We start from the raw sequence: 110297 nt of genomic DNA on the forward strand, positions 1-110297 counted from the left end.
CGGACGTACGCCGTGCCCGGGGTCCTCGTCCTGGAGGTCGTCGACAAGACCGGCCCGGCGGGCGGGCGCTACCGGCTCGACGCGGGCGCGGGGGACTGCGTACGCACGGAGGAGCCGGCCGACCTGCGCCTGGACGTGGGCACACTGGGGTCGCTGTACCTGGGTGACGGGTCGGCGGTGCGTCTGGCGGCGCTCGGCGCGATCACGGAGGAGCGCCCCGGGGCGCTCGCGCTCGCGGACGCGGTGTTCCGCACGGCGCGCCGCCCGTGGTGTCCGGACATCTTCTGAGGCGTGGAGGACTGAGGTAGTTGGCAACACTGGTGGAAGCCCTGCGCGCGGCCGGCTGCGTCTTCGCGGAGGAGGAGGCGGAGCTGCTGTTCGCCGCCGCCGAGGACGCGGGGCACCTGGAGGGGCTGCTGGCCCGGCGGGTGGCGGGCGAACCACTGGAACACGTCGTCGGCTGGGCGGAGTTCTGCGGGCTGCGGATGGCCGTCGGCGAGGGGGCTTTCGTGCCGCGTCGGCGCAGCGAGTTCCTCGCGCGGGAGGCGGCCGGGGCGGCCCGGCCCGGCGCCGTGGTCGTGGACCTGTGCTGCGGGGTGGGCGCGCTGGGCGCCGCCGTGGCCGCGCGGGTGCCGGGGGCCGAGCTGCACGCGGCGGACATCGATCCCGCCGCGCTCGCCTATGCCCGGCGCAACGTGACCCCGTACGGCGGCAGCGTGTGGGAGGGCGACCTCTACGCGGCCTTGCCCGCCGGGCTCCGGGGCCGGGTGGACGTGCTGGTGGTCAACGCCCCGTACGTCCCGACCGGGGAGATCGCCCTGCTGCCGGCGGAGGCCCGCGACCACGAGCCGCCCGTCTCCCTGGACGGCGGGGCGGACGGCCTGGACGTGCACCGCCGGGTCGCCGCCGGCGCCCCGCCCTGGCTCGCGCCGGGCGGCAGCCTGCTGATCGAGACGAGCGCCCGCCAGGCCCCGGTCACGGCCTCGGCCCTGACGGCGGCGGGCCTGTCGGCGCGCGCGGTGACTTCGGAGGAGTACTACGCGACGGTGATCATCGCGACGGCGCCGTAAGCCGGGTCCTGCGACGACGATTGACGGGAGGAGACGAGTTGATCACGGAGTACCAGCAGAAGCTGCGCGAGCGCTACATCGCCGCCTGTGTCATGCGGGCCCCGGATCCCTGGCAGCCGGTGCTGGACCGCCGGACTCCCGTCGGTGGTCTGCTCGGGATCGGCTTCGCCGTGCATCCCGACAGCGGGCACGACCTCGTCATGGTCGTGTCGAACGACGGCCACGGACTCTTCGACGCGGTCACCGGCGAGAAGATCGCCCGCGACCGGGATCCCGACCCCGACACCAGCACCCCCGACGCCTCGCCGGACCTCACCTGCCCCGGGTTCGGCCCGGTCGAAGGCGCCCGGGTGCACGTCGCGGGGCTCTTCGGCGGCGGCCTGCACAGCACCACACCGGACGGGTGGACCCTGGACGTGGTCAGCCCCGAGTGGCCCCACGACCGCGTGATCCTCTCCGCGGACGGCGGGGTGCACGAGGGACCGGCGGGAGGGACGTGGTGGCACGTCTTCCACTCCCGGTACTCGGAACTGCGCGCCGTCGGCTTCTCTCCCTCCGGCCTCACCCTGGCGGTGGCCACCAGCAGCGACCTCACCCTCTGGACCCGCCCCGGGCTCCACGACGGCAACTGAGGGTGGGAGTTATTGCAAGCAGCTGCTTGCAATAGTTAGCACGGTGCGGCAGGATCGGGGCATGGCATCGCTCAACGTCGGGAATCTCGGCGAGTACCTGCGCGAGCAGCGGCGGCAGGCGCAGCTTTCGCTGCGGCAGCTGGCCGATGCGGCGGGGGTGTCGAATCCGTACCTCAGTCAGATCGAACGCGGGCTGCGCAAGCCGAGCGCGGACATCCTGCAGCAGCTGGCCAAGGCGCTGCGGATCTCCGCCGAGACGCTCTACGTGCAGGCCGGAATCCTGGACGAGCGGGACCGCGACGCCGTGGAGACGAGGGCCGTGATCCTCGCCGATCCGTCGATCAGCGAGCAGCAGAAGCAGGTGCTGCTCCAGATCTACGCCTCCTTCCGCAAGGAGAACGTCGCGGAGGCCGAGGCGGAGGCGGAGGCCGAGGCCGCGGCGCAGGCGGCGGCGGAGGCGGCGGAAGCCGCTGCCGGCGGCGGCGATGCCGAGACGCGCCGTACGAACTGAGCGCGCACAGCACTGAGCGCGCACAGCATTGAACGCGCACAGCACTGAGCACGAACCGCACTGAGCACGAACCGAGACCGTGATCCGGGAGGACCACCACATGGCCATCGCCGATGACCTGAAGAAGACCCTCACCGACCCGACCCCCCTCTACTTCGCCGCCGGCACCGCCGACCTCGCCGTGCAGCAGGCCAAGAAGGTGCCCGGGCTGATCGAGCAGCTGCGGGCCGAGGCCCCCGCGCGCATCGAGGCCGTGAAGAACACCGACCCGAAGGCCGTGCAGGAGAAGGCCAAGGGGAAGGCCAAGGAGGCGCAGGAGGCGGTCACCGCCACCGTCACCGAGGTGCTCGGCGCGATCGACGCGAAGAAGCTCGGGGAGACCGCCCAGGACCTGGCGCTGCGCGGGGTCGGCGTGGCCGCCGAGTACGCGGTCAAGGCCAAGGAGGCCTACGACAAGGTCGCCGAGCACGGTGAGCAGACCGTACGGGCCTGGCGCGGCGAGGTCTCCGAGGAGATCGTCGACATCGCCGTGGTCGTGGAGCCGGAGGCTGCCGGGCCGGTGGCGGAGGAGCCCGCCGCGGAGCCCGCGGCGAAGAAGGCTCCGGCGCGCAAGGCGGCGGCCAAGAAGGCCGCGGTCGAGACGGCCGACGAGAGCTGAGCGAGGCGCGACGGACCGGGCACCCGCGGGGCGTCCGGTCCGTTGTGGTTTGGGAACGGGGCTCTGCCGGTAGCGTGGAGACAGGTGGCATCCGGCGAGCGAAGCGTGAGAAGGCGGTCAGGCGATGTTGAAGGACGGGTTCGATACGGGAGTGCTTCCGCTGCTCGGGCTGGCCGTGCTCGGGCTCGCGGTTCTTGCCTTCGTGTTCGCGCTGATGGCGCGCGAGGACGCGTACCGTGCGGCCGACAAGAAGACGAAGACCTTCTGGTCGGTCCTCCTCGGCGTGACCGTCGTCATCGACTATCTCGTCTGGTCGGGGTGGCTCGGCGGCATGCTCTTCCTCATGATCGCCGGTCTCGTCGCCACCATCGTGTTCTTCGTCGACGTGCGTCCCGCGCTCAAGCAGGTCTCCGGCGGCGGCCGGCGCAGCGGCGGCAGCAGCAGCGACGGGCCGTACGGGCCCTACAACGGCGGACGGTAGAGGCGCGTAGGGCGTAGGACCGCCGCCGGGTGGCTGCGGGCGGTCCGCGGTCCGCGGTCCGTGGTCCGTGGTCCGCGGTCCGGGCCCGTCAGCCCTCGGCGCGGGAGAGCAGGACGACGGCGACGTCGTCCGTCAGCTCCCCGCCGTTGAGGCGGCGGGCTTCGGTCACGGAGGCTTCGAGCAGGCCCTCGCCGCTCAGCCCGTCGGCCAGGTGCCGGTTGATCATCTCGACCATGCCGTCCTGCCCGAGCCGCTCCTTGCCCTGACCGATCTTTCCCTCGATCAGGCCGTCGGTGTAGAGCATCAGGCTCCACGTGCCGCCCAGCTCCACCTGGCGGCGCGGCCAGCGGGCCCGGGGCAGCAGGCCGAGCGCCGGGCCGCTGTTCTCGTACGGGAGCAGGCGCGCGGGGCGGCCCGGCCGGGAGATCAGCGGCGCCGGATGGCCGGCGAGGCACAGGCCCGCGCGCCGGCCGTCCGGGGCGATGTCCACCGTGCAGAGCGTCGCGAAGATCTCCTCGCAGGGCCGCTCGACTTCGAGGACCTCCTGGAGGGTGGCGAGCAGGTCGTCGCCGCACAGGCCGGCCAGGGTCAGCGCCCGCCAGGCGATGCGCAGCTCGACGCCGAGGGCGGCCTCGTCCGGGCCGTGGCCGCAGACGTCGCCGATCATCGCGTGGACGGTGCCGTCGGGGGTACGGACGGTGTCGTAGAAGTCCCCGCCGAGGAGCGCGCGGCTGCGGCCGGGACGGTAGCGGGCGGCGAAGCGGAGGTCGGAACCCTCCAGGAGCGGGTGCGGGAGCAGTCCGCGTTCCAGCCGGGCGTTCTCCTGGGCCCGCAGTTTCGATTCTGCGAGCTTGTACTGGGCGATGTCCGCCCGCTTTCTCTCCACCGCGTAGCGGATGGCCCGGCTGAGCAGCCGCCCGTCGAGCTCGTCGCGGAACAGGAAGTCCTGGGCCCCCACCTGTACGGCCTCCGCGGCGCGCTCCGCGTCCTGCTCGGAGGTGAGCACGAGGACGGCGTGCCGCGGGGCGATGCGGAGCACCTGGCGCAGCGCGCCGAAGGGATCGGCGGCGTCGCCGGAGCCGGGGCCCGCGCCGCCGTGCGGGAGCGCGAGGTCGAGCAGGACGCAGTTCACGTCGGGGGTGAGCAGCCGGGCCGCCTCCGTGAGGTTGCGGGCGCTGCGCAGCCGGATGCGGTGGCCGTCGGCGTCGAGGATCTCGGGGACGGTGAGGCCGCCGGCGGGGTCGTCCTCGATCACCAGCAGGGTGAGCGATGACGCGCCGCCCGGGCCGCTCTCGGTGGCCGGGATGTCCCTCTGCCGCGGTACGGGTACGGGCATTCTCCGGTTCCTTCCCGCCCCCTCGGGGGTTCGCTCGTCCGGCGACCCTAGCCGCGGGACGAGGGAAGCGGAATGGCGGGTCCGGTGCGGGGCTCCGGCATATGCCGTTATCGGGTGGGAAAGTCCGCGTCGACGAATGACCAACGTCACGGAACGGGGGTACGGCGTCCCGCCCACCGAGACATCCCACCGAGACATACCGAGACATCCCGCCGAGACAGCTGACTGGGGCATCCGACTGTGACATCCGACTGGGACATCCCATCGGGGCATCTCTCCGCGCTCCGCCGGAGGCGTGCCGCCCGGCGTTACGCCTCAGGCCGTTACGCCTCCGGCCGATACGCCTCCGGCCGTTACGCGTCCGGCCGGACCACGGCCTTGATCGGCATGGAGCCCGCGCCCGCCATGGTGACGTCGCGGCCGGGACGGGGGGCGTGGACCATCGCGCCGCCGCCGACGTACATCCCGACGTGGCTCGCGTCGTCGAAGTAGATGATCAGGTCGCCCGGCCGCATGTCCTTGATCGCGACCTTCGGCAGCCGCAGCTGCTCCTGCGAGGTGCGCGGGATGCCCTTGCCCGCCGCGAGCCAGGCCTGCGAGGTCAGCCCGGAGCAGTCGTACGAACCGGGTCCCTCGGCGCCCCACACGTACGGCTTCCCTATCTGGGCGGTCGCGAACTGCACCGCGCGCTTGCCGGCGTCGGTGGCCGCCGCGCCCGTGGAGCCGGTCATCGCGCCCGTGGAAAGCCAGTCGGTCTGCGCCTTGCTCTGGGCTTCCGCCTCCAACTGCAGCAGCCGGGCCTTCTGCTCGGCCTCCAGCTTGCTCTCGAGGTCCTCCGCCGCCTTGATCTTGTCCTCGACCTGCTTCTTCGCGGCCTCCTGCTTGACCCGGTTGGCTTCCAGGGTCTCCCAGTGCGTGCTCGCGTCCTTCGCGTACTGCTCCAAGTCGGTCTGGGTCCCGTTGAGTTCGGAGATCAGGTCCGAGGTGGCCTTTTCGCCCTGGCGCAGCCGGTCGTGGCCGTCGAGGAACTGGGTCGGGTCGTCGCTCAGGGCGAGGCGCACGCCGGGCGGCAGGCCGCCCGCGCGGTACTGGGCGCGGGCCGCGGCGCCCGCGCGGCTCTTCAGGGCCGTGATGCGGTTCTGCCCGGCGAGGACCAGGTTGGCGATCTCCACGATCCTGTCGGACTGCGCCTTGGCCTCGCTCTCCGCGAGGTTGAAGGCGTCCGTGGCGGTGCCGGCCTCGCGGTAGAGGCCCTCTATTTCCTTGCGGACCTTCTCCAGGGACTTGCCCGGCGGGGGCTCCGGCGCCGCGAACGCGGTGCCGGCGAGTGCGCCGGGCGCGGACAGCAGCGCCATCGCGCAGAGCAGAGTGAGGGCGATCGAACCCCGTCGTCGTTTCCTCATGGTCCCCCCAGACACCGGATTGATTAATCGTCAGTAACTTGTGATTGCCTTCGGGATGGTGCCACGAGTCGGTGAATTCCAACACCCTTGTGGATATCCATCCGATGCGTCCCGAACGGCCCCCAGCACCGGCAGCCCCCCTGGCCCCGGCGCTCGGCGTCACCCCGAAGGCCTCAACGCTTCCCACCGCACCGTCAGTTCCCCCTGACGCCACCGCACCGGCCCGTCCGCCAGCGGCCAGTCCCCGGCCAGGGCCCGCGCCGTCCGGATCCAGCGCTGCCGCGCCCCGTAGGAGGCGTACGGGGCCGCCGCCGCCCAGGCCCGGTCGAAGTCGCGCAGGAACGCGTGCACCGGCTCGCCCGGCACGTTGCGGTGGATCAGCGCCTTCGGCAGCCGCTCCGCCAGGTCCGAAGGGCGCTCCAGGGAGCCCAGCCGGGTCGCGAAGGTCACCGTGCGCGCGCCTTCGGGCCCCAGCGCGACCCACACGTGCCGCCGCCCGATCTCGTCGCAGGTCCCCTCCACCAGCAGCCCGTCGGGAGCCAGTCGGGCACACAACCGCTCCCACACCGCCTCGACCTGCTCCTCGTCGTACTGGCGCAGTACGTTCGCCGCCCGGATCAGCGCCGGCCGCACCCCGCCCTCCAGCGGCACCTCGAAGCCCCCGTGCCGAAAGCTCAGGCCCTCCCGCTCGTACGGCTTCGCGCCCGCGACCCGGGCCGGCTCGATCTCGATGCCGACCACCCGCACCCGCGGGGCCGCCTCCCGCAGCCGGGCCAGCAGCTCCACCGCGGTCCAGGGCGCGGCCCCGTAGCCGAGGTCCACCGCGACCGGGTCGTCCGCGCGCCGCAGCGCCGCCCCGTGCGTCGCCGCGATCCAGCGGTCCATGCGGCGCAGGCGGTTCGGGTTCGTCGTCCCGCGGGTCACCGTGCCGACCGGGCGACGAGGGGGAGGGGTGGAGCGGGAGGCCATGTGCAGAGAGTAAGCGGAGGGTTCCCGCGCGATAAAAATCCGGCACGGGAGCAGGAAAACCGCCCGTCCCGGAATGCGGGGGACGGCCGTCCGGGTTGCACTCCTAGAAGAGCGCCGACAGCGCTCTCCGCGTCATGCCGTCCGAGCGAGAGGAACTGCTCCCTTGAGCCAGTACGTGTCCCGCATCGGCGGCAGCATCGGCGGCCGGTTCGCCGCGGCCCGTTCCGCGACCCGGCACGAGCCGCCCCGGCTGCGCCTGCCCGCCGCCGTCGGCGGCCACCGCAAGCCGCGCCGCGTGGCCATGCTCAGCGTGCACACCTCACCGCTGCACCAGCCCGGCACCGGCGACGCCGGCGGCATGAACGTCTACATCGTCGAGCTGGCCCGGCGCCTCGCGGCGATCAACATCGAGGTCGAGATCTTCACCCGGGCCACCACCGGCGGCCTGCCGCCCGTGGTCGAGCTCGCGCCCGGAGTCCTCGTACGGCACGTGGACGCGGGACCGTACGAGGGCCTCGCCAAGGAAGAGCTGCCGGCCCAGCTGTGCGCCTTCACCCACGGCGTCATGCAGGCCTGGGCCCGCCACCGCCCCGGCTATTACGACCTGGTCCACTCCCACTACTGGCTCTCCGGCCACGTCGGCTGGCTCGCCGCCGAGCGCTGGGGCGTCCCGCTCGTGCACGCCATGCACACCATGGCCAAGGTCAAGAACGCGGCGCTCGCCGAGGGCGACACCCCCGAGCCCGCCGCCCGCGTCATCGGCGAGACGCAGATCGTCGACGCCGCCGACCGGCTCATCGCGAACACCGCCGAGGAAGCCGACGAACTCGTCCGCCACTACGCGGCCGACCCCGGCAAGGTCGCCGTCGTCCACCCCGGCGTGAACCTCGAACGCTTCACCGTCGCCGACGGCCGCGCCGCCGCCCGGGCCCGCCTCGGGCTGCCGCAGGACGCCGTCATCCCGCTCTTCGCGGGCCGCATCCAGCCGCTGAAGGCCCCCGACATCCTGCTGCGGGCCGTCGCGGAGCTGGTGGACCGGGAGCCGGCGCTGCGGGCCCGGCTGTTCGTGCCCGTCGTCGGCGGGCCGAGCGGCAGCGGGCTCGCGAAGCCGGAGGGGCTGCAGAAGCTCGCCGCGACGCTCGGCATCGCGGACCTCGTGCACTTCCACCCGCCGGTGGCGCAGGACGCCCTCGCGGACTGGTTCCGGGCGGCGTCCGTGCTGGTCATGCCCTCGTACAACGAGTCCTTCGGGCTGGTCGCCATAGAGGCGCAGGCCACCGGCACGCCGGTGCTGGCCGCGGCCGTCGGCGGGCTGCCGGTCGCCGTCAACGACGGGGTGACGGGGATCCTCGTACCCGGCCACGATCCGGTGGACTACGCCCGTCAGCTCAGGCGCTTCGTGGACGAGCCGGGGCTCGCGGAACGGATGGGCGCGGCGGCGGCGCGGCACGCGCAGTTCTTCGGCTGGGACACCGCCGCGAGCGGTACGGCCGACGTGTACACGGGGGCGATGCACGATCACCGCCGTCACGTACGCTCCCACCATGGCTGACGCTGACATCCGCGAGATCATCGAAGCGACGCTGACCGGCGCGGAACTGAGCTGGGAGAGCCCCGCACCGGGCTCGTACGTGGTCCAGCTCCCCGGCACCCGCAAGCTGAGCACCACCTGCGCGCTCAAGGCCGGGAAGCACTCCCTGTCGGTCAACGCCTTCGTGATCCGCCACCCGGACGAGAACGAGGCCGGCGTCCACCGGTGGCTGCTGGAGCGCAACCTCAAGCTCTACGGCATGGCCTACGCGGTCGACGCGCTCGGCGACGTCTACCTGACGGCCCGCCTCCCCCTGTCGGTGATCACCCCCGACGACCTGGACCGGCTGCTCGGCACGGTCCTGGAGGCGGCGGACGGGGCCTTCAACACCCTGCTGGAGCTGGGCTTCGCGAGCGCGATCCGGCGGGAGTACGAGTGGCGGGTCTCGCGGGGCGAGTCCACGCGCAACCTGGACGCCTTCAAGAACCTGACGCAGCCGTCGGGGGCGGCGGCGAAGCCGCAGTAGGGGCAGGGGTAGGGGTCAGGCGGCCGGAGCCACCGGATCGGTCGCCTTCGCCGGAGCGGCGACCTCCACGACCGCCTCCACGGGCGGCTGCACGACCGCCTCCGCCGGGCTCGCCTCGGCCTGCGAAAGCCCCCTCATCAGCAGCCAGTAGCCCGCCGCGGCGATGGTCCCCAGGGCCGCCGTCGCGCCCCACAGCCAGGCCGCGCCGAAGTGCTCGATCGCGAAGCCGGCCATCAGCGGCGCGATCAGCGAGGCCATCGCCCACGACAGCGTGTACATGCCCTGGTAGCGGCCGCGCCCGTGCGTCGGGGAGAGCCGCGCGACCAGGCCCATCTGGGTCGGGGAGTTGATGATCTCGGCCAGCGTCCACACGCAGACGGTCAGCGCCAGGCTCCACACCGAGCTGCCGAAGGCCGTCAGCCCGAACCCGTACCCGGCCAGCAGCGCCGAGATGACCAGCAGCTTCTGCGGATCGCGGTGCTCGATGAACCGGGTGACGGGGATCTGCAGCACCACGATCAGCACGCCGTTCACGCCGATGACCAGGCCGTAGTCCGCCGTGGAGAACCCGGCCGCGCCCATCGCCAGCGGCAGCCCGAACGAGCCCTGCATGAAGATCAGCGAGATCAGGAACGACAGCCCGACCACCCCCATGAACCGCCCGTCGCGCAGCACCGTCCCCAGGCCGATCTCCGGCTCGGCGGCCGCCTTCTCCGCCGCCGTCTTCTCCGGCCGGGACTCCGGGAGCTTGAGGTAGACGAGCACCGCGCAGACCAGCGTCAGGGCCGCCTCGCCGAGGAACCCGGCCAGGTAGCTGTACTCCGCGACGAAGCCCGCCACGGTCGCGCTGACGGCGAAGCCGAGGTTGATGGCCCAGTAGTTCAGCGCGAAGGCCCGTACCCGGTCCTCCGGGCGGACGATGTCCGCCATCATCGCCTGCACCGCGGGCCGCGAGGCGTTGGACGTCATGCCGACCAGCAGTGCCACCGCGGCGATCGCCGCCGGATGCTCCATGAACCCGAGCAGCGCCACCGAGAACGCGGTCGACGTCTGCGCCGCCATCAGCGTGGGCCGCCGGCCCAGCCGGTCGGTGAGCACGCCGGCGACGAGCGAGGACACCACACCGCCGAGCCCGTGCAAGGCCACCACAAGTCCCACGAAGGAGGCCGAATAGCCCCGTTCCAGGGTCAGGTACAAGGTCATGAACGTGGCGACGAAGGCCCCGAGCCTGTTGACCAGTGTGCTCGTCCAGAGCCACCAGAACTCCCGGGGCAGCCCGGCCACGCTCTCGCGGGCGGCCCGCCTCACACTGGCAACGGACATATGGAATCCCCCCGGAGATGTAAGCGTCCCTCTACTCGTTCGGACCCTACGGACCGGGGCCCTCCAGAGCCACTGGATTGACGGCTGCCGTCAATCGGGGACCGTCCACGTGCCGTACACATCGCGCGCGAGCGGACGGGCGCGTCCATTAGGCTCGTACGCATGGCCGACGCACCGTACAAGCTGATCCTCCTCCGCCACGGCGAGAGCGAATGGAACGCGAAGAACCTGTTCACCGGCTGGGTGGACGTCAATCTCAACGAGAAGGGCGAGAAGGAGGCAGTCCGCGGTGGCGAACTCCTGAAGGACGCCGGACTTCTCCCCGACGTGGTTCACACGTCCCTCCAGAAGCGCGCGATCCGCACCGCGCAGATGGCGCTGGAGGCCGCCGATCGCCACTGGATCCCGGTCCACCGCTCCTGGCGCCTCAACGAGCGCCACTACGGCGCCCTCCAGGGCAAGGACAAGGCCCAGACCCTCGCCGAGTTCGGCGAGGAGCAGTTCATGCTGTGGCGCCGCTCGTACGACACCCCGCCGCCGGCGCTCGAAGACGGTACGGAGTTCTCGCAGTCCGGGGACCCGCGCTACGCCTCCATCCCGCCGGAGCTGCGCCCGCGTACCGAGTGCCTCAAGGACGTCGTCGTCCGCATGCTCCCGTACTGGTACGACTCGATCGTCCCGGACCTGCTGGACGGCCACACCGTCCTGGTCGCCGCGCACGGCAACTCCCTGCGCGCGCTGGTCAAGCACCTCGACGGGGTCTCCGACGCCGACATCGCGGGCCTGAACATCCCGACCGGCATCCCGCTCTCCTACGAGCTGGACGCCGACTTCAAGCCCCTCAACCCGGGCGGCACCTACCTCGACCCGGACGCCGCCGCGGCCGCCATCGAGGCCGTCAAGAACCAGGGCAAGAAGAAGTAGCCGAAGCGATCATGCCCCCGGCCCGCGAACACCGCGCGGACCGGGGGCTTTCGTGTTCGACCGACGCGCAGGTCACGACCGGCCCCTTGTCCGGCGTACTGGCCCGCTGACCGGTCGCCGAGCACCCGACCGAGCCCGGTCTCCGGGAAGCCCCCCAGCCTGCCGGTCCTCGGCGGACGGGGGGCTTCTCGTTGCCCGGCTCAGGCGCCGCCGGTCACGCCGGGGACGACGAAGCGCCTGTGCAGGGGGGAGATGGCCACCTGAGGGTCGCCCTGGACGCCCAGTTCCCCCTTGATCACGGGTGTGATCCGGTCGGCGATGAATCGGGTGAACTGGTCCTGCGACTCCCAGATGTCGTGTGCGTGGAAACCGTCGTCGGCGAACCAGCTGGTGTGCAGCACCAGCCCGTCCGGAACGTCCTCCTCCCAGCCCACGCGGGCACGGGCGGCGTCGTACAGCTCGGGTGTGAGCTCGGGCCACGCAAGGTTCATCGCGATTGCCACGGCGGTTCTCCCAGTCACTTCGGGTGCCGCGGGCTGCGCGGCACGGCATGACGACGCTAAGCAGGACGGGAGGGCCGGGCACTTCGGAGCAGGCATTCGGACGCAGGCGGCGGCGTTGCCGCGGCAGGGGAGGCTGAAGCGTTGCGGCACCGTGTCCGGCGGCCGTCACGGTGCGGGGCGGGGGAGCGGCCGCCGGTCCGCCGGCGGGCCCGGCGGGCGGGGTCGCGTCGCACGTTCGGCGATCTTGCGGTCCATCTCCGCGCGCCCCGCGGCCGCGTTGCTGCCGTCGATCTGGCCCGCGAAGGCGCGGTACGCCGCGGCCACGAGCGCGTCCGGGGCGTTCGGGCGGGCGCGTGCGATGGCCCACAGGGCGTTCTCCGTCGGGGTGTCGAGCCCTGTCTCGGTGCGGACGCCGCGCCCCGACAGCACGGCCGTCAGGACGCTCTCGAAGTTGCGCCGCAACTGTTCCTGGCTGGGGCGGCCGTGGCGCACGGTCGTCTCCGTCTCCTTCTCGATGGGGCCGATGCGAAGGGCCCCGCCCGACGGGATGTCGGTCGGGGCCCTTCGCGTACGGGTGGCCGGGCGGGCGGCCTCAGCCGCCGCACTGGCAGGGGGCGCCGGACTGGCAGCCGCAGCCGCAGCCCGAGCCGCAGCCGCAGGCCGCGAGCAGGGGCAAGCTCAGGCGCAGGCCCTCCGGGGGCTGCGCTTCCTGCTCCGGGGTGATGGGGACGGGGGAATCGGGCATGGATCCTCCTCGTAGGCGTTTGGCCTTCGCCCTCATTCATGCCCAGCCGGACCCCCGCGTCAACGGCGCATTGGGGGCTCGTTGTTGATCCAGCCCTTGCCGGTCCGGCTTGCGGCTGCCCTCCGGGTCAGGCGCCCTCGACCTGCGTGGGCGCCTGGAGCTCGTCCGCGTGCTCGCCCGTCACCAGGTAGACCACGCGCTTGGCGACCGACACCGCGTGGTCCGCGAAGCGCTCGTAGTAGCGGCCCAGCAGGGTCACGTCGACCGCCGTCTCGATGCCGTGCTTCCAGCGGTCGTCCATCAGGTGCTGGAACAGCGTGCGGTGCAGCTGGTCCATCTCGTCGTCGTCCTGCTCCAGCTGGAGCGCCAGGTCGACGTCCTTCGTGATGATGACCTCGGCCGCCTTCGCCATCAGCCGCTGCGCGAGCTGCCCCATCTCCAGGATGGTCGCGTGCAGGTCCCGCGGGACCGCCGTGTCCGGGAAGCGGAGCCGGGCGAGCTTGGCCACGTGCTGCGCCAGGTCGCCGGAGCGCTCCAGGTCGGCGCTCATGCGCAGCGAGGTGACCACGATGCGCAGATCGGTGGCGACCGGCTGCTGGCGCGCGAGCAGCGCGATGGCACGGGCCTCCAGGTCGTGCTGGAGGTCGTCCACCTTCTGGTCGGCGGCGATGACGCTCTCCGCGAGCTTCAGGTCGGCGTCGAGCATGGAGGTCGTGGCCCGCCCGATGGCGGAGCCGACCAGCCGGGCCATCTCGACCAGGCCTTCACCGATCGAGTCCAGTTCCTCGTGGTACGCGTCACGCATGTCTCGTGTCCCTCTCTCGACCTACTACTGCCTACTACTGCCGTACTGCTGCCCGGGGCGGGCCGGTGCGGGCCATCGGCCCCACGTTGCCACGGTGAACCCCGAACGCGACCGACTCCGGCATCACAAGTGAATCAGCACGGTCGTCAGGGTGAACTCTGGGCGACGAGTGTTCGAGGTGCCACCCGAACGGCTGTGGAAGTGTCCTCGCACCTGCTTAACCTGGAGTCATGGACGTGAACGCGGCGGTCGCCGCAGCTGCAGCGATCGCCGGTCTTTGCACCGGTGTGATCGCGATGCTGGCGTTCCGCTGGAGCGAGCGCGACCAAGCCCGCCCCACCCGGAGCTCCATGCGCCCCGACATCAACGCGGTGCTCCCACCCGGAGTGGACACCGTCCTCTCCGTACTCCGCTCCTCCGCCGTCGTGCTCGACGAGGGGGACGCGGTCGTCAAGGCCAGCTCGGCGGCATATGCCCTCGGCCTGGTCCGCGGCGGCAAGCTCGCCGTGGAGCCCATGCTCCACATGGCCCGCGACACCCGCCGCGACGGGGAGATACGCCAGGTCGAGCTCGACCTGCCCCGGCGCGGCACCGGCCGCGGCGAGGCGCTCGCCGTCTCGGCGCGCGTCGCCCCGCTCGGCTCCCGCCTGGTGCTCCTCCTCGTGGAGGACCTCACCGAGGCCCGCCGCATCGAGGCCGTACGCCGCGACTTCGTCGCGAACGTGTCGCACGAGCTCAAGACCCCGGTCGGCGCCATCTCCCTGCTCTCCGAGGCCGTCATGGACGCCTCGGACGACCCCGAGGCCGTACACCGCTTCGCCGGCCGCATGCAGATCGAGGCCACCCGCCTGATCAACCTCGTACAAGAACTCATCGACCTCTCCCGGGTACAGAACGACGACCCCCTGGAGGACGCGGAGCCCGTCCGCGTGGACACGCTCGTGGCCGAGGCCATCGACCGCTGCCGCCACACGGCCTCCGCGAAACAGATCACCATGGCCGCCGGCGGCACCGCCGACCTGCGGGTATGGGGCAACCGGGGGCAGCTCGCGGCCGCCCTCGGAAACCTGGTCGAGAACGCCGTCAACTACAGCCCCGCCCGCACCCGCGTCGGCATCGCCGCGCGCCGGGTGACCGCGCCGGGTGGAGACTTGATCGAGATAGCCGTGACCGACCAGGGCATCGGCATCCCGGAAAAGGACCGCGAGCGCATCTTCGAACGCTTCTACCGTGTGGACCCGGCCCGCTCCCGCGCCACGGGAGGAACCGGCCTGGGCCTTGCGATCGTGAAGCACGTAGCGGCTTCGCACGGCGGGGAGGTGTCGGTATGGAGCTCGGAGGGCCAGGGTTCCACGTTCACCCTGCGACTCCCCGAAGCAGCCGCGCCGGCCCCGGCGACGGCCTCCGCACCCGCCCACCCCCAGCTCGAACCTCACACCGCACCAGCCATTCCTGCCCCGGAGGTCCTTCCGTGACCCGAGTGCTCGTCGTCGAGGATGAGGAATCCTTCAGCGACGCCCTGTCCTACATGCTCCGCAAGGAGGGCTTCGAGGTCGCGATCGCCGCGACCGGGCCCGACGGGCTCGACGAGTTCGAGCGCAACGGCGCCGACCTCGTCCTCCTCGACCTGATGCTCCCCGGCCTGCCCGGCACGGAGGTCTGCCGGCAGCTGCGCGGCCGCTCCAACGTGCCCGTGATCATGGTGACCGCCAAGGACAGCGAGATCGACAAGGTCGTCGGGCTGGAGATAGGAGCCGACGACTACGTCACGAAGCCCTTCTCCTCGCGGGAGCTGGTCGCCCGCATCCGCGCGGTCCTGCGCCGCCGCGGCGAGCCGGAAGAGGTCACCCCGGCCGCCCTGGAAGCGGGACCCGTCCGGATGGACGTCGACCGCCACGTGGTCACCGTCGCCGGAGCCAAGGTGGACCTCCCGCTCAAGGAGTTCGACCTGCTGGAGATGCTGCTGCGCAACGCGGGCCGCGTACTGACCCGCATGCAGCTCATCGACCGGGTCTGGGGCGCCGACTACGTCGGCGACACCAAGACCCTCGACGTCCACGTGAAGCGCCTGCGCGCCAAGATCGAGCCCGACCCGGGTGCTCCCCGCTACCTGGTCACGGTGCGAGGCCTCGGCTACAAGTTCGAGCCGTAAACCGGCCCGGAGCAGGCGAACGAACACGGGAACGAACACGGGAACGGCCCCCGTCCGCATCGAGCGGACGGGGGCCGTTCCCGTTGAGCGTTGACCGTGGAGTACGGTGCTTCGCGCCTCAGTGACCGGCGGAGGCGGACGCGGAGGCCGACGCGGACCCGGAGGGGGATCCGGACGGGCTGCTCGCCGGCGAGCCCGAGGGGGAACCGGACGGCGCGCCCGAGGGAGAGCCGGAGGGGCTGCCCGACGCCGTGGCGCCCGGGACGGCCGCCGCGGCGGTCGGGCCGTAGCCCGCGTACATGCCGGTGGCCGGTACGACGAAGGCGTCCAGCTCGACGTCGCCCGTGGTGCTCAGCTGGAAGACGATCTTCTGGAGGTTCCCGTCCACGACGGAGTCGCCGCCCGTGATCACGGCGGAGGCGTTGCCCTTGCCGCCCAGGAGGACGGAGCCGCCGGCCGGGATGACCACCTTGGCGCCGCTGCCCGCGGGCTTCAGCGTCACGGTGCCCTTGCCACCCGGAAGGGTGATGGCGTCGAGCGTCTGCTCCTTGGCGCCGTTGTTGAACACCGTCGCGGAGACCGCCGACGGGCCCTTCTTGTCCTTCTCCTGGGTGATCACCAGAGCGTTCTGGACCTGGATGTCGCCCTTGGTGACGGCGGCGTTGTCCGGCTTGACCTGGAGAGTCGGCGCGTCGTGGCCGGCGGCGCAGGCGCCCAGCGAGACGAGCGAGAAGGCGACGGCGGTGGCGGCGAGGGCGCCGCGTCGAAGGCTGCGGCTCACGGGGGAGGCAACTCCTTGGACGTACGGAACGGAAGGGTGGACGCCTCGGAGCGGCGAAGTAAAGCCGCTCTAAGGATGTGTCAGCGCGCTTAGGTTACCGAGCCGCCGCCCCGCCCCCGCACCCGACCCTCCGCAGCGCGGGACCGGGCCCTGAGCGGGCTCCCGCCCCCGCACCCGCCGCTCCCGCCACCGTGCCGCCGGGCCGGGTGATCTTTCATTCGCAAAAGGCCCGCTCACAAAGGCGGGCGCGGCTCCGGTGATCAATTTCCGGATTTCATCGAGCACCGCCCGGTGATCAATTTACGGGATTGGGCCGGAACGGACCCGTACGGGTGGCCGCCAGTCGAACGGAGTAGTTCGGTTTCCCGCCCCCGAAACCGTCAAAACGGGACGTAGGCCACATCGTCGGGGCTCCCGGGCAGGTGTAACGTAGCCGTTTCGCCTGGTCCGCGCAGCGCCTCCGACCTGCGAATACCCTCTTCCGCGGGCCTCTCCCAGCACGTTCCTGTCGCTGTTGTCAAGCCCTGAGATGGGCCCTGACCTGCGAAAACGCCATTCATAACGGTCGATTCTCGTGTTACCCTGGATAGCCACGGAAGGGGTACCTGTCACATGACGTTCAAGGTTGGCGACACCGTGGTCTATCCCCATCACGGGGCCGCGCTGATCGAGGCCATCGAAACTCGCCAGATCAAAGGCGTGGACAAGACCTACTTGGTGCTCAAGGTCGCCCAGGGTGACCTGACCGTTCGCGTCCCTGCGGACAATGCGGAGTTCGTAGGCGTTCGCGACGTAGTCGGCCAGGACGGGCTGGACCGGGTCTTCGAGGTGCTCCGCGCACCTTACGCAGAAGAGCCGACGAACTGGTCCCGGCGCTACAAGGCAAATCTGGAAAAGCTCGCTTCTGGCGATGTCATCAAGGTCGCCGAAGTTGTGCGTGACCTGTGGCGTCGTGAGCGTGAGCGTGGGCTCTCCGCAGGGGAGAAGCGCATGCTCGCGAAGGCGCGTCAGATCCTGGTGAGCGAGCTCGCGCTCGCCGAGAACACCAACGAGGACAAGGCCGAGGCCCTCCTCGACGAAGTGCTCGCGTCCTGACGCGATCATTCGTGCGCTTTGTCGTACACAGTTGTGCCGCGGTGCCCGCTGACAAGGAGACTTGTTGCCGGGCGCTGCGGCATGTCTGGACCCATACCTGTACTCACTGAAGCCTGTACTCACTGGCGTGCCGGGTCCGGGCAGCCACTCGACCGGTCGTCACGGAAGGGGCGAGGGCGTCGCACCCGGCACCCTTCAGGCCATACCCATGTCGGCCGAAGTCACAAACCTGGCTCGGAGCTACTGATGTCTGACGAATCGCGACCCCACCGCACCGCCGCGGTGATCCCGGCCGCCGGCCGCGGGATCCGTCTCGGTCCCGGCGCCCCCAAGGCCCTGCGGACCCTCGGCGGCACCCCCATGCTCATCCACGCCGTCCGCGCTATGGCGCGCTCCCGCGCGATCACCCTCGTCGTCGTCGTGGCCCCGGCCGACGGCGCCGCCGAGGTGCGCCGGCTGATCGACGAGCACGCCCTGCCCGAGCGCACCGAGATCCTGGTCGTCCCCGGCGGGGAGACCCGGCAGGAATCCGTACGCGCCGGCCTGGACGCCATCCCGGCCGACTTCACGGCCGTCCTCATCCACGACGCGGCTCGCCCCCTGGTCCCCGTGGACACCGTCGACTCCGTCGTCGAGGCCGTCCGCGACGGCGCACCCGCCGTGGTCCCCGCGCTGCCGCTGGCCGACACCGTCAAGGAGGTCGAGCCCGGCAGGCCCGGCGAGCCCGAGCCGGTCGTCGCCACCCCCGTACGGGCGCGGCTGCGCGCCGTACAGACCCCGCAGGGGTTCGACCTCGCCACGCTGCGCCTCGCGCACGAGAAGATCGCCCTCGACGGCGAGGGCGCCACGGACGACGCCGGCATGGTGGAGCAGCTCGGCGTCACCGTCGTGGTGGTCCCCGGCCACGAAGAGGCCTTCAAGGTCACCCGCCCGCTCGACCTGGTCCTCGCCGAGGCCGTACTCGCCCGCCGGAGGGCCACCGATGCCTACTAGTCCCCGCGCCGACTCCGCCGACTCCGCCGACTCCGCCCCCGCGGCCCCGCTGATCCCGCTCGTCGGCATCGGCACCGACGTGCACGCCTTCGAGACCGGCCGCGAACTGTGGTGCGCCGGCCTGCTCTGGGAGGGCGAGGACGGCCTCGCCGGGCACTCCGACGGGGACGTCGCCGCGCACGCCGCCTGCGACGCCCTCTTCTCCGCCGCCGGCGTCGGAGACCTCGGCGCGCACTTCGGCACCTCCCGCCCCGAGTGGTCCGGCGCCGCCGGAGTCACCCTTCTGGCGGAAGCCGCCCGGATCGTCCGTGCCGAGGGCTTCGAGATCGGCAACATCGCCATCCAGGTGATCGGCGTACGCCCGAAGATCGGCAAGCGGCGCGAAGAGGCACAGAAGGCGCTCGCCGCCGCGGCGGGCGCCCCCGTCTCCGTGTCGGGCACCACCACCGACGGACTGGGCCTCACCGGCCGCGCCGAAGGCCTCGCGGCCCTCGCCACGGCCCTCGTCTACCGGACGAACCGGGCCTAGTACCCCGTACGCCCACACCGCCCCCGCGGCTCTTCGACAACAAAGCGGGCCCCGCGTGCCGAAAGGGTCGCGGGGCACTGCTACAGGCGCACTACCCTGGATGCCGTGACTATTCGCCTGTACGACACCAGCGCCCGGCAGATCCGTGACTTCACCCCGCTCGTCCCGGGCTGCGTCTCGATCTACCTCTGTGGCGCCACCGTGCAGGCGGCTCCGCACATCGGGCACGTCCGCTCGTACCTGAACTTCGACATCGCGCGCCGCTGGTTCACCTACCGCGGTCTCGACGTCACCTTCATCCGCAACGTCACCGACATCGACGACAAGATCATCGCGAAGGGCGAGGCCCAGGGCCGCCCCTGGTGGTCCATCGGGTACGAGAACGAGCGCGCCTTCAACGACGGCTACAACGCGCTCGGATGCCTCCCGCCCACCTACGAGCCGCGCGCCACGGGCCACGTGCCCGAGATGATCGAGATGATGCGCGGGCTCATCGAGCGCGGCCACGCCTACGTCGCCGACGGCAGCGTCTACTTCGACGTGCGCTCCTTCCCCGGCTACCTGGAGCTCTCCAACCAGGACATCGACGACCTGCGCCAGCCCAACGAGTCGGGCATCACGGGCAAGCGCGACCCGCGCGACTTCGCCATGTGGAAGGCCTCCAAGCCGGGCGAGCCCGACTGGGAGACCCCGTGGGGCCGCGGCCGCCCCGGCTGGCACCTGGAGTGCTCCGCGATGGCGCACAAGTACCTCGGCAGCGCCTTCGACATCCACGGCGGCGGGCTCGACCTGATCTTCCCGCACCACGAGAACGAGATCGTCCAGGCCAAGGCCTACGGCGACGAGTTCGCGAAGTACTGGATGCACAACGCCTGGGTCACCCTGTCCGGCGAGAAGATGTCCAAGTCGCTGGGCAACTCCGTCCTCGTCTCCGAGATGCTCAAGGTGTGGCGCCCGATCGTGCTGCGCTACTACCTCGGCACCCCGCACTACCGCTCGATGATCGAATACAGCGTGGAGTCCCTGCGCGAGGCCGAGTCCGGCTTCGCGCGCATCGAGGGCTTCATCCAGCGCGTCATCGAGAAGGCCGGCGGCTCCGTCGAGCCCGCCGCCGAGGTCCCGCCCGCCTTCGCCGAGGCCATGGACGACGACCTGGGCGTCCCGCAGGCGCTCGCGATCATCCACACCACCGTCCGCCAGGGCAACAGCGCGCTCGCCGCCGACGACAAGGACGCGGCCATCGCGCGCCTGTCGGAGGTACGGGCCATGCTGGGCGTCCTCGGACTCGATCCCCTCGACCCGCACTGGGCCGGCGAGACGGACCGCGGGGAGGACCTCCACGGAGCCGTGGACACCCTCGTGCGCCTGGTCCTGGAGCAGCGCGAATCGGCGCGCGCCCGCAAGGACTGGGCCACCGCCGACGCCATCCGCGACCAGCTCCAGCAGTCGGGCCTGGTCATCGAGGACAGCCCCGCCGGACCCCGGTGGACGCTCGGCCCGCGCTAGGCGCGCGACCCGAGAGGTCTTCCGGAGCAGTCCGACTGGCGGACTCGGATTGGGCCGCCCGGCGATCCGGGCGGCACACTCTTCATACGTACATATCGCAGCACCAACGAAATCAGGTAGAGGTCATGGCCGGGAACAGCCAGCGCAGGAACCGCCGCACGTCCAACAAGAAGGGCGCGACGGTCGGCAGCGGTGGCCAGCGGCGCAAGGGCCTCGAAGGCAAGGGCCCCACGCCCAAGGCCGAGGACCGCAAGAAGCACAAGGCCAACCGCATCAGCAACGCCATGGCCCGCCAGGCCGCCAAGCGCCGCCCGGCCCCCCGCCGCGGCGGCCCCAAGGGCACCAGCGAGATGGTCGTCGGCCGCAACCCGGTCTTCGAGGCGCTGCGCGACGGCGTACCGGCCGTCACCCTGTACGTACAGCAGTTCATCGACAACGACGAGCGCGTCCGCGAGGCCCTCCAGCTCGCGGCCGAGCGCGGCAACATCAACCTGATGGAAGCCCCGCGCCCCGAGCTCGACCGCCTCACCAACGGGCTCAACCACCAGGGCCTGGTCCTCCAGGTCCCGCCCTACGAGTACGCGCACCCGGAGGACCTCACCGCCGCCGCCTACGACAACGGCGAGGACCCCCTCATCGTCGCCCTCGACGGCGTCACCGACCCCCGCAACCTCGGCGCGATCGTCCGCTCCGTCTCCGCCTTCGGCGGCCACGGCGTGGTCATCCCCGAGCGCCGCGCCGCCGGCATGACCGCCGGTGCCTGGAAGTCCTCGGCCGGCACCGCCGCCCGTACCCCGGTCTCCCGGGTCACCAACCTGACCCGCGCCATCCAGGAGTACAAGAAGGCCGGCATCACCGTCGTCGGCCTCGCCGCCGAGGGCACCCACGAGGTCCACGAGCTCGAAGCGCTCGCCGGCCCCGTCGTCATCGTCGTCGGCTCCGAGGGCAAGGGCCTCGGCCGGCTCGTCGGCGAGAACTGCGACTACCTCGTGCGCATCCCGATGCCGGGCGGCGCCGAGTCGCTCAACGCCGGTGTCGCCGCGGGCGTCGTCCTCTACGAAGCGGCCCGCCGCCGCGCCACCCGCGGCCGGGTCTGAGCACCACCGGGAGCATCACCGGCAGCACCACGCGGCCGCCGCCTGAGCACCACCGCGGCCGCCGCTTGATCCACTTGGCGCACCGGACGTGACCCGTGAGCGTGCCACCCCGCCCCCTGCGGGCGGGGTGGCTTGATTTGACGGGTCTCGGACACATCCCTGATGTCAAGGCAGTGTCCTAAACACTCATCACTCGGTTAGATGAGTGTGGACACCAGAACGCCAGGGTTCGACGACCAGCCCGCGCTGAGCATGGTCAAGGTGCCGTGCGACCCCGCACAGGTCATCGTCAACCACGCCAGCTTCCGCGTGCGGCTCGCACCGAGCCCCAGCGCGCGTCCCAGGCCCTCCGGAGCCCCGGGGCTCGCCCCGGCACTCGGCGGAGCCCTCGCGGCCGCCGGAGCCGGTGCCGCCCGCCGCCGCCCCGTCGTCTGGAGCGGCAAGTCCGCCCCCGGCGACGCCGCCGCCAGCGCCGCCATGGGCGGCCTGCTCCAGGCCGTACGCGATCACGGGCGCGCCCACGACGGCCACGCGGAGTACGACGGCGGCGCCACCCAGACCATCCCGCGCGTCGACCTCGCCCACGACCTCGCGGACGACACCCTCGCCACCCCGACCGTCATCGGCCAGCGCGCGTACGGCGACGCTGACGACACCCGGCTGCAGCCCGTGGTGGGAGGCCTCTCCCACCCCCACGAGGCCTACGACGCGGCCCACTCCGAGGGCACCGGATCCGCGGACTCCCGCCGGGCCCAGGGCGACGCCCGCGCGCAGGCCTCGTACTACCCCGGCCGCCGCATGAACCTCGGCGTCGTGCTGCTCCCACTGCGCGTCTTCCTCGGCTTCATCTCCATCTACGCCGGCATGGGCAAACTGTGCGACCCCGTCTACTTCGACGGCGGCGAACGCGGCTCCATGGTCACCTGGCTGCACACCCTGCAGCCGTGGGCCCTCGCCGAACCGCTCCGCGACTTCGCGCTGGCCCACCCCGTCGGCGCCGGTCTCAGCGTGGCCTTCCTCCAGGTCATCGTGGGCGTGCTCACGGTCTTCGGCCTGTGGCAGCGGTTCGCCGCCTGCTTCGGCGCACTGCTCTCCGCCGCGCTGCTGATGACGGTGAGCTGGAAGACCGTCCCCGCTTACGACGCCCCCGACATCATCTACCTCGCCGCCTGGAGCCCGCTGATCATCGCGGGCGCCCCCGTCTACTCCCTCGACGGCCGCCTCGCGAGCGAGGCCTGGCGCACCCTGGGCCCCCGCTCCGAAGTCTGGCGGCTGCGCCGCCGGGTCCTGCGCCGCGGGGCGGTCATGGCCGGCGTCATCTGCGGGCTCACCCTGCTCATCGGCTCGCTCCTCGGCGGCGCCGTCCGCTCCACCACCGTCGTCACCGTGCCCGGACCGGGCGAGGCCCCGAGCAACTACCTGCCCGGGCGGCCCCTGCCGAGCACCTCCAAGCAGCAGCAGCCCGCGCGCCCCACCTCCCCGAAGCAGGCCGCGAAGCCCTCCGCCGGACCCTCCTCCCCGGCCGCCAAGACCGGGCGCGGAGCCGCCGGTTCGAGCTCCCCGAAGGCCGGCTCCGGCTCGCCCAGCGCCACCCGCGGCGCCACCAGCGGCACCAAGACCCCGCGCAGCACCCCCCGCCAGTCCACCCCGCAGAAGCCCCCGGCCAGCTCCACGGGAACCCGCGGCGGCGGCGGCTCCACCACAGGAGGGGCGGGCAGCACCGCGCCGAAGCAGCCCGACCTGCTGGGCGGACTGCTCGGCGGCTGACGGACACCGCCGCCCGCGAGCGACGACACGGCGAAGGGCCCGGCGAGAGCGTGCCGGGCCCTTCGTCATGCGCGGGGCCGCAGACCGTACGCGGGGCCGTAGGCAGCGGAAGCGCTAGGTGGCGTTCTGCGCGGCCAACTCCCGCGCCGCCTCGGTCAGGTCCTTCGCCGTGTCGATCGCCCGCCAGTAGGCCCCCTGGGGCAGCGGGAAGCCCGCGAGCCGCCGCTCACGGGCCAGGCGCGGGAACGTCGTCCGCTCGTGGTCCCCCAAATCCGGCAGCAGGGCGGCGAATTCGGGCCCGAAGACGTACACGCCGGCATTGACCGGGTACGGGGACTGCGGCGCCTCGATGAAGTCCAGTACGTGCCCGTACTCGTTGATCTCCACCACCCCCCACGGAATGCGCGGCCGGGCGAGCGCGAGCGTGGCCGTGGCGCCGCGCTCGGCATGGAAAGCGGCCATCTCGCGCAGCGAGAAACGGGTCCACACGTCGCCGTTGGTCGCGTACCAGGACCGGTCGGGATGCGGCAGGTGCCGGGCGGCGTACTTCAGACCGCCGCCCCGGCCCAACGGCTCGTCCTCCACGACGGTGGTCACCCGCAGCGGCAACTGCGCCTCGGCCAGCCACTTCTGGAGCACCCCGGCGAGGTGTCCGCAGGAGACCACCGCGTCCGTCACCCCCTCGGAGGCCAGCCACGCGAGCTGGTGCCCGATGATCGGCACCCCCGTACCGGGGATCTCCACCATCGGCTTGGGACGGTCGTCCGTATACGGCCGCAGCCGCGAACCCTGGCCCCCCGCCAGGACAACCGCCTGGGTCGGGGAAGCCGGGAACGCGGCCGCGTGGGATCGGTCGGAACGCTCGGAACGCTCGGAACGCTCGGAGCTGTCGGAACGCTCGGAATCGGTCATGTCGTTGTCGTTGTCGTCGTGTCCGGGTGCGGAGAGGCGTGCGGCGGCGGCCGTCAGCCCATGGAGGCGACACCGGACGCGTACGCCGTGTCGCACACCGGCCGCGCGAACGACTGGGCCTTCGTGGGCCCGTAGGCCTCCACGGCGGCCCGCCCGAGGGCGCGCGCGATCCCCACGCAGTGCTCGGCGAGGGACGGCCGCCGGTCGACCTCCTGCTGGAGGTGGGTGAGGACGTCACCCGGCTGCTCGCCCTGCTGGATCTCGCTCAACAGCTTTTCGCGCAGCACGTCCTGGGCGGCGCGGGGCTTCGCGGGAACGGAGACGTCCTCGGCGGACGCGGTCAGGATCTGGGAGGGGGTGTTGTCCGCCCAGGGGACCATGGTGACCGCGAGGGTCCCGGACAGGACCAGGACGACGGGCAGGACCAGGGCGAGGGATCGGCCGATACGGCGGGCAGTGTGGGTCACGAGGGCGAGAGTAGCGCTCGGTGAAGATATGGCGACATTTAGTCACCCGGTCGGGGGATGGTTCGACGTGGCTTTTCGAATTAAGGGTTGACGCTGGGGGCCGAATGGCCCGATCTGCCGGACTCGGACGCGATCTCGGACGTGATCTCCAACCGGTGCTCCGACCGGTGCTCCGACCGGAACTCGCGCCGAAGGGGCGCCCCTTGACGGGACGCCCCTTCGGCGGCTGTGCGCGTACGGCTCGGGTCAGCCGGAGAGGCGGGCACCCGAAGACGTCGAGAAGACGTGGATCTCGTTGCCGCGCGGCACCACGTGCAGCGTGGAGCCCTTCTCGGGCACCTGGCGGCCGTTCACGCGCACCACGATGTCCTGCGAGCCCTCGGAGTGCGAGGTCGACCCGTAGACGTACCCGTCGGCGCCCAGCTCCTCGACGACGTTCACGGTGATTTCCAGGCCGCCCGTCTCGCCGATGTCGAAGTGCTCGGGACGCACGCCCACGGTGACCGTGCGGTCGCCCGCGTCGGCGGCGGCGGACAGGGCCTCGCGCGAGACCGGAACGACGCTGTCGCCGAACTTCACGCCGCCGTCGGTGATCGGGACCTCGACGAGGTTCATGGCCGGCGAGCCGATGAAGCCGGCGACGAAGAGGTTCGCCGGGCGGTCGTACATGTTGCGCGGGGTGTCGACCTGCTGCAGCAGACCGTCCTTCAGCACGGCCACGCGGTCGCCCATCGTCATGGCCTCGACCTGGTCGTGGGTGACGTAGACGGTGGTGATGCCGAGGTCGCGCTGGAGGGCCGCGATCTGCGTACGGGTGGACACGCGGAGCTTGGCGTCGAGGTTCGACAGCGGCTCGTCCATGAGGAACACCTGCGGCTTGCGCACGATCGCGCGGCCCATCGCGACGCGCTGGCGCTGACCGCCGGAGAGCGCCTTCGGCTTGCGGTCCAGGTACTGGGTCAGGTCCAGCATCTTCGCCGCGTCCTCCACCTTCCTGCGGATGGTGGCCTTGTCCTCGCCGGCGATCTTGAGCGCGAAGCCCATGTTGTCGGCGACGGACATGTGCGGGTACAGCGCGTAGTTCTGGAACACCATCGCGATGTCCCGGTCCTTGGGCGGCAGGTGCGTGACGTCGCGGTCACCGATGCGGATGGCACCGCCGTTGACGTCCTCCAGGCCGGCCAGCATGCGCAGCGAGGTGGACTTGCCGCAGCCGGAGGGGCCGACGAGGACGAGGAACTCGCCGTCCGCGATCTCCAGCTCCAGCTGGTCGACGGCGGGCTTGTCGCCGCCGGGGTACAGACGGGTCGCCTTGTCGAAAGTGACAGAAGCCATGGTGATGAATCCCTTCTACCGGCAGGAACGTGCCGGACGATCCGAGTGGAAGGTCTAGTCCAGTGGACTGGACTCGGCCCGACGCTACCCGCCCGAGCCGCTCCTGTCAGCACCTGGACGCGAGCGAATTCCAGGACGTTTCCACACGCCGGGGCCGGCTGTCAGAGGCGGCTGCTTTGATCACGACCATGACCATCCACGACGTGACCCGCGAGCTGCCGGACATCGAGACCCTGCGCGACCGCTGCCGGGCGATGGCGGCGCTGGAACTGGTGATCAGCGGCGAAGAGGACGACGGCTACTTCTCCTACGACCCGCAGTGGGGCCCGGGCGAGGAAGCGGCACTGATGGACAACGGCTCCGGCGACGACTACGCGATCGTGTTCACGGCCGACGGGGTCTTCGGGCACGGCTTCGACCACGAGTCGGTGATGGGCCCGTGGGGCGCCGACGGGACCACGCTGTGGCCGGGCCTGACCGACGGCATACCCGAGGCCTTCCGGCCGTACCTGACCGAGCCGGCGTTCTGCGTGGACGGCGTGCTCAACGCCACCGCCGTCTTCTGGCGCGAGAGCGCCGACGCGCGGTGGCGCGCGGGCAAGGTGGAGTTCCCGGAGGGCAAGTCCGACCCGGACGGCGCGGACTACCTCTTCGAGCTGCTCGTGGCGGGCACCCCGGAGGCCTACCGCGACTTCGCCGAGGACTACTACGAGACGGACCTCCCCCTCGAAGCGATCCGCCACGTGTGGGAGCTGCGCCCGCTCACCCAGGCGGTCGTGGACGCCCTGAACCCGGGGCTGCCGTTGGCGGCGGTGGAGCCGTGGGTGGTGCGGGCTGGGTATCCGGGGGTGTGAGGGGGGCCGCCGTCGGCGGCCCGGGGCGCCGGAAAGTTCTTCGCTGAGGGGTCGGGGCGATGTGTAGAGTGAAGGCGATTCTGTGCGCTGCGCAGTGTCATATGTGCCCCCTTAGCTCAGCCCGGCCAGAGCAACGCACTTGTAATGCGTAGGTCGTCGGTTCGAATCCGACAGGGGGCCCCATCCCAGGTCAGAGGCTTGCTGATCAAAGGGATTCGTGCAGAGGCGGAAGGCCCCGGGTGATCGCCCGGGGCCTTTTCGCATGCCTCAGTGGCGGCCTGAGATGCGGTCTGCCAGGCGGGCCAGGGGGGTTGTCGTGGGGGTGTGGGTGGTGGATTCCCGGCGGTCTGCCTCGCGGTAGGCGGCGTAGAGGGCCTGGACGCCGAGCCAGCGGAAGGGTTCCGGTTCCCAGCGGCGGACGCGGTGGTTGACCCAGGGGAGGGTGGTGAGTTCCGTCTTGTCGTTCAGGACCAGGTCGCGGAGGGTGCGGGCCGCCAGGTTGGCCGTGGCCACGCCGGAGCCCACGTAGCCGCCGGCCCAGCCGAGGCCTGAAGCGGCGTCCAGGGTGACCGTGGCGCACCAGTCGCGGGGGACGCCCAGGACGCCCGACCAGGCGTGGGTGATCTCGACTCCCGTGAGGGCCGGGAAGAAGGATTCGAGGAGGTGCGTGAGGGACGCGATGGTGGCGGGCTGCGTGCGGCCGTCGTTGTCCGTGCGGGAGCCGTAGCGGTAGGGGACGCCGCGGCCGCCGATGGCGATGCGGTCGTCGGCGGTGCGCTGGGCGTACATGTAGGCGTGGGCCATGTCGCCGAGGGTCGAGGCGTCGGACCAGCCGATCTGGGCCCACGTCTCCGGGGGGAGGGGGGCCGTGGCGATCATCGAGGAGTTCATCGGGAGCCAGGAGCGCTTCTGGCCCTTGAGGGCCGCGGTGAAGCCCTCGGTGCAGCGCAGGACGTACGGGGCGCGGACCGTGCCGTACGGGGTCAGGGCGCGGCGCGGGGCGATCTCCGTGACGGGGGTGGACTCGTGGATGACGACGCCGAGGCGTTCGCAGGCGGCGGCCAGGCCCTTGACCAGCTGCAGGGGGTGGATGCGGGCTCCGTGCGGGGTCCAGGAGGAGCCGACCGCGTCCGCGACGTCGATGCGGGCGCGGGTGTCGGTGGCGTCGTAGAGCTCGCGGTCCGTTTCGCCGAAGGCGAGTTCGGCGGCGTGGAAGGCCTTGAGGCGGGAGAGCTGGGCGGGGGTGCGGGCGACTTCGAGGACTCCGCCGCGGTGGATGTCGGCGTCGATGCCCTCCTTGGCCGCGGTGTCGATGACCTCGGTGACGGTCTCGTTCATGGCGTGCTGGAGTCGCTGGGCGGCGGGGCGGCCGTGGAGGGTGGCGTAGCGGTCGCGGCCGGCGATGCCGTTGTAGAGCCAGCCGCCGTTGCGGCCGGAGGCCCCGTAGCCGCAGAACTTCTGCTCCAGGACGGTGACGCGCAGGTCGGGGGCGGCGGTCTTGAGGTAGTACGCGGTCCACAAGCCGGTGTAGCCGCCGCCGACGATGACGACGTCGGCGGTGGTGTTGCCGGTGAGAGGGGCGCGGGGTGGGTGGGCGTGGGCGGTTTCGTCCGTCGCGTACCAGAAGGAAATTCCGCCGTTGATCGTCATGGGGGAGTTGCTACACGGGGTGGTGGAGGGGTGTCCAGGGGCGCGATGTCGGGTTTCGGGGGCTGAGGGGTGGCCGAATGGCTGATGTGGGCGGGGTGGATCCTTCTTAGGGTGGGGCGGGGATTTTGTCGGGTTTTTGTGTGAGAGGTACTGGTTCGCATGACGAGGGTGGTGAGGGCAGGACGGCTGGTCGCGGCGGTGGCGTCCGTGGCGCTGTTGGGCGGGGCGGTCGTCGGGCATGCCCGGTGAGCGGCTGCCGTCTGGGGGCTGTGGCCAGTGCGGCCGCCGGGGTCGTGCGGGCATCCGGCCCCGGTCGTCCCGGCGCCCGGTGTCGACGCAGGCGGCTGCCGGCCCGGAGAGCTGCGGGCTTGGTTCGATGCCGCGTGCCGGCGTCGGCAGGGGTTCACCCTGGAGGGCTGAAGGCGGCTCGGGGCGGGGTGAGTTGATGCGCGGTCAGGCGTGATCGGATTCGAGCTAGAGTAGGCATTTCCAGCCAACATGCTTTCCCTGGGGGATCCTTGCGCTTCAAGACCGGACTCGTCGCCACTGCCGCGGCTCTGGCCACGCTCCTCACTCCGCTCATCGCCAGCCCCGCGGCCGCGGGCAATTTGGTCAGCGATGAAAGCATCTCGACCAACGCGTACTACGGGCGCATGGCCTGGCAGTGGAGGATCAACCCCTACCGTCTCGACCCGATCGTGATCATCGCCGAGGACCGCGCGACCGACGGCTACCGCATCGGCATCCGCCTCGTCACCGGCGGCGAGATCGGCAACAGGACCTGGGCGATGCGGACCGTGCCCACCGGCCAGACGCGTTACGAGTGGCGCACGTACCTGGACGCCGGCTGGATCGACCACGCCTACTTCCAGGTGTGCAAGATCAAGGCCAGCACCGGCGCGATCGCGAGCTGCCACGACTCGAAGGTGATGCTCAACCCGTTCGACGACTCCAACATGTCGTAGGGCGCGCGACGAGGGGGTGTCACCCGCATGCGGGTGACACCCCCTTCCGTATGCCCGAAACCGTCTGCCCGGGACCGGTCGGTCCGCCTTAGGGTCGGGTCATGGACGGTGCGACGGCGGGTGGTTCGGACGGCTCGGACGGCTCGGGTGGGAGCGGGTTCGGCGGGGTTCCGGCGCCGTTCGCGCGGGCGCAGGTGCGGGACAACGGGGCGGCCGGGCGGGAGTTCGTCGACGCGCTGCCCGCGCGGGTGGCTTCCTTCCTGGAGCGGTGGGAGCTACGGGTGACCGGGCCCGGGATGTACGGGGTGACGGCCCTGGTGCTGCCGGTGGTGCGGGCCGACGGGACGGCGGCGGCGCTGAAGCTGCCGGCGCTGGACGAGGAGAACGCGGACGAGGCGCTCGCGTTGCGCGCGTGGGCCGGGGAGGGCTGCGTACGGCTGCTGGCGGACGACGCGGAGACCGGCACGCTGCTGCTGGAGCGCCTGGACGAGGGCCGGCCGCTGTCGGCGCTGGCCGTACGGGACTCCGGGCGTGCGGTGGAGGTGCTCGGCGGGTTGCTGGCCCGGCTGACGGCGGTCCCGGCGCCGGCCGGGCTGCGGCGGCTCGGGGACGTGGCGGCGGCGATGCTGGAGGCGGTGCCGGGGGCGCTGGCGCGGCTGGGGGAGGGCCGGGAGCGGGGGCTGGTCGCGGACTGCGCGGCGGCGCTGGCGGAGGTGGCCGGGGAGCCGGGGGACCGGCTGCTGCACTGGGACCTGCACTACGCCAACGTCCTGGCGGGCGGGCGCGAGCCGTGGCTGGCCATCGATCCGAAGCCGCTGGCCGGCGACCCGGGGTTCGAGTTGCTGCCGGCGCTGGGCAACAACTTCCGTGCGCGGGAGGTGCGGTGGCGCTTCGAGTCGCTCGCGGAGGCGGTCGGGGCGGACCGGGAGCGGGCGCGGGCGTGGACGCTGGGGCGGGTGCTGCAGAACTGTCTGTGGGACGTGGAGGACGGGGACCGGCCGGCCGGGGTGCAGTTGAGGATCGCGGAGTCGCTGCTGGGGCGGGGTGGGCCGGGGCGGGGCTCGCGCGGTGGCTCGTAGGGTGCAGGCATGATCCGTAACGCCGTCGTCAGCGACGTACCCGTCATCCAGGCCATGATCCGCGAGCTCGCGGAGTACGAGAAGGTGCCGCACGAGGCGCGCGCCACCGAGGAGCAGTTGCGGGAGGCGCTCTTCGGGGAGCGCCCGGCGGCGTTCGCGCACCTGGCGGTGACGGCGGAGGGCGAGGCGGTCGGGTTCTCACTGTGGTTCCTCAGCTTCTCGACGTGGCGCGGGGTGCACGGGATCTACCTGGAGGACCTGTACGTCCGTCCGGGCGTGCGCGGCGGCGGCCACGGGAAGGCGCTGCTGCGGGAGTTGGCGCGGATCTGTGTGGAGCGCGGGTACGAGCGGCTGGAGTGGTCGGTCCTGAAGTGGAACGAGCCGACGATCGCCTTCTACGAGGCCTTGGGTGCGCGGCCGCAGGACGAGTGGTCGGTGTACCGGCTGACCGACGGGGCGCTGGCGGAGCTCGGGGGCGAGTAGCCGGGGCGCCGGCCCGGGGCGCCGGCCCGGGGGGCAGGCCCGGGGGGCAGGCCGGGGCTCAGGGTTCCAGGACGACCTTGCCGGTGGTGGCGCGGGTTTCCAGGTCGTGGTGGGCCGCGGCGGCTTCGGCCAGGGGGTAGCGCTGGAGGGCGGGGCGCAGGCGGCCGGTGGCGGCTTCGGCGAGGGCGCGGGTTTCGAGGAGGCGCAGGGGGTCTTCGCCGCCGGCGCGGCGGAGCATGGCGGGGCCGAGGACGTGCTGCGTGGTGATGCCGCGGGCGTCCAGGGCGGCCTGCTCGGTGTCGGTGAGGGCGAGGGGGCCGCCGGACCAGCCGAAGACGAGGTGGAGGGCGTCTTCGCGGAGCAGGCCGAGGGCGGTGCGGGCGACGGTTCCGCCGACGGAGTCGAAGAGGACGGTGGCGCCGTCGGGGTGGTGGGCGCGCAGGGTGTCGGCCCAGTCCGGGGCGGTGTAGTCGAGGGCGAGGTCGGCGCCGTTGGCGGCGGCGCGGGCGGTTTTGGCGGGGCCGCCGGCGAGGGCGACGACGGTGGCTCCGGCGTGCTTGGCGTACTGGACCAGCAGGGTGCCGATGCCGCCCGCGGCGGCGGGGACCAGGGCGACGGAGCCGGGGCCGAGGTCGGCGAACTGGAGGATGCCGAGGGTGGTGCGGCCGGTGCCGATCATGGCGACGGCGGTGGCGGGGTCGAGGCCGGGCGGGACGGGGTGCAGTCGGGCGGCGTCGGCGACGGCGTACTCGGCGTAGCCGCCGGGGGTGAATCCGAGGTGGACGACGACGGTCTTCCCGAGCCATCCGGTGTCCGTGCCGGCGCCGAGCGCGTCGACGGTGCCGGCGACCTCGCGGCCGGGGACGGTCGGCAGTTCGGGCAGGGGCGCGGGCGGGCCCTGGACGCCGCGGCGCAGGGCGGTGTCGAGGAGGTGCACGCCGGCGGCGGCCACGGCGATGCGGACCTGGCCGGGGGCGGGGACGGGGCGGGGGACGGACTCGTAGGTGAGGTTCTCGGCGGGGCCGAAGGCGTGGAGGCGGATGGCGCGCATGGGGGGCGGGGTGGGTGCGGTGGGTGTGGTCTGCGGGGTGGGCCGGGTGGGTGTCGTCATGGGTGAAGCCTCGGACCTCAAGTGGGGTTGAGGTCAAGGGGTGGGCCAGGATGGGGGGATGGCGGCAATGGCGCGGGACGGTCGGAAGACGCAGCAGAAGCAGCAGAAGCAGCGGACGCAGCAGGCGCAGCAGACGCAGCAGCGGACGGTGAAGGCGGCGAGGCGGCCCGAGGTGCGGCTGCCGGAGCTGGGCCGGTGGGAGGACGCGGAGCTGGGGCTGGAGCCGGACGGGGACTACGACGGGCTGGAGCTCGTCGAGGTGGACCTGACGGGCGGGGACGGGCGGGGGGCCCGGTTCATGGACTGCGCGCTACGGCGCTGCGTGCTGGACGAGACCGGACTGGCGAAGGTACGGATCCTGGACTCGGTGCTGGACGGCGTCCGGGGAGTGGGGACGGACCTGTCGGAGGCCTCGCTGCGCGACGTGGAACTGCTGGACGCCCGGCTGGGCGGGGTGCAGTTGCACGGGGCGGTGCTGGAGCGGGTGCTCGTGCGCGGGGGCAAGATCGATTACCTGAACCTGCGGACGGCGCGGCTCAAGGACGTGGTCTTCGAGGGGTGCGTGCTGGTGGAGCCGGACTTCGGGGGCGCGGTGCTGGAACGGGTGGAGTTCCGTGACTGCGAGGTGCGGGCGGTGGACTTCACGGGGGCGCGGATGACGGACGTGGACCTTCGGGGGGCACGGGCGCTGGAGATCGCGCGGGGGGTGGACGCGCTGGCCGGGGCGGTGATCAGTGCGGGGCAGCTGTTCGAGCTGGCTCCGGCGATGGCCGCGCAGCTCGGGTTGAGGGTGGTTCCCTAGTCCGCTCGGGGGCGGCCGGCCCTGGCGGTCGGCTGGGGTGGCCCCGCAGGGCCGCCCGGCCGGCCGGGCGGCCCTGCGGGGCTGTCTGTCCCCTACCCGCCCTTCCACCGTTCCCAGGGCTCTGCCCTGACCGGGTCCTCGAACGCCGGACGGGCTGAGGGGGAAACCGGGCTGTGCCCCGGACCTGCCTGGGGCTGTGCCCCGGGCCCCGGTGCTCACACGTCGGACGGCTTACGCCGGGACGCGGGGGAAGCGGGACTGGAGGGTCCAGATGACCGGGTTGTCGGCCAGGCCGTCGTGCATGTCGACGAGGTCCGCGATCACGTCGTGGAGGAAGTCCCGTGCTTCGCGGCGCAGCAGGCGGTGGCTGAAGGTGAGGGGGGCCTCTTCCGAGGGCATCCAGTCGGCCTCGACGTCGACCCACCCGAAGCGGCGCTCGAAGAGCATGCGGTCCGAGGACTCGGTGAAGTCGATCTCGGCGTACTGCCGGTTGGCCGCGCGGCTGCCGCGCGGGTCCTGGTCGAGCTGCTCGACGATGTCGCACAGCGCCCAGGCGAAGTCCAGTACGGGCACCCATCCCCAGGCTGTGGACACTTCCCGGTCCGCGTCGGTGTCGGCGAGGTAGACGTCCCCGCAGAACAGGTCGTGGCGCAGCGAGTGGACGTCCGCCGAGCGGTAGTCGGTCTGCGGGGGGTCGGGGAAGCGCCGGGAGAGGGAGTAGCCGATGTCGAGCACGTACCCGATGGTGTCATGGGTGGGGTGGGGGGTGTCCCGCCCGTCCGGGAGCGGAGGGGGCCGAGGGGGGCGGAGGGGGGCGAAGGGGGCCGTGGGGCGGTTCCGCGGGGGGTGCGGGCCCGCGGATCAGAGTTGCTGATGCTCCCCCGGGGTGTCGGGTTCGCCGGATTAAGCTCGGCGCGTCCGGGGGGTCGTGGCGAGAGGGGACGGGCGTGGGGGGAGCCGGGGGGCAGGGGGAGGCCGTGGTGGCCGGGGTGCTGCGGGAGCGGCACCGGCTCGCGGCCGAGCTGCACGACACCGTGGCACAGGGGCTGACCAGCATGCACCTGCTGCTCGACGCCGCCGACCGGGAGTGGACCCGTGAGCCGCGCCGGGCCCGGCAGCTGGTGCGGCAGGCCGCCGCCGCGGCGCGCGAGAACCTCGCCGAGGTCCGGCGCATCATCCACGACCTGGCTCCGGTGGAGCTGGAACGGGGGGCGGCCCTGGCCGATGTCCTGCGCGAGCTGTGCGCCGGGACGGAGGGGGCCCGGTTCCGGCTGGAGGGGGAACCCCGGCCGGTGCCGGGCAGGGTCGAGGCCGCGGTGCTGCGGGCGGCCCAGGGCGCCCTGGGCAACGTACGCCGGCACGCGCGGGCCTCCGTCGTCGTGGTGACGCTGACCTATCAGCGGTACGTGCTCGCCCTGGACGTGTGGGACGACGGCGTCGGGTTCGATCCGGACGGCGATGGGGACGGCGACGGGGACGGGGACGGCGACGCAGCCGCGGGCCCGGGTGGGGACGGGCTGCGGCTGCTGCGGCGTCGGATCGCGTATCTGGGGGGTACGGCGACCGTGGAGAGCAGTCCGGGTGGGGGAGGGACGGTGGTGTCGGTCTGCGTGCCCGTGCCTGTACCTGTGCCTGTGCCTGTACTTGTGCCCGTTCCTGTGCCTGTGCCCGGGCAGGGGCACGGGGACGGGCAGGGCTTGAGACCGGGGGCGTGGTCGGCGTGACCCCGGTGCGGATCCTGTTGGTGGACGATCATCCCGTTGTGCGTGCGGGGCTGCGGGCGCTGCTCGGCGGGTGTCCCGAGTTCGAGGTGTGCGGTGAGGCCGCGGACGGGGGCGCCGCCCTGCGGATGGTGCGCGAGCTGGGTCCCGACCTGGTGCTGATGGACATCCGGATGGGCCCGGGCATGTGCGGGGTGGAGACCACGCGGCGGATCGGGCGGCTGCCCGCGCCGCCCCGGGTGGTCGTGCTCAGCGGCTACGAGTCCGATGCGTACGTCGTACGGGCCGTGGAGGCGGGTGTGGCGGGGTACCTGCTGAAGGGGTCCCCGCCCGACCTGTTGTTCCAGGCGCTGCGGACGGTGGCGGCGGGGGAGTCGGCGCTGTCGCCCTCGGTGGTCTCGCGGCTGATGAGCCGGTACCGGGCGCCGAGTGCGGCGCTGACGGCACGGGAGACCGAGATCCTGGAGCTGATCGCGACGGGCCGCTCCAACCGGGAGATCGGATCGGCCCTGTTCATCAGCGGGACGACGGTCAAGACGCACCTCGTGCACGTCTACGAGAAGCTCGGGGTGGAGAACCGCACGGCGGCCGTGCGCGCGGCCGTCGACCGGGGGCTCATCGGGCTGGGGTGAACCCGGGGGCGGGGGAGGAGTCAGTTCGGGTACGCGATCTGGACCGCGGTGCCGTTGTACTGCCAGAGCGGGGAGAAGACGCGCTTGCGGATCTTCCAGACGCCCGCGGACTTCACGTACTCGTCGCGGTAGCGGATGCCGCGTACGACGACGGTCTCCGGGGCGGTGGCGGTGGCCGGGTACACGAGTTGGGCGGTGGCGTGGCTGTCGCCCGTCGCGGTGTACCGGCCGGTGACGCGGACGTGGGCGTTGGCCGTGACGTGGGTGGAGTAGCCCCAGGCCGCCGCGCCGTCGAGGTTGGCGACGACCGCCTCGATGCCGGACTTGACGATGCCGGCGGTGCCGTCGGGGTGGGCCATGACGGTGAGGGTGGCGTCGTCGGTGAAGAGGGTCCGGAAGACCGTCTTGTCCTTGGTGTCGACGGCGAAGAGGTAGGTCTCCAGCAGGCGGTGGATCGCCAGCTCGTCCTCCGCGGAACCGGCCGGGCCGGAGCCGGCACCGGAACCGGAACCGTAGGAGGCGGTCGACAGCTCCTCGGACGCGGATGCGGTGGCGTGCGCAGCGGTGGCGGGTGTCGCGGAAGCGAGGGCGCCGAGTCCGGCTACGGCGGCGCCGGTGCCCAGCATGGTGAGCATGCGGCGGCGTTCCGGGGCGAAATCGGTGGTCGGCATGGCGGGTTCCTCTCGACACGGCTGGTGGCACCCGGGCCTGCTCGGGGCGGTCCGGGCACTGACGAGCCTGTCGTGTCGCCGCCCGCGGGGGATCGGCGCGGCGTACGAGCGCGATCTCGTACGGATGGACGATGCCGGGCGGTGCCGGGCCGTGCCGGGTGGTGCCGGGCCGGGCCCGCGCCGCCCCGTGCCGTCGTGCGGTGCTCAGGGAAGGAGGCGTTGCTCCTTGGCCACCGAGACCGCGCCCGCGCGGGTGTCGACGCCGAGCTTGTCGTAGATGCGGCCCAGGTGGGTCTTGACCGTGGCCTCGCTGATGAACAGGGCGCGGGCGATGTCGCGGTTGCCGAGGCCGCGGGCCAGCTGGCCGAGGATGTCGAGCTCCCGGTCGGTCAGGGTGGGGCGGTTGCCGCCGCGCATGTGGGCCATCACGCGGCTGGCCACGGGGGCGGAGAGCGTGGTGCGGCCCTGGGCGGCGGAGTGGATCGCGGCGAACAGCTCCTCGGGGCGTTCCGCCTTGAGGAGGTAGCCCGTGGCGCCCGCGCCGATGGCCCGGGTGATGTCCGCGTCGGTGTCGTACGTGGTCAGGACCAGGACGTGCGGGGGCTTCGGGGCGGCGGTGATGCGGCGGGTGGCCTCCACGCCGTCGATGCCCTCGCCGAGCTGGAGGTCCATCAGGACGACGTCGGGGCGGAGCTTGGCCGCGAGGGCGACCGCCTCCTCGCCGCTGCCGGCCTCGCCGAGCACCTCGATGTCCGGCTCGCTGCCGAGGAGGGCCAGCAGGCCGGCGCGGACGACGACGTGGTCGTCGCAGAGGAGGATCGTGGTCGCCGCCTTGGCGGCGGGGGCGGTCTCGTTGTGGGCCGCCTCCTCGGGGTCGGGGGTCGTGGCGGCCGGGTTCTCGTTCGTGGTCACGGGGTGGACTCCAGGGGGATCGACGCCGACAGGACCGTGCCCTCGCCCGCGGTGGATTCGATGGTCAGGGTGCCGCCGAGCTGGCGGACGCGGGCGCGCATCGCGGGGAGGCCGTGGCCGCGTTCCCCCGCGGTGGAGCGGGTCTGGGTGAAGCCGTGGCCGTCGTCGGCGACGTCCAGGACGACCTGGTCGCCCAGGAAGCTCAGCGTGAGGGCCGCGGTACGGGCCCCCGAGTGCTCCCGTACGTTCGCCAGCGCACCCTGCGCGATGCGCAGCAGCGCCTGCTCCGCGCGGTCGGGGAGGGGGGCCGGGGCGCCCTCCAGGTGGAAGCGGACCTCGATCTCGGGGCCCGCGTCCAGTGCGCGCAGGGCGTCCGGGAGGCCGGCGCCGCCGGCGAGTTCGGGCGGCGCGAGGTCGTGCACCAGTCGGCGGGCCTCGGCGAGGCCGCGCGCGGTGATGTCGGTGGCGGTACGGACGTGCGCGCGGGCGGTGCCGGGATCGGTGTCCCAGGTGCGGTCGGCCGCTTGGAGGAGCATCTGCTGGCTGGACAGGTGCTGGGCCAGGGTGTCGTGGATCTCCATGGAGAGCCGCTGGCGTTCGGCGAGGGTGCCGGCGCGGCGTTCGGTGGCGGCCAGTTCCCGGCGGGTGCGGATCAGGTCGTCGATCAGGGTGCGCTGGGCTGCGGCCTGCCGCTCCATGTGGACGAAGACGGCGGTGGCGAGGGCGGCGACGGCGGGCGGGGCGAGGAGGAGGTTGGGATCGAAGGGCTCGCCCGAGCCGGAGGTGTGCGCGAGGCGGAGCTGGGCCGCGACGACGAACACGGTGAGCAGCGCCACGAGGACGACGGCCGCGCGGGGCTGGAGGGTGCGCAGGGCCGTGTAGAAGAGCGGTACGGCGCACCAGGCGAAGCTCGGCGCGAGGACGACGAGGACCACCCAGACGGTGACGACCACGCCGAGCCAGAGGAGGCGGCGCAGGGTGGGGGCGGCGCCGAGGGCGGGGCCGAGTACGTAGAGCAGGGCCAGGGTGATGCCGAGGGCGATGATCCACGGGGTGCGGGGTTCGTCGGGGTGGCGGAGGAGGAAGCGGGCCACGGAGGCGCCGAGGAGGAGGAAGAACGCGGTGTGCATGACCGTGGCGAGGGCGCGGGTGTCTTTTTGGGGGGTGGGGCGGGTGGGGGTCACCGGGCTCGGTGGGGGCGCGGGGGCTGCCGGGGCCGCCGGGGGCGGGGCCGCCGGGCTCGGTGGGGGCGCGCTGGTCACGGGGTGCTCCTGGGGGGCTGGTGCGTATGTCCATGGTGCCGGTTGGGTGGGTGGTGCGGGTGGGGGCGCTGCGCGGGCGAAGTCCCCTACCCGCCCTTCCACCGTTCCCCGGGCGCTGCCCGGACCCCGGTCCTCAAGCGCCGGACGGGCTGAGAGGGAAGGGCCCGGCCGCTGCCCGGACCCTCTGGGGCTCCGCCCCAGACCCCGGTCCTCAAACGCCGGACGGCTGGATAGCCCCGGGCAGCGGGAAGGGGCTGCGGGAAGGGCCAGGTAAGCGTCCCGTGGGGGGTCGCCGCATCAGCCGATCGGTTGATGCCTGCATCAACCGGTGGGGGGCGGGTTCCGAGCCGGTACGGGGACGGGGTGGTGGGGGTGGGCGGGAGAGGGTTGGAGCAACGGCAGGACAGCCCGCCGTGCCGACGTTCACAGGAGCAGCAGACATGAAGACCCGCACCCGCGTTCTCACCGGTACCGCCGTCGCCGTCGCCCTCGGTGCCGGAGCCTTCGGCGCGGTCAGCGCCAGCGCCGCCCCGGCTTCCGCTCCGGCCGCCGCCACCGCCGCCGTCGCGAAGAAGGACGGCGACAAGAAGAACTTCACCACCTCCACGCACCTCACCATCGACGCCGCCACCCGCGCCGCCCAGGCCGCGCTGGACGCCGCCGAGAGCGAGAACCAGAAGGTGACCGTCGCCGTCGTCGACCGCAACGGCAACACCATCGTCACGCTGCGCGGCGACGGCGCGGGCCCGCAGTCCTACGAGTCGGCGCAGCGCAAGGCCTACACCGCCGTGTCCTGGAACGCCCCGACCTCGGTGCTCGCCGGCCGCCTCGCGCAGACCCCGAACCTGAAGGACATCCCCGGCACCCTCTTCCTCGGCGGCGGCACCCCCGTCCAGGCCGACGGCGCCCCGGTCGCGGGTGTCGGCGTGGCCGGCGCCCCGAGCGGTGACCTGGACGAGAAGTTCGCCAAGGCCGGCGTGGACGCCCTCAACAAGTAGCAGCGCCGAGGAGCGCGTCGCGGGACGTAGTCTCGAACGCGTGGATCATCGCGCTCTCTCCCGCCTGGCCGTCCCCGCCGTCGCCGCCCTGCTCGCCCTCACCACGGGCTGCACGGGGGACACCGTGCAGGGGCGGCCGGGTGCGTCGGGGGTGCGCGACCCGTTCTTCCCCAAGGCCGGCAACGGCGGTTACCAGGTCGAGCACTACTCCCTGGACCTCGACTACGACCCGGCCGACGGGCGGCTGCACGCCACCGCCGTCATCACCGCCCGCGCCGAGCAGGGGCTCAGCTCCTTCAACCTCGATCTCAGCGGGCTCCAGGTGGAGGCGGTGAGCGTGCAGGGCGCCGGGGCCCGCTTCAACCGCTCCGGCAACGAGCTGACGGTGCGCCCCGCCGAGGACCTGGAGCGCGGGGAGGTCTTCCGTACGGAGGTCGACTACTCCGGCCGGCCCAGGACCGTCACCGACCCCGACGGTTCCCGCGAGGGGTGGATCGTCACCCCGGGCGCCGCCGGCGCGGTCGGCGTCGGCGAACCCGTCGGGTCGATGGCCTGGTTCCCGGGGAACCACCACCCGAGCGACAAGGCCACGTACGACATCACGGTGACCGTCCCCCGCGGGTACGAGGCCGTCTCCAACGGCGAACTGCGCTCCCGTACGGAGGAGACGGAGGCGACGGAGGAGGGCGACGGGCGGACCGTGTTCGCCTGGCGCTCGGCGGAGCCGATGGCGAGCTACCTGGCGACCGTGGCCGTCGGGAAGTTCGAGGTGACGACCGGGCGGACCGCCTCCGGGATCCCCGTCTACACGGCGGTCGCGCCCGGGGAGGCGGGGGCGGGCGAGGGCGCGCTATCGCGGCTGCCCGAGATGGTGGAGTGGGGCATCGGGCGGTTCGGCCCGTACCCCTTCTCCACGACGGGCGCGATCGTGCTTCCCGCGCACAGCCTCGGCTACGCGCTGGAGACGCAGACCCGGCCGGTGTTCCCGGGGGCGCCCGACAGCGAGGAACTGGTGCTGCACGAGCTGGCGCACCAGTGGTTCGGGAACTCGGTGTCGCCGAAGTCCTGGAAGGACATGTGGCTCAACGAGGGTTTCGCGACCTACGCCGAGTGGCTGTGGTCCGAGGACCACGGCGGTCCGAGCGCACAGCAGCACTTCGACGCCTACCTCGCCGGGGACACGCGCGTCGACGGCGCGGCGGGCTCGGACTGGGGGGCCTTCCCGCCGGCCGCACCGCGGAGCCCGAAGGAGATCTCCGGGTCCCCGGTGTACGGGCGCGGGGCGATGGTCCTGCAACGGGTCCGGCAGGAGGTCGGCGACGAGAAGTTCTTCGCCCTCGTGCGCGGCTGGGCCGCCGACCACCGGCACGCGAACGCGAGCACGGCCGATTTCACCGCCTACGCGCAGGAGAAGACGGGCCGTGACCTGACGGAGGTCTGGGACGTGTGGCTGTACGGGAAGGACCGCCCGAAGGCACCGACTAAGGCACCGACTAAGGCACCGACGAAGGCGCCGGCCAAGGCACCGACGAAGGCGCCGCCGGAGGCCTCGAAGGCAGCTCCGGAGGCTCCCTAGCCGCGCCGCCCGCCTACAGCGCCTTGCGCAGGACCGTGCAGGGGCGGCCCGCCTCGCGGTCGGCGGCCCGGCGCAGGGTGACGTACCCCTGGGACCGCCAGAAGGCGAGGGCCTTCTCGTTGGCGTCGAGCACGGCGATCCGTACGCCCGACCGTCCCGCGTCGCGGAAGCGGTCCTCGACCAGGGCGACCACGGCGCGGCCGTATCCCTCGCGGTGCGCGGTGGCGTCGATGAGCAGCAGGCCGATCCACGGGTCGGGGTCCTCGGACTCCGGATCGGGGTGCCCGGCGAGGGTGGCGGCCAGGCCTACGAGGCGTCCGGCGGAGCGGGCGAGGAGGACCTCGGCGCCTTCGCGCGCGAGCTCGTCGGCGAGGGCGGCGGCGACCTGTTCGACCGTGATGCGGCCGGGGTCGGGGAAATCTCCGCTGAGCTCGAAGAACGCGTGGTTGGTCGCGTAGAGCGTGGCGATTTCGGTGAGGACCGGGCCCGGCAGGGCGCCGTCCTCGACGGGGGCGAGCGGCAGGAGGATCACGTACCGAACGGTAGCGAAGCCCCCTCCCCGGACGGCCGGGAGGGGGCTTCAGCCGAGTCGCGTCCTCGGACGCGGGGGCTCAGGATCAGACGTTGACGCCGAAGTCCTGGGCGATGCCGGTCAGGCCGGAGGCGTAACCCTGGCCCACGGCGCGGAACTTCCACTCGGCGCCGTTGCGGTAGAGCTCGCCGAAGACCATGGCGGTCTCGGTCGCCGCGTCCTCGGAGAGGTCGTAGCGGGCGATCTCGACGCCACCGGCCTGGTTCACGACGCGGATGTACGCGTTGCGGACCTGGCCGAAGTTCTGGCTGCGGGTCTCGGCGTCGTAGATGGAGACCGGGAAGACGATCTTGTCCACGTCGGCCGGCAGGCCGGCGAGGTTGACGTTGATGGCCTCGTCGTCGCCCGCGCCCTCGCCGGTGCGGTTGTCACCGGTGTGCACGATGGTCTGGTCCGGGGTGGACTTGTTGTTGAAGAAGACGAAGTGGCCGTCGGAGACGACCTTGCCCTGCGGGTTGACCGCGATCGCGGAGGCGTCCAGGTCGAAGTCGACACCGGTGGTCGTGCGGGTGTCCCAGCCGAGGCCGACCGTGACGGCCGCGAGGCCCGGGGCCTCCTTGCTGAGCGAGACGTTTCCGCCCTTGGAGAGGCTTACTGCCATGGTGACTGGTGTCCCTTCCTAGTCTCACTTGGTCTCACTTGTCGTATCGACCGTGAGGCTGCCCAAGTTACCGCTGACCTCCATAACGCGGGGAGAGGGGCGCGAGGTTCCGCATTCGGAGAATTGTCCGCGATGTAGGCGGAAATGCGGGTGACGGGGCCCCGGCGGGCACGGATCATAGGAGGCATGCCTGGTCCCTATGTCATCCGCGGTTCGGTCGTGCTCCCCGAGGGCGAGCTCGCCTGGCGCTTTTCGCGGTCCTCCGGGCCGGGCGGCCAGCACGTGAACACCTCGGACTCGCGCGTGGAGCTCCTCTTCGACGTCGCGGCGACGAAGTCGCTGCCCGACGTGTGGAAGGAGCGGGCGCTGGAGCGCCTCGCGTCCCGGCTGGTCGACGGGGTGGTGACGGTACGGGCCTCCGAGCACCGCTCACAGTTCCGCAACCGGGAGATGGCGCTGGTCCGGCTGACCGCACTGCTGGCCGAGGCCACGGCGCCGCCGCCGAAGGCGCGCCGGGCCACGAAGATCCCCCGGGGCATCAACGAACGGCGGCTGCGCGAGAAGAAGGCCCGCGGCGAGACCAAGCGGGGGCGGGGCGCGCGCGACTGGTGACGCCGGGCCGGGTGCCGGGGGACCGCCCGGCCTCAGGGCGCCGGGTGGCGGGTGGACCGCCCCGGCCTCAGGGCGCCGGGTGGCGGGTGGACCGCCCCGGCCTCAGGGCGCCAGGTGGCGGGTGGACCGCCCCGGCCTCAGGGCGCCAGGTGCCGGTAACGCCCCCGGAAGTAGGTCAGCGGCGGGGAGTCCGGCGCGGGCTGGGCGGCGGTGAGGACGTGGCCGATGACCAGGGTGTGGTCGCCGGCCTCGACGCGGTTCTCCGTACGGCACTCCAGGGTGGCCAGGGCCCCCGACAGCAGCGGGGCGCCGGAGACGCCGCCGCGGGTGTAGGGGAGGTCCGCGAAGAGCAGCCGGTCGCTGATGCGGTTCTTCATCGAGAACCGGCTGGCGATCTGGAGCTGGTGGTCGGCGAGCACGGAGACCGACCACAGCGGCTGCTCGGCCAGCAGATCGTCCATGCGGGAGCCCTCGCGCACGCTGACGAGGACCAGCGGTGGTTCCAGGGACACGGACATGAAGGCGGTCGCCGTCATGCCGACGTCCTCGCCGCGCCGGCCGTCGGCCGACAGGGGCGCCTCCTGTGCGGTGATCAGGCACACGCCGGCGGTCAGTCGGGACATCGCGGCCCGGAACTCGTCGTTGCTCACCCCCACAGCATGGGGTGCGGGTACGGAAAGTGGTGTCACGGGGGTCGTAGGGGGCACGGTCGGGACGCTACTGTCACCCCTCGCGCGGCGCATCGGGCGCAGGGCGGAGCCGCTCCCCGGCCCGTCGACCTAAGCCTCCCTACGGCCGGGCGTATCGTTTGCTTCCGGGAACGGGTCGGGTGAACCCGCCGGAACGGGTCCGGAAGGGCGGCGCGGCGGCCACCCTTATTCATCTCATGTGACTTGAGTCACAGAGAGCAAGATTTGTTGACCCTGTGTACCTGCCGCACAGCTCACTGTGATTCAGTGGACGGGACACCGCAACGAAGCGCCGATGACAAACCTGGAGTTGCTGTCGAGGTCTCGGGGAGAGCGAGCAATGGAGACCGAGTCGGAGCCGTACGTCCGTCTTGCGACCCTGCGGCAGCTGCACCGGGTGGTGGCCGAGCTCAATACGGCCCGGAGCCTGGCGGACACCCTGCAGACCGTCGTCGACGGCATCGTCCTGGGTCTCGGCTACGAACTCGCCTGTGTCAACCTCGTTCGCCCCGACGGTGATCTGGTCGTCGCCGCCTTCGCGGGCGACCCCGCCGCCGAAGCCCTGATCACCGGCCGCGTCGGCTCGCGCGCCTCCTGGGAACGCCGTCTGACGATGGGCGAGAACTGGGACGGCCTGCGCTTCATCCCGCACACCGAGGGCTGGGTCCTCGTCGAGGACGACGTCCCGCAGTGGCACACCGAGGGCCCCGACCCGCGGTTCGAGGACGAGTGGCACCCCGAGGACCGGCTCTACGCACCCATGTACGCCTCCGGCGGCGAACTGCTCGGCGTGGTCTCCGTGGACCGCCCGCGCAACGGCCGCCGGCCCGGCGCCTGGGGCCGCGAAGCGCTCCAGATGTACGCCTTCCAGGCCGCGATTGCCATCAGCAACGCCCGGCTCCGCGCGAACATGCAGCGGGCCCTGGTCCGCCTCGAGCGCGAGCAGCAGGCCCTGCGCGCCAGTGAAGAGTCGTTCCGCCAGGCCTTCGAGTACGCACCGAGCGGCATGGCCATCGCCGAGATGGGCGGCGACCAGCACGGCCGCCTGCTGCGCACCAACGACGCCCTGTGCCGGCTGCTGGGGCGGCCCGCCTCCGTGCTGCGCCGGTACTCCTTCTCCGACCTCGTGCACCCCGAGGACATCGGCACCCTGCTGCGCACCTCCGCCGAGGGCGGCCGCGCCGAGCTCAGACTCGGCCGGCGCGACGGTACGTACGTCTGGGTCTCCCTGCGCAACTCCGTCGTCGCCGACGCCGCCGACGGGCCGCGCTTCCTGCTCACCCACGTCGAGGACATCGAGGAGCGCAAGCGGCACGAGCTGCAGCTCGCCCACCGCGCCAGCCACGACTCGCTGACCGGCCTGCCCAACAGCGCCGAGCTGCGCTCCCGGCTCGGGGCCCGGCTCTGCCGCCGCCCGCAGTCGGTGCGCGCCACCGCCGTGGAGGCGCTGGACGCGGCCTTCGAGACCCGGCCCTCGGTGGAGGGCGCACCGGGCGAGCACGGGTTCCGGCCCGACGGCTTTCCCGAGCCCTTCGAGTTCCCTGGCGGCATGGGCCCTACCGGTGGCCTGGGCGGCGGCCCGGCCGCGGGGGGCCCGTACGACCACCACGTGCACACGGTCGCGCCGGCGACCGACATCGACGACGGTACGAAGGGGCTCGCGGTGCTCTTCTGCGACCTCGACGGGTTCAAGTCGATCAACGACCGGTTCGGGCACCACACCGGCGACGCGGTCCTCATCGAGGTGGCCCGGCGGCTGACGACCGGGGTCCGGGACGGTGACACGGTGGCCCGGCTGGGCGGTGACGAGTTCGTCGTCCTCGCCGACGGGCTGGGCGCCGCCGACGCCGCCGATCTCGCCGTGCGGCTGCGCAACGCGATCATCCCGCCGATCCGGGTGGACGGCCGGGCGGTCCGCGTGGGAGCCAGTTTCGGCATCGGCTGGGCGAGCTGCGGCATGTCGGCCGACGAGGTGCTGCGCTCGGCCGACCAGCGCATGTACATCGAGAAGCGCTCCCGTTCGAAGGCGCACCGCAGGGCCGGGTAAGCTCTCGGGCCGCCCGTGGGCGCACCTGTTCGGGGTAGGCTCCCCGGGGTCGAAAGGAGTGACCTGCGATGACGACGCCCGCGAACCACGGCCCGAACAACGGGGCGAACCAGCCCGAGGATGACGACCCGTTCGGCTACCTCTACGAGGACGGCCAGGCCGCGGGGGCCACCCCGCCCGGGCAGGGCGGCGGATACGGCTACCCGGGACCCGGGGCCGGCGCTCAGCCGGGCGTGCCCAGGACCTCGTACAACCAGGTCCGCACCGTCGGTGACCGGCCCTACGGCGGCCAGCGCGGGCCCGTTCCCTATCAGCAGGGCGGCCCGCAGCAGCAGGCCTACCAGGCCCAGTACCAGGCCCCCGAAGCGCTCCAGGCGGGCGGCTACGGCGTTCCGCCGCAGCAGCAGCCCCCGCAGTACACCCAGTCCGTACCGCTGCCGGGCTCCGGCGGCGGCCACGGGGGCGGCGGGTCCAGCCGCAAGGGCATGCTCATCGCTGCCGTCGCGGTGGTCGCCGCGGTGGCGATCGGCATCGGCGCGGCCGTGATCTTCGGCAAGGACGACGACGCCGACAAGGGCAAGACCAACACGGCGAACACGGGCCAGAGCCCGTCGGCACCCGCCCAGAACACCCCCTCGAACCAGCCGAGCGGCTCCGCGCCCGCGGACGCCCCGCTGCCCAAGGGCGACGCGGGCGGCTCCGGCATGGTGATCAGCGGCGACGCGCAGCTCGAGAGCGCGGTGAAGGGTGCGGAGAGCGCGAACGGCCAGTACGTGGGCAACTTCAATCAGCCGGGCGCGGCGGTCACCTGGACGCTGGACCTCCCCAAGGGGGGCACCTACCGCCTCTACGTGCGCTACGGCATCCCGGGTGAGGACGCCAACGCCACCCTCGCGGTGAACGGCAAGCCCAACACCTCGCCGCTGAACATGCGGAACTTCGCGAAGTCCCCCCAGGGTGACTGGGAGAAGGGCTGGCAGACCACTTGGGGCCAGGTGACCCTGAAGGAGGGCACCAACACCGTCAAGCTGTCGTGCGAGTCCGGCAACAAGTGCCAGGTCAACATCGACAAGCTGTGGCTCCAGAAGGGCTGAGCGGCAGCGAGAAGGCGCCCTAACCCTCCGTGACCTTCACCGACCCCCGTACCTCCTCGTAGGTGCGGGGGTCGAAGTCTCCCGCCGTGGGGGCCGCGACCGTGGCGGCCGAGAGGGCCACCGCGCGGGTCAGGCGGTCCGGCCAGTCCAGGCCTTCGGTGAGGGCCGAGAGCAGGCCCGCGACCGCGGAGTCGCCGGCGCCCGTGGGGTTGCCCGCCAGGGTGCGGGGCGGGGCCGCCCGCCAGGTGCCCATGGCGGTGGCGGCGAGCAGTCCTTCCGGGCCGAGCGAGGTGACCACCGCGCGGGCCCCGCGGCGGCGGGCGTCCCGGGTGGCGGGGAGCGGGTCGCGGGACCCGGTCAGCTCGGCGAGCTCGGCGGCGTTCGGTTTGATCACGTCGGGGCGGGCCGCGACCCCGCGGCGCAGGGCTTCGCCGCTGGTGTCGAGGAGGACGGGCACGCCGGCCGTGCGGGCCGCCCGTACGAGGGCGGCGTACGCCCCCACGGGCACGCCCGGGGGCAGGCTGCCGCACAGGGCCACCGCGCGGGCGCCGCCCGTCAGCAGGGCCTCGTAGCGGGAGAGGAACCCGGACCACTCGGCGGCGGTGATCAGCGGGCCCGGTTCGTTGAACTGCGTGGTGTCCCCGGAGGCCTCGTCGACGACGGCCAGGGTGCGCCGGGTGGTGCCCGCGCAGGGGACCAGCTCGTCGCGGACGCCGGGGGAGCCGGCGAGCAGCTCGCGTACGAGGGCTCCCGTGGGGCCGCCCGCGAAGCCGGTCGCGGTGACCTCGTGGCCGATCGCGGCGAGCACGCGGGCCACGTTCAGGCCCTTGCCGCCGGGGCGTTCGGTGACCTCGGTGACGCGGTGGGAGGCGTGCGCGAGCAGGCGCGGCACGCGGTAGGTGACGTCGAGCGCGGTGTTGAGCGTCACGGTCAGGATCATGACGGGTCCCGGTGTTGGTGTGTGCCGCCTCTTGCGGGGCCACAGCATGCCAAATGCAGGAGCGGTCGGCCCAGTACCCCGGGCCGACCGCTTCCGTGGAGGTGCGCCGGTCAGTTGCCCGCCGCGAGCGGGTTCACGATCCACTCGCCGCGCCGCATGACGCCCCGGACGTCGAAGGCGGAGTCGAGGACGACGAGGTCCGCGTACTTGCCGGGCTCCAGCGAGCCGACCTGGTCGTAGACGCCGATCAGCTTGGCCGGGTTGGCGGAGATCGCCTGGACCACGGACTCGACGGGGAGCTTGTCGAGGGTGACCGACCGCTTGAAGGCGGTGTCCAGGGTGAGGGTGGAGCCGGCGATGGAGCCGCCCTCGACGAGGCGGGCGACGCCCTCCTTGACCTCGACCTCCAGCGGGCCGAGGTGGTAGATCCCGTCGCCGAAGCCGGCCGCGTCCATCGCGTCGGTGATCAGCGCCACCCGGTGCGCGCCCGCGTGGTGGAAGGCCAGCTCCAGCATGGCCGGGTGCAGGTGGGTGCCGTCGTTGATCAGCTCGACCGTGACCCGCTCGTCCTCCAGCAGGGCCGCGATGGGGCCGGGGGCGCGGTGCTCCAGGCCCGGCATCGCGTTGTAGAGGTGGGTGGCCACGGTCGCGCCCGCGTCGATGGCTTCGAGGGTCTGCTCGTAGGTGGAGTCCGTGTGGCCGATCGCCGCGATGACCCCGTGCTCGGCGAGCAGCCGTACGGAGTCCAGGCCGCCGGGCAGTTCGGTGGCGAGGGTGAACATGCGGGCGGCGCCGTGCGAGGCGTCGATCAGCTTGCGGACCTCGGCCGGGTCGGGGTCGCGCAGCAGGTCTTCCTTGTGCGCGCCCTTGCGGCAGGGGTTGATGAAGGGGCCCTCGAAGTGGATGCCCGCGATGTCGCCCTGCTGGGTCAGCTCGGCGAGCAGTCCGGCGCGGCGGGCGAGCTCGTCCAGGTCGCCGGTGACGGTGGAGGCGACCAGGGTGGTCGTGCCGTGCTCGCGGTGGGTCCGTACGCCCTGCAGCACCTCCTCGGCGGTGCCGGAGGTGAAGGAGGCACCGCCGCCGCCGTGGTTGTGCATGTCGACGAAGCCGGGGACGATCAGGCACCCGGTGAGGTCGACGACGGCCGCGTTCTCGTCCGCGCTGCCGGCGATGCGCTCGCCGTCGACGATGAGGCGCCCGCCCTTGACGATGCCCGTGGGCAGCACCACGTCGGCGCCGGAGAGAACGGTGCTGCGGCCCACATGTGCGCTTCCGGACATCAGGCAGGTACCTCCGTGGCGAGTAGATCCCAGGCGAGCAGGCCTGCACCCAGGCATCCGGCGGTGTCCCCTAGGGCCGCCGGAACGATGTGGGGCAGCCGCTGGAACGTCACGCGTTCCTCGACGGCCGTCCGTAGTGGTGTGAACAAGGTTTCCCCGGCCTCGGCCAGTCCGCCACCGATGATCAGCGTGCTCGGGTCCAGCAGGGTGATCGCGGTGACCAGCCCGTCGGCCAGGGCGCCGATGGCGGCGAGCCAGACCTCCCGGGCGCGCTCGTCGCCGGATTCGACGGCCTTGGCGCAGTCCGCGGCGTCCGCCTCGGGGTCGCCGGAGGCGGCCGCCCAGGCGCGGCTGACGGCGGAGGCGGAGGCGAGGGTCTCCAGGCAGCCGTGCTGGCCGCAGCCGCAGGCGGGGCCGCCGGGGCGGACCACGATGTGGCCGATCTCGCCCGCGTACCCGTGCGCGCCGGCCTCGATGCGGCCGGCGATGCCGATGGCTCCGGCGATGCCGGTGCCGAGGGGGACGAACAGGAAGCGGTCGGCGCCGCGGCCCGCGCCGATGCGGCCCTCGGCGAGTCCGCCCGTGCGGACGTCGTGGCCGAGGGCGACCGGGATGCCGCCGAGGCGTCTGCCGAGCAGTTCGCGCATCGGGACGTCGCGCCAGCCCAGGTTCGCCGCGTAGACGGCGATCCCGTTCTCGGCGTCGACGATGCCGGGGACGGCCACGCCGGCCGCGGAGGCGGTGGTGTGGAAGCGTTCGCGGCCGAGCTCGAGGAGCTCGGCGGCGAAGTCCTGGATCGTCTCGACGACGGCTTCGGCGCCCCGCTCACGGCCGGTCGCGCGGCGCGCTTCGTGGAGCAGGGTGCCGTCGGCGGCGACGAGGGCGGCCTTCATCCCAGTGCCGCCCACATCGAGGGCGATGACGTGTTTCACGGGTTTCACGGGTGACAGTCTCGCGTGATCGGAGGGCAAAGGTCTAGTCCACTGAGAGGGATTGTTGAGTGGCCATACAAATTCGGGACCTTCGTCGCCGGGCGGGCCGGCGGGCGAGTCGGCGAGCGGGCCCGCGCGAGGGTCCGCGCGCGGGTGTGCGGGCACGTCCGTGCGTGTGTACGCGTGCAGGCCGTGTGCACGTTTGGCACCGGATGTTGACCAGGCTCAAAAGTGGTGTAGACCTTTACGCGAATCGTACGGAACAACCTGGGGTGGAACGAGAACTGTGAAGGCCCGAACTGTCCAGGCCAGAAGGCTGAACCTCGCCGCTTCCGGCCTCGCACTGTGCCTGACCACGGTGACGCTGACCGGCTGCGGCGCCGTGTCGGGCGTCACCGGGGACAACGAGGTCACCCTGAAGGTCGTGGCGGCCGACTACGGGGACAAACCGGAAAACTCCTCCAAGCCCTACTGGAAGGACCTCGCCGCGGCCTTCGAGAAGCGCAACCCCGGCATCAAGGTCCAGGTCGACGTCTACTCCTGGGAGGACGTCGACGCCAAGGTCGCCGAGATGGTCAAGGCCGGCGAGGCCCCCGACATCGCCCAGATCGGCGCCTACGCCGACTACGCCGCCGACGGCAAGCTGTACACCGCCGACGAGCTGCTCTCCGTGAACACCCAGGCCGACTTCCTCGATCCGCTCGCCGAAGCGGGCAAGGTCCGGCGCGATCAGTACGGCATGCCCTTCGTGGCCAGCACCCGGCTGATGTTCTACAACGAGAAGCTCTTCGCCGACGCCGGCATCATCCCCAAGGACGGCAAGACCGCCTGGCGCCCCAAGAGCTGGGCCGATCTGGAGTCCGCCGCCAAGAAGCTCAAGGCGGACGGCGTCCCGACGCCCATCGCGCTGCCCCTGGGCCGCGAGGAGGCACAGGCCGAGACGATGCAGTGGCTGCTCGCGGGCGGCGGAGGCTACGCCGACAACGAAGACCAGTACTCGATCGACTCCCCGAACAACGTCGAGACCCTGGAGTTCCTCCGCGACAACCTCGTCGGCGCCGGCCTGACCGGCCCCGTGGAGCCGGGCAAGCTGAACCGCCAGGCCGCCTTCGACTCCTTCTCGCGCGGCGAGGTCGGCATGCTCAACGGGCACCCGACGCTGCTCAAGCAGGCCGCCGCCAAGGGCGTGAAGTACGGCATGATCCCCATGCCGACCTCCGACGGGGTCAGCCACCCCACGATGGGCGTCGCCGACTGGGTGATGGCCTTCAAGACCGGCCACCAGACGCAGTCCGGGAAGTTCCTGGACTTCCTGTACGAGGCCGAGAACGTGACGGCCTTCACCGAGAAGTACGACCTGCTCCCGGTGACCACCAGCGGCTCCCGCGCGATGGAAGCCTCCACCGGGTCCTCCTCGGCGGAGCTGAAGACCTTCCTGCGCGCCCTGCCCAACGCGCGGCTCTACCCGGTGGGCAAGAAGTCCTGGGCGACCGTGAGCGAGGACGTCAAGAAGAACATCGGCAAGGCGGTGCAGCCGGGCGGGCAGCCCGGGAAGATCCTCGCGGACATCGCGGAGGCCGGGCGCAAGGCGGATCCGCGCTGATCCGGGCTGAGCCGCGCTGATCCGGGCTGAGCCGCGCGCGCTGATCCGGGCTGAGCCGCGCGGGGCCGATCCCGGTCGGGCGGGTGCTGTCGGAGGCCGGAGTTAACCTGGCCGTATGACGGACGCGGACGAGAGGCCGCCCGCCGGGCTGAGCCCCGACGAAGCGGCCGTACTGGCCTACGAGGCCCGCACCTGGCCCGGCCCGGGCGCCAAGGAGCGGGCCATAAGGGAAGGACTGGGGATGCCCCCGGTCCGGTACTACCAGCTGCTCAACGCGCTGATGGACGACCCCAGGGCGCTGCGGCACGCACCCGGCACCGTGAACCGCCTGCGGCGCATCCGGGAGGCCCAGCGGGCGCGGCGGTAGCGGCCGCGGTCCGGGCACGGCCCGCGCCTTGGCCTTGGCCCGCCCCGTAGCCTTGGCCCGGCAGGGCCGTTAGGGTCGTGCGTATGGGGAGCCATCCGCACGATCTGCCGATGCCCGTGACCACCGCCGGACGCGAGGGACTCGAGGCCCTACTCCGCGCACCGCGCCGCTCCGTCGTCGCCCTCGACTTCGACGGCACCCTCGCCGACATCGTTCCCGACCCCGACCAGGCACGGGCCCACCCGGGAGCCGTCCCCGCGCTCGCCGCGCTCGCCCCCGAGGTCGGCTCCATCGCGGTCGTCACCGGCCGGCCCGCCGGGGTCGCCGTCCGCTACGGGGGCTTCGCCGGGGTGCCCGGACTCGAACACCTGGTCGTGCTCGGGCACTACGGAGCCGAGCGCTGGGACGCCGTGAGCGGCATCGTGCACGCTCCGGCCGAGCATCCGGGGGTCGCGGCGGTCCGGGCCGAGCTGCCCGGGTTCCTGGACGCGATCGGTGCGTGGCGCGGGACGTGGATCGAGGAGAAGGGCCAGGCACTGGCCGTCCACACCCGCCGTGCGGCGGACCCGGAGGCGGCCTTCGCGGCCCTGCGCGAGCCCCTGGCGGGGCTGGCGGCCCGGCACGGCCTGATGGTCGAGCCGGGGCGGGCCGTACTGGAACTGCGGCCGCCGGGGATGGACAAGGGCGTCGCGCTCACGGAGTACCTCGCGGAGGTGGGGGCGCAGGCCGTGCTCTACGCCGGGGACGACCTGGGGGACCTCGCGGCGTACTCGGCGGTGGAGAAACTGCGGGCCGGGGGCATGCCGGGGCTCCTGGTGTGCAGCGGCTCGGCGGAGGTCCCGGAACTGGCCGCCCGCGCGGACCTGACGCTGTCCGGGCCGTCGGAGGTCGTCGCCTTCCTGGCGGGCTTGGCCGCGGCGGTGCGGGCATCTTCTTGACGCGCCGCGCATCCTTTTGACACCTCAGCCCGGTGGGTGGGTGGGCGGGTGTGGCTCGGTGCCCTGCGGGGCCGTCCCCTACCCACCCTTCCACCGTTCCCTTGGCTCCGCCCAGACCCGCGCCTCACACGCCGGCGGGGCTGGGAGGGACTTCGCCCCGCACAGCGGCGCGGTCAGGTGCGCAGGGCGTCCAGCTGGGACGTGAACCACTGGGCAGGCGGGAGCGCCGTCGCCGCCGCGGCCAGGCGCTTCGTGCGGTCCGCGCGCTCCGCCGCCGGCATGGAGAGGGCGGCGTGCAGGGCCTGCGCCGTCGCCGTGACGTCGTACGGGTTCACCGTCAGCGCGTCCGCGCCCAGCTCCTCGTACGCCCCCGCCCCGGTGGACAGCACCAGCACGCACCCCGCCTCCGAGACCACCGGGATCTCCTTCGCGACGAGGTTCATGCCGTCCCGTACGGGATTGACCAGCGCCACGTCCGCCAGCCGGTACGCCGCCAGGGACCGCGCGAAGTCGTCCTCGACGGAGACCAGCACCGGCCGCCAGTCGGCCGTGCCGAACTCCGCGTTGATCTCCGCCGCCAGCTCCCGCACCGACTCCGTGTACTCCCGGTAGACGGTCAGGTCCTGCCGGGACGGATAGGCGGAGGCCAGGTGTACCACCCGTTCCCGCCACTCGGGGTGCGTGACCAGCAGTTCCCGGTACGCCAGCAGTCCCCGCAGGATGTTCTTCGACAGCTCGGTCCGGTCCACCCGGACGATCGTCCTCAGCCCGCCGACCTCCGCCCGCAGCGCCGCCAGCTTGTCGTCCACCTCCGGCCGGTGCGCGAGCGCGCGCAGCTCGTCCCCGTCCACGCCGAGGGGGTACGGGGTGACGTGCGTGAACCGGGCTTCCCCGTGCCAGTTCCCGTCCGTTGTCCTCCTGCGGTGCCGCACGCCACGCTCGGGACCGGTCGGAATCGATCCCTGCGCGAGCCCGCGCACGTCGTCCGCCATCGCGCCGCTGATGAAGTTGTCCGCCCACTCCCGGGTGTGGAACCCCAGCCGGTCGGCCCCGAGCATCCCCCACAGCAACTGGCTCCGGATGTCCTCCGGGAGCATCCCCAGGAACTCCGGCGAGGCCCACGGCGTGTGCGTGAAGTGCCCGATCCGCAGGTCCGGGCGGAGCTCCCGGAGCATTCCGGGGGCCAGGGCCAGGTGGTAGTCCTGGATCAGGACGGTCGCGCCCTCGGCGGCCTCCTCCGCGAGGGCCGCCGCGAAGGCCTCGTTGTACGTGACGTACGAGGCCCAGCGCCGCCGGAACTCCGCGTCGAAGACCGGCTCGCGCGGGATCTCGTACAGGTGGTGGTGGAGGAACCACAGCACCGAGTTCGCGATGCCGTTGTACGCGCCGTCGTAGACGGCCGGGTCGACCGGCAGCATCCGTACGCCCGGCTCGGAGACCCCCCGCCGCACCGCCTCCCGGTCCGCGTCCGACAGCGCCGCGCAGATCCACAGCGCGTCCGGCTGCTCCGCGAGGGCGGCGGAGAGCCCGGAGACGAGGCCGCCCCCGCCGCGGCGGGCACTGAGCGTGCGGTCCGGGGCGAGGGCGTAGGAGAGGGGGCCGCGATTCGCGGCGACGAGCACCTGGGAAGCCATGCGGCGAACCTAGCCCGCCTCGCCTCCGGTCAAACGTCAGTGCCTGCGTGTGCGCCCGACCGAGAGGAAGACCACACCGCCGAGTGCCGTGAGCGTGGCGGCCGTGCTCATCAGCCAGGGCTGAATCGGGCGTTACGCCACGCGACGGTGCGCGTACTCCTCGATGTCCCGCATCGGCGGCCGCTCCTCGGTGTCCACGGCGTAGGTGTGCGGTACGAACCCCTGCGGGCCCCGCTCGAACTGCGTCAGCTCGGGGCGTACGAGATGGCCGCGCGAAAGCCGGACCTGCGCCGTGCGGTAGATCGCCGCGGCCATCCGGCCCAGGGCCTGGCCGTCCTGGTGCCTGTGCAGCCGTACGCCCACGTCCACCTGGGCCAGCGCGTCCAGCCCGGCCGTGTGCAGCGCGTCCACCAGCAGGCCCAGCTCGACCCCGTAGCCCACCGGGAACGGCAGCCGTTCGAGGAGCTCGCGGCGTACGGCGTACTCGCCGCCGAGCGGCTGGACGAAACCGGCCAGCTGCGGCCAGTGCAGGTTGAGCAGGGGCCGGGCCACCAGCTCCGTGACCCGGCCGCCCTGGCCGTGGGCCTTGGCGGAGGCCGGGTCGCCGAAGTCCGCGGCGCCGAAGTCCGCGGCGCGGAAGTCCGAGGCGCCGAGCTCCGGGCCGCCGAGCTCCGGGCCCAGGGGGCGGTCGTACATCGCCTTGACGAACCGCACGTCCGGCTCGGTCAGCAGCGGGCCGACGATCCCCGAGACGAAGGCGGACGAGAAATCGCGCAGGTCTGCGTCCACGAAGCAGACGATGTCCCCGGTGGTGGCCAGCAGCGAGCGCCACAGCACCTCGCCCTTGCCGGGCAGCGCCGGGATCCGCGGCAGGACCTCGTCGCGGTGCACCACCCGGGCCCCGGCCTTGGCCGCGACCTCCCCGGTGCGGTCGGTGGAGCCCGAGTCGATCACGACGAGTTCGTCCACCAGGGGCACCGGCAGCCCCTCGATCAGATCGCGCCGGATCACCTCGACGATCGCGCCGACCGTCGCCTCCTCGTTCAGCGCCGGCAACACCACGCTCACCGTGGTCCCCGCTGCCCGCTTGGCGGAAAGCAGCTGGCCGAGCGGTCGGTCGGCGGCGGACCAGGAGCGGTCTGCCAACCAGCGCTCCACCTCTTCCAGCACCTTCAGCACTCCCTGTTCATCACTGGGTTCATCACTGGGTCCGTCACTGGGTTCGTCACGGCGTTCATCATGGGGTCCATCGCGGGTTTGGACCGAAATGTGATCCATCTCGCGGTTCGGACGGCTGTCTCAACCCCCCGGGCCTTCGGTTACAGTCTTGAACAACGCGATGGCCCACCGCATGCCGGGGGCCCCGCGCACAAACGCACCGGCGCGCCACAGAGCGCGTCTGCCGGTGCCATACCGCTCATCCAGAGGGGCAGAGGGACACGGCCCGTTGAAGCCCCGGCAACCCTCCAGTCGGTTCTCGCGATCGCGCATTCCAGCGCCGCCAGCGAGGTCCCCGGCTAGGGAAGGTGCCAATTCCGTCTCATGGCGAAGTGCGCCATGGGGAAGATGAGGAGAAAGGGCCTCGCCATCATGGCTGCACAGTCTGTCGCAACCTCTGCCGAAACCGTTGAAAGCAATACTGTCGTCGAAGCCGGCACCGTCGGTGCCTCCGTCGACCTCGGTCCCGCCACCGGCCTTTCCTGTCGTGAGTGCGGTACCCGCTTCGAGCTCGGCCCGATCTTCGCCTGCGCCGAGTGCTTCGGACCGCTCGAAGTCGCCTACGAGCTGCCCCTGGGCGACCCGGAAGCCCTGCGCGCCGCCATCGAGGCCGGCCCGAACAACATCTGGCGCTACGCGCCGCTGCTGCCCGTCCCGGCGGACGTGGCCTCCAAGCCGAGCCTGAACCCCGGCTTCACCAAGCTCGTGGACGCGGCCAACCTGGCCAAGGAGCTCGGCTTCACCGGCAAGCTGTACGTCAAGGACGACTCCGGCAACCCGACGCACTCCTTCAAGGACCGCGTCGTGGCCATCGCCGTCGAGGCCGCCCGCGCCTTCGGCTTCACCACCCTCTCCTGCTCCTCCACCGGCAACCTGGCCGGCGCCGTCGGCGCCGCGGCCGCCCGCGCCGGCTTCCGCTCCTGTGTGTTCATCCCGCACGACCTGGAGCAGGGCAAGGTCGTCATGGCCGGTGTCTACGGTGGCGACCTGGTCGGCATCGAGGGCAACTATGACGACGTCAACCGCTTCTGCTCCGAGCTCATCGGCGACCCGCTGGGCGAGGGCTGGGGCTTCGTCAACGTCAACCTGCGCCCGTACTACGGCGAGGGTTCCAAGACCCTGGCGTACGAGATCTGCGAGCAGCTCGGCTGGCAGCTGCCCGACCAGATCGTCATCCCGATCGCGTCCGGCTCGCAGCTCACGAAGATCGACAAGGGTCTCCAGGAGCTGATCAAGCTCGGCCTCGTCGAGGACAAGCCGTACAAGATCTTCGGCGCCCAGGCCGAGGGCTGCTCCCCCGTCTCGACCGCCTTCAAGGCCGGTCACGAGGTGGTCCGCCCGCAGAAGCCGAACACCATCGCCAAGTCGCTGGCCATCGGCAACCCGGCGGACGGCCCGTACGTCCTGGACATCGCGCGCCGCACCGGCGGGTTCGTCGAGGACGTCAACGACGAGCAGGTCGTCGAGGCCATCAAGATCCTCGCGCAGACCGAGGGCATCTTCGCCGAGACCGCGGGCGGCGTGACCGTCGGCGTGACGAAGAAGCTCGTCGAGAACGGGCAGCTCGACCCCACGCTGACCACCGTGATCCTGAACACCGGTGACGGCCTCAAGACCCTGGAGGCGGTGGCCGCCGACAGTGGCCAGACCGCCACGATCCGCCCGAGCCTGGACGCGTTCCGCGCCGCCAACCTCGCCTGATTCCTCCTCCCTGCACACCGGAAAGGCAGTAGCGCCATGAGCGTCAACGTCCGCATCCCCACCATCCTGCGCACCTACACCGGCGGCCAGGCCGAGGTCTCCGCCGAGGGCGCGACCCTCGAAGAGGTCATCCAGTCCCTGGAGGCGAGCCACCCCGGCATCGCCGCGCGCGTCCTGGACGACCAGGGCAAGCTGCGCCGCTTCGTCAACGTCTACGTCAACGACGACGACGTGCGCTTCGAGGGCGGGCTGCAGACGTCCACGCCGGACGGCGCCGGCATCTCGATCATCCCCGCCGTCGCGGGCGGCTGCTGAGCCTTCGCGGCACCTCGCGGCACTTCGCGGCACCTCGTAGGGCCTGGCAGGACCTCGTAGAAACTGAATTGCCCCCTCCGTTAAGAAACGGAGGGGGCAATTCTGCTGGATTGGGCGCGGTAGAGTTGGGGAAGTCCCCTCCGCTGTTCTTGCCCGCCGCATATGAACGGGTCGCGTGAGGGTTGACATTGAGTCAACATGCAAGTGCGCTATGGGTCCTTGGCGTGGTTTGTCCGGCCCGAGTTGCCCTGGAATATTCCGGGTTTTCACCCTATTTCAATCTTTTGCCGTGTCCAGATTTCTCGTCGGAATGACCTGTTGCAGACAGCAGCGGTGCGGATACATTCAGCCCCGGTCGAGGCGTTCCGGCGCAAGTTCTGACCCGGGACCGCGAAGTGCGGTCCTGCGCAAGGGCCAGTAATAGGGGAGTTAGGCATGGCTCAGGGCACCGTCAAGTGGTTCAACGCGGAGAAGGGCTACGGCTTCATCGCGGTCGACGGTGGTGCGGATGTGTTCGTCCACTACAGCGCCATCCAGATGGACGGGTACCGCACCCTTGAAGAGGGTCAGCGGGTCGAGTTCGAGATCTCGCAGGGCCAGAAGGGTCCGCAGGCGGACATGGTCAAGCTCGCCGCCGGCTAGTCCGACCGCGATCGGCCACCTACACGTCCGCGGTCACGCACAGCGGCCGCGCACGACGGCACAACGGCATATGTACGAGGGGCCCACATCCTGGACACGGGATGCGGGCCCCTCGTGCGTGGCGGTCCCGGAGCCCTTGCGGCGTCCGGGTGTTCATCCCGGGTTGCGCGAAGCCGCTTGCACTCGGGGTGGTCGAGTGCTAATCATTGGCGTTAGCACTCTCCGGGTGAGAGTGCTACTAAACGAGGACCGGGTCAGTGAGGCCCGCAGGGTCCGGCGGGAAGAAACCGCCGGGCACGCAGGCCGTCCGTCGCGGGCGCGGGCGCGGTCCGGGAGCAATCCACCGCTGTCCGGGAGGACCACTTCAGATGGCCAAGATCATTGCGTTCAACGAGGAGGCCCGGCGCGGTCTCGAGCGAGGCATGAACCAGCTCGCCGACGCCGTCAAGGTCACCCTTGGCCCCAAGGGTCGCAACGTCGTCCTTGAGAAGAAGTGGGGCGCCCCCACGATCACCAACGATGGTGTCTCCATCGCCAAGGAGATCGAGCTCGAGGACCCGTACGAGAAGATCGGCGCAGAGCTGGTCAAGGAAGTCGCCAAGAAGACGGACGACGTCGCCGGCGACGGTACGACCACCGCCACCGTTCTCGCCCAGGCGCTCGTCCGCGAGGGCCTGCGCAACGTGGCCGCCGGTGCGAACCCGATGGCCCTCAAGCGCGGTATCGAGAAGGCCGTCGAGGCCGTCTCCGCCGCCCTGCTGGCGCAGGCCAAGGACGTCGAGACCAAGGAGCAGATCGCTTCTACGGCCTCCATCTCCGCCGCCGACACCCAGATCGGCGAGCTCATCGCCGAGGCCATGGACAAGGTCGGCAAGGAAGGCGTCATCACGGTCGAGGAGTCGCAGACCTTCGGCCTGGAGCTCGAGCTCACCGAGGGCATGCGCTTCGACAAGGGCTACATCTCGGCGTACTTCGCCACCGACATGGAGCGCATGGAGTCGTCCCTCGACGACCCGTACATCCTGATCGTCAACTCCAAGATCGGCTCGGTCAAGGACCTGCTGCCGCTCCTGGAGAAGGTCATGCAGTCCGGCAAGCCGCTGCTGATCATCGCCGAGGACGTCGAGGGCGAGGCGCTCTCCACCCTCGTCGTCAACAAGATCCGCGGCACCTTCAAGTCCGTCGCCGTCAAGGCTCCGGGCTTCGGTGACCGTCGCAAGGCCATGCTCGGCGACATCGCCATCCTCACGGGCGGCACGGTCATCTCCGAGGAGGTCGGCCTCAAGCTCGAGAACGCCGGTCTCGACCTGCTCGGCCGCGCCCGCAAGGTCGTCATCACCAAGGACGAGACCACCATCGTCGACGGCTCCGGTGACAGCGACCAGGTCCAGGGTCGCGTCAACCAGATCCGCGCCGAGATCGAGAACTCCGACTCGGACTACGACCGCGAGAAGCTGCAGGAGCGCCTGGCGAAGCTCGCCGGCGGTGTCGCGGTCATCAAGGCCGGCGCCGCGACCGAGGTGGAGCTCAAGGAGCGCAAGCACCGCATCGAGGACGCCGTTCGCAACGCGAAGGCGGCCGTCGAAGAGGGCATCGTCGCCGGTGGCGGCGTGGCCCTGCTGCAGGCCTCCTCGGTCTTCGACAAGCTGGAGCTCACCGGCGACGAGGCGACCGGCGCCAACGCCGTCAAGCTCGCGCTGGAGGCCCCGCTCAAGCAGATCGCCGTCAACGGTGGTCTCGAGGGTGGCGTCGTCGTGGAGAAGGTCCGCAACCTGCAGATCGGTTGGGGCCTGAACGCCGCGACCGGCGAGTACGTGGACATGATCGCCGAGGGCATCATCGACCCGGCGAAGGTCACCCGCTCCGCGCTGCAGAACGCGGCGTCGATCGCGGCCCTCTTCCTCACCACCGAGGCCGTCATCGCCGACAAGCCCGAGAAGGCCGGCGCGGCTGCCGGCGGCGGCATGCCGGGCGGCGACATGGACTTCTGATCCACCCCCGGGCTCCGGCCCGAAGGTAGATCGGCTGTTCGCATCACGTATCGAGGGCGGCACCCCCAGCTGGGGGTGCCGCCCTCGGGCGTTTCAGAACGCGGAGGTGTCGACGGTGCAGTCGAAGGGCTCGGGGACGTGCAGGTCCTCGCCGAAGGACACCGTCTGACGGAAGCGGTAGCCGTGCGGCGAGGGGTCGGAGAAGCAGGTGATCTCCTTCTCCTGCATGTCGACGACCAGGTACACGGGGACCAGTCGGCCGTACACCTCCAGTTTTTCGTTCCAGTCCGCGTCCTTGGTGGACACGGAAGTGAACTCGGCGACCAGAGACAGGGCCGCACTGTCCGCGTGACGGCCCTCCTCATCGAAGGCAGCCTCGTCTGCGACGAACAGGTCGGGTGCGTAGGCTCGCTCTGCGGCGGGGAACCGGAAGAGAATGGGTGAGGTCTCGGTGATGTACCCCTCGGGGGCATGGACCTTGAGCTGCTCACGAAGCGCACGCATGCTGCGCAGGTAGCGCAGCGTGGAGAACGGCGACACGACGATCTTCCCCCGGATGAGCTCGGCCTTGAAGCCGACTGGTGTGTCCATCTCCGCGACCGTGTGCAGGAGACTCTCGAATGACGGTGGATACGTCGTCTCTATGGGTGTGGCCCGGTCGATCATGATCGTCACCGTTGTCCTCCGCGTGGCGTGGCGTGCCGTGTACTGGGCGTGAGCCTGGTTCCAGGCTAGCGGCGGGTGGGCGGTCGCGCCCGGGTGCCGAGACGGGGCACCACCGATCGGGGGGCTTTGGTTGACTGATGGCATGAGCGATCTCTTCGTGAAGATCTGCGGTCTGAAGACCGCCCGTGACGTCGAGGCGGCCGTTGCCGCTGGGGCGGATGCCGTCGGCTTCGTCTTCGCGCCCGGGAGCCCGCGTACGGTCGACGCGGCCATCGCGCGGGAGCTGGCGGCCGGCGTTCCGGACGGGGTGCTCACCGTGGGGGTGTTCCGGGGGCAGTCCGTCGCCGAGGTGCGGCGGTTCGCCGAGGAGAGCGGCGTACGGGGCGTGCAGCTGCACGGCGAGGAGGGCCCGGAGGACTTCGCGACGCTGCGCGCCGAGGGCCGCACCCTGCTGCGGGCGACGGCGCACCACGTGGAGCGCTGCGGGGAGTACGGCGAGGACCTGCTCCTGATCGACGCCCCGGACCCAGGCTCCGGCAAGCCGTGGAACTGGGGCTCGGCGGAGTTCACGGCCCCCGCGGGCCGCTGGCTGCTGGCGGGCGGGCTGACCCCGGCCAACGTGGCGCGGGCCCTCGCGGTCACGGGCGCCTGGGGCGTGGACGTCTCCAGCGGCGTGGAGAGCGAGCGCGGCGTGAAGTCCCCGGACCTCATCCGCGCCTTCATCACGGCGGCCCGCGCGGCGGGGCCCGGCCGGGGCTGACGGACCCGGAGCGGAGGGACCCGGAGCGGAGGGACCCGGAGCGGAGGGGAAGGGGGCGAAGGGACCCGGAGCGGAGGGGAAGGGGGCGAAGGGCGCGAGACGCGGGTCTTCGGACCCTTCGGCGGCGGACGTAGGTCCCTGTCCGCGGGCCTTCCGCCCCGGGGAGACTTCGCATCATGGACACTCTGGATTCGGTGATCGTCAACATCAACGATCATCTCTGGACCTACCTGCTGATTCCGCTGGTGGTCGGTGCGGGCCTGCACTTCACGGTCCGCTCCCGGGGTGTGCAGCTGCGCCTGCTTCCCGAGATGTTCCGGGTGGTGAAGGAGAAGACCCCGCCGCGCGCCGACGGCCGCAAGCAGGTCTCGTCCTTCGGCGCCTTCACGATCTCGGCCGCCGCGCGCGTCGGGACGGGCAACATCGTCGGCGGCGCCTTCGGCTTCCGCGAGCTGGCGGCCGGCGGCATCGGCGCGGCGATCCAGCAGGGCATCCGGCGCGGCATGTTCTCCAACGAGGCGGGCCTGGGCTCGGCCCCGAACGCGGGCGCCGCCGCCGAGGTCTCGCACCCGGTCAAGCAGGGCCTCGTACAGTCCCTGGGCGTCTTCTTCGACACCCTCCTCGTGTGCACGATGACGGCCTTCATCGTCCTGGTCACCAACCCGGAGCTGTCGGGCCGCCAGGGCGCGGACCTGACGCAGACCGCGCTGAGCGACACGCTGGGCGGGTGGGCCGGCCACTTCCTGACCGTGGTGGTCTTCATGCTCGCCTTCAGCAGCATGATCGGGAACTACCACTACGGCGAGACCAACATCCAGTTCATCACCCGCAAGCGGTGGGTCCTGCCGGGGTACCGGGTGCTCGTCCTGTCGGCGGTCGTCCTGGGCTCGCTCGGCTCGGTGTCGGTCGTCTGGAACCTGGCGGACGTGTTCATGGGCCTCATGGCGCTGATCAACCTCGCCGCGATCATCCCGCTGTCGGCCATCGCCTTCCGGCTCCTGGACGACTACCTCGCCCAGCGCCGGGCGGGCCTGGAGCCGGTCTTCACCCGGGACCGCATGCCGGACCTCCGCGGGGTCCAGTGCTGGGACCCGGTCCGGTTGACGGTCCCGTCGGCGCAGGCGCCGGAGCGGGTGTAGAGGGCGCTTCCGCCACTCGATCGTGGGACGCTGAACGAAGCGGCCGCATGCCGTGAACCCGTCTGTCTACGCTCGCTGGCATATGCCACAAGAGAGGGGACCCGCGATGACCGCAGCCATGGTCGAGCCCGACCGGAACGCCGACGGCCCCACGTGGGAGTACCTGCTACAGAGCTGGCGTGGCCTGGACGTGCCGGAGGGCTGGCGCGCCGAGATCGACGGAGGACAGATCACCTTGGTGCCGCCGCCCCACCGCCACCACAACGGAATCGCGGCCAGGGTGCAGCGCGCCTTGTACGGGATCCTGCCGCCCGAGTGGGAGGTCTATCAGACCCTCGGCATCCACATCGCCGCACTCGACAAGCTCTACGTGCCCGACCTCGTGGTCGCCCCCGCTGCCCTGGTCGATGACGTCGCAGCCGAGGTCTCCGACCCCGTCGACGCCGCCGAGGCGCTGCTCGTCGTGGAGATCACCTCCAAGAGCAACGCCGAGGACGACCGGAAGAAGAAGCTCTGGGCCTACGCCCACGCCCCCGTCCCGGTCTACCTCCTCATCGACCGCTTCGACGAGCACGGCCCCACGGCCACCCTGTTCACCGAGCCGCAGAACGGCGCCTACAAGCACGCCGACCGGGTCGCCTTCGGCGACGGGCTGCGGCTCCCCGAGCCCTTCGCGCTGACGCTCGACACGGGGAGCTTCCCGCACTGATCCGGGGCAGGACCGCTAGAACGCCGGGCCGGCGACCGTGACCGGGCCGTCCGGCTCGACCGAGGTCACGACGGCCGTCGACCGCAGGGAGTCGACCTGGCCGGGGGAGAGTCGGGCGCTGAAGCCGTTGAGGGCGTGGCGGTAGACGTGGACCGGGGTGATTCCGTACGCGTCGGCGACGGCGGCCGGGTCGAGGCCGCGGTGCACGGTGACGATGTACGCCGGCCACTCGGCCGGGGCCGTACGGGACGCGGGAGCCGCGGGGCCGGTGGTGGGGGCGAGGGGGGCGGCGTGCGCGGGCAGGGCGGCCGAGGCCGCCAGGGCGAGGGCGGCGAGGGCCGTCGGCAGGGTCCAGCTCGTACGGGTACGCATGACGGCGAGGCCACCACGTACGGCCGGTCCGGTCAACGACCCGCGGCGGCGCGGCGGTCGCGGGCGGGGGTGAACCGCGGGAACCGCGCGTGCGCCCCTCGCCGGATGCGCGCGCGGGTGCCTTCCGTACGGGTGAACCTGCCGGCCCGCGCCGCGCGGGCCGGAGCGGGGGCCGCGCAGGCCGGGAGGCCGCGTATGAGGGTGCGGAATCCTTTCCTCAGTCGGTACGGGAATCAGCTCGCGGCGCCGCCGTACGGCCGGTCCGGGCCGGTCAAGTCCCGCGACCGGCCCGCCGATGAAGGGGAGGGTCGCACTCCGGGACGGATTCCGCACCGCTGTTCCCATCGAACGGAGGCGGCTTCCGCATGCAGCCCTCCACCTTTCGGGAGTCCCCTCGATGCCCATGCGCCTGCTCGCCCGCGCCGCCACCGCAGCCCTGCTCGCGGTCGTCCCGGTGGCCGCCGGAGCCGCGTCCGCCGACGTCCTGCCCGAGCCGACCCCCGTGCCGCTGACCGTCTCGGCCAACGCCATCCCCGGCCAGTACATCGTGACGCTGGAGCCGGGCTTCGACCCGGCCAAGGTGGCGGAGCGGCTGGGCCTCAAGCCGAAGTTCCTCTACACCAAGGCCATGAACGGCTTCGCCGTCCCCATGACGAAGCTCCAGCTGGAGATCGCCCGCGTCGCCCTGGGCGTGAAGTCGGTGGAGACGGACGCGAAGGTCTCGGCCCCGTCGAGCACCGTGACGAAGGACGCCGCCCTGCGCGGGCCGTCGGCGTCCTGGGGTCTGGACCGGATCGACCAGACGAACCTGCCCCTCGACAACACCTTCACCACCCAGGGCAACGGCGCCGGGGTGACCGCGTACATCCTCGACACGGGCATCGACTACAAGCACGACGAGTTCGGCGGCCGGGCGACCTTCGGCTTCGACGCGATCAAGGACGGCCGCGACGGCCAGGACTGCAACGGCCACGGCACGCACGTCGCGGGCACGGTGGCCGGCAAGACGTACGGGGTGGCGCGCAAGGCGAACGTGGTCAGCGTCCGCGTCCTGAACTGCGAGGGTACGGGCGACTCCTCCGGGATCATCGCGGGCCTGGACTGGGTGGCCAAGAACGCCAAGCAGCCCGCCGTCCTCAACGGCTCCCTGGGCGGTGACAAGTCCGAGGTCCTGAACGCGGCGGCGGACGCCGTGACGGACGCGGGCGTCCTGCCGGTCTTCGCGGCGGGCAACTCCTCGAAGGACGCCTGCCTCGTCTCCCCCGCATCGGCGGGGAAGGCGTTCACGGTCGCGGCCACCAACCGGTACGACGAGGAGACCAGCTTCTCCAACTACGGTGAGTGCGTGAGCCTGTACGCGCCCGGAGAGGCGATCGTCTCCGCGAAGCTGGGCGGCGGCTCCGTGGCCGAGAACGGTACGTCCATGGCCGCCCCGCACGTCACCGGCGTGGCCGTCCTCTACAAGCAGGCGAACCCGGCCGCGACGCCGGAGAGCATCGTCGAGTACCTGCAGGACGAGTCCACGAAGGACGTGCTGAAGAGCATCAGCAAGACCTCCCCGAACGCTCTGCTGTTCACCAACGGCCTCTGACCACCGCGGGCGCGGGGACCGCGGCGCTCACGCAGCGGCGCGGTTCCAGCGCATCCGGGACCACGGCAGGGCAAGGCCGCCCCGGTCCGTCACCTCGCGCGGGGCGAGGGTCGCGATCGGGGCGGCCTCGCGGTGCCTCGCGTAGACGGTGTCCACGTAGCGGTGGCCGGTGTCGGGCGCGATGAAGAGGACCGTGCGGTGGGGTGAGCTCGCGTGTTCGTGTCGCGCGGCGAGGTACGCGGCGCCCGTCGAGAGGCCGGCGAAGACCGCGTGCCGGCGCAGCAGGTCGACGCTGCCGGCGAGGGCGGCGTCGAAGGAGATCCAGTGCAGGGTGTCGTACAGCGCGTGGGAGACGTTCCCGAAGGGGATGGAGCTGCCGATCCCGGCGATGATCATCTCGGGGTCGGTGACGTGTTCCGAGCCGAAGGTGACGCTGCCGTACGGCTGGACGCCGACGAGTTCGACGTCGGAGGCGTCCGCGGCGTCGGCGGCGCCCTCGCGGAGGTAGCGGGCGAGGGCGCCGGTGGAGGCGCCCGAGCCGACCCCGCCCACGACGGTGAGCCCGTCCGCCGTGCCGGTGGCCTCGCGGATCCGGTCGGCGATCGCGCGGTAGCCGAGGTAGTGGACGTCGTCGTGGTACTGGCGCATCCAGTGGTACTCGGGGTGGTCGGCGAGGATCTCGTGGATCCGCTCGACGCGCCGCTTCTGGTCGAGTTTCAGGTCACTGCACGGCTCCATCTGCTCCAGCGTCGCCCCGAGGACGGCCAGTTGGGTCCGCAGCGTGTGGTCCACCGTGGCCGAGCCGACGATGTGGCAGCGCAGGCCGTACCGGTGACAGGTCAGGGCCAGGGCGTACGCGTAGATGCCGCTGGAGCTGTCCAGCAGGGTGTCCCCGCGGCGCACCGCTCCGGTGTCGAGGAGGTGGCGCACCGCCGCGAGGGCGGAGACCACCTTCATCGTCTCAAAGCGCAGGCAGACGAGCCGGTCGTCGAGGCGTATCAGGTCCGGCCGGCCGATCGACTCCGCGATGTGCTGGTCCATGAGGTGCTGGTCCATGCTGTGCTGGTCCATGGTGGGGGATCTCCTCGGGGCTGGTGGTGGTGCCGGTCGTGAAGGTGCGGGTGGCGGGGATGCCGTGGGCGTCCAGGGCGTGCAGGCAGCCGTGGACGCGGTGGCGCAGCCCGGGTGCGGCCGGATCGAAGAGCACGCCCGCCACCGCGCCGCTGTGCGCGATCTGCACGCCGACCGCCCCGACCCGGCGGGCGAGGGCGGTCAGCGCGTCGAACTCCGGGTGACCGAGTACCCGTTGGCCGCGCCGTGCGCTGGCGGTGGCGACCGCGCCGAGCAGCTCCGCGCTGCCGGTGGCCACGGCCCGGCGCAGCAGCGCGCGGAGTCGCTCGTAGGCCCGTACGTCGCTCCGGTCCACATCGGCCACGGCGGCCACCGGCAGCGACAGGGTGTCGACGGGCGCGCCCCCGCCGAGGGCGCAGCCCACCACGACCAGCGGGGGCAGGGCCGGGCCGAGCACCTCCAGGACCCGGCCCTCCCGCTGGGCGAACAGCACCGGGCGGCCGCCCAGCATCAGCGGATCGGAGGCTTGCTCGGCGCGTACGGCCAGCGCGGCGACCGTCGAGGGGTCCAGCCGCAGCCCGTACGCGTCCGCGACCGCGCGTACGGCCGCGATCACGTCGCTGCTGGAGCTGCCCATGCCCAGGCCCACCGGGATCGCGCCGCCGAGCCGCAACTCCCCGCCGCAGAGCGGCTGTCCGGTCCGCCGGGCGCACTCCCGGGCCGCGAGGGCCGCGGCCCGCGCCGCCTTCGTGCGGTCGGCGGGTACGACGGTCAGCGCCTCGGGCGGCGCGCCGGGACGGCGGACGTACGCGGCGCTGCTGCCGGGGCCCGCCATGGGCAGGGTGACCAGCCCGGCGCACCGGCGCCCGGCGCCGTCGAGGAAGACGCCCTGGAGGATCTCGCCGTGGTGGCAGGGGGCCTGCCCGGTGCCGGTGCCGGTGCCGGCGGCAGCGCGGGGAATCACGCGCCGCCCGCCGTCCGGTAGCGGTACAGGACCGTCTCCTCGGCGCTGAACTGGGAGAAGGGGAAGGGTTCCGCGGACAGGGCGGTCACCCCGGAGCCGAGGAAGGCGCGGGCCACGGCGCTGCCGGTCTGCGCGTAGACGACCAGCGGGATGCCCCGGGAGCGGCAGCGCTCCAGGATGGTGTCGAAGGTGCCGTTGCTCAGGGTCATTCCGGTGGCGACGACGGCCTGGGCCCGCTCCAGTACCTCGTGCATGTCGGCGGTGACCGGGTCGCCCCACTGGGTTGCCTTGAGGTTGAGGTCGCACGGCAGCGGCCGGCCGCCGCGCGCGCGGATCGCCGCCACCAGCGGGTTGACCACGCCGATAAGGGCCACCTCGGCGCCCTCCTCGATGTCCAGCAGTCCGGCGATGGCCGCGTCGCGGGCCCTGGCGCGGACCTCGGGGGTGCCGGCGGGGAGGGTGACGGGCTCCGCGTCGCCCTCGCCGGCCGCCACGCGGTGCGGGCGGGTCTCGGAGAGGTAGGCGTCGAGCGCGGCGATCCGCAGCGGTCGGGGGGCCTCGCGCAGGAGGACGTCGAGTGGGGTGCCGGAGGAGTCGCGGCAGACGGCCGGGTCGATCTCGCCGGCCTCGAAGGCGCAGCCGCCGAAGGATCCGCCGAGGCGGACCAGGACGTACTGGTTGAGGTAGGTGGTGTCGCCGCCGGCCAGGCGGGTGCCGTGGTGGATCCAGAACACGCTGGTGGCGACGAGCGAGGAGGGGAGCGGGCCGTGCTCACCGGCCAGGACGGCCGCGACGAGCGCGTCGACGGAGGTCGCGGGGGTGGTGGGGGCGGTGGTGGCGGAGGGGGCGGTGGTGGGCGTGCTCGGGGTCATGGGGTTCCTGTTCACAGAGCGGGGTGGGGTGTCGGCGCCGGTGCAGGCGCCGCCGCCGACGCCGGTGTGGGTGTTGGTGCCGGCGTGCGCACGGCGAGCGGGCCGCGGTAGCTGACCTGCGGGTGTCCGAGGGCGTCGGTGGTGAGTTCGGCGTCCACCTCGAAGACCTCGGCGAGCCTCCGCGGCGTCAGTACGGCGGCGGGCGGGCCGGAGGCGATCAGGCGGCCGTGGTGCAGGAGCAGCAGCCGGTCGCAGTACCGGGCGGCGAGCGAGAGGTCGTGCAGGGCGACCAGGACCGTCTGGCGGGTGCCGGCCAGCAGCTCCATCAGTTCGAGTCGGTGTTTCACGTCGAGGTGGTTGGTGGGCTCGTCGAGCAGGAGCCCGGACGGCTGCTGGGCCAGCGCGCGGGCAAGGTGCGTGCGTTGCCGCTCCCCGCCCGACAGGGCCTTCCAGGGCCGGTCGGCGAGCGCGGTGAGCCCTACGCGCTCCAGCGCGGCGGCGACCACGGCCCGGTCGGTGGCGTCGGGCCCGCGCCAGCGGTCGCGGAACGGGGTGCGCCCCAGGCCCACGATGTCGGCGACCGGCAGATCGCCGTCCGCGCCCGCGTCCTGCGCGACGAAGGCGACGCGCCGGGCGATCCGGCGCGCACTCCAGCCGCGCACGGACTCCCCGTCGTACCGGACCGCGCCCGCGTCGGGAGTCCGCAGCCCGGCCAGGCAGCGCAGCAGCGAGGACTTGCCCGAGCCGTTGGGGCCGAGCAGTCCGACGGTCTCGCCGGGCGCGATCCCGGCGCTGACCTCGCGCACGACCGGCGTGCCCGCCACCGACCAGCTCACCGCCTCGGCGCTGATCTCCACGGCGCTGATCTCCACGGCGCTCACAACTCGCCCCGCTTGCGCAGGACCAGCAGGAAGATCGGTACGCCGAGCAGTGCCGTGATCACGCCGACGGGAACCTCGCGGGGTCCGAAGGCGATCCGTGCCAGCGCGTCCGTCCACACCAGGAACACCGCGCCCGCCAGGGCCGCGTACGGCAGCAGCACCCGGTGCAGCGGCCCGACGAGGAACCGCACGCCGTGCGGGACGATCAGCCCGACGAAGCCGATGGCGCCGACGGTGGCCACCGCCACCGCGGTCAGCACGGCGGTGACCACGAGCAGCAGCATCCTCGTGTGCCGTACGTCGATCCCGAGCGACGCGGCGGTGTCGGTGCCGAAGGCGAGCCCGTCGAGGGCGTTCGAGCAGAGCCAGGCGGCGGCCAGCCCCAGCGGGGTGACGACCGCGCAGACCGCGACCGTGTTCCAGCGGGCGGGCGCCATCGAGCCCAACAGCCAGTGGGTGACGGCCCGGGTGGTGTCCGCGTCCGCCGAGGCCATCAGGACGAGCGAGGTCAGCGCGGTGAAGAGCTGCCCGATGACCACGCCGGTGAGGACGATGCGTACGGAGTCCAGCCCGGTGCGCCGCAGGAGCAGCAGGAGCAGCCCGAAGGAGAGCAGTGCTCCGGCGAGCGCTCCGCCGGTGACGCCGAGCGTGCCCGCGCCGATCCCGAGGACGACCACGGTGACGGCCCCGGCGGAGGCGCCCGAGGAGACGCCGAGCAGGTAGGGGTCGGCGAGGGCGTTACGGGTGACCGCCTGGAGCACCGCTCCGCACACGGCGAGGGAGGCGCCGACGAGCGCGGCCATCAGCACGCGCGGCAGCCGCAGGTCCCAGACGAGCGAGTCCAGCAGCGGGGGCAACGGGGCTACGTCCAGGCCGAGTCGGCTGCCGAAGACGCGGGCGAGCCCGGTCCAGCCCACGTCGGCGGCGCCGATGCGCACCGCTGCAGCGACCGAGGCCGCCAGGACGGCGGCGGCGAGGAGGAAGAGGCCCGCCCCCGTGACCGCGGACCGGCGAGGGGCCGGCCCCGGCCCCGGGCCCCGCAGGGGCGGCGGATCCGCTGCCGCCGGATCCGCCGCTACGGCGTCAGCGGACATACCCGAGGTCCTTCATCCCGGCCGCCAGCAGTCCCAGGGCGTGCACGGAACGCACCGAGGGGTCCAGTTCGATGCCGGGCACTTCGAGGATCTTGCCGTCGCGGACCGCGGCGAGCTTGGAGACGACCGGGTGCCCGGTCATGGTGGCGCGCTTCTCGGCGGCGCTGTCGCCGGGCCGGCCGCGCTCGGACAGGTCGCCGATCACGATGAAGTCGGGGTCGCGCTCGACGACTTCCTCCCAGGAGACCTCCGGCCAGTCCTCGTCCACGTCGTCGAAGGCGTTCTTCGCGCCTACGATCCGGCTCATCTCGCTCGGCAGGCCTGACTTGCCCGCCACGTAGGGCATGCCGTTGAAGACGGAGTAGAGGTAGACCACGGTGGGCCGGTCCGCGCCCCCGGGCACCCCGGGGGCGTTCTCCGCGGCCTTGGCGACGGCGGCGCGCTGGTCGGCGGCGAGCTTCCCGGCCCGGTCCTCGGCGCCGAAGACCTTGCCGAGATTCTCGTAGTCGGAGAAGAGCAGTTCGAAGGGGGTCCGGCCGGCCGGGTTCTGTCCGGGGCAGTCCACGGCGCTGACGAAGGTCGGGACTTTGAGGGCGGCCAGCTCCTCGCGGGTGCCCGCCCGGTCCTTGGTGAAGAGGTCGGCGGAGCCGCCGATGACGAAGTCGGGCGTCGCGGCGCGCAGTTGCTCACCGGTCGCGATCTTCGGGGCGATGACCGGGACCTTGGCGTACGCGGCCCCGTACGCGGCGGGGATCTTCGTCTTGAGGTTGGCGGTGCCCGCCATCGAGTCCTGGAGCCCGAGTTCGAGCAGGGTCTCGGTCGAGGTCTGGTCCAGGGCGACGGCCCGCTTCGGCGGCGCGGCGAAGACCGCCTGACGGCCGCAGCTCGTGATGGTGGAGGCCTGGGTGGCGGAGGCGGATTCGGCCTTGGAGCCGTTGGCGGCGGGTGCGGAGCAGGCCGCGGTGGCGAGGGCGAGGGTCAGGGCGACGCCGAGGCGGGCGGGGTGGCGCATGGGTTCTCCGGTCTGGGCAGGGCGGATGACGGCGAATGCGGGCCTTGTCGTTGTCGTGCACCGGGCAAGACCACCGCGTTCGAAGGGTACTGTAATGGTATTCATTTTCATTAAGAACCCCGGGGGTGGTTCGTGGAGCCCCCGCCCGACCTCCAAGGAGCACCCGCACCGTGGCGACCACACCCGCGCCCCCGGCGCCCAAGACCGTTGACGCGCCCGCGCGTTCGGTCCTTCTCGACATCCCGTTCCTGCGCCTGTGGGCGGGCACCACCGCCTCCGGCCTCGCGACCTGGGCCCTGCCCTTCGTGCTCGGCCTCGCCGTGCTCCACCGCGACCTGAGCGCCGCCGGCCTCGGCCTGGTCCTCGCCGCGCGCACGGTCGGGTTCCTCGCCGCCGTCACCGTCGGCGGCGTCCTGGCCGACCGGCACTCCCGCCGCGCGGTCGTCCTCTGGTCGGCCCTGGCGGCGGCGGCCGCGGCGCCCCTGCTCGCGGCCGGACTGGGCCGCTCGCTCCTGCTGATGACGGCCGCCGCCGCCCTCGCCGGAGCCGGACAGGGCGCCTGCCGTCCGGCGTTCCAGGCGCTGACGGCCGAGACCGTCGACCCCGGGCGCCGCCAGCAGGCGAACGCCGCGATGACCATGGCCGTACGCGGTTCCACCCTTGCCGGACCCGCCCTGACCGCCCTCCTCGCGGCCCTCCTCGACGTCGGGACCCTGCTGCTGGGCATCGGCCTGCTGTGGCTGGTCGCCGCGCTGGTCCCTGGCAAGGGCCGGGGGGAGGGAGCCGGTTCCGTCACCGCACCGCGCGGGAGTTTCCGTACGGAATTCCTGGACGGCGTACGGGAGGCCCGCCGCCACCCCTGGTTCCTCGCCGGACTGGCCGCCCTCGTCGCGGTCATCGCCCTCGGCTACTCCGCCACCAGCGTCGCCCTGCCCCTGATCAGCCGGGACCGCTACGGCAGCGAATGGGTGCTCGCCGCGGCCATGACGGCGTACATAGTGGGCGCGCTCGGCGGAGCCCTGGTCATCGCCCGGTGGCGGCCGCGCTCACAGGGCTGGGCCGCCTTCGCGGGGCTGGCGGCGTACGGCTGCGCCCCGCTGAGCCTGACGCTGCCCGTGCACCCGGGGGTGGTCGTGGCTGCCTACGCCGTCGCCGGGATCGGCATCGAACTCTTCAACGTGCCCTGGTTCACCGCCACCCAGCGCGAAGTCGCCCCGGACAAGCTGGCCCGCGTCTCCTCGCTGGACTTCCTCGTCTCCTACGGCCTGGCCCCGGTCGGCCTCGCCCTCATCGCCCCGGCCATCGACGCCTTCGGCGTCACACCCGTCCTCGGCGCGTGCGCGGCCGCCTGCTTCCTCGTACCGGCGGCGGCGGCCCTGGTACCGACGGCCCGTCACTTCGCGCGGACGGCGCCAACGGCCTTGCCGGGGCCGCCTCGGCGGTAGGGAAGCTTCCACATCCGGGGAGGGGGGCGATCATGGTTCGGCTCCGGCCCGCGACAATAATGCGGCCTGTGACCAACACTTCCCGCCGTACCCTGCTCGCCGCCCTCGCGGCCTCCACCGCCGCCCCGCTCGCGGGCCTGACCGCCTCTCCGGCCGCCGCCGCGCCCGCCGTGACGCCCGCCGCGCCCGCCGCCCTGAACACCCCCATGGCCACCACCCTGGCCTCCTCCGGCATGGCCGGCCCCCGCTCCTCGGTCACGCTCACCGGCCCCGCGCACGACATAGCCGCCCTCACCCGGGCCTCCGTGGGCGCCCTGACCGCGACCGTCCTGCCCGGGACCCCCGCGCGGACCGTGATCCGCAGCGATTTCCTGCCGCTGGCCGTGCTGACCAAGGGCTCCCGGACGGTGCTGATGACCGGACCGGAGCGCACGTTCATGGAGAACAAGCGGCTTGTCACGGACAAGTTCGAGCGCGTTCAGCCCGCGGGCAGTTGGGGAAACTCCCCGGACGGCGGGAGCTGGTCGGTGTTCGGCGGACTGCAAGCAACGGCCCCGGGCCCCGGCCAGGAGCCCGTGAACATCCATTTCACCCTCGCGAAGCACGGCGCCGCCTGTGCGGAACTCAGGGACACGACGAGCGCCCGGTACGGGATCCTGCGCGATGAGGAGATCACCGACTTCGACGCCCAGTTCACCGCCCAGTTCGACAGGGTCCCTGCGGGCAACGCCTGTTCCTTCGCGCTGGTCTTCGCCTACCGCGGCAACGGCACCGACGCGGCGACCCACTTCCGGGCCCGCCTGTCCTTCACCACCGGGAACGAGGTCCAACTCCGCGTGGAGAAGGTCGTCGGCGCGACCGACACCCTCCTCAAGGGGCCCTTCCCGATCGCCACCGGCGTACCTGCCGAAACGGACTTCACGATCCGTGTCCGCCGTGAAGGCGCCCGTGTGCAGATCAAGGCCTGGCGTACGGCGCAGTCCGAGCGGCCGGAATGGACCACGGAGTTCACGGACAGTACCCCCGCCTTCGCCAAGGGCGCGGTCGGCGTGCGCGCCGTGGCATCGGAGGGCTGCACGAACTTCCCGATCGTGATGAGCATGAGCCGCTTCGCGCTCACGGAGGCCACCTGGGAGAAGCCCCCGACGGTCACCCACTCCCACTGGGTCCGGCTCCTCGACGCGCCCTACGACGGCAACTGGACCCCCGCCGTGGAGGACGTCATACGCGGCTGGTCCGGCTCGCTCGCCCCGGACGTCTTCGCGTACGCGGCCACGTTCCTGCCGGGAGCGCCGCCGGTGGTGAGCGGCCGGAAGGCGCCGGTCGGCGCGCAGGTGCTCGGCAAGGCCGGATACGGCAAGACCAACAAGGAGGGCCTGCGGCCGGTCGGCGCGGACTTCCACGACTACATGGGCCAGCCCTGGACCTTCCCCGGCCAGCCGGAGAAGGGTGAGGAGGCGGGGCAGGCCGGGAACCTCGACTGCTCCGGATTCGTGCGGATGGTCTACGGCTACCACATGGGCCTTCCCCTCTGCGACGCCCCGTTCGGCGACAGGAGGGCGCTGCCCCGCAAGTCGGGTGCCATGGCTGGCGACGCGCCCGGAGTGGGGGTCGCCACCAAGCCGGCCGACAACACGGCCCTTCCGGCGAACACCGCGCTCCAGCCGGGAGACCTGCTCTTCTTCGACGCGAACGACCCGGGCGACGAGCCCGATGAGTACGCCGTGGACCACGTCGGTTTCTACCTCGGAGTCGACGCCGACGGTCAGCGCCGGTTCCTCTCCAGCCGCAAGAGCTGCAACGGCCCCACGATGGCCGACCTTCAGGGCAGCTCGCTGCTCGACGGCAGTGGAACGTACGCCACCAAGCTGCGCAGCGTGCACCGCGTCTGACCCGCTGGGCGGGCGGAACTCTGGGAGCCGGTGGGCCGGGAGGCCCACCGGCTGTCCGATCGATCACGACGATGGCGGAGCGTGTCCGTGAGTTACAGCATCTTCCTGCTCCGGTTCGTGGACGGCGAGGCCGTCGCGCTGGACCCCGTAGGGCTCCGGCAGGTGACGGAGCCGTACGTGGTCGTGGGCGGTCCGGACGACGACTATTCCCTCCTCCGCGCGGAGGACGGGGGCGAGGCGGACCTCTACCACCAGAACCACGTCGAGCACGGGATGCGGGGTGTGACGGCGACGCACTTCGCCCGTGGCGCGATGCTCGGGGTGCTCGCCCGGCTGGCGGTGGCCCTCGGGGCCGTCATCGTCCCCCAGTGCGGTGACGCGCTGATCTTCCGGGAGGAGGAGCGTCGTCACCTTCCTCCGGAGCTTCGGGCGAACGCGGTCGTCATCGTTCCCACGGCGGAGGGGATGCAGGCGGCCTTCGACGCGCGCTGAGCCGTACGGTGCCTAGCCGAGCGCGGCGACGAAGGCGGACCAGGCGGGGGCGCCGAAGGTGAGGTGGGGGCCGTCGGGGTCCTTGGAGTCGCGGACGGGGACGATGCCGGGGTGGCCGTCGGCGACTTCCAGGCAGTTGCCGCCGTCGCCACCGCTGTGGGTGGACTTGCGCCAGGTGGCCATCTCCAGGCAGTCGCTGCCGTCGCCCGCGCTGTAGCTGGACTTGTGCCAGGTGGCCGCCGACAGGTCGTACTCAGACATGCTCGTCATGTGCGTAATCCTCCGCCACGGATTCGATCAAGGCCAGTGATTCGCGTGGTGACAGCGCGCTGGCCGTGAGCAGATCGTAGGTCAGGGTGTGATGGCTGACTGTGGCCGGATCGTCCAGCAGTTGGCTCGTGCCCAGGGCCGTCACGTAGGCAAGTGGTGGTGCGTCTTCGAAGGACATCAGCTTGAGCGGTCCGCCCAAGGCCGCGTGCGCACCCGCACTGAACGGAAGCACCTGGAGGATGATCCGGTGGGACCGGATCAGGGCGGCGAGGTGGTGCAGGGACTCGGCCATGACCGTCCGGCTGCCGATGACCCGGCGCAGCACCGCCTCGTCGAGCACGCACCACAACAATGGGGTTGTTGGCTCTGCGAGCAGGGCCGCGCGGACCAATCGGGCTTCGACCAGTTCGTCGATGGCCGACTCCGTCGCCGTCGGCTGGTACGCGCGGAAGACGGCGCGGGCGTAGGCCTCCTTCTGGAGGAGGCCCGGGATCAGCAGGGGTGCGTACTCGCGGATGGCCTTCGCCAGGCCCTCGGCCTCGGCGGCCTCCGTGAAGTGGTCGGGGTACTTGAACTTCGTCACGGCTTGGCAGTTGCGGGTGAAGAAGTCGTCCGTACCGAGGACCCGGTCCAGCTCCCGGCCCAGCTCCACCGTCATCCGGCGCGTGCCCGCCTCGAGTTGGCCGATGAAGGAGCCGCTGACGAAGAGCGGCTCCCCGAGTTTGTCCTGGCTGAGGCCGGCCCTCTTGCGGGCGACGCGCAGTTCGGCGCCGAGCATGGTGCGGGGTGAGGAGAACGGGTCTACGTCCACGGATTCGGGCATGGCAGCTCCCCTTCCAACAGGTTTGGGTGTTGGAGTCTGACCCTTGAAGGCTAGCCAGCCCGTCGCCACGCTGAGTGCTGAACTCGATTACTCAGAGCGAAAGGTGACATTGCAAATGGTGCTCACGCCGAGGGAACGGATGCTGGCGGCCGAGGAGGCCGTCGGGCAGTTGAAGGCCGCGCTGACGGACGTGGGGGTGGTGTTTCCCTCGCTCGGGGTGGACGGGGTGTCGGCGGCCGGGTCGTACGGGCTGCCGCTGGTCGATCTGGGGCGCTGCAACCTGGACACCGCGCTACGGCTGGCCGCCGTACTGCACGAGCGGGCGCACCCCTGAGGGATCGGTGAGGCGGACCGTCAGGCGCGGGAGGAACCAGCCGACCAGGGGGCCCGTGCCCAGGGCGACCAGCACGGTGCCGGGGCCGACGGCGCCGCCGAGCAGCCAGCCGAGGCCGGCCACGGACACCTCGATGCCGGTGCGGACCGCCGCTACGGGCAGGCGGGTGAGCCGGACGAGGCCGGTCATGATGCCGTCGCGCGGGCCCGAGCCGTACTGCGCGCCGAGGTAGAGGGCGTCGAAGAAGGCGAGGGCGACCAGGCCGAGGGCGAGGTACGCGAGCGCGGCGGGCGTCCCCTCGGGGGCGGGGAGGACGGCGGCGGTGGCATCGGCGGCGAAGCCGACGATGGCGACGTTGAGGACGGTGCCGAGTCCGGGGAGCTCGCGCAGCGGGATCCAGGCGAGGAGCACCAGGAGCGAGATCAGGTTGGTGGCCCAGCCGAAGGAGATGCCGAGGCTCTCGGCCGTGCCGTCGGTGAGCACGCTCCAGCTCGCCGTGCCGAGGCCGGACTGGACGAGCACCATGAGGGCGGCGCCGTAGCCCGTCAGTCCGAGCAGGAGTTGGGGGACGCGGCGGGCGGTGCGGCCCGCCCGGAGCTGGGCGAGGGCGTTCCTGCGGGGCGGGCGGGGCGGGTGGGCGGCGGGACGGGGCTGGGGCATGGGCTTGGGCTTGGGCATCGGCATCGGCATCGGCATGGGCTGAGCCTCGTCGGTATCTGGACCCTGATTCCATAGCCAGACTGCGTACGCTGGTTCGGTGAAGATCAGCGCGCACGCCGTCGGACGCATGGTCGGGACCTGGCAGGAGGGGCCCGGGCCGGCGCACCAGCGGCTCTCGGACCGGTTGAGGCTGCTGATCCTGGACGGGCGGCTCGTTCTCGGGGCGGCGCTGCCGGGCGAACGGGACCTGGCCGGCGCGCTCGGTACGAGCAGGACCACGGTCGGGGCCGCGTACCGCACGCTGGTGGAGCACGGGTACCTGGAGACGAGGGAGCGCGCGAGGGCGACCGTACGGCTCCCGCACGAGGAGGCGCCCGCCCGGCGGCGGGCCGGCGGCGCGGACGCGGACGCGGACGCGGAGACCATCGACCTGTCCTTCGCCGCGCCACCCGCGCCGCCCGAGGTCCTGCACGCGGCCTTCGCGACGGCGCTGGAGCGGCTGCCGCTGCACTTCGAACGGCACGGGTACGACCGGTACGGCACCGCGGAGCTGCGCGAGGCGGTCGCGGACTGGTACGGGCGCAGGGGGCTGCCCACCTCGCCCGACCACGTCATGATCACCAGCGGTGCGCAGCACGCGATCGGGCTGCTGGCGCGCACGCTGCTGGCGCCGCGGGACAAGGTGCTCTTCGACCACCCCACCTATCCGCACGCGATCCGGGCGTTCACGGAGGCGCGGGCCCGGCTCCTGCCGGTGGCGGTGGGGCCGTCCGGCTGGGACGTGCCGCAGCTGCTCGCGGCGGCACGGTCCGCGCAACTGGCCTACCTGATCCCGGACTTCCACAACCCGACCGGGATGTACATGCCCGCGGGCGTGCGGCGGAGCCTGCGGCCGGCCTGCACCACGATCATCGACGAGACCCTGGCCGACCTGGGGCTGGAGGCGACCGTCCCGGTGGCGGAGGTCCCGGTGGCGGAGCCCTTCGCCGCGACGCACCCCACCGCGATCAGCGTCGGCTCGGTGTCCAAGAGCATCTGGGGCGGGCTGCGCATCGGCTGGATCCGCGCCGTGCCCGCGCTGCTGGAGCGCGTCGCGCGGGCCCGTCCCGCCACGGACCTCGGTACCCCGGTGGTGGAACAGCTGGCCACGGCCGTGCTCCTGAACGGCGGTCACACCCGGCGGCCCGAGGCGCTGCGCCGACTGCGGGCGCAGCAGGACGCCTTGCTGGGGGCGCTGGCCGAGCACCTGCCGGAGGTCCACGCGCCGCGGGCGGCGGGCGGGGTGACGCTGTGGGCGCGGTTCCCGGGGCCGGTCGGCTCGCGGCTGGCGGCGATCGCGCCGGACCACGGGGTGACGATCGCGGCGGGGCCGCGGTTCGGGGTCGGCGGCGCCTTCGAACGTCATGTCCGCCTCCCGTACACGCTCCCGCCGCCCCGGCTCGCGGAGGCCGTCCGCCGCCTGGCGGCCGCCCACCGGGCCCTCACGGCGGGCGCCAGCGGGGTCCACACCCCGGCGCCGGTGGCCTGAGCCGCGTTGGGCCGTGGCGGTGGCTGTTCCCGGCCGTCCGGGGGAACGGCCGGAACGGCCGCGCTGCGGTCCGCCCCTTCCGCCGCCCGGCGTGGGCATCGTCGTTGCGTCGCCGTCGTCGACGACGGCGAAGGCGACGCAACGAAAGAAGAAGGTGGACGCGATGCCGCTGTATCTGTCGAGGTTCAGCTACACGCCGGAGACCTGGGCCAGGCTGACGGCCCATCCCGAGGACCGCTCGCAGGCCGCCAAGTCGTACATCGAGTCCGTCGGCGGGAAGCTGCACGGCTTCTGGTACGCCTTCGGCACGCACGACGGCTACAACCTGTGGGAGGCCCCGGACGACGTGTCGATGGCCGCGGTCGCCCTGGCGATCAGCGGGGGCGGCGCGCTCAGCTCGTTCGAGACGACGGTCCTCCTGAGCGTCGACGACACCCTGGCCGCCCTGCGCAAGGCCGAGCAGATCCGCTACCGGCCCCCGGGCGCGGCCGAGACGCCGTGAACCCGGCGGTCGAGGCTCCCTAGACCTTCACGGCCGCGAGGCGCGTGCCGCAGAGCGCGGTGAGGTCCTCGGGGTCGGAGGTGAGGACGGTGACCGGACCGGGCGCCGCGAGCGCGGTGGCGGCCAGCATCGCGTCGATGGCGTACTTGTGCCCGTCCAGGCCGGCCTCGCGGAGCAGGGTCGTGGCGGCGTGGGCGATCTCCTCGGTGACGGGCTCGACCACCACCCTGGACAGCGCCCACATGAGGGCGGGCATGTTGATCTTCGGGTGGACCACCTCGACGAGGGTGGCGGTGCTGGTGATGACCCGTACATCGCGGGCGAAGGCTGCCGCCAGCCATGCCACGGTTTCGCGGTCCCGGGCGACGTACTTCGAGAGTCCCTCGCTGTCGAGGACGAGGGTGCCGGCCGGAGTGGCCTTCTTGGGTGTCATGCGGCGCTTTGCCCACTCTCGGTATCGGCCGGTCGCTCTTCGTGGACGCGCAGGAGGAAGTCGGCCTTCACCGTATTCGGCGTGTGGGGCGTAGAGATAAATGTGCATAGGCTCAAGGCATATGCCCGCCCTTTGGGTGCGTTTGCGCCCGGGTTCCCTCGATGGGGTGACGGCCCGCCCTCAGTCCGTGCTGATGCGGGCGTGGAGGTGTTCGTCGTGCCAGCCGTCCGCGTGGAGGAGGGCGCCGCGCATGGTGCCCTCCAGGGGGTAGCCGGAGGTCGTGGCGACGTGGCAGGAGGCCGGGTTGGCCGTGGAGTGGGTGATGCGCAGGCGGTGCAGGCCGAGTTCCGCGAAGGCCCAACGGGTCAGGACGGACAGGCCTTCGGCGGTGGCTCCGGCGCCGCGGCCGGCCGGGAGGAGCCAGTACATGAACTCGCCGCTGCCGCCGCGGAGGTCGATGTCGGCGAGGGCGATCACGCCGACGGCGCAGCCGCCGTCCGCGGGGGCCAGGGCCCAGATCGCCGAGCTTTCGGCGTGCCAGCGCTCGCGCCAGCGGGCGATGCGGGTGACGGCCTGCTCCTCGGTGAGCCGGTCGGGGCGGTTCCAGTGGCGGATGTCCGGGTCGGCGTACGCGGCCACGAGCGCGGGGGCGTCGTAGGGCTCCCAGGGGCGCAGGCGCAGCCCGCAGGGGAGGTCGTACGAGGGCTGGGTGAGGGCGGCCATCCGGCCGGCCGGGACCACGGGCGGTATCGAGTCGGTCGGCGGGGCCGGCGGTGAGGCCGGCGGCGGGGTGATCGGTGCGGCGGTCATCGGAACATCATGCACTTGGGCAACGTGGGCCGGCTGGACACCAAGGGGAGGGGATTCCTGGCTCACGTCGGCGGCGGACCTGCGGTCCGTCAGCTCTTACACGGTCGGCGCCAGCCGGGTTGTCAGGGGGCCGGTGCCGATGCCGTCGCGCGGAAGAGGGCGAGGAGTGCGCGGCCCGCGGGGGACTCGGGGGCGAAGAGCTGGTGGGTGAGGCGGGGCGGGACGGCCGGGCCGTGCAGGCGGACCTCGTGGCACCGGAAGCAGAACTGGGCCTCGAACAGGGCGAACGCGAGGTGGTCCTCGTAGGCGCGCATCGCCCAGCCCGGATGGAATCCGCACCGGTGCCGCACGCCGTCCGGCAGCGAGGCGGCGAGCGACAGTGCCGTCCGTGCCTCGGCCCCGGCCCACAGGGCGACCGGGTCACCCGTGAACGGGCCGGAGGGGGAGCGGCGCGGCGGCGCGGTGAGGCGTACGACCTCGATCAGCGCGGTGGCGGACACGGCCTCGGCGGGGAGCTGCATGTCAGCAGTCTCCCCGCCGGGGGTCCGTACCGTCAGGCCAGCGCCGGTTCCTTCGCGGGCTCGGTGTCGAGGGCCTGTGCGGCCTCCGCGTCCGGGCCGGTGTTGAACTCCTCCAGCATCTGGTGTGTTAACTGCACCTTCTCCGGCTCGTTGGGCAGGCTCGCCCGATCGCGCTCGGTGAGGAGTTCATCCACCAAGGGCGCCGCTACCGGCGCCGGAACTCCGACTATGACCGGCGCATGGCCGCGGCGGAGGCAGAGCCGGCGGTGAGGATCACGGAAGAGGAATCGGGTGAGCGGATCAACGTGACCGTTGTCGAGGACTCCGCCCTTCTGGGAGTGGGCGGCGGTCGAGGTGCTGCGTCACAGCGGAATCCGGGTCGAAGAACTCTGTGAGCTCACGCACCTGAGCATCCGGCAGTACCAACGGCCGAACGGCGAGGTCATCGCCCTGCTGGTGGTCGCGCCGTCGAAGAGCGAGCGTGAGCGAGTGATTCCGATGTCGGCTGAGTTGTTCCACGCCGTCGCGCAAATCCTTCGCCGCCATACGCGCAAAGGCAGGACCGTCCCCCTGGTGACCCGGTACGACCCGCACGAGCGGACGTGGTCGGAACGGTTGCCTTTCCTCATGCAGCGACACATCGGGACCGCGATCGGTGTCATGTCTGGCGCAACGGTCCTGAGCATGCTCGACCGCAGCTGAAAAGAGCTGGCCGAGACCAACTCCGCTTTTGAGGGCCTGAAGTTCACCCCGCATGACTTCCGTCGGCTGTTCGCCACCGACGTTGTCAACGGGGGCCTCCCGATCCACATCGGCGCCGCCCTGCTCGGGCACCTCAATCTGCAGACGACTCAGGGCTACGTCGCGGTGTTCGCTGAGGACGTTGTCGGCCACTACCAGGCATTCCTCAACCACCGGCGGTCTCTGCGGCCCGAGGTGGAGTACGGCGAGGTCACACCACAGGAATGGGGCGAGTTCGAGGAGCACTTCGACAAGCGCAAGGTCGAGCTGGGCAACTGCGCGCGGCCCTACGGGACGCCATGCCAGCACGAGCACGCCTGCATCCGCTGCCCCATGCTCCAGATCAACCCCAAGATGCTGCCGAGGCTCGCGGAGCTGGAGAAGGACCTTCTCCTCCGCCGCAAGAAGGCCGAGGAGGAGCAGTGGCTCGGCGAGATCGACGGGATCGATCTGACACTGACCTTCCTCCGCACGAAACAGGCTGAGGCGTCCAGGATGACGGGACGGCCAGTGGTCGACCTTGGGCTTCCCCGGCCGCGCAGCCAATGATCAGACCTGTCAGTGCCCCGTGTTTGGATACGCCATCGGTCTTGCTGAGGGGAACACGTGACACCTACGACACCACCGCGCCCGCTGGACGTGGCCGCGGAACTTCCGGACTTGGCAGCCCTGGCCAGAACGGCCACCCGCCTGCACCCGCGCCCGGGCGCCCCCACTGTCCACGACAGCTCGGTGGGTGGGCCGCTGTTGTGGCCGGCTGACGAGCCGTGGCCGACTTACACGCCGACTTACCGGCCCTACGGGCCGCTGACCACGCTGGCAGACATACGCACACGGAGGGACATCCTCACGGTTGCGTGGGCACGGCCCCGTGGGCCACGCGAGAACCTGCTGACCGCACAGGAGCAGGAGGTCATCAACCGGATCAGTGCCGGGTATTCACCGGAGCTATTGCCGGAAGGGCCACTCCCGCTGATTCCGGTCGCGCAGTTCTATGCCCGCGACGTCCCCGGGCTCCCGTGCCCGGAGGGGACGGACATGCTCCAGGTCCTTTGGGCACCGTTCGAGGAGATCGAAGGGTGCTCCGAAGCGGTGCAGCTGCGATGGCGACTGTCGTCAGACGTACGGGAAGCCATGGTGGAGTCGCCCGAGCCCGTGTACGTCGACCAGAGCGAGCACGTGCCGGCACCGTGTGTCCTGCACCCGGAACGAGTTCGCGAATTCCCTCCGACCCACGTCCTCGACGACGAGCAGGAGAAGAGCCTGCGTGTCTGGGTAGAAGGGCGGTCAGTGGACTACTGGTCGGATCTGTCTGTAGCCCCTGGCTGGAAGCTGGGCGGCTGGCCCGCACACTTCACCTTCCGCGACCCAGCAGACTCCGATGAGTTGCAGTGCGGCGAGTGCGGCGGGCCCGTTGGGGCGCTGCTCACCGTCGACAGCAGCGAGTGGGACGGCGCGAGTGGCAGCTGGCGTCCTGTCGAGGACGGCGAGGACAAGGCCCGGAATCCGTACCGGAACGCGCATGACCCCACCCTGGTGACCATCGGGCGCGGCTACACCCTTCAGATCTACAACTGCGTCAGCACGCCATCCCACCTACCGCGGACGATCATGCAGTAGCGCAGATTCCGGGGAGGGGCGGAGCAACAAGGCTCCGCCCCTCCCCGGTTCTCTAGGGCTACGGGGAGTCCGCCAGGGTTCTCAGCGAACGAGGACACCTGAATCCGTGGCCTCGGAACCGGCCTGTTCCGGGGCTGTACCTGGTACCTCCGCCGTCAGCTCCTCGTCCCCCTCTTCCCGATTGAGTGAAGTGCAGAGAAGCCGGGTGAAGCCGAAGAAGTAGGTGGCGGCGAAGCCCACGAGGTAGCCGACGGCCAGGCCGCCCGCGTAGATCGCGATGGTCATCCCCATGCCCGACTTGCCGTCCAGCAGCGGGAACAGAGCCCAGCCCGAGGGGCCGATGGCGGTGGAGCCGAAGGCGGTGCCCAGCTGGTTGAAGAGGCCTACGAAGGCTCCGCCCGCGGCGCCGCCGACGCAGGCGGTGATGAAGGGGCGGCCCAGGGGGAGGGAGACGCCGTAGATGAGGGGTTCGCCCACGCCCAGGAAGCCGGCCGGGAGGGCGGACTTGATGGTGGCGCGGATGGAGCGGTTGCGGGGGAGCTTGTAGTAGACGGCGATGGCCGCGCCGACCTGGCCCGCGCCCGCCATGGCGAGGATGGGGAGGAGGACGGTGTAACCCGTCTGCTCGATCAGGGTGGTGTGGATGGGGATCAGGGCCTGGTGCAGGCCCAGCATGACCAGCGGGAGGAACAGGCCGCCGAGGACCAGGCCCGCGAAGGCGCCGCCGGTGGCGAGCAGCCAGGTGGCGAAGGAGCCGATGGCGGTGGAGACCTCGCCGGCGACGAACATCAGGCCGAAGATGGTGACGAGGCCGGAGATCAGCACCGTGAGGGTGGGGGTGACCAGGACGTCGAGCGCCTCGGGGACCCACTTGCGGCACCACTTCTCCACCTGGACGGCGAGCAGCGCGGCCGCCAGTGCGCCCAGTACGCCGCCCTGGCCGGGGGAGAGCTGCTGGCCGAAGGCGTCGATCTTCGCGACGCCCGGGAAGACGATGATCGCGGCGACCGCGCCGCCGAGGATGGCGGTGCCGCCGAACTCCTTGGCCGTGTTGTAGCCGACGAACACCGCGATCAGGGACATGAACCCGGAGGCCATCGCGGCGAGCGCCGGGACGACGGCCGGCACCCAGCCCATGTTGGTGAGGAAGCCGCCCAGGCCGGCGATGATGCCGCAGCCGATCAGGGCCGGGATCAGCGGGACGAAGATGTTCGCGATGCGGCGCAGGAACAGTTTGAAGGGGGTGGAGTTCTTCGCCTTCCGGGCGTTCTTGATGGCCGCGCCCTGGGCGGCGAGTTCCTCGGCGGTGTGACCGGCGCCGGCGGAGGCGGGGGTGGTCGCGGGGGTGGCCGCAGGGGTCGCGGTGGCGGCCGAGCGGCCTTCCGCGACCAGGGCCTCGAACTCGGGCGTGACGCGGGCGACGGTGCCCGGTCCCAGCACGATCTGGTACGTGTCGTCCTCGACGACGCCCATCACGGCGGGGACGGCCTTGAGGGCCTCGTCCTGGACCAGGGTGCGGTCGCGCAGGGTGATCCGCAGACGGGTCATGCAGTGCGCGATGGAGAGGATGTTGTCCGGACCGCCGACCAGGGGAAGGATCGCGGCGGCTGTGGCGCGGTTCTTGTCAGTGGACATCGTGGTGTTCGCCTTGCTGCTGGGGGTCAGCGGGGGATCGGCAGGGGTGGGTCAGCGGGGGGTCTGGGCCGGGGTCGGGGTCTGGGCCGGGTTCCGGGTCTGGGTCTGGGTCCGGGTGAGGGCGGCCCGGAGGTGACCCCGGGAGGCGGTGAGCAGTTCGGCGGCCGTGGGGCCGTCGACTCCGCCGAGGATGACGAGGATGGCCTGCTTGACCTCGCCGTCGGACGCGGTGAGCGCGGCCTCGATCTCGGCGTCCGGGGCGCCGGTGGCCAGCGAGACGATGCGCCGGGCGCGGGCGCGCAGCTTCTCGTTGGAGGAGCGCATGTCGACCATCAGGTTTCCGTACGTCTTGCCGAGCCGGATCATCGTGAGGGTCGAGATGAGGTTCAGTACGAGCTTCTGCGCGGTGCCGGCCTTCAGGCGGGTGGACCCGGTGAGGAGCTCGGGGCCGACGACCACCTCGATGCCGTGGTCGGCGGCGGCGGCGAGCGCGGAGCCGGCGTTGCAGGACAGGCCGACGGTGAGCGCGCCGCGCTCCCGGGCGAACTCGACGGCGCCGATCGCGTACGGGGTGCGGCCGGAGGCGGAGATCCCGATGACGGTGTCCTCGGCGGCGAGGGCGAGCGCGGTCAGGTCCTCGGCGGCCAGCTCCTTGGAGTCCTCGGCGCCCTCGACGGCCTTGACCATGGCGGAGGGACCGCCCGCGATCAGGCCGACGACCTCGGAGGGGTCGGTGTTGAAGGTGGGCGGGCACTCGCTGGCGTCCAGTACGCCCATCCGCCCCGCCGTGCCGGCGCCCGCGTAGATCAGGCGCCCGCCGCGGGCCATCCGCTCGGCGATCCCGTCGATGGCGGCGGCGATCGTCTCCAGCTCGCCGGCGACGGCGGCCGGGACGGTGGCGTCCTCGGCGTTCATCAGGCGGGCGATCTCCAGGGTGGGCAGCTGGTCGATCTCGGCCAGTTCGGGGCGGAAGGCCTCGGTGGTCAAGGTGGCGAGCTGGGCGCGGAGTTCGGCGTACGCGGTCATGGGCTTCGGCTCCTGAGCTACTGGCTGGTGGTGTCGCTGGTCTCGCTGTGTTGTTGCTGCTGCTAGCGGGTGGTGCTGGTGCGCTTGGCGGTGGGTACGGGGGTGTGGTGGCGGGGTGCGAGCGCCTCGTACGAGGCTGCGAGCGCGGGCGCCGCCGTCTCGTAGGTCTGCTGGGCGACGCCCACGAACAGGCAGTCCACGACGAGGAGCTGGCTGGTCCGGCTCGACATGGCCGCCGGGCGCAGCTGGGTCTCGCGGGCGGCGGAGGTGGCCAGCACGAGGTCGGCGTAATGGACGACGGGGGAGTTGGCGCGGGCCGTGAGCGCGAGGGTGGTGGCTCCGTGCTCGAAGGCGGTCCGCAGGGGCTCGATGACGTCGCCGGTGCCGCCGGAGTGCGTGATGGCGACGGCCACGTCGCCGGGGCGCAGCAGCACGGCGGTGGTGACGGCCAGGTGCGGGTCGTTGTGCGCGTGGGCGATCAGGCCGATGCGCGACAGCTTCTGCGCGAGGTCCTGGGCGACGAGCCCGGAGGCGCCGACGCCGTAGATCTCGATGCGCCGGGCGCCCGCGAGGGCGGCGACGGCCGAGCCCAGGGCGGCGACGTCGAGTCCGGCGGCGGTGTCGGCGAGGGTCTGCGCCTCCTCCTGGGCCAGCTTGGCGACCACGTCGGCGAGGGAGTCGTCGACGGCTATGTCCACGGTCACGGCCGGGGCCGCGCCGGACTCCTGCTGGGCGGCGAGGGCGGCGAGCGCGAGGCGCAGGTCGCGGTACCCGGCGTAGCCGAGGAGGCGGGCGGTGCGGACGACGGTGGCCTCGCTGGTGTCGGTGCGGGCGGCGAGGTCGCTGACGGTGAGCGCGGCGCATCCCGCCGGGTCCTCGGCGACGGCCTCGGCGACGGCCTGCATGGAGCGGGTCATCGAGGGGCCGAGACTGCGGACGCGGGCCCGCAGGGCGGCGGGGGCGGGGACGGGGGCGGTGGGGACGGGGGCGGGGGCGGTGGGGGCCGTCGGAATCCCATCGCTGAAGGTTTCTTTCAGGTTCTCGCTCACCCTTGAAACTTATTTTCAGAGGGGTGGAAACGTCAAGACGCCATAAGTCACCGGCGAAAGAGGACCTTCGCCACGGGGCCGGTCCGGGTCCACAATGTGTCCATGGACCACGCGACCCCCCCACCCCCCCGTGAGCAGGCGCTGCACGCCGCACGCGCCTTGGTACTCGCCGATCTCGTCGCGGGCGATGTCGCCGAGGCCTATGTCGTCTCCCTCGTCGAGGACGCGGTCACGCACCGCCGGTGGTGGGTGGAGCAGTGGCCGGAGGGCGTCGACTACCTCGCCGGCCTCGTCGCCCAGGACGTGAAGGACGCCCTGCTGGAGAAGTACGGACGCTGGCCGCTGTGCCCGGTCTGCGGCCACGGCGAGCCGCACGCGCTGGACGTGGAGCCCGAGCTCGGACCGGACCCGATGTGGGTGTGCTCGGAGGCCGGCGTGCGGGTGGCGCCGGTGGGCGCCCTGGGAGCGGTCCTCGGCGGCTCCGGCGATGGCTCCGGCTCCGGCTCCGGCGACGGCTCAGGCTTCGGCGAATGAGCCGCCGGTGACGGTGTACATCGACCCGCCCGACTGGCCGGGGCACGGCCGCATGTGGTCGCACCTGGTCAGCGACACCTCGTTCGAGGAACTGCACGCCTTCGCGGCGTCGATCGGCTGCCCGCCGAAGGCCTTCGAACGCGACCACTACGACATCCCGGAGCAGCGCTACGCGGACGCGGTGCGCGCGGGCGCGGTGGAGATCGGCAGCAAGGAGCTGGTCCGCAGACTGACGGCGGCCGGGCTGCGACGGCCCAAGGGGCGGCCGGCGGCGTAGCTCTTGGGCTCGTGGGCTCCTCAAATGAGCTCCGTGCAGAAGTCCAGCCATCAGCGCACATCCCACATCTAGACTCGAACGACGGTAGGCAAGGGACGTTCGTGGCAGGTGGGGGAATGGGCGAGATGACGACGCAGGCTGCACATCCGGGTACGTCGAGCGCGCCGGTGCCTGCCCCCGGCCAGCGGGTCACCGTCCGCCACCGTCCGTGGGTCGTCACCGACGTGGTCCGCTCGACGGCCGCCAGCGACGACCCAGTGCGGGCCGCCGAGGCCGTCGCCACCCATTTGGTCAAACTGTCCTCACTCGAGAGTGACGGCCGCGACGAGGAGCTAAGGGTCGTCTGGGAGCTGGAGCAGGCGACGGACATCCACGACCAGTACGAGCTGCCGTCGCCCCTCAACGGATTCGACGAGCCCGGCCGACTGGACGCCTTTCTTGACGCGGTGCGCTGGGGCGCCATCGCCTCCGCGGACAAGACCGCACTGCAAGCCCCTTTCCGCTCCGGCGTGGAGATCCAGGACTATCAGCTGGATCCGGTGGTCCGCGCCCTCTCCATGCCCCGCACGAATCTTCTGATCGCCGACGACGTCGGCCTCGGCAAGACGGTCGAGGCCGGCCTCGTGATGCAGGAGCTGATGCTGCGCCACCGTGCCCGGTCCATGCTCATCGTGTGTCCCGCCGGGCTGACCCTCCAGTGGCGTGACGAAATGCGGGACAAGTTCGGCCTGGACTTCCGGATCGTCGACACGAAGATGATGCGCGAGCTCCGCCGGGCGGCCGGCCCGTACGCCAACCCGTGGACGCACTACCCCCGGCTGATCGTCTCGATCGACTGGCTGAAGCGCGAGCGCTCGCTGCGGATGTTGCGCGAGGTGCTGCCCCAGGTGCCGGAGTATCCGCGCGCCTTCGACCTGCTGGTCGTGGACGAGGTGCACACCTGCGCCCCGTCCGGGACGGGCAAGTACGCCGTGGACTCGCACCGCACCGAGGCGGTGAAGCTGCTGGCGCCGCACTGCGAGCACCGGCTGTTCCTCTCCGCGACCCCGCACAACGGCTTCCTGGAGTCCTTCACCGCACTCCTCGAACTGCTGGACGACAACCGTTTCGCCCGGGGCGTCAAGCCGTCGAGCGAGCAGCTGAGCCGGGTGATGGTCCGCCGGATGAAGTCGGACCTCCCGCCCCTGTGGAACGGCAAGCCGCGCTTCCCGAAGCGTGTGCCGCACGCACTGGAGATCGATCACAACGACACGACCCGGGAGGCGTACGCGAAGCTGGCGGAGTACGCCCGCTCCCGCCGCGGGGACCAGGGCGGGGGGAAGGCGGGCCGGGCGGCTTCCGACTTCGTCACGACGCTCCTGAAGAAGCGGTTCCTGTCGTCGCCGAAGGCGTTCGCGGAGACCGTCCACACCCATCTGGACACGATGCGGGCCCGCCAGGCGGGTCCCGCGACGGGACCCGAGCAGGAGCCCACCCCGAGCATCCGCGTGCTGCGGCCGCTGATCGACGGGATCGAGGAGGCCGAGGAGGCCGACGAACAGGAGCAGGCGGAGGCGGCGAAGCGTGCTCTCACCGCCGCCCGCCAGGCGATGCGTCCGCTCACCGACCGGGAGCACACGCTCCTCAAGGAGCTGGACGTCTGGGCGGCGGAGGCCGGGAAGCGTCCGGACGCCAAGTTCGAGCGGTTCCGGGAATGGCTGGACCGCATCGTCTGCCCCGACGGGCCGAAGGGTTCGTGGGAGGACCAGCGGGTCATCGTCTTCACCGAGTACCGCGACACCCAGCGCTGGCTGTACGGGCAGCTGCTGGCCGCCGGATACCCGGCGGATCGGATCACCCAGCTGTTCGGCGGCCAGGACCGGGACGAGCGCGAGCGGGTCAAGCAGGTCTTCCAGGAGAGCCCCGACCTGTCACCCGTACGCATCCTGCTGGGCACCGACGCGGCCAGCGAAGGCATCAACCTCCAGGCCCATTGCCACCGGGTGCTGCACTGGGAGATCCCCTGGAACCCGAACCGGCTGGAGCAGCGCAACGGCCGTGTGGACCGGCACGGGCAGAAGGCCGACCAGGTGGACGTCTTCCACTTCGTGCCCCGCGGCTGGCAGGGCTTCGCGCCTGCCGACGACGACACCACGGACTCCGGCTACGAGGACGGCGCGCTGGAGGACGAGCTGCACTTCCTCGCCGTGGCCGCCCGCAAGACCGAGCGCATCCGCGAGGACCTGGGCAGCGCCGGCGAAGTGATCGCCGCGCAGGTGGAGCAGAAGATGCTGGGCCGGCGCTCCAGCTGGACCACCGCCGACGCAGAGATCACCCGGCGGTCCGGGAAGGCCGTGCTGAAGGTCGAGCGGGACCTGGCCCGGGACCTGGAGCGCCTGGTGGGCGCACTGGCCGACAGCCGCCAGGAGCTGCACCTGACCCCGGCGACGGTGGAGCGGGTCGTCCGTACGGGGCTGCTGCTGGCCCACCGCAAGGACCTCGCAGAGGTGCCCGACCCCCGGGCCGGGCGCGGCGCCCGCTGCTTCCGGCTGCCGGAGCTGCCCGGCGCCTGGGCCAGGGCCCGCAACGACGGCCTGAAGCACCCGCTCACCGGCAAGGAACGTCCGGTCGTCTTCGACGAGGCCGAGGCCCGCGACCGTACGGACGTGGTGCACCTGCACCTGGGCCACCGGCTGGTGCAGATGTGCCTGCGGCTGCTGCGGGCGGAGCTGTGGTCGGCGGACGCCTCGGCCAAGCTGTCCCGGGTCACGGCCCGCGTGGTGCCGGACGGGCTGCTGCGCCAGCCCGCCCTGATCGCGCACGGCCGGGTCGTCATCACCGGCCGAGGTGGTGCGCGCCTCCACGAGGAGGTGATCGCGGCGGGTGGGCTGATCGACGGCGGCAAGTTCGCGCCGGTGAAGAAGGACGAGGTCGAGGCGTGGCTGGCGGCCGCGACCGAGGAACTGCCCGCGGACGAGGTACGGGCCGAGCTCGCCGGACTGTGGCCGCAGCTGGAGGAGCGGCTCGGCCGCGCACTGAACACGCAGGCCAACCGGCGTTTCCGCTCCCTCGAAGCGCTGCTCGCCAAGCGGTGCGAGGAGGAGGTCGAGGGCATGCGCACGGTGCTGGAGGACCTGAGGCAGTCGATCCGGGACCGTCTGGACGATCAGGGACACTGGGAGCAGGAGTCGCTGTTCGACATCGACGACGAGAGGCGGCAGCTGCGCGCGGACCGCGACGCGCTCAAGGAGCGCTGGGAGCGGTTGCCGCAGGTGATGGAGACGGAGACGGCGGCGCTGCGCCGCCGCTGGGCCGATCCCTCGCCCCGCTGGTTCCCGGTTGCCGTGACCTTCCTCGTCCCCCGCTCCCTCTCGCCCGCCACCGCCACCGCCACCGCCACCGCCACCGCTCGCCAGGAGAGCCGCTGATGCCGACCGCTGCCACCGCAGGCAAGAAGTACCCGCCGAAGGGCTCGGTCCCCACCCCTGCCGAGCAGCACGAGGACTGGCTCAGGCTGCTGCGCCCCGACGGCCCGTTCATCTCGCTGCCGGTGCTGCTGGAGGTCTTCCAGACGGGCCTCGACACCATTCCCGACGACGTTCGGGGGCAGCTGCGCCAGGCCTGGGCGGAGGTCCGGGAGGACCCGGACCTGCTGCGGTCCTCCTGGGAGCGGTTCGTTCTGACCAAGCTGCTGGACTGGCGTGCGCCGGGCCTGCGCGAAGGCGCCGCGATCCCCGAATCGCTGCACGCCGGCGCGAACACGCCCGATGCCGTCCTGCTCGGCCCCGGCCAGTCCGGCCTCGCCCCGCGCGCCCTGTTCTTCCGTACGGACGGTTGGGGCGAGCGCCTCAACCGCTCGCGCGGCGAACAGCCGGGCCTCGTCGACCGCGCCGCCGAGCTGTGCCGGGCCCGGAACGTGCCGCTGGCCATGGTCACCAACGGCCGTGAGTGGGCGCTCGTCCACGCCCGCCCGAAAGAGGCGACGACCGTCGCCGTCTTCGACGCGGACCTGTGGTCCGAGGAGCCGATCCTGGCCCGCGCCTTCGCGAGCCTGCTCGCCGCCCGCCGGGTGGTGCGCCCGCCGGTGGATGCCGAGGGCAAGCCGTCCGAGTCCACGGCGGCCCTCTTCGAGCGCACCGCGAAGGCCCAGTCCGACGTCACCGACACCCTCGGCCGCCAGGTCCGCGAGGCGGTGTCACTGCTCGTCGCCGAGGTGTCCCGCCTCGACCGGGAGGCCGGCGGCAGTCTCCTCGGCGGTGTCCCCGCGAAGGACGTCTACGAGGGCGCGCTCACCGTCATGATGCGCCTGGTCTTCCTCCTGTACGCCGAGGAGCAGCGCCTGCTGCCCGCCGGTGACGAGCTGTACGACGCCTCGTACGCCGTCGGCCCGCTCCACGAGCAACTGGCCACCGCGCAGAGCCTGCACGGCGACGAGCTCGGCGACCGGGTGGAGGCGACCTGGCCGCGCCTGCTCGCCGTGTTCGCCGCGATCCACGGCGGCTGCACGCACGACCGCCTGTGGATCCCCGCGTACGGCGGCTCCCTCTTCGACCCGTCCCGCTTCCCGTGGCTGGTCGGGGCCAAGGTCACCGACCGGGTGGTCTACGAGATCCTCGACGCCCTCCTCACCCTGCGTGCCCGCAAGGGCTTCAAGGGCAGGGAGCGCCTCTCTTACAAGGGCCTGGACGTCGAACAGATCGGCCACGTCTACGAGGGCCTGCTGGAGTACGGCTGCCAGTGGGCGGACGAGCCGTACGTGGGCGTCACCTTCGGCCGGGACAAGAAGTACGAGGCGGTGCTGCCACTGGCCCGCCTGGAGGAGTGGCAGGCGGCCGGAACCCTCGCGGACGAAGTCGCCGCCGCCTCCGGCACGAAGCCGCCGACGGTGACGGCCTCGCAGGCCAAGTCGGGCGCGGTGACGGTCGAGCTGGAGACGGCGTGCGGCAGTGACCCGGAGCTGGTGGATCGGGCCGCGGCCTTCTCCGCCCTGTACGGGCTCGACCTGCGCGGCGAGCCCAAGGTGTGGCCGGCGGGCTCGGTCATCGTGGTCCGCTCGGGCAACCGCCGCGACACGGGTACCCACTACACCCCGAAGGCGTTGGCCGAGGAGGTCGTCGAGCACACCCTCGCGCCGCTCTGCTATTCGCCCGGACCGGCCGAGGGCGCGGAGACGGGCGTCTGGCGGGCCAAGTCCGCGGACGAGCTGCTGAAGCTGCGGATCCTGGACCCGGCGATGGGCTCGGGCGCGTTCCTGGTCTCCGCCTGCCGGTATCTCTCTGACCGGGTCGTGGAGGCATGGCTCCGGGAGCCCGACCTCCCGCCCGAGATCGCCCGGGACGTCGACCGCGACGACCACGAGCAACTCCACCGGATCGCGCGGCGGTTGGTGGCCGACCGCTGCCTCTACGGCGTCGACCGCGACCCCATGGCGGTGGAGCTGGCGAAGCTGTCGCTGTGGCTGGTGACGCTGGCGAAGGGGCGGCCGTTCTCGTTTCTGGACCATGCGCTGCGGTCGGGTGACTCGCTGGTGGGGGTCATCGATGTCCGGCAGGTCAAGATGTTCCACTTGGATGTGGAGAACCGGCAGTTGAGCTCGGAGGTGGAGCGGGCCCTCTCCGTCACGGAGACGTTCCTCTCGGAGGCGGCGGAGCTTCGGCGGAAGATCGAGGCCATGCCGGTGGACGACATCCGGGTGATACGGGACAAGGCGGAACTGCTGGGGCAGGCCCAGGCGCGCAGCGAGCGGCTGCGGCTGGCGGCCGACGCGGTGGTCGGCGCGGCCCTGGCGGCCGAGGGCCTCTCCGACGAGGAGGCGTCCGACATCTCCGGCGAGGAGAACGTGGGCGGTGCACGCGGTGCGGCCCGCTTCCGCGACGCCAAGGAGGACGCGAAGTCCCGGGCGTACCGGAACCGGCTGGAGTCCGTGGCGGGGCTGGTCGCTACCGCGCTGGAGGGCGGGGCGGGGGCGGCTGCTGCCGAGGGTCAGGCGCGGGAGATCGTCGACGGCTGGCTGAAGGGCCCCCGGGCGGAGGCGGTGCGGCCGCTGCACTGGCCGTTGGAGTTCCCGGAGGTCATGGGGGTGGGGGGCACCACTGGGTTCGATGCGGTGGTGGGAAACCCGCCGTTCATGGGCGGCAAGAAGCTCACAGGCGCGTTGGGCCAGGACTATCGGGAGTACCTGGTTAATCGGATTGGCGGAGGCAAGCGGGGCAGCGCGGACCTGTGCTCCTACTTCTTGCTGCGGAACCTGTCCTTGGCGCCGGGGCAGCGTACTGGCGTCATCGCGACGAACACGATCGCCCAGGGACCAACTCGGGAGGTCGGCCTCGACCAGGCAATGGCGGATGGGTGGACGGTGTACCGCGCCGTGAAGTCTCAGTCGTGGATGGGGTCGGCGGCAGTGATCGTGTCGTTGCTGTGGCTGGTTGGGAAGCTAGGCGAGAGTGAAGTTGCCGTCCTGGACGGGAACGACGTGCGAGGGATTACACCAGGGCTGGACCCGCAGTCGCGGGCGTCGGGGAACCCACTTCGGCTGGTGGAAAATGAGGCGCAGTCGTACATCGGCTCGTACGTGCTGGGGACAGGCTTCGTCCTATTGCCTGAGGATGCGCGGGCACTTACCGCAAAGGACCCGAGGAACGCGGACGCGCTGTTCCCGTACCTCATCGGAAGGGATCTGAACCAGCGCCCAGGAGGTACCGCCAGCCGCTGGGTGATTAATTTCCACGACTGGACGCAAGAGGAGGCTGCCAAGTTCAGTGATCTTTTTGCGATCGTCGAGCGTGAGGTGAAGCCAGTCCGAGCACAGAACAACCGCAAGGTTTACCGGGAGCGTTGGTGGCAGTACGCCGAGAAGCAGACCTCCTTGATCGAGGGAATTGCGCACTTGGACCAGGTTGTTGTGATTGCACTGGTCAGCAGTACGGTGATGCCGGCCCGAGTCTCAGCACGGCAAGTACTCGCACATAAGCTTGCAGTCTTTACCACGGACAGCTCAGCCCAGCTAGCGCTGCTTTCCAGCTCTTTTCACACGAGATGGGCATGGAAATACTCGGCGACCATGAAGGATGACCTAAACTACTCGCCGTCCGACGTGTATGAGACTTTCCCTCGCCCTGGCGAGACCTCGCGCCTTCACGCAGCGGGTGATGCTCTGGAGAAGGCCCAGCGGGCCATCATGTCCACCAACGAGATCGGTCTCACCTCCACCTACAGGATCGTCCACTCTGAGTCCGATGTCTCTCCCGGCATCGAGGACATCAGGCAAGCCCATGTTGAGGTTGACAGGGCCATCGCCGAGGCCTACGGCTGGACTGACCTGGACCTCAAGCACGGCTTCTATGCAACGCCTCAAGGCGAGCGCTTCACCGTCGCTCCCGAGGCCCAGACCGAGATCCTGGACCGTCTCCTGGAGCTGAACCACGCCCGCTACAAGGAGGAACTGGACAAGGGGCTGCATACGCCGGAGGCCAAGCGGAGGCGGGCTGCCGCCCGTAAGGCCAAGGCGAAGGCGCGGGCCGCCGTGCGTGATCCAGAGAGCTCCTCCGATGGGTTCGAGGACGACGGGCTGTTCCCTCAGCCGGATGCCCTGTTCTGATCCGTACAGCGGTGCGCCCCGCTCCTGGTGACAACCAGGCGCGGGGCGCACGCAGTGCGCAGGGTCAGCAGCCCGACGCGTACGTCACGAAGCCCGCCCACGCGCCCGGGGCAAGCGCGAGCTGGGGGCCGTCGAGGCACTTGGAGTCGCGGACATGGACGGTCCCGGGGGCGTTGGCGACTTCGACGCACGAGTCGCCTTCGCTGCTACTGCTGTAGCTGCTCTTGAACCAGGCGAGTTCGGAGTCGTCCCCGGCCGGGGTGTTGCGGATCATGTCTCTCCCAGCAGTTGCTCGATGAGGGCGGTCGACTCACGGGGCGTGAGAGCCTGAGCCCGGATGATGCCATACCGCATCTCAAGGATATGGAGCTGTTTCGGCTCAGTGACCGGGCGGCCGTTGGCCACAGCCGGCGAGCGGCCAACGGCTGAGCCGTCCCCGAACTTCAGCACCTCGATACCGCCTGCCAGTCCGGCGTGCTCCTCGCGCTCCATCGGCATCACCTGAAGCTCGACGTTCCGCAACCGCCCGAGCTCCAAGAGGCGCTGCAGCTGAGCACGCAGCAGAGGACGCCCACCTAGCGGGCGTCGCAGCGTCCATTCCTCCAGGACGAAGCTGAGTTCGGGGGCGGGGTCCTTCTCGAAGATGGCCTGCCGAGCCACGCGGCCAGCCACCATCCGCTCCACGTCATCCTCCGTGTACGCCGGCCGCCGCATCAGCAGCAGCCCACGCGCGTACTCCGGGGTCTGCAACAGGCCGTGGATGTTAAGCGGGTCGTACAGCTGAAGCTCCACCGCCTGAGCCTCCAGCTTGGCCAGTTCCCGGACCTTCTTCGGGTACCGGACCTTCGCCACGTCCTCCTTCATGGCCGAGATCAGCCCACCCGCGTCCAGGACCTCGTCCGCCTTGTCCAGGAACTCTGGCCTGGGAATCCGCTTCCCGCCCTCGATCTTGTAGACCAGGTCCTCGCCGTACCCGACCGACACTCCGAAGTCGGCGGCCCGCATCCCCACCGCCTCCCTCCGAAGCCTCAACTGCCGCCCTACCGTGGCGATCACGGCCACACCCCAGTCGTCATCCGGGTCCACCTCCCAGCCCGGCTCGTCCGCCTCGCTCTTGAGCCGCCCCGCCCCGGTCGCGCCGTCCACCGCCATGCCCGCACCCCTCTGTCCGTACCTCCGTGCCGCGACGCCCCTACCCACGGGGTGTGTTCCGACAGCCCCGACAGCAGTGGACAAGCTCCGGACAGTCGCCCTACGTACCGGCGTCGTCGCTGTTCACGGTAGGCGCGGACCGCCACGCTCGGTGACGTGAACCAGAAGAAGGTCATCCAACTCCCATCGCCAGCAACTCAGTTCGATGTCTTGCTGTCCCCCACGCCGCGAGGCGCCCGGCTGGCCCGGCTGCTCGCCGTCGACTGGCTGCGCACTCTGGACCTGCCGTACCGCGTCACCCAGGCAGCCGAGCAGGTGGTCGCCGAGCTCGCCGCGAACGCCGCCACCCACGGCCGGGTCGCCGGCCGGGACTTCCGCCTCGCGCTCCTCTCCGGCGCCGACAGCCTCCGTATCGAGGTCACGGACACCCGGGGTGACGGCCTCCCTGTCCTCCGGGTCCCGGCGCCCGGCGCCGACTCCGGGCGCGGCCTGCTCCTCGTCGAGGCGCTCGCCGACCGGTGGGGCGTCGGGCTCGGTCCCGTCCCCCGGAAGACCGTATGGGCTGAACTCGACCTGCCGCGCCCCTGACCTGGGGATATCGATCGCGCACCGGCGCCCGCCCGGTGGGTCTCCGGTGGCAGGGGCGATCCCAAGACTCAAGACACGAGAGAAAGCACCCCACCAAACCCCACCCCCTCCCGCCCATGGCGCAGGCTCACTCGCTTGAGTGAAAAAGGCCAACTTGGCTGGCTTCGAGGAGGGTTGCCTGATCTACGCTCAGCGCGACAGACCACATCACCGCTGACTTGCGTCGGCCCCCGCCGGGAGTGCGAATCCCAATGCGGGGGCCTGACCACCGAGGAAGTTAGGGCTTCCCGATGGATACCCAGAACACTAGCGCGCGCCCGCACGCCCAGTCCCGTAACGGCGGGGAAAACCACCCTTCCCGGCGCGCCCGTGCGAGCACACGCTCGGGCGGTGTCATCCACGACAACTCCCGCCACACCGCCCGCTTCACCGTGGTCGGCAACCACCTCGCCCAGCACGCCGAGCTGTCGCTGCTGGCCATCGGCCTGGCCGTGCACATCCAGTCCCTTCCCGGCGGCGCGCTCATCGACATCAGGACCCTCGCCGCCCGCTTCCCCGAGGGGAAGACCCGGATCGCCGCCGCCCTGCGCGAGCTGGAGGCCCACGGCTATCTGCGCCGGACCTGCGAACGCACCGGCAGCGGTCGCGTCGTCACCCGCACCGTCTCCTGTAATCAGCCCGGGCGGTCCGGCGCCACGGACGAGCCCGAGTCGAAGCCCCGGCGCCCCGCACGCCGGGAGGACAAGCCGCCGCGGCGGGCGCTACCAGCGGTACCGCAGCCCGCGTACCCCGCCCCTGACCTCGTCAAGTCCGCCATCGAGGTCCTCGCCGGCCTCCGCCGGGGTGATCCGCGCCTGCTGCTCTCCATCCCGGAGGTCGAGCACCTCACGCCCGGAGTCGTGGCCTGGCTGGAGCGCGATCTCCCGCCGAGCGCCGTCCACCACGCCCTGACCGCCGACCTGCCGGCGGAGCCCCTGCACCGCCCGGCCGCCCTACTGGCCCACCGCCTCGCCGCCCAGCTCCCGCCCATGCCGCCGTTCAGGGTTCCGGAAGCGCGCCCGGACGTCGTCAGGCACCCGCTCCGCAATTGCGAGAAATGCGACCACGCCTTCCGGGGCCCGGAACGTGGCACCTGCGGAGCGTGCGCGTCGGCGGCGGATCGACTTCTCGAAAGCGTCGACGCCGCCGAGGCCGTACCGGCAGGATGACGCGTACTGGCCGTCCCGACCGTGCCGAAGGCGTTCTCTCGCACCAAGACAGGACCTCACGTGCTTCCTTTCGCCGCCAACGGGTACCTCCCCCTGGGCCGGCACTCGGTCTCCTTGCACGAGGCGGAGTCGATGCTGGTCAGCGCGTCGGAGTTCCGGGATTCTCCGTCGCGTACGGAGCTCTGGGACGGTCTGATCAGCTACGTCGACTGCTTTTTCGCGCTTGAGGACGCCTATGCGGACGCTCTGAACGGCATGCCGCTGATCCACCGGATGTGGCTCGGCGGCAGCTTCGTCAGTACGAAGCTCGACCCCCGGAACATCGACACCACTCTGCTGATCGACACCGACGCCGAACGTGCCGTGCGCGGCCGGCCCGGCTCGAAATGGCTGACCACGGCCTTCCAGAGCCGGGACAGAATGCGCGAGAAGTTCGGTGTCTCACCGGTCCGCATCGGGTACCGGCGTGTTGCCCACGTCTTCGAGCCGGAGCGCTTCACCCCTGATGAGCGGACATACTTCACAGAAAGGGGTGTGTGGGACGACTGGTGGCAGCGCTGCCGACTGTCTGACCAAGCGGACCGCTCACCGTCCGAGCGGAGTGCCGCCCCGGCACGCGGATATCTGGAGGTGCGGCTGTGACCGGCGACAGCTGGCGCGAGCACAGGCGCGCGCTCCTGGGGGACGACCCGGCCGCGGAGGCCGCGGCGGCTCGGCTCCTTGAAGAGATGGGTGCCGAGGACCGGGACGACGAGGAGGTCGAGGGTGAGCACCGGGCCAGTCGCCTCGCGGCGGCGCGGGAGTACGCACCGCTTGCCCGCCTCGACGAGGAGCTCCGGCTGCGACTGACCGGCCCCGATACGGAAGGGGGCGCCCTCCGGTTCCAATGGGGCGATGCCCTCCTGCACCCGATGGAGGCCGCTCTCTCCGCGGCTGCGGGGACGCCCGTCCAGCTGGAGCTCACCGGCATCTCCGCGGGCAGCACCGTCGTGCATGCACGGCCCGTCGCCGGCGCCGCTGCCGTGGAGCACGGCACTCTGGAAGCGTCGTCCGCCACATCCTCGGCGAGCACCGGGATGAGCGCGCTCACCGAACTGCTGAGAGCCCTGGAGACGGAGAGCGACGTACGTGAATGGTCGCGACTCTTCGATGCCGTGGAACCCCTGTCCCGGGCCTTGGGGAAGTACCGGCTGGACCTGGGCCTGACCTGGTACGACGCCGACGGTGGCACGCGCCGGGCGCAGCTGACCGAACGCGGCAGGCGATATGTGGAACGGTTGCGCGAGCCGCGAGACCGGGATCAGGACATCACGATCTCCGGCCGCATCACCGAACTCCGCGAAAGCGGCTGGGTGAAGGTCAAGGCCGGAACCGCCAAGAACGCACAGGCCTACGACGTCCGCTTCGAGGAGCCTGAGGAACTGCTGCGCATGCGTCCGGGGCTCGGAGACAACGTCCACTTCCGGGTCCGCTTCCGGCAGCGGCTGGACTCCGTCGGCATCGTACGGTCGAGCGAGTACACCTACCTCGGCGAGGCCTCGGCACAGGCGGTGCTTCCCTTCGAGGGGTAGGCGTACGCACCGGCGCCCGCGCGTCTGCGGTGCGAGGGGGACGTGCTACTCCGGCCTGACCACGAACTCCCGCAAGTCCCGCATCCGTACCCCGGTCCCGTACGGCTCCACGTCGCCGTGCACCGCCACTTCGTAGCCGTCGCGCCACGCCGCAGCGGCCCTGTCCACGTCCTCGGGGCGCAGTTCCACCCGCACGCTGCGGACTCGGGACGGGTCCTCGTGGAGCATCGAGCCGTAGATGGTCGCCTGACGATGCCCTTGTCCGCTCAGGCGGGTGACGACTCCGTACAGAATCGCGCCCTCCTCCCGGGCCGCCCGCTCCCTCAGCTCCTTCGCGCCGGCCTCCAGGGCGGGCACGTGACGACCGGTGAGCGTTACCGGAGGCGAGGTCTGTGACATCGGCATTTCGGGCGCCCAGTCGAAGGACAGCGAGAACGTCCGCCGCTCTTCGCCCGCGATCTTCACCAGTGCCTCGCACAGGTTCGCCGACACGCCGGCGGTGACGTATGTGTCAAAGGCGTCGAGAGAGTCGCCTAGGAGGGCCGCGTCCGCAGCCGCGTGCGCGCACATGACACCCGCGAACAGCATCCTGGACACCTTGCGTGTGAAAGGCTCGGTGAGCTGCGGGTTCGGCTCGCTGTCCGGAAACGCATCGCCGTCGAAGAGAGCCTTCTGTCCGGCGGCAGCTCCCTGTCCGGCCGTCCCGCCGGGTCGGTCGAACGCGAGCTCCGGCAGTGGGGTGTGTGCCGCGATGATGTAGCTGCCGACACGGGTCTGGTCCAGCCGTACCGCAGCCACGTGCTCTTTGACCTTCTGAGGCTTCTGCCCCGGCTGCACGGACTGCAGGGTGAGGGCCGAGGACGCGGCCGCCGTATGCAGCTCCTTCAGCCCCGACAGCGCCGACACGAGATCGAGCAGCGGCGCCGTACCCGACGGGCCCGGCGGCGTGAGTCTGAGGAACTGCCAATCGGAAGACGGTAGTTGCATCTCCCTGAGGATGTCGCCCGCGCGGCGCTCCTCGACGACGGAGAGGACCTCCAGGATGTCGGCAACCCGGCCGGCGTAGTCCCGGCGGCGCCTCATCGGGACCAGCACCTCGTACGGGAGACGCGATTCGTCCTCGGCGCCCCACTCCCACAGCTCGCCGCTGGACAGGCCCCGCTCGGCCCTCCAGCCCTTGCCGCCCAGATAGCGCCTGACGACTTCGGGGGCGAGGGTCGCGGCCTCGGCGAATTCCGCATCCGTGATCACGGTCATTCCATCACCAGCATGTCCCGGTAATCCTTGGAGAACAGGTCGTGCAAGGACTCGACGGTCAGCAGATTGGTGCGGGGGACGTGCAGCGTCTGCTTGTCCGTCTTCTTGCCCTCCACCAATTCGTGGTCGTGGAGACACATCCAGTAGGCGGCGTGCCGCAGCATCAACCGGTCTTCTGTCGCCTGCGACCAGGCCATGGGATCGGAAGCGGTCAGGACGACGAAGAGGAACCGGGGAAGCTCGTAGTCCCGGCCCGCCAGCCAGTTGTAGTTCTTGTTTTCCAGCCGGAAGCTGATGTGCTCGTCGTGGACGGTCGGCGACGACGTGCACTTCACCTGCGCCTCGATGACCGGAAAGCGGCGGACTCCCGGCCTGCCGGGATGGCCCAGCTGCCAGTCCACGCCGACCCTGTCGCGTTCCCGGCGGGCCGCGTCGAGATTTGCCGCCGCCGCCAGCATCCGGATGAAGGTCTCGCCGAAGTCGCCGCGGTGGCCGTTGGCCCCGAAGCCGGTGGATGCGGCGACCCATGCCGGAGCGGGTGTCAGGGGCACACCGTACGTGGTGGGGTGGTGCTGATGCGGGATTCCCTCGGTTCTACTCTCCGTCATCTCCCGCAAACCCCCGCACCCCGCGTTGTCCTGCGGTCTGGCCTGACACCACTCTCGGACACGCACAGTAATGAAGGCCGTACGTAAGGCCAAAGGCCTTGATCAGGATCCGGCTGAAACCGGCCTCTTGGGTGGCGTGAAACGGCGTGGGCGCTCGGGGTTCCGTGCTGAAGTCGTACCGGTTGTCGGTGGCCCCACATAATCTGGGCCCGTGACCCAGGACTCCCTCACCTCTCCGGGGACCGGGCCGGAGCCTTCCGTCCCGGTCCTTTCCACGCCCACCCCCCAGGAGCTGCGCGACCGGCTCTCCGAGCTCGTCGTGCGCGACTTGCTCGGCCCTACCGGTGACGAGCCCGAGGAACTGGCGGGGAACCCCCTGGACCACTACATCATCGGGCGCCTCGCACCCGGCGGCGTACGGACCGGCAAGGGAACGGCCTTGCGGACCGTCGGCAAGGAGGTGGCGCCGGAGACCCTGGACGAGACCAGCGTGTCACCGGAACAGGAACCCGAGGCCGGCGATCCGGAGCCGTCCGCGCCCAGCATGCCCAGCCTCCACCCGTCGACCCTGGGGCTGACCGTCCGGGTGGAGAAGAAGATCCAGGAACTGACCGTCGACTGCGCCTGGGCCCATTACGAACGGGGCGACTCCGAGATCGAGGGCAACCCCAGGCGGGTGTTCCGCCGGGTTCCCTGCGCGGAGACCGTGAACGTGAAGCTGGTGGAGGGCGAGCTGGAAGCCCGCCCCCTGCACGCCCGAGACTTCCCCCACATCGTGGTACGAGGGCGGGCACGGCTGCACGAAGGTTCCTGGCTGGTTTCGCTGTTCCTCGTCAACGGCCAGGAGGATACGCGTGGGTCGTCCCACTGGATGTTCCAGGCGTCTATGGCCGTCACGGCCGGCCCCGGCACCGCGCCCTTCCTGCCGCGCCGCACCGTCGAGGCACCCGGGGGAGACCAGGGCGAGCGGCGTGCGCTCGCCATGACCTACCGCTTCCATCCCGAGTTCGCCGTCGGCCATGGAGCCGGAGTGCACGCGGAGGCCTCACCGAGCGATCCCCGGCGGGCGGTACGCGTCTCCACCACCGCCACTCCGGCCTACGAGATCCCGCACACCGACGTACCGGACCCGCACACGGACGAGGACGCGGACCTGCGCGAACTGGGCGCGCTCACCGTGGACATGTATGAGCTGAGCCTGATGGCGGCCGAGCCGCTCCGGGCCGCGCTGCTTCCCCTGGTGGACGGGTACCGCTCCTGGATCGAACGCCAGATGGGTTCGGTGGACGATCCCGACGCCGGGTTGGCCGCGTTCAGGCAGGAAGCGGAGGAGAACATGCGCCTCGCCGCGAAGGCGGCGGACCGCATCCAGGACGGAATCGACCTGCTGCGGGACGACCCCGAAGCGCTGGTCGCCTTCCAATTCGCCAACCGCGCCATGTGGAACCAGCGCGTGCACACCATCGCTGCACAAAATCGCCGCCGCACGACGTCATTGACCCTTGAGGAAGCGGTCGCTGAGGCCGACCTGCCGAAGAACCGCAGCTGGCGCCCGTTCCAGCTGGCCTTCCTGCTGCTCAACCTGCCCTCGCTCGCGAACCCCGGACACGCGGAGCGCGCCGACAACAACACGGCGCTGGCCGACCTGCTCTGGTTCCCCACCGGCGGCGGCAAGACCGAGGCGTATCTCGGTCTGACCGCCTTCACCCTCGCCATGAGGCGCCGTAGGCCGGACCTCGGCGGCCTCGACGCCGAGCACGGCGTGGCCGTGATCATGCGGTACACGCTGAGGCTGCTCACCATCCAGCAGTTCCAGCGGGCCGCCGCGCTGATCTGCGCGACGGAAGTGATCCGCAGGGAAGCGCCGGAGCGATGGGGCGACAACCCGTTCCGGATCGGACTGTGGGTGGGCGGCCGGGTCACCCCCAACACGACGGATCAGGCCGGCGACTGGGCGAGGGAGCAGAAGAAGGACAAGGGCCGAGGCGGCTTCGGCCGCATGGGCTCCCCGCACCAGCTCACCAGCTGCCCCTGGTGCGGCTCGAAACTGGAGGCGGGTCGCGACATCAGTGTCGAGAAGACCCTGCGCCGGACGTTCATCACCTGTTCCGATGCCTACGAGTGCCCCTTCGGCGCGAGCGCATTCGGGCTGCCCGCCGAACAGCAGGGCCTGCCCGTTCTCGTCGTGGACGAGGAGATCTACCGGTTCCCGCCCAGTCTCGTCATCGCCACGGTCGACAAATTCGCGCAGATGCCGTGGAAGGGGGACACCCAGGCACTCTTCGGCCAGGTGTCCCGACGGTGCACCAGGCACGGGTATGTCACCCCGTCCGCGGTGGACACGGACTGGGAGTCCTCCAGCCATCCGTCGGCCGGCGGCCATCCTCCGGCCTCCACCGTGGAGGTCGTCCGGGTACGCCCGCCGGATCTGATCGTGCAGGACGAGCTGCACCTCATCTCGGGCCCCCTGGGTTCGCTCACGGGTCTGTACGAGACCGCGGTGGACCTGCTTTCGACGTGGGAGCCGGAGCCGGGCCGGTCGGTGCGCCCCAAGGTCATCGCCTCGACCGCCACCGTCCGCCGCGCCGACCGCCAGATCCACGACCTCTTCGCCCGTCGCACGGCCGTCTTTCCGCCCTCGGGGCTGAGCGCCGACGACACGTTCTTCGCACGGCGGCGGCGCACGGACCAGATGCCGGGCCGCCGTTACGTGGGCATCTGCGCACAGGGAGTGCGGACGAAGTCCGTGGCCATTCGAGTGTTCGTAGCCCAGCTCGCCGCTGCCCAGTACCTCCACGACACCTACGGTGCCAGCGAACTCACCGACCCGTACATGACGCTCGTCGGATACTTCAACAGCCTGCGCGACCTGGGCGGGATGCGCCGGCTGGTGGAGGACGACGTCTCGACCAGGCTCCTGCGGGCCGACCGGCGCGGACTGGCCACACGCCGGATCGGAGAACCGGCCGAACTGACCAGCCGGATGGCCTCCGACGCGATCCCGGAGATTCTGGAAAAGCTCGACATCACCTTCGGCAGCAGGCCCAAGGGGTCGCCCCGGCCCATCGACGTCCTCCTCGCCACGAACATGATCGCCGTGGGAGTCGACGTCTCCCGGCTCGGCGTCATGGTCGTCAACAACCAGCCCAAGTCGACCGCCGAGTACATCCAGGCGACGAGCCGCGTGGGCCGCAGGGCCCCCGGTCTCGTCTTCACTCTGCTCAACTGGGCGCGCCCCCGGGATCTTTCGCACTACGAGACCTTCGAGTCCTTCCACGCCACGATCTACCAGCACGTGGAGGCCCTGTCCGTGACACCGTTCGCGGACCGCGCCCTGGACCGGGGTCTCACCGGAGTCCTGGCGTCGCTGGTCCGCAACCTCAGGCCCGACTACAACCCCAACCGCGGTGCTCAGTGGGTCGACCGGCGCGGCGAGGTCGTCAATCATGCGGTGGCGTCCCTCGCCCTCCGGGCGAAGGACGTCACCCAGGACCGCCACATCGCCGACGAGGTACGGGCCCGGCTCGACACCCGGCTCGACTACTGGGAGCAGAAGCGAAAGGCCCCCGGATCGGTCCTCGGCTATCGAGCGGCCCGGCGGCAGGGTGATGTGGCCCCGCTCCTGCTGGAGCCGGACAGCGGGCCCTGGCGGCTCATGACCTGCCCGACGTCCCTGCGCGAGGTCGAGCCCCCGATCCGCCTCATCCTGACCGGCGAAGCGGGTGGCGATCTGTCCGGCGAGCCGCCCTATACCTCGCGAGACCAGCCTGACGACAGCGCACCGGACACCGGCGCGGACCCCGCGGACCCCTGGGAGACGACATGACCGCCGCCGCACCAGACGCTCTGCGCGTGGGTGAACTGCGCCCCAGCCAGCTGCTGCACACCTACGGCATCGGTGCCGTCACCGACCTGCCCAACCTGTCCACCATGGTCATGGGGCTGGACGACTGGGATCCCGTCCGGGCCCGTGTCCTGACCGAGGACCGCCTGCTGGCCGCCGTACGCCGCCGTCTCGGCAGCCAGGTCGCCACCCTGCGGACACCACCTCACCTACCAGAGAACCCCGCCGACCCGTACGGCGACTGGACCCGGACGGGTGTCCCGGTGGGTCTCTTCCCCCGTTGGCTGCGCTGCTCCCGAGAGCGCTGCAACCAGCTGGCACCGGCCTCCGGCGGCCTCTTCCAGCTCCGCCCGAACATGTTCCGCCCGGAGAAGACGAGGTACGTCCACGTCAACTGCGGCGGCCCTGGAGCGGGACAGCCCACCGCACTTCCCGCGCGCTTCCTCGTGGCCTGCCCCGATGGTCACATGGACGACTTTCCCTGGGTGTACTTCGTCCACCGCGGCAACGCATCCGGGGAAGGTCACACCCTCAGCCTGACCGAGTCCGGAACCACCGGTGAGGCGGCGAACGTCTTCGTCCGGTGCAACACCTGCGATGTACCTCCCCGCTCCATGGCCGATGCCCTCGGGCAGGCAGGGGAACGCAACCTTCCTGGTTGCCGTGGGCACCACCCGCACCTCGGGGCCTTCGCCCCAGGAGGCTGCACGGAGCCGACCCGGACGATGGTTCTCGGTGCCACCAACAGCTGGTTCGCCTCCCAGCTCCGCTTGTTCAGCATCCCCCGTGCCGAAGAGCCCCTCATCCAGGCTGTTCGCGAGCACTGGAGCCTGCTCTCCCCGCTGGCGGCCGTTCCTCCGGACGCGGCCAAGATGCTGCTGCCCACGCAGGCGTGCTGGCCCGAGCTGGAGCAGTACGGGGCCGACGCCGTATGGGCGGCCGTGACCAAGGAAGCCCGCACGGCATCCCCTGACCGGGCAGAGCAGGAGGAGGAACCGGACCTCACCACGCCGGAATGGCGGGCGTTCACGCACAAAGGCAACTACACGCTGCCGGACTTCACCACGGTGCGGGAACGTAGCGTCCCCGACGGGACCTCCGATTGGCTCGACAGCGTCGTCCTCGTCCACCGGCTGCGGGAAGTCTCGGCACTGACCGGCTTCACGCGCATAGAGGCCCCCGAGTGGCTGCCGGGCGAGGAGGTGCGGGCGCGCTCCGTGGCCCCGCTCAGCCGCAATGCTCCGAGCTGGGTCCCTTGCGCCGAGCTGCGCGGCGAGGGGGTGTTCCTCGCTCTCAAGGAAGAACACCTCGCCGAGTGGGAACGCCAGGAGGCCGTCCAGGCACGGGAGGAGGTGCTGAAGGCGGCTCACTGGGACTGGTGCATGGCCCGTGGTATCGACGAACCCCGTTGGCCCGGGATCCGGTACGTCCTCCTGCACACGCTGGCCCATGTCCTCATCCGGCAGTTCGCCCTCGAGTGCGGATACGGGGCCTCCGGCATCGCGGAGCGCATCTATGCCCGCTCGGGCTCCGATCCCATGTCGGGGATCCTGCTCTACACGGCGGCCCCCGACAGCGAGGGCACGCTGGGTGGCCTGGTCTCCCTCGGCCGAAAAGAACGGCTCGGACCGGCGATCGCACAGGCGCTGGAAGAGGCCAGGCTGTGCAGCTCCGACCCGATGTGCGCCGAGCACGATCCACGGGTCCATTCGCGGCTTCACGGAGCGAGTTGCCACGCGTGCCTGTTCGCCGCGGAGACATCGTGCGAGCGGGGCAACCACTACCTCGACCGGGCGCTGCTGGTGGAAACCCTCGCTGGCAATACGTGTGCGTTCAGACCGTGAGCAGGTATGCGGCGGGGCGGGAGACCAGTGACCCGGGGAGTCCGCCGCCCCATCGGCCAGCGGGCGTGCCGACCGCCCGCGGTGACGCCCGCGGGCCTCGCCTACCGGTCCTTCTGGCGGCTCTGTGCGATCGCCTGCCCGTCGACAGGATCCTGGCCCTGGAGTCCGTCTTGAAGACCGTGGGCGATCCCGACGACCCGGTTCTCAGCCGGTTCATACGCGCCCAGCCCGCGGCCGGCCTGGCCGGTCAACTCGTCGAGATCACCCATGCCTGGCGTACCGAGGCCTCAGGGATCACGGGGGCGGGACTCGCCCTCGCTCTGGCCACTTCCCGCTCACTTCCGCGAACGACCTCGCCTCAGGTCGTGGTCAGCGGCCCCGCAAGCGCGTCGCTGCCGGTTCGGCTGACGAGTGGTGTGGCCGTCGAAGTGGTCCGCTCGGCGAGGACCTCGCTGCTGATCGCCAGTTTCGCCGCGCACGGGGCTCTGGACGTGGTGGAGGAGATAGACCGGGCCGTGGGGCGCGGAGTGCAGGTCGATCTCGTGCTCGAGGAGTCGACACGCGCCTCGACGGCCTTCGCAGCCCTCCCGGAAGAGGTGCGTCTGTGGCACCGGACCGGTGCGGCCGGTGTCATGCATGCCAAGTTTCTCGCCGCTGACCGGCACACCGCCTTGCTCGGCAGCGCCAATCTCACCGACCGTGCCCTGTCCGACAACATCGAACTCGGCGTGGTGCTGCGAGATCCGGCGACGGTGGAGCCCCTTGTGGATCATTTTCGGTGGCTGTTGTCCCCTGAGCACGGCCTCATGCGGGTGCAGGCGCGAGGCGGCGCCGAAGGCCGGAGACGATGACGCGCACTTCGGCGCAAGGGCAAGGGCAAGGGCCCGGGCCAGGGGCGGGTCATGCATCCAGGCCCAGGCCCGTCGCTCCTCACGCTGCGGATATCGCATGCGCGACCTCAGGTGGGGCTCCGTGCTACGTGCCGACTGGGGCCTTGGACGGGGCAGACGCGGACGACGCGACGACGCGGGTCGCGCCCGGCCCTGTACGGGACCCCGTACGGCGGTCCAGGCGGAGGGCCACCAGGCCCAGGGCGATCGCGGTGACGGTCATCGCGCCGCCCGCCCAGGCGGTGGCGGAGTAGCCGTACCCGGCGTCGATGACGGTGCCGCCGAGCCAGGGGCCGCCGGTGTTGCCGAGGTTGAACGCGGCCGTGGTGGTCGCGCCGGCCAGGGTCGGGGCGGCGCCCGCGACGTTGAACATGCGGGCGTTGAGCGCCGGGGCCGTGAAGAACGCAGAGAAGCCGAGCAGGAAGGAGAGGGCGATCGCGGCGGCCGCCGTGGAGGCCAGCAGGGCCAGCGCCGCCAGGAAGACGGTGGAGGCGGTGATGCCCCACAGCATCACCCCGAACAGGTGCGCGTCGGCGATCCGCCCGCCCAGCGTGGTGCCCGCCAGCGCGCCGATCCCGAAGAGGCCGAGGATCCACGGGACCCACTGCGAATCGAGCCCGGCCACGTCCGTGAGCAGCGGGGACAGGTAGCTGAAGGCGCAGAAGACGCCGCCCGCGGCGAGCGCCGTGACGCCGATGGACAGCCACACCTGCCGGTCCCGGTAGATGCGCAGCTCGCGCGCGAGCGTCGGCTTCTCGGCAGGCGGCGGGATCCTCGGGATCAGCGCGAGGATGCCGACCAGCGCGACGGCCGAGGCCGCGCCGACCGCCCAGAACGCTGAGCGCCAGCCCAGGTGCTCACCGAGGAACGCGCCGGCCGGGACGCCGAGGACGTTGGCGATGGAGAGTCCGCCGATCATGACGGCCATCGCGCGGGCCCGCTGGTGCCGCTCGACCATCGCGATGGCCACGGCGGCGCCGACCGCCCAGAAGCCGGCGCAGGCGAGCGCGGAGACGATGCGGGAGGCGAAGAGCAGCTCGTACGAGGGGGCCAGCGCGCCCGCGACCTGCCCGAGGCCGAAGAGGGTGATCAGCGAGAGCAGCGTGGTGCGCCGGGGCAGCCGCAGCGTGGCGACGGCGAGCAGTGGTGCGCCGACGACCATGCCGATCGCGAAGGCGGATATGAGCAGGCCCGCCTGGGGGATGGTGACGCCCATGTCCTCGGCGATGGGTGGCAGCAGCCCGGAGAGCATGAACTCGCTGGTGCCGAGTGCGAAGACGGAGAGGCCGAGGATGTAAACGGCTACGGGCATACGGGTGCGTTCGGCTGCTGCGGGCATGAATTACCTCAACCACGACGAACGGGATCACATTCCCGGGGGCTGATCCCTCCCGCTCGCGCTGCCGCTGCCGCTGCCGCTGCCGCTGCCGCCGTCGCTCCGGCCGGCGCCCTCGCTCAGCTCCGCCAGCTCGGCGGCCAGGTTCGTGCGGGCCGGGGCCTCCCAGTGCGCGGCCCCGTAGGCGGTGCGGAAGAGGCGGGGCAGGGCCAGCAGCCGGCGCAGGACGGCGGCCCGGCCTTCGCGGAAGGCCTCGTCGGGGACGAAGCCGTACTCGGCGCGCACGGCGGCCGCGTAGGCGGCGTACTGCTCGGCCGGGCCGGCCAGGACGCCCAGGTCGGCGTCGCAGAGCAGCTCGCCGTTGGTGTCGCCGGGTGCGGGGTCGTGGGTGATCGTGAGCCGGACGAGGCGGGCCACCTCGGCGGTGCGGTCGCCGTCGATGCCGAGCTCGGGCAGGGCGCGCTCGGCGAGGGCGGCGCTGCGCTCCTCGTTCTCGGAGCGGTCGGGGCGGTAGACGGCGTCGTGGAACCAGGCGGCGAGCTCCACGGCGGGGCGGTCGGCCGGCTCCGGGTGTGCCTCGCGCCGCGCCTCGTCGGCGAGTACGTCGACCCGTGCGAGTACGTCGGCCAGGTGCGCGGTGGTGTGGTACCTGCGCTGCGGCTCCGCCCAGGCGGTGAGGAGGCGGTCGGCGTAGGGGGCGGGGTCGCGGTCGGGGGCTGCTCCGGCGGCGGTGGTGG

At 71.8% G+C, this 110297-nt stretch carries 110 protein-coding genes, 1 tRNA gene, 1 pseudogene and 1 riboswitch (2 of these 113 only partly in view); of the genes and pseudogenes, 62 read left to right on the forward strand and 50 right to left on the reverse strand.

The window, feature by feature from the left end; genetic code table 11:
• From ACIQV3_RS29195 to ACIQV3_RS29220, 6 genes are all read left to right on the forward strand, one after another.
• Nucleotides 1–288 carry the final stretch of a GNAT family N-acetyltransferase gene (locus ACIQV3_RS29195; RefSeq protein WP_403717024.1) on the forward strand. Its footprint begins 957 nt before the window's first position, so 288 of the gene's 1245 nt are visible here — the last part of the coding sequence; its start codon lies beyond the left edge, outside the window; it ends in the stop codon at nucleotides 286–288.
• A 20-nt stretch (nucleotides 289–308) separates the two neighbouring features.
• Nucleotides 309–1070, forward strand: coding sequence for a putative protein N(5)-glutamine methyltransferase (locus ACIQV3_RS29200; protein ID WP_403717027.1), 762 nt, complete (start codon nucleotides 309–311; stop codon nucleotides 1068–1070).
• Between the two features lie 38 nt (nucleotides 1071–1108).
• Entirely contained in the window at nucleotides 1109–1702 is a 594-nt protein-coding gene (locus ACIQV3_RS29205; RefSeq protein WP_403717029.1) for a hypothetical protein, read from the forward strand.
• Nucleotides 1703–1763: 61 nt separating this feature from the next.
• Nucleotides 1764–2213: a helix-turn-helix domain-containing protein gene (locus ACIQV3_RS29210; protein ID WP_403717031.1), complete on the forward strand. Its 450-nt coding sequence runs from the start codon at nucleotides 1764–1766 to the stop codon at nucleotides 2211–2213.
• Between the two features lie 100 nt (nucleotides 2214–2313).
• On the forward strand, nucleotides 2314–2871 hold the full coding sequence (locus ACIQV3_RS29215) for a hypothetical protein (protein ID WP_403717033.1): 558 nt from the start codon (nucleotides 2314–2316) through the stop codon (nucleotides 2869–2871).
• Nucleotides 2872–2995: 124 nt separating this feature from the next.
• A complete protein-coding gene (locus ACIQV3_RS29220; RefSeq protein WP_403717035.1) occupies nucleotides 2996–3352 on the forward strand; it encodes a DUF2516 family protein in 357 nt (118 codons plus the stop codon).
• Between the two features lie 88 nt (nucleotides 3353–3440).
• Here ACIQV3_RS29220 and ACIQV3_RS29225 read toward each other — a convergent pair whose 3' ends face one another.
• The 3 genes from ACIQV3_RS29225 to ACIQV3_RS29235 form a co-directional block, all read right to left on the reverse strand.
• Nucleotides 3441–4688: a PP2C family protein-serine/threonine phosphatase gene (locus ACIQV3_RS29225; RefSeq protein ID WP_403717038.1), complete on the reverse strand. Its 1248-nt coding sequence runs from the start codon at nucleotides 4686–4688 to the stop codon at nucleotides 3441–3443.
• 353 nt (nucleotides 4689–5041) lie between these two features.
• Complete coding sequence (locus ACIQV3_RS29230; protein WP_403717041.1) at nucleotides 5042–6091, reverse strand: NlpC/P60 family protein; 1050 nt, start codon at nucleotides 6089–6091, stop codon at nucleotides 5042–5044.
• Nucleotides 6092–6250: 159 nt separating this feature from the next.
• Nucleotides 6251–7060: a class I SAM-dependent methyltransferase gene (locus ACIQV3_RS29235; RefSeq protein ID WP_403717043.1), complete on the reverse strand. Its 810-nt coding sequence runs from the start codon at nucleotides 7058–7060 to the stop codon at nucleotides 6251–6253.
• 163 nt (nucleotides 7061–7223) lie between these two features.
• Between ACIQV3_RS29235 and mshA the strand changes: the two genes are divergently transcribed.
• Both mshA and ACIQV3_RS29245 read left to right on the forward strand, forming a co-directional pair.
• On the forward strand, nucleotides 7224–8612 hold the full coding sequence (gene mshA / locus ACIQV3_RS29240; RefSeq protein WP_403717045.1) for a D-inositol-3-phosphate glycosyltransferase: 1389 nt from the start codon (nucleotides 7224–7226) through the stop codon (nucleotides 8610–8612).
• Nucleotides 8605–9117: a YbjN domain-containing protein gene (locus ACIQV3_RS29245; RefSeq protein WP_403717047.1), complete on the forward strand. Its 513-nt coding sequence runs from the start codon at nucleotides 8605–8607 to the stop codon at nucleotides 9115–9117. The genes mshA and ACIQV3_RS29245 overlap by 8 nt, the downstream gene beginning before the upstream one ends.
• Nucleotides 9118–9132: 15 nt before the next feature.
• On the opposite strand, the gene ACIQV3_RS29250 is transcribed toward ACIQV3_RS29245, so the two are convergent.
• Complete coding sequence (locus ACIQV3_RS29250; RefSeq protein ID WP_403717050.1) at nucleotides 9133–10440, reverse strand: MDR family MFS transporter; 1308 nt, start codon at nucleotides 10438–10440, stop codon at nucleotides 9133–9135.
• 162 nt (nucleotides 10441–10602) lie between these two features.
• Here ACIQV3_RS29250 and ACIQV3_RS29255 point away from each other — a divergent pair, with 162 nt between their 5' ends.
• Nucleotides 10603–11364 carry a phosphoglyceromutase gene (locus ACIQV3_RS29255; RefSeq protein WP_403717052.1) on the forward strand — a complete coding sequence of 254 codons (762 nt, stop codon included), beginning with the start codon at nucleotides 10603–10605 and terminating at the stop codon, nucleotides 11362–11364.
• A 200-nt stretch (nucleotides 11365–11564) separates the two neighbouring features.
• On the opposite strand, the gene ACIQV3_RS29260 is transcribed toward ACIQV3_RS29255, so the two are convergent.
• From ACIQV3_RS29260 to phoU, 4 genes are all read right to left on the reverse strand, one after another.
• Nucleotides 11565–11867 carry a hypothetical protein gene (locus ACIQV3_RS29260; protein WP_403717054.1) on the reverse strand — a complete coding sequence of 101 codons (303 nt, stop codon included), beginning with the start codon at nucleotides 11865–11867 and terminating at the stop codon, nucleotides 11565–11567.
• Between the two features lie 165 nt (nucleotides 11868–12032).
• The gene (locus tag ACIQV3_RS29265; RefSeq protein ID WP_403717056.1) at nucleotides 12033–12359 is read right to left on the reverse strand and encodes a hypothetical protein; all 327 of its coding nucleotides are present in this window, start codon (nucleotides 12357–12359) and stop codon (nucleotides 12033–12035) included.
• A 100-nt stretch (nucleotides 12360–12459) separates the two neighbouring features.
• On the reverse strand, nucleotides 12460–12612 hold the full coding sequence (locus ACIQV3_RS29270; RefSeq protein ID WP_254386622.1) for a hypothetical protein: 153 nt from the start codon (nucleotides 12610–12612) through the stop codon (nucleotides 12460–12462).
• Between the two features lie 127 nt (nucleotides 12613–12739).
• Nucleotides 12740–13417, reverse strand: a complete 678-nt coding sequence (phoU, locus tag ACIQV3_RS29275) for a phosphate signaling complex protein PhoU (protein ID WP_365924909.1) — start codon at nucleotides 13415–13417, stop codon at nucleotides 12740–12742.
• A gap of 230 nt (nucleotides 13418–13647) precedes the next feature.
• Here phoU and ACIQV3_RS29280 point away from each other — a divergent pair, with 230 nt between their 5' ends.
• Nucleotides 13648–14892 (forward strand): cell wall metabolism sensor histidine kinase WalK, encoded by a 1245-nt coding sequence (locus tag ACIQV3_RS29280; RefSeq protein WP_274548321.1) that lies wholly within the window; start codon nucleotides 13648–13650, stop codon nucleotides 14890–14892.
• Nucleotides 14889–15569 carry a response regulator transcription factor gene (locus tag ACIQV3_RS29285; protein ID WP_007265514.1) on the forward strand — a complete coding sequence of 227 codons (681 nt, stop codon included), beginning with the start codon at nucleotides 14889–14891 and terminating at the stop codon, nucleotides 15567–15569. Before ACIQV3_RS29280 ends, ACIQV3_RS29285 begins: the two co-directional genes overlap by 4 nt.
• A gap of 118 nt (nucleotides 15570–15687) precedes the next feature.
• Here ACIQV3_RS29285 and ACIQV3_RS29290 read toward each other — a convergent pair whose 3' ends face one another.
• Entirely contained in the window at nucleotides 15688–16350 is a 663-nt protein-coding gene (locus ACIQV3_RS29290; protein WP_403717060.1) for a DUF461 domain-containing protein, read from the reverse strand.
• Between the two features lie 612 nt (nucleotides 16351–16962).
• Here ACIQV3_RS29290 and ACIQV3_RS29295 point away from each other — a divergent pair.
• From ACIQV3_RS29295 to ACIQV3_RS29320, 6 genes are all read left to right on the forward strand, one after another.
• Nucleotides 16963–17445 (forward strand): CarD family transcriptional regulator, encoded by a 483-nt coding sequence (locus tag ACIQV3_RS29295; protein ID WP_003953493.1) that lies wholly within the window; start codon nucleotides 16963–16965, stop codon nucleotides 17443–17445.
• A 246-nt stretch (nucleotides 17446–17691) separates the two neighbouring features.
• The gene (gene ispD, locus ACIQV3_RS29300; protein WP_403717061.1) at nucleotides 17692–18438 is read left to right on the forward strand and encodes a 2-C-methyl-D-erythritol 4-phosphate cytidylyltransferase; all 747 of its coding nucleotides are present in this window, start codon (nucleotides 17692–17694) and stop codon (nucleotides 18436–18438) included.
• Nucleotides 18428–18967 carry a 2-C-methyl-D-erythritol 2,4-cyclodiphosphate synthase gene (gene ispF, locus ACIQV3_RS29305; RefSeq protein ID WP_403717063.1) on the forward strand — a complete coding sequence of 180 codons (540 nt, stop codon included), beginning with the start codon at nucleotides 18428–18430 and terminating at the stop codon, nucleotides 18965–18967. The genes ispD and ispF overlap by 11 nt, the downstream gene beginning before the upstream one ends.
• A gap of 105 nt (nucleotides 18968–19072) precedes the next feature.
• A complete protein-coding gene (gene cysS, locus ACIQV3_RS29310; RefSeq protein WP_403717065.1) occupies nucleotides 19073–20473 on the forward strand; it encodes a cysteine--tRNA ligase in 1401 nt (466 codons plus the stop codon).
• Between the two features lie 125 nt (nucleotides 20474–20598).
• Complete coding sequence (gene rlmB, locus ACIQV3_RS29315) at nucleotides 20599–21570, forward strand: 23S rRNA (guanosine(2251)-2'-O)-methyltransferase RlmB (RefSeq protein WP_403717067.1); 972 nt, start codon at nucleotides 20599–20601, stop codon at nucleotides 21568–21570.
• 201 nt (nucleotides 21571–21771) lie between these two features.
• Complete coding sequence (locus ACIQV3_RS29320; RefSeq protein ID WP_403717069.1) at nucleotides 21772–23337, forward strand: DoxX family membrane protein; 1566 nt, start codon at nucleotides 21772–21774, stop codon at nucleotides 23335–23337.
• A 114-nt stretch (nucleotides 23338–23451) separates the two neighbouring features.
• Here the strand turns inward: ACIQV3_RS29320 and ACIQV3_RS29325 are convergent, their stop codons facing one another.
• The 3 genes from ACIQV3_RS29325 to ACIQV3_RS29335 form a co-directional block, all read right to left on the reverse strand.
• Nucleotides 23452–24249 (reverse strand): NDP-sugar synthase, encoded by a 798-nt coding sequence (locus tag ACIQV3_RS29325; RefSeq protein WP_403717071.1) that lies wholly within the window; start codon nucleotides 24247–24249, stop codon nucleotides 23452–23454.
• Between the two features lie 53 nt (nucleotides 24250–24302).
• Nucleotides 24303–24716: a hypothetical protein gene (locus ACIQV3_RS29330; RefSeq protein ID WP_403717073.1), complete on the reverse strand. Its 414-nt coding sequence runs from the start codon at nucleotides 24714–24716 to the stop codon at nucleotides 24303–24305.
• 246 nt (nucleotides 24717–24962) lie between these two features.
• Nucleotides 24963–26051, reverse strand: coding sequence for an ABC transporter ATP-binding protein (locus ACIQV3_RS29335; protein ID WP_385371274.1), 1089 nt, complete (start codon nucleotides 26049–26051; stop codon nucleotides 24963–24965).
• A gap of 188 nt (nucleotides 26052–26239) precedes the next feature.
• Between ACIQV3_RS29335 and ACIQV3_RS29340 the strand changes: the two genes are divergently transcribed.
• Both ACIQV3_RS29340 and ACIQV3_RS29345 read left to right on the forward strand, forming a co-directional pair.
• Complete coding sequence (locus ACIQV3_RS29340) at nucleotides 26240–26905, forward strand: hypothetical protein (RefSeq protein ID WP_403717075.1); 666 nt, start codon at nucleotides 26240–26242, stop codon at nucleotides 26903–26905.
• A gap of 105 nt (nucleotides 26906–27010) precedes the next feature.
• A tRNA-Thr gene (locus ACIQV3_RS29345) sits at nucleotides 27011–27088 on the forward strand.
• Between the two features lie 84 nt (nucleotides 27089–27172).
• Here ACIQV3_RS29345 and ACIQV3_RS29350 read toward each other — a convergent pair.
• Complete coding sequence (locus tag ACIQV3_RS29350) at nucleotides 27173–28555, reverse strand: NAD(P)/FAD-dependent oxidoreductase (RefSeq protein WP_403717077.1); 1383 nt, start codon at nucleotides 28553–28555, stop codon at nucleotides 27173–27175.
• A 518-nt stretch (nucleotides 28556–29073) separates the two neighbouring features.
• Here ACIQV3_RS29350 and ACIQV3_RS29355 point away from each other — a divergent pair.
• The 3 genes from ACIQV3_RS29355 (at nucleotide 29074) to ACIQV3_RS29365 (ending at nucleotide 31082) form a co-directional block, all read left to right on the forward strand.
• Nucleotides 29074–29520, forward strand: coding sequence for a hypothetical protein (locus ACIQV3_RS29355; protein ID WP_403717079.1), 447 nt, complete (start codon nucleotides 29074–29076; stop codon nucleotides 29518–29520).
• A gap of 101 nt (nucleotides 29521–29621) precedes the next feature.
• Nucleotides 29622–30599: an aminoglycoside phosphotransferase family protein gene (locus ACIQV3_RS29360; RefSeq protein WP_403717081.1), complete on the forward strand. Its 978-nt coding sequence runs from the start codon at nucleotides 29622–29624 to the stop codon at nucleotides 30597–30599.
• 9 nt (nucleotides 30600–30608) lie between these two features.
• Entirely contained in the window at nucleotides 30609–31082 is a 474-nt protein-coding gene (locus ACIQV3_RS29365) for a GNAT family N-acetyltransferase (RefSeq protein WP_403717083.1), read from the forward strand.
• A 58-nt stretch (nucleotides 31083–31140) separates the two neighbouring features.
• Here ACIQV3_RS29365 and ACIQV3_RS29370 read toward each other — a convergent pair whose 3' ends face one another.
• Nucleotides 31141–32133, reverse strand: a complete 993-nt coding sequence (locus tag ACIQV3_RS29370) for a zinc-binding dehydrogenase (RefSeq protein WP_403717226.1) — start codon at nucleotides 32131–32133, stop codon at nucleotides 31141–31143.
• 208 nt (nucleotides 32134–32341) lie between these two features.
• Between ACIQV3_RS29370 and ACIQV3_RS29375 the strand changes: the two genes are divergently transcribed.
• Complete coding sequence (locus ACIQV3_RS29375) at nucleotides 32342–32995, forward strand: pentapeptide repeat-containing protein (protein ID WP_403717229.1); 654 nt, start codon at nucleotides 32342–32344, stop codon at nucleotides 32993–32995.
• A gap of 231 nt (nucleotides 32996–33226) precedes the next feature.
• Here ACIQV3_RS29375 and ACIQV3_RS29380 read toward each other — a convergent pair whose 3' ends face one another.
• On the reverse strand, nucleotides 33227–33730 hold the full coding sequence (locus ACIQV3_RS29380; RefSeq protein ID WP_403717084.1) for a hypothetical protein: 504 nt from the start codon (nucleotides 33728–33730) through the stop codon (nucleotides 33227–33229).
• A gap of 212 nt (nucleotides 33731–33942) precedes the next feature.
• Between ACIQV3_RS29380 and ACIQV3_RS29385 the strand changes: the two genes are divergently transcribed.
• Nucleotides 33943–34719: a sensor histidine kinase gene (locus tag ACIQV3_RS29385; RefSeq protein ID WP_403717085.1), complete on the forward strand. Its 777-nt coding sequence runs from the start codon at nucleotides 33943–33945 to the stop codon at nucleotides 34717–34719.
• Nucleotides 34716–35348, forward strand: a complete 633-nt coding sequence (locus tag ACIQV3_RS29390; protein ID WP_403717231.1) for a response regulator — start codon at nucleotides 34716–34718, stop codon at nucleotides 35346–35348. Before ACIQV3_RS29385 ends, ACIQV3_RS29390 begins: the two co-directional genes overlap by 4 nt.
• Nucleotides 35349–35368: 20 nt before the next feature.
• On the opposite strand, the gene ACIQV3_RS29395 is transcribed toward ACIQV3_RS29390, so the two are convergent.
• The 3 genes from ACIQV3_RS29395 to ACIQV3_RS29405 form a co-directional block, all read right to left on the reverse strand.
• The gene (locus tag ACIQV3_RS29395) at nucleotides 35369–36019 is read right to left on the reverse strand and encodes a nuclear transport factor 2 family protein (protein WP_403717087.1); all 651 of its coding nucleotides are present in this window, start codon (nucleotides 36017–36019) and stop codon (nucleotides 35369–35371) included.
• Between the two features lie 204 nt (nucleotides 36020–36223).
• Nucleotides 36224–36838, reverse strand: a complete 615-nt coding sequence (locus ACIQV3_RS29400) for a response regulator (RefSeq protein WP_389442922.1) — start codon at nucleotides 36836–36838, stop codon at nucleotides 36224–36226.
• An 89-nt stretch (nucleotides 36839–36927) separates the two neighbouring features.
• Complete coding sequence (locus ACIQV3_RS29405) at nucleotides 36928–38061, reverse strand: sensor histidine kinase (protein ID WP_403717234.1); 1134 nt, start codon at nucleotides 38059–38061, stop codon at nucleotides 36928–36930.
• 572 nt (nucleotides 38062–38633) lie between these two features.
• Between ACIQV3_RS29405 and ACIQV3_RS29410 the strand changes: the two genes are divergently transcribed.
• Together ACIQV3_RS29410 and ACIQV3_RS29415 are read left to right on the forward strand one after the other, a co-directional pair.
• Nucleotides 38634–39191: a heme-binding protein gene (locus ACIQV3_RS29410; RefSeq protein WP_403717089.1), complete on the forward strand. Its 558-nt coding sequence runs from the start codon at nucleotides 38634–38636 to the stop codon at nucleotides 39189–39191.
• 40 nt (nucleotides 39192–39231) lie between these two features.
• The gene (locus ACIQV3_RS29415) at nucleotides 39232–40767 is read left to right on the forward strand and encodes a M1 family metallopeptidase (protein ID WP_403717091.1); all 1536 of its coding nucleotides are present in this window, start codon (nucleotides 39232–39234) and stop codon (nucleotides 40765–40767) included.
• Between the two features lie 13 nt (nucleotides 40768–40780).
• Here ACIQV3_RS29415 and ACIQV3_RS29420 read toward each other — a convergent pair whose 3' ends face one another.
• Nucleotides 40781–41299, reverse strand: a complete 519-nt coding sequence (locus tag ACIQV3_RS29420) for a GNAT family N-acetyltransferase (protein ID WP_403717093.1) — start codon at nucleotides 41297–41299, stop codon at nucleotides 40781–40783.
• 85 nt (nucleotides 41300–41384) lie between these two features.
• Nucleotides 41385–41960 carry a TerD family protein gene (locus ACIQV3_RS29425; RefSeq protein ID WP_403717096.1) on the reverse strand — a complete coding sequence of 192 codons (576 nt, stop codon included), beginning with the start codon at nucleotides 41958–41960 and terminating at the stop codon, nucleotides 41385–41387.
• A 186-nt stretch (nucleotides 41961–42146) separates the two neighbouring features.
• Here ACIQV3_RS29425 and arfB point away from each other — a divergent pair, with 186 nt between their 5' ends.
• Complete coding sequence (arfB, locus tag ACIQV3_RS29430) at nucleotides 42147–42572, forward strand: alternative ribosome rescue aminoacyl-tRNA hydrolase ArfB (RefSeq protein ID WP_403717097.1); 426 nt, start codon at nucleotides 42147–42149, stop codon at nucleotides 42570–42572.
• Nucleotides 42573–42709: 137 nt separating this feature from the next.
• Here the strand turns inward: arfB and ACIQV3_RS29435 are convergent, their stop codons facing one another.
• Complete coding sequence (locus tag ACIQV3_RS29435) at nucleotides 42710–43315, reverse strand: flavin reductase family protein (RefSeq protein WP_403717099.1); 606 nt, start codon at nucleotides 43313–43315, stop codon at nucleotides 42710–42712.
• 286 nt (nucleotides 43316–43601) lie between these two features.
• Here ACIQV3_RS29435 and cdgB point away from each other — a divergent pair, with 286 nt between their 5' ends.
• Together cdgB and ACIQV3_RS29445 are read left to right on the forward strand one after the other, a co-directional pair.
• Complete coding sequence (cdgB, locus tag ACIQV3_RS29440; protein ID WP_403717101.1) at nucleotides 43602–45308, forward strand: diguanylate cyclase CdgB; 1707 nt, start codon at nucleotides 43602–43604, stop codon at nucleotides 45306–45308.
• A 68-nt stretch (nucleotides 45309–45376) separates the two neighbouring features.
• Nucleotides 45377–46402: a CBM35 domain-containing protein gene (locus ACIQV3_RS29445; protein ID WP_403717103.1), complete on the forward strand. Its 1026-nt coding sequence runs from the start codon at nucleotides 45377–45379 to the stop codon at nucleotides 46400–46402.
• Nucleotides 46403–46421: 19 nt separating this feature from the next.
• On the opposite strand, the gene ACIQV3_RS29450 is transcribed toward ACIQV3_RS29445, so the two are convergent.
• From ACIQV3_RS29450 to ACIQV3_RS29460, 3 genes are all read right to left on the reverse strand, one after another.
• Nucleotides 46422–47342, reverse strand: a complete 921-nt coding sequence (locus ACIQV3_RS29450; protein ID WP_403717105.1) for a 1-phosphofructokinase family hexose kinase — start codon at nucleotides 47340–47342, stop codon at nucleotides 46422–46424.
• A gap of 110 nt (nucleotides 47343–47452) precedes the next feature.
• Nucleotides 47453–48622 (reverse strand): N-acetylglucosamine-6-phosphate deacetylase, encoded by a 1170-nt coding sequence (nagA, locus tag ACIQV3_RS29455; RefSeq protein ID WP_403717107.1) that lies wholly within the window; start codon nucleotides 48620–48622, stop codon nucleotides 47453–47455.
• Nucleotides 48622–49554, reverse strand: coding sequence for an ROK family protein (locus ACIQV3_RS29460; RefSeq protein ID WP_403717236.1), 933 nt, complete (start codon nucleotides 49552–49554; stop codon nucleotides 48622–48624). Before ACIQV3_RS29460 ends, nagA begins: the two co-directional genes overlap by 1 nt.
• A 286-nt stretch (nucleotides 49555–49840) precedes the next feature.
• Here ACIQV3_RS29460 and ACIQV3_RS29465 point away from each other — a divergent pair, with 286 nt between their 5' ends.
• The 3 genes from ACIQV3_RS29465 (at nucleotide 49841) to otsB (ending at nucleotide 52462) form a co-directional block, all read left to right on the forward strand.
• Complete coding sequence (locus ACIQV3_RS29465; protein WP_403717110.1) at nucleotides 49841–51157, forward strand: extracellular solute-binding protein; 1317 nt, start codon at nucleotides 49841–49843, stop codon at nucleotides 51155–51157.
• Nucleotides 51158–51272: 115 nt separating this feature from the next.
• Nucleotides 51273–51524 (forward strand): DUF3263 domain-containing protein, encoded by a 252-nt coding sequence (locus ACIQV3_RS29470; RefSeq protein WP_254386650.1) that lies wholly within the window; start codon nucleotides 51273–51275, stop codon nucleotides 51522–51524.
• Nucleotides 51525–51607: 83 nt separating this feature from the next.
• Nucleotides 51608–52462 (forward strand): trehalose-phosphatase, encoded by an 855-nt coding sequence (gene otsB, locus ACIQV3_RS29475; RefSeq protein WP_403717113.1) that lies wholly within the window; start codon nucleotides 51608–51610, stop codon nucleotides 52460–52462.
• 173 nt (nucleotides 52463–52635) lie between these two features.
• Here the strand turns inward: otsB and ACIQV3_RS29480 are convergent, their stop codons facing one another.
• A complete protein-coding gene (locus tag ACIQV3_RS29480; RefSeq protein WP_403717115.1) occupies nucleotides 52636–54096 on the reverse strand; it encodes a trehalose-6-phosphate synthase in 1461 nt (486 codons plus the stop codon).
• A 132-nt stretch (nucleotides 54097–54228) separates the two neighbouring features.
• Nucleotides 54229–55266 carry a glucosyl-3-phosphoglycerate synthase gene (locus ACIQV3_RS29485; protein WP_403717238.1) on the reverse strand — a complete coding sequence of 346 codons (1038 nt, stop codon included), beginning with the start codon at nucleotides 55264–55266 and terminating at the stop codon, nucleotides 54229–54231.
• Between the two features lie 244 nt (nucleotides 55267–55510).
• Nucleotides 55511–55669, forward strand: a riboswitch (SAM riboswitch).
• Nucleotides 55670–55686: 17 nt separating this feature from the next.
• Here ACIQV3_RS29485 and thrC point away from each other — a divergent pair.
• From thrC to groL, 4 genes are all read left to right on the forward strand, one after another.
• Nucleotides 55687–57015: a threonine synthase gene (gene thrC / locus ACIQV3_RS29490; protein ID WP_403717117.1), complete on the forward strand. Its 1329-nt coding sequence runs from the start codon at nucleotides 55687–55689 to the stop codon at nucleotides 57013–57015.
• A 36-nt stretch (nucleotides 57016–57051) separates the two neighbouring features.
• Nucleotides 57052–57330, forward strand: coding sequence for a ubiquitin-like small modifier protein 1 (locus ACIQV3_RS29495; RefSeq protein WP_403717119.1), 279 nt, complete (start codon nucleotides 57052–57054; stop codon nucleotides 57328–57330).
• Nucleotides 57331–57765: 435 nt separating this feature from the next.
• Complete coding sequence (locus ACIQV3_RS29500) at nucleotides 57766–57972, forward strand: cold-shock protein (protein WP_008743607.1); 207 nt, start codon at nucleotides 57766–57768, stop codon at nucleotides 57970–57972.
• Between the two features lie 368 nt (nucleotides 57973–58340).
• Nucleotides 58341–59963 carry a chaperonin GroEL gene (groL, locus tag ACIQV3_RS29505; protein WP_327253499.1) on the forward strand — a complete coding sequence of 541 codons (1623 nt, stop codon included), beginning with the start codon at nucleotides 58341–58343 and terminating at the stop codon, nucleotides 59961–59963.
• A 93-nt stretch (nucleotides 59964–60056) separates the two neighbouring features.
• Here groL and ACIQV3_RS29510 read toward each other — a convergent pair whose 3' ends face one another.
• Complete coding sequence (locus tag ACIQV3_RS29510; protein ID WP_403717121.1) at nucleotides 60057–60554, reverse strand: Uma2 family endonuclease; 498 nt, start codon at nucleotides 60552–60554, stop codon at nucleotides 60057–60059.
• Nucleotides 60555–60771: 217 nt separating this feature from the next.
• On the opposite strand from ACIQV3_RS29510, the gene ACIQV3_RS29515 reads away from it, so the two are divergent.
• From ACIQV3_RS29515 to ACIQV3_RS29525, 3 genes are all read left to right on the forward strand, one after another.
• Nucleotides 60772–61389, forward strand: coding sequence for a phosphoribosylanthranilate isomerase (locus ACIQV3_RS29515; RefSeq protein ID WP_403717122.1), 618 nt, complete (start codon nucleotides 60772–60774; stop codon nucleotides 61387–61389).
• Nucleotides 61390–61565: 176 nt separating this feature from the next.
• Nucleotides 61566–62528 carry an alanine/glycine:cation symporter family protein gene (locus ACIQV3_RS29520; RefSeq protein WP_403717124.1) on the forward strand — a complete coding sequence of 321 codons (963 nt, stop codon included), beginning with the start codon at nucleotides 61566–61568 and terminating at the stop codon, nucleotides 62526–62528.
• A 106-nt stretch (nucleotides 62529–62634) separates the two neighbouring features.
• The gene (locus ACIQV3_RS29525; protein ID WP_403717126.1) at nucleotides 62635–63237 is read left to right on the forward strand and encodes a Uma2 family endonuclease; all 603 of its coding nucleotides are present in this window, start codon (nucleotides 62635–62637) and stop codon (nucleotides 63235–63237) included.
• 15 nt (nucleotides 63238–63252) lie between these two features.
• Here the strand turns inward: ACIQV3_RS29525 and ACIQV3_RS29530 are convergent, their stop codons facing one another.
• Nucleotides 63253–63609, reverse strand: a complete 357-nt coding sequence (locus ACIQV3_RS29530; protein ID WP_403717128.1) for a protease inhibitor I9 family protein — start codon at nucleotides 63607–63609, stop codon at nucleotides 63253–63255.
• A gap of 403 nt (nucleotides 63610–64012) precedes the next feature.
• Between ACIQV3_RS29530 and ACIQV3_RS29535 the strand changes: the two genes are divergently transcribed.
• Nucleotides 64013–65200 (forward strand): S8 family peptidase, encoded by a 1188-nt coding sequence (locus ACIQV3_RS29535; RefSeq protein ID WP_403717240.1) that lies wholly within the window; start codon nucleotides 64013–64015, stop codon nucleotides 65198–65200.
• 27 nt (nucleotides 65201–65227) lie between these two features.
• Here the strand turns inward: ACIQV3_RS29535 and ACIQV3_RS29540 are convergent, their stop codons facing one another.
• Genes ACIQV3_RS29540 through ACIQV3_RS29565 form a run of 6 tightly spaced genes read right to left on the reverse strand, consistent with a single transcriptional unit; the run spans nucleotide 65228 to nucleotide 71094 of the window.
• On the reverse strand, nucleotides 65228–66241 hold the full coding sequence (locus ACIQV3_RS29540) for a pyridoxal-phosphate dependent enzyme (RefSeq protein WP_403717242.1): 1014 nt from the start codon (nucleotides 66239–66241) through the stop codon (nucleotides 65228–65230).
• Entirely contained in the window at nucleotides 66162–67235 is a 1074-nt protein-coding gene (locus ACIQV3_RS29545; RefSeq protein ID WP_403717130.1) for a GHMP kinase, read from the reverse strand. Before ACIQV3_RS29545 ends, ACIQV3_RS29540 begins: the two co-directional genes overlap by 80 nt.
• The gene (locus ACIQV3_RS29550; protein ID WP_403717132.1) at nucleotides 67232–68107 is read right to left on the reverse strand and encodes a Rossmann-like domain-containing protein; all 876 of its coding nucleotides are present in this window, start codon (nucleotides 68105–68107) and stop codon (nucleotides 67232–67234) included. Before ACIQV3_RS29550 ends, ACIQV3_RS29545 begins: the two co-directional genes overlap by 4 nt.
• Before the next feature lie 11 nt (nucleotides 68108–68118).
• Nucleotides 68119–68964, reverse strand: a complete 846-nt coding sequence (locus ACIQV3_RS29555) for an ABC transporter ATP-binding protein (RefSeq protein ID WP_403717245.1) — start codon at nucleotides 68962–68964, stop codon at nucleotides 68119–68121.
• Between the two features lie 20 nt (nucleotides 68965–68984).
• Nucleotides 68985–70082, reverse strand: a complete 1098-nt coding sequence (locus ACIQV3_RS29560; protein ID WP_403717134.1) for a FecCD family ABC transporter permease — start codon at nucleotides 70080–70082, stop codon at nucleotides 68985–68987.
• A complete protein-coding gene (locus ACIQV3_RS29565) occupies nucleotides 70072–71094 on the reverse strand; it encodes an ABC transporter substrate-binding protein (RefSeq protein WP_403717136.1) in 1023 nt (340 codons plus the stop codon). The genes ACIQV3_RS29560 and ACIQV3_RS29565 overlap by 11 nt, the downstream gene beginning before the upstream one ends.
• A 170-nt stretch (nucleotides 71095–71264) precedes the next feature.
• Here ACIQV3_RS29565 and ACIQV3_RS29570 point away from each other — a divergent pair, with 170 nt between their 5' ends.
• From ACIQV3_RS29570 to ACIQV3_RS29580, 3 genes are all read left to right on the forward strand, one after another.
• Nucleotides 71265–72539 (forward strand): MFS transporter, encoded by a 1275-nt coding sequence (locus ACIQV3_RS29570; RefSeq protein ID WP_403717138.1) that lies wholly within the window; start codon nucleotides 71265–71267, stop codon nucleotides 72537–72539.
• A 59-nt stretch (nucleotides 72540–72598) separates the two neighbouring features.
• Nucleotides 72599–74431, forward strand: coding sequence for an NlpC/P60 family protein (locus ACIQV3_RS29575; RefSeq protein WP_403717140.1), 1833 nt, complete (start codon nucleotides 72599–72601; stop codon nucleotides 74429–74431).
• 87 nt (nucleotides 74432–74518) lie between these two features.
• Entirely contained in the window at nucleotides 74519–74923 is a 405-nt protein-coding gene (locus ACIQV3_RS29580) for a hypothetical protein (protein WP_403717142.1), read from the forward strand.
• Nucleotides 74924–74935: 12 nt separating this feature from the next.
• Here ACIQV3_RS29580 and ACIQV3_RS29585 read toward each other — a convergent pair whose 3' ends face one another.
• Together ACIQV3_RS29585 and ACIQV3_RS29590 are read right to left on the reverse strand one after the other, a co-directional pair.
• On the reverse strand, nucleotides 74936–75193 hold the full coding sequence (locus tag ACIQV3_RS29585; protein ID WP_403717144.1) for a DUF397 domain-containing protein: 258 nt from the start codon (nucleotides 75191–75193) through the stop codon (nucleotides 74936–74938).
• Entirely contained in the window at nucleotides 75177–76016 is an 840-nt protein-coding gene (locus ACIQV3_RS29590; RefSeq protein WP_403717146.1) for a Scr1 family TA system antitoxin-like transcriptional regulator, read from the reverse strand. The genes ACIQV3_RS29585 and ACIQV3_RS29590 overlap by 17 nt, the downstream gene beginning before the upstream one ends.
• Nucleotides 76017–76131: 115 nt before the next feature.
• Between ACIQV3_RS29590 and ACIQV3_RS29595 the strand changes: the two genes are divergently transcribed.
• The gene (locus ACIQV3_RS29595; protein WP_254386664.1) at nucleotides 76132–76350 is read left to right on the forward strand and encodes a hypothetical protein; all 219 of its coding nucleotides are present in this window, start codon (nucleotides 76132–76134) and stop codon (nucleotides 76348–76350) included.
• Here the strand turns inward: ACIQV3_RS29595 and ACIQV3_RS29600 are convergent.
• Nucleotides 76309–77046 carry a YitT family protein gene (locus tag ACIQV3_RS29600; RefSeq protein ID WP_403717148.1) on the reverse strand — a complete coding sequence of 246 codons (738 nt, stop codon included), beginning with the start codon at nucleotides 77044–77046 and terminating at the stop codon, nucleotides 76309–76311. The genes ACIQV3_RS29595 and ACIQV3_RS29600 overlap by 42 nt on opposite strands.
• Nucleotides 77047–77107: 61 nt before the next feature.
• Between ACIQV3_RS29600 and ACIQV3_RS29605 the strand changes: the two genes are divergently transcribed.
• Both ACIQV3_RS29605 and ACIQV3_RS29610 read left to right on the forward strand, forming a co-directional pair.
• Entirely contained in the window at nucleotides 77108–78538 is a 1431-nt protein-coding gene (locus ACIQV3_RS29605; protein ID WP_403717151.1) for a PLP-dependent aminotransferase family protein, read from the forward strand.
• Nucleotides 78539–78701: 163 nt separating this feature from the next.
• A complete protein-coding gene (locus ACIQV3_RS29610) occupies nucleotides 78702–79040 on the forward strand; it encodes a GYD domain-containing protein (RefSeq protein ID WP_403717153.1) in 339 nt (112 codons plus the stop codon).
• Nucleotides 79041–79059: 19 nt separating this feature from the next.
• Here the strand turns inward: ACIQV3_RS29610 and ACIQV3_RS29615 are convergent, their stop codons facing one another.
• The 4 genes from ACIQV3_RS29615 to ACIQV3_RS29630 form a co-directional block, all read right to left on the reverse strand.
• On the reverse strand, nucleotides 79060–79473 hold the full coding sequence (locus tag ACIQV3_RS29615; RefSeq protein ID WP_403717156.1) for a PIN domain-containing protein: 414 nt from the start codon (nucleotides 79471–79473) through the stop codon (nucleotides 79060–79062).
• A 180-nt stretch (nucleotides 79474–79653) separates the two neighbouring features.
• Nucleotides 79654–80283, reverse strand: coding sequence for a GNAT family N-acetyltransferase (locus ACIQV3_RS29620; protein ID WP_403717158.1), 630 nt, complete (start codon nucleotides 80281–80283; stop codon nucleotides 79654–79656).
• A 122-nt stretch (nucleotides 80284–80405) separates the two neighbouring features.
• Nucleotides 80406–80804 carry a hypothetical protein gene (locus tag ACIQV3_RS29625; protein WP_403717160.1) on the reverse strand — a complete coding sequence of 133 codons (399 nt, stop codon included), beginning with the start codon at nucleotides 80802–80804 and terminating at the stop codon, nucleotides 80406–80408.
• Between the two features lie 32 nt (nucleotides 80805–80836).
• A complete protein-coding gene (locus ACIQV3_RS29630) occupies nucleotides 80837–80998 on the reverse strand; it encodes a hypothetical protein (protein WP_403717162.1) in 162 nt (53 codons plus the stop codon).
• A gap of 160 nt (nucleotides 80999–81158) precedes the next feature.
• Between ACIQV3_RS29630 and ACIQV3_RS29635 the strand changes: the two genes are divergently transcribed.
• From ACIQV3_RS29635 to ACIQV3_RS29650, 4 genes and pseudogenes are all read left to right on the forward strand, one after another.
• Nucleotides 81159–81506: a hypothetical protein gene (locus ACIQV3_RS29635; RefSeq protein ID WP_403717164.1), complete on the forward strand. Its 348-nt coding sequence runs from the start codon at nucleotides 81159–81161 to the stop codon at nucleotides 81504–81506.
• A 66-nt stretch (nucleotides 81507–81572) separates the two neighbouring features.
• Nucleotides 81573–81620: pseudogene (locus ACIQV3_RS29640) on the forward strand (hypothetical protein); the annotation flags it as partial.
• Between the two features lie 51 nt (nucleotides 81621–81671).
• Nucleotides 81672–82094, forward strand: a complete 423-nt coding sequence (locus ACIQV3_RS29645) for an integrase (RefSeq protein WP_403717166.1) — start codon at nucleotides 81672–81674, stop codon at nucleotides 82092–82094.
• Between the two features lie 111 nt (nucleotides 82095–82205).
• Nucleotides 82206–83165 (forward strand): hypothetical protein, encoded by a 960-nt coding sequence (locus ACIQV3_RS29650; RefSeq protein WP_403717168.1) that lies wholly within the window; start codon nucleotides 82206–82208, stop codon nucleotides 83163–83165.
• Between the two features lie 81 nt (nucleotides 83166–83246).
• Here ACIQV3_RS29650 and ACIQV3_RS29655 read toward each other — a convergent pair whose 3' ends face one another.
• From ACIQV3_RS29655 to ACIQV3_RS29665, 3 genes are all read right to left on the reverse strand, one after another.
• Nucleotides 83247–84800 (reverse strand): PTS transporter subunit EIIC, encoded by a 1554-nt coding sequence (locus ACIQV3_RS29655; protein ID WP_403717170.1) that lies wholly within the window; start codon nucleotides 84798–84800, stop codon nucleotides 83247–83249.
• 51 nt (nucleotides 84801–84851) lie between these two features.
• Entirely contained in the window at nucleotides 84852–85826 is a 975-nt protein-coding gene (gene murQ / locus ACIQV3_RS29660) for an N-acetylmuramic acid 6-phosphate etherase (RefSeq protein WP_403717172.1), read from the reverse strand.
• 62 nt (nucleotides 85827–85888) lie between these two features.
• On the reverse strand, nucleotides 85889–86875 hold the full coding sequence (locus ACIQV3_RS29665; protein ID WP_403717174.1) for a MurR/RpiR family transcriptional regulator: 987 nt from the start codon (nucleotides 86873–86875) through the stop codon (nucleotides 85889–85891).
• A 102-nt stretch (nucleotides 86876–86977) separates the two neighbouring features.
• On the opposite strand from ACIQV3_RS29665, the gene ACIQV3_RS29670 reads away from it, so the two are divergent.
• From ACIQV3_RS29670 to ACIQV3_RS29685, 4 genes are all read left to right on the forward strand, one after another.
• Nucleotides 86978–87409 (forward strand): hypothetical protein, encoded by a 432-nt coding sequence (locus ACIQV3_RS29670; RefSeq protein WP_403717176.1) that lies wholly within the window; start codon nucleotides 86978–86980, stop codon nucleotides 87407–87409.
• A 7-nt stretch (nucleotides 87410–87416) separates the two neighbouring features.
• Nucleotides 87417–87686, forward strand: a complete 270-nt coding sequence (locus ACIQV3_RS29675; protein WP_403717178.1) for a DUF4031 domain-containing protein — start codon at nucleotides 87417–87419, stop codon at nucleotides 87684–87686.
• Between the two features lie 125 nt (nucleotides 87687–87811).
• Nucleotides 87812–91093 (forward strand): DISARM system SNF2-like helicase DrmD, encoded by a 3282-nt coding sequence (gene drmD / locus ACIQV3_RS29680; protein ID WP_403717180.1) that lies wholly within the window; start codon nucleotides 87812–87814, stop codon nucleotides 91091–91093.
• Nucleotides 91093–95262: an Eco57I restriction-modification methylase domain-containing protein gene (locus tag ACIQV3_RS29685; RefSeq protein ID WP_403717182.1), complete on the forward strand. Its 4170-nt coding sequence runs from the start codon at nucleotides 91093–91095 to the stop codon at nucleotides 95260–95262. Before drmD ends, ACIQV3_RS29685 begins: the two co-directional genes overlap by 1 nt.
• A gap of 64 nt (nucleotides 95263–95326) precedes the next feature.
• On the opposite strand, the gene ACIQV3_RS29690 is transcribed toward ACIQV3_RS29685, so the two are convergent.
• Nucleotides 95327–95536, reverse strand: a complete 210-nt coding sequence (locus tag ACIQV3_RS29690) for a DUF397 domain-containing protein (protein ID WP_403717184.1) — start codon at nucleotides 95534–95536, stop codon at nucleotides 95327–95329.
• Complete coding sequence (locus ACIQV3_RS29695; protein WP_403717187.1) at nucleotides 95533–96414, reverse strand: helix-turn-helix domain-containing protein; 882 nt, start codon at nucleotides 96412–96414, stop codon at nucleotides 95533–95535. The genes ACIQV3_RS29690 and ACIQV3_RS29695 overlap by 4 nt, the downstream gene beginning before the upstream one ends.
• A 156-nt stretch (nucleotides 96415–96570) precedes the next feature.
• Here ACIQV3_RS29695 and ACIQV3_RS29700 point away from each other — a divergent pair, with 156 nt between their 5' ends.
• The 4 genes from ACIQV3_RS29700 (at nucleotide 96571) to ACIQV3_RS29715 (ending at nucleotide 99781) form a co-directional block, all read left to right on the forward strand.
• Nucleotides 96571–97002: an ATP-binding protein gene (locus ACIQV3_RS29700; protein WP_403717189.1), complete on the forward strand. Its 432-nt coding sequence runs from the start codon at nucleotides 96571–96573 to the stop codon at nucleotides 97000–97002.
• A 290-nt stretch (nucleotides 97003–97292) separates the two neighbouring features.
• Nucleotides 97293–98210, forward strand: a complete 918-nt coding sequence (locus ACIQV3_RS29705; protein WP_403717190.1) for a helix-turn-helix domain-containing protein — start codon at nucleotides 97293–97295, stop codon at nucleotides 98208–98210.
• A 60-nt stretch (nucleotides 98211–98270) separates the two neighbouring features.
• Nucleotides 98271–98852, forward strand: coding sequence for a DUF6932 family protein (locus ACIQV3_RS29710; RefSeq protein ID WP_403717247.1), 582 nt, complete (start codon nucleotides 98271–98273; stop codon nucleotides 98850–98852).
• Nucleotides 98849–99781: a hypothetical protein gene (locus ACIQV3_RS29715; protein ID WP_403717192.1), complete on the forward strand. Its 933-nt coding sequence runs from the start codon at nucleotides 98849–98851 to the stop codon at nucleotides 99779–99781. Before ACIQV3_RS29710 ends, ACIQV3_RS29715 begins: the two co-directional genes overlap by 4 nt.
• 45 nt (nucleotides 99782–99826) lie before the next feature.
• Here the strand turns inward: ACIQV3_RS29715 and ACIQV3_RS29720 are convergent, their stop codons facing one another.
• A complete protein-coding gene (locus ACIQV3_RS29720; RefSeq protein ID WP_403717195.1) occupies nucleotides 99827–101032 on the reverse strand; it encodes a hypothetical protein in 1206 nt (401 codons plus the stop codon).
• A 2-nt stretch (nucleotides 101033–101034) separates the two neighbouring features.
• Nucleotides 101035–101646 carry a DUF4365 domain-containing protein gene (locus tag ACIQV3_RS29725; protein ID WP_403717197.1) on the reverse strand — a complete coding sequence of 204 codons (612 nt, stop codon included), beginning with the start codon at nucleotides 101644–101646 and terminating at the stop codon, nucleotides 101035–101037.
• Between the two features lie 211 nt (nucleotides 101647–101857).
• On the opposite strand from ACIQV3_RS29725, the gene drmA reads away from it, so the two are divergent.
• The 3 genes from drmA to drmC all read left to right on the forward strand — a co-directional run bounded on the left by drmA (nucleotide 101858) and on the right by drmC (nucleotide 108185).
• On the forward strand, nucleotides 101858–105472 hold the full coding sequence (drmA, locus tag ACIQV3_RS29730) for a DISARM system helicase DrmA (RefSeq protein ID WP_403717199.1): 3615 nt from the start codon (nucleotides 101858–101860) through the stop codon (nucleotides 105470–105472).
• On the forward strand, nucleotides 105469–107334 hold the full coding sequence (gene drmB, locus ACIQV3_RS29735) for a DrmB family protein (RefSeq protein WP_403717202.1): 1866 nt from the start codon (nucleotides 105469–105471) through the stop codon (nucleotides 107332–107334). Before drmA ends, drmB begins: the two co-directional genes overlap by 4 nt.
• 65 nt (nucleotides 107335–107399) lie before the next feature.
• Nucleotides 107400–108185: a DISARM system phospholipase D-like protein DrmC gene (drmC, locus tag ACIQV3_RS29740; protein WP_403717204.1), complete on the forward strand. Its 786-nt coding sequence runs from the start codon at nucleotides 107400–107402 to the stop codon at nucleotides 108183–108185.
• 124 nt (nucleotides 108186–108309) lie between these two features.
• On the opposite strand, the gene ACIQV3_RS29745 is transcribed toward drmC, so the two are convergent.
• Together ACIQV3_RS29745 and ACIQV3_RS29750 are read right to left on the reverse strand one after the other, a co-directional pair.
• The gene (locus ACIQV3_RS29745; RefSeq protein WP_403717250.1) at nucleotides 108310–109536 is read right to left on the reverse strand and encodes a Cmx/CmrA family chloramphenicol efflux MFS transporter; all 1227 of its coding nucleotides are present in this window, start codon (nucleotides 109534–109536) and stop codon (nucleotides 108310–108312) included.
• A 54-nt stretch (nucleotides 109537–109590) separates the two neighbouring features.
• A protein-coding gene (locus tag ACIQV3_RS29750) for a hypothetical protein (protein ID WP_403717206.1) crosses the window boundary here: on the reverse strand, nucleotides 109591–110297 show its 3' portion. It continues 64 nt past the right edge of the window; only the last 707 of its 771 coding nucleotides appear in the window; its start codon lies off the right edge, out of view — the gene reads right to left on this strand; it ends in the stop codon at nucleotides 109591–109593.

It is taken from the genome of Streptomyces sp. NPDC099050 (genome assembly GCF_044759865.1).
In the GTDB taxonomy this organism is placed as follows: domain Bacteria; phylum Actinomycetota; class Actinomycetes; order Streptomycetales; family Streptomycetaceae; genus Streptomyces.

Bases quoted from the DNA above. Each gene is read 5' to 3' on its own strand.
- ACIQV3_RS29210 (WP_403717031.1), top strand. From the start codon at position 1,764: ATGGCATCGCTCAACGTCGGGAATCTCGGCGAGTACCTGCGCGAGCAG.
- ACIQV3_RS29215 (WP_403717033.1), top strand. From the start codon at position 2,314: ATGGCCATCGCCGATGACCTGAAGAAGACCCTCACCGACCCGACCCCC.
- ACIQV3_RS29220 (WP_403717035.1), top strand. From the start codon at position 2,996: ATGTTGAAGGACGGGTTCGATACGGGAGTGCTTCCGCTGCTCGGGCTG.
- ACIQV3_RS29225 (WP_403717038.1), bottom strand. From the start codon at position 4,688: ATGCCCGTACCCGTACCGCGGCAGAGGGACATCCCGGCCACCGAGAGC.
- ACIQV3_RS29230 (WP_403717041.1), bottom strand. From the start codon at position 6,091: ATGAGGAAACGACGACGGGGTTCGATCGCCCTCACTCTGCTCTGCGCG.
- ACIQV3_RS29235 (WP_403717043.1), bottom strand. From the start codon at position 7,060: ATGGCCTCCCGCTCCACCCCTCCCCCTCGTCGCCCGGTCGGCACGGTG.
- ACIQV3_RS29245 (WP_403717047.1), top strand. From the start codon at position 8,605: ATGGCTGACGCTGACATCCGCGAGATCATCGAAGCGACGCTGACCGGC.
- ACIQV3_RS29250 (WP_403717050.1), bottom strand. From the start codon at position 10,440: ATGTCCGTTGCCAGTGTGAGGCGGGCCGCCCGCGAGAGCGTGGCCGGG.
- ACIQV3_RS29255 (WP_403717052.1), top strand. From the start codon at position 10,603: ATGGCCGACGCACCGTACAAGCTGATCCTCCTCCGCCACGGCGAGAGC.
- ACIQV3_RS29270 (WP_254386622.1), bottom strand. From the start codon at position 12,612: ATGCCCGATTCCCCCGTCCCCATCACCCCGGAGCAGGAAGCGCAGCCC.
- phoU (WP_365924909.1), bottom strand. From the start codon at position 13,417: ATGCGTGACGCGTACCACGAGGAACTGGACTCGATCGGTGAAGGCCTG.
- ACIQV3_RS29280 (WP_274548321.1), top strand. From the start codon at position 13,648: ATGGACGTGAACGCGGCGGTCGCCGCAGCTGCAGCGATCGCCGGTCTT.
- ACIQV3_RS29295 (WP_003953493.1), top strand. From the start codon at position 16,963: ATGACGTTCAAGGTTGGCGACACCGTGGTCTATCCCCATCACGGGGCC.
- ispD (WP_403717061.1), top strand. From the start codon at position 17,692: ATGTCTGACGAATCGCGACCCCACCGCACCGCCGCGGTGATCCCGGCC.
- ispF (WP_403717063.1), top strand. From the start codon at position 18,428: ATGCCTACTAGTCCCCGCGCCGACTCCGCCGACTCCGCCGACTCCGCC.
- rlmB (WP_403717067.1), top strand. From the start codon at position 20,599: ATGGCCGGGAACAGCCAGCGCAGGAACCGCCGCACGTCCAACAAGAAG.
- ACIQV3_RS29320 (WP_403717069.1), top strand. From the start codon at position 21,772: ATGAGTGTGGACACCAGAACGCCAGGGTTCGACGACCAGCCCGCGCTG.
- ACIQV3_RS29325 (WP_403717071.1), bottom strand. From the start codon at position 24,249: ATGACCGATTCCGAGCGTTCCGACAGCTCCGAGCGTTCCGAGCGTTCC.
- ACIQV3_RS29335 (WP_385371274.1), bottom strand. From the start codon at position 26,051: ATGGCTTCTGTCACTTTCGACAAGGCGACCCGTCTGTACCCCGGCGGC.
- ACIQV3_RS29340 (WP_403717075.1), top strand. From the start codon at position 26,240: ATGACCATCCACGACGTGACCCGCGAGCTGCCGGACATCGAGACCCTG.
- ACIQV3_RS29350 (WP_403717077.1), bottom strand. From the start codon at position 28,555: ATGACGATCAACGGCGGAATTTCCTTCTGGTACGCGACGGACGAAACC.
- ACIQV3_RS29360 (WP_403717081.1), top strand. From the start codon at position 29,622: ATGGACGGTGCGACGGCGGGTGGTTCGGACGGCTCGGACGGCTCGGGT.
- ACIQV3_RS29365 (WP_403717083.1), top strand. From the start codon at position 30,609: ATGATCCGTAACGCCGTCGTCAGCGACGTACCCGTCATCCAGGCCATG.
- ACIQV3_RS29370 (WP_403717226.1), bottom strand. From the start codon at position 32,133: ATGCGCGCCATCCGCCTCCACGCCTTCGGCCCCGCCGAGAACCTCACC.
- ACIQV3_RS29395 (WP_403717087.1), bottom strand. From the start codon at position 36,019: ATGCCGACCACCGATTTCGCCCCGGAACGCCGCCGCATGCTCACCATG.
- ACIQV3_RS29405 (WP_403717234.1), bottom strand. From the start codon at position 38,061: ATGCACACCGCGTTCTTCCTCCTCCTCGGCGCCTCCGTGGCCCGCTTC.
- ACIQV3_RS29410 (WP_403717089.1), top strand. From the start codon at position 38,634: ATGAAGACCCGCACCCGCGTTCTCACCGGTACCGCCGTCGCCGTCGCC.
- ACIQV3_RS29425 (WP_403717096.1), bottom strand. From the start codon at position 41,960: ATGGCAGTAAGCCTCTCCAAGGGCGGAAACGTCTCGCTCAGCAAGGAG.
- arfB (WP_403717097.1), top strand. From the start codon at position 42,147: ATGCCTGGTCCCTATGTCATCCGCGGTTCGGTCGTGCTCCCCGAGGGC.
- ACIQV3_RS29435 (WP_403717099.1), bottom strand. From the start codon at position 43,315: ATGCGCCGCGCGAGGGGTGACAGTAGCGTCCCGACCGTGCCCCCTACG.
- cdgB (WP_403717101.1), top strand. From the start codon at position 43,602: ATGGAGACCGAGTCGGAGCCGTACGTCCGTCTTGCGACCCTGCGGCAG.
- ACIQV3_RS29445 (WP_403717103.1), top strand. From the start codon at position 45,377: ATGACGACGCCCGCGAACCACGGCCCGAACAACGGGGCGAACCAGCCC.
- ACIQV3_RS29450 (WP_403717105.1), bottom strand. From the start codon at position 47,342: ATGATCCTGACCGTGACGCTCAACACCGCGCTCGACGTCACCTACCGC.
- nagA (WP_403717107.1), bottom strand. From the start codon at position 48,622: ATGTCCGGAAGCGCACATGTGGGCCGCAGCACCGTTCTCTCCGGCGCC.
- ACIQV3_RS29470 (WP_254386650.1), top strand. From the start codon at position 51,273: ATGACGGACGCGGACGAGAGGCCGCCCGCCGGGCTGAGCCCCGACGAA.
- otsB (WP_403717113.1), top strand. From the start codon at position 51,608: ATGGGGAGCCATCCGCACGATCTGCCGATGCCCGTGACCACCGCCGGA.
- ACIQV3_RS29480 (WP_403717115.1), bottom strand. From the start codon at position 54,096: ATGGCTTCCCAGGTGCTCGTCGCCGCGAATCGCGGCCCCCTCTCCTAC.
- thrC (WP_403717117.1), top strand. From the start codon at position 55,687: ATGGCTGCACAGTCTGTCGCAACCTCTGCCGAAACCGTTGAAAGCAAT.
- ACIQV3_RS29495 (WP_403717119.1), top strand. From the start codon at position 57,052: ATGAGCGTCAACGTCCGCATCCCCACCATCCTGCGCACCTACACCGGC.
- ACIQV3_RS29500 (WP_008743607.1), top strand. From the start codon at position 57,766: ATGGCTCAGGGCACCGTCAAGTGGTTCAACGCGGAGAAGGGCTACGGC.
- groL (WP_327253499.1), top strand. From the start codon at position 58,341: ATGGCCAAGATCATTGCGTTCAACGAGGAGGCCCGGCGCGGTCTCGAG.
- ACIQV3_RS29510 (WP_403717121.1), bottom strand. From the start codon at position 60,554: ATGGACACACCAGTCGGCTTCAAGGCCGAGCTCATCCGGGGGAAGATC.
- ACIQV3_RS29515 (WP_403717122.1), top strand. From the start codon at position 60,772: ATGAGCGATCTCTTCGTGAAGATCTGCGGTCTGAAGACCGCCCGTGAC.
- ACIQV3_RS29520 (WP_403717124.1), top strand. From the start codon at position 61,566: ATGGACACTCTGGATTCGGTGATCGTCAACATCAACGATCATCTCTGG.
- ACIQV3_RS29525 (WP_403717126.1), top strand. From the start codon at position 62,635: ATGACCGCAGCCATGGTCGAGCCCGACCGGAACGCCGACGGCCCCACG.
- ACIQV3_RS29530 (WP_403717128.1), bottom strand. From the start codon at position 63,609: ATGCGTACCCGTACGAGCTGGACCCTGCCGACGGCCCTCGCCGCCCTC.
- ACIQV3_RS29535 (WP_403717240.1), top strand. From the start codon at position 64,013: ATGCGCCTGCTCGCCCGCGCCGCCACCGCAGCCCTGCTCGCGGTCGTC.
- ACIQV3_RS29540 (WP_403717242.1), bottom strand. From the start codon at position 66,241: ATGGACCAGCACATCGCGGAGTCGATCGGCCGGCCGGACCTGATACGC.
- ACIQV3_RS29550 (WP_403717132.1), bottom strand. From the start codon at position 68,107: ATGACCCCGAGCACGCCCACCACCGCCCCCTCCGCCACCACCGCCCCC.
- ACIQV3_RS29560 (WP_403717134.1), bottom strand. From the start codon at position 70,082: ATGTCCGCTGACGCCGTAGCGGCGGATCCGGCGGCAGCGGATCCGCCG.
- ACIQV3_RS29565 (WP_403717136.1), bottom strand. From the start codon at position 71,094: ATGCGCCACCCCGCCCGCCTCGGCGTCGCCCTGACCCTCGCCCTCGCC.
- ACIQV3_RS29575 (WP_403717140.1), top strand. From the start codon at position 72,599: ATGCGGCCTGTGACCAACACTTCCCGCCGTACCCTGCTCGCCGCCCTC.
- ACIQV3_RS29585 (WP_403717144.1), bottom strand. From the start codon at position 75,193: ATGACGAGCATGTCTGAGTACGACCTGTCGGCGGCCACCTGGCACAAG.
- ACIQV3_RS29590 (WP_403717146.1), bottom strand. From the start codon at position 76,016: ATGCCCGAATCCGTGGACGTAGACCCGTTCTCCTCACCCCGCACCATG.
- ACIQV3_RS29595 (WP_254386664.1), top strand. From the start codon at position 76,132: ATGGTGCTCACGCCGAGGGAACGGATGCTGGCGGCCGAGGAGGCCGTC.
- ACIQV3_RS29600 (WP_403717148.1), bottom strand. From the start codon at position 77,046: ATGCCGATGCCGATGCCGATGCCCAAGCCCAAGCCCATGCCCCAGCCC.
- ACIQV3_RS29610 (WP_403717153.1), top strand. From the start codon at position 78,702: ATGCCGCTGTATCTGTCGAGGTTCAGCTACACGCCGGAGACCTGGGCC.
- ACIQV3_RS29615 (WP_403717156.1), bottom strand. From the start codon at position 79,473: ATGACACCCAAGAAGGCCACTCCGGCCGGCACCCTCGTCCTCGACAGC.
- ACIQV3_RS29620 (WP_403717158.1), bottom strand. From the start codon at position 80,283: ATGACCGCCGCACCGATCACCCCGCCGCCGGCCTCACCGCCGGCCCCG.
- ACIQV3_RS29625 (WP_403717160.1), bottom strand. From the start codon at position 80,804: ATGCAGCTCCCCGCCGAGGCCGTGTCCGCCACCGCGCTGATCGAGGTC.
- ACIQV3_RS29655 (WP_403717170.1), bottom strand. From the start codon at position 84,800: ATGTCCACTGACAAGAACCGCGCCACAGCCGCCGCGATCCTTCCCCTG.
- murQ (WP_403717172.1), bottom strand. From the start codon at position 85,826: ATGACCGCGTACGCCGAACTCCGCGCCCAGCTCGCCACCTTGACCACC.
- ACIQV3_RS29670 (WP_403717176.1), top strand. From the start codon at position 86,978: ATGGACCACGCGACCCCCCCACCCCCCCGTGAGCAGGCGCTGCACGCC.
- drmD (WP_403717180.1), top strand. From the start codon at position 87,812: ATGACGACGCAGGCTGCACATCCGGGTACGTCGAGCGCGCCGGTGCCT.
- ACIQV3_RS29685 (WP_403717182.1), top strand. From the start codon at position 91,093: ATGCCGACCGCTGCCACCGCAGGCAAGAAGTACCCGCCGAAGGGCTCG.
- ACIQV3_RS29690 (WP_403717184.1), bottom strand. From the start codon at position 95,536: ATGATCCGCAACACCCCGGCCGGGGACGACTCCGAACTCGCCTGGTTC.
- ACIQV3_RS29695 (WP_403717187.1), bottom strand. From the start codon at position 96,414: ATGGCGGTGGACGGCGCGACCGGGGCGGGGCGGCTCAAGAGCGAGGCG.
- ACIQV3_RS29705 (WP_403717190.1), top strand. From the start codon at position 97,293: ATGGATACCCAGAACACTAGCGCGCGCCCGCACGCCCAGTCCCGTAAC.
- ACIQV3_RS29725 (WP_403717197.1), bottom strand. From the start codon at position 101,646: ATGACGGAGAGTAGAACCGAGGGAATCCCGCATCAGCACCACCCCACC.
- drmB (WP_403717202.1), top strand. From the start codon at position 105,469: ATGACCGCCGCCGCACCAGACGCTCTGCGCGTGGGTGAACTGCGCCCC.
- ACIQV3_RS29745 (WP_403717250.1), bottom strand. From the start codon at position 109,536: ATGCCCGTAGCCGTTTACATCCTCGGCCTCTCCGTCTTCGCACTCGGC.